The sequence below is a fragment of the Paenibacillus sp. FSL P2-0173 genome (genome assembly GCF_038008045.1).
Lineage (GTDB): Bacteria > Bacillota > Bacilli > Paenibacillales > Paenibacillaceae > Paenibacillus > Paenibacillus polymyxa_B.
Genome location: NZ_JBBOYK010000005.1, coordinates 1 through 115,343, shown reverse-complemented (window position 1 = coordinate 115,343; position 115,343 = coordinate 1). Strand labels below are relative to the sequence as shown.

The 115,343-nt window shown below is 45.7% G+C and carries 91 protein-coding genes, 2 tRNA genes, 1 other RNA gene and 3 pseudogenes (1 of these 97 running past the window's edge); 24 read left to right on the top strand and 73 right to left on the bottom strand.

The annotated features are described in order from the left end of the window. A protein-coding gene (locus tag MKX30_RS23630; protein ID WP_264454287.1) for a nitroreductase family protein crosses the window boundary here: on the top strand, window positions 1–157 show its 3' portion. 494 nt of this gene lie to the left of the window's left edge; the window shows 157 of its 651 coding nt (coding positions 495–651); the start codon falls outside the window, past its left edge; the stop codon is at window positions 155–157. Between the two features lie 150 nt (window positions 158–307). On the opposite strand, the gene MKX30_RS23625 is transcribed toward MKX30_RS23630, so the two are convergent. Beyond that, complete coding sequence (locus tag MKX30_RS23625; protein WP_071559480.1) at window positions 308–964, bottom strand: alpha/beta hydrolase; 657 nt, start codon at window positions 962–964, stop codon at window positions 308–310. A gap of 270 nt (window positions 965–1,234) precedes the next feature. Between MKX30_RS23625 and MKX30_RS23620 the strand changes: the two genes are divergently transcribed. From MKX30_RS23620 to MKX30_RS23610, 3 genes are all read left to right on the top strand, one after another. Next, window positions 1,235–2,899: an SWIM zinc finger family protein gene (locus MKX30_RS23620; RefSeq protein ID WP_341063630.1), complete on the top strand. Its 1,665-nt coding sequence runs from the start codon at window positions 1,235–1,237 to the stop codon at window positions 2,897–2,899. Next, the gene (locus MKX30_RS23615) at window positions 2,896–5,856 is read left to right on the top strand and encodes a DEAD/DEAH box helicase (protein ID WP_341063628.1); all 2,961 of its coding nucleotides are present in this window, start codon (window positions 2,896–2,898) and stop codon (window positions 5,854–5,856) included. Before MKX30_RS23620 ends, MKX30_RS23615 begins: the two co-directional genes overlap by 4 nt. Window positions 5,857–6,003: 147 nt before the next feature. Beyond that, entirely contained in the window at window positions 6,004–6,348 is a 345-nt protein-coding gene (locus MKX30_RS23610; protein ID WP_023986544.1) for a hypothetical protein, read from the top strand. A 91-nt stretch (window positions 6,349–6,439) separates the two neighbouring features. Here MKX30_RS23610 and MKX30_RS23605 read toward each other — a convergent pair whose 3' ends face one another. After that, on the bottom strand, window positions 6,440–8,533 hold the full coding sequence (locus tag MKX30_RS23605) for a pectate lyase family protein (RefSeq protein ID WP_339201271.1): 2,094 nt from the start codon (window positions 8,531–8,533) through the stop codon (window positions 6,440–6,442). A 374-nt stretch (window positions 8,534–8,907) separates the two neighbouring features. Between MKX30_RS23605 and MKX30_RS23600 the strand changes: the two genes are divergently transcribed. The 8 genes from MKX30_RS23600 (at window position 8,908) to MKX30_RS23565 (ending at window position 20,256) form a co-directional block, all read left to right on the top strand. Beyond that, complete coding sequence (locus MKX30_RS23600) at window positions 8,908–9,429, top strand: ClbS/DfsB family four-helix bundle protein (RefSeq protein ID WP_023986542.1); 522 nt, start codon at window positions 8,908–8,910, stop codon at window positions 9,427–9,429. A 75-nt stretch (window positions 9,430–9,504) separates the two neighbouring features. After that, on the top strand, window positions 9,505–10,140 hold the full coding sequence (gene udk, locus MKX30_RS23595; RefSeq protein WP_013308305.1) for a uridine kinase: 636 nt from the start codon (window positions 9,505–9,507) through the stop codon (window positions 10,138–10,140). A gap of 260 nt (window positions 10,141–10,400) precedes the next feature. Next, window positions 10,401–11,960, top strand: a complete 1,560-nt coding sequence (locus tag MKX30_RS23590) for a response regulator transcription factor (protein ID WP_341063626.1) — start codon at window positions 10,401–10,403, stop codon at window positions 11,958–11,960. Window positions 11,961–11,998: 38 nt separating this feature from the next. Beyond that, complete coding sequence (locus MKX30_RS23585) at window positions 11,999–13,819, top strand: cache domain-containing sensor histidine kinase (RefSeq protein WP_341063624.1); 1,821 nt, start codon at window positions 11,999–12,001, stop codon at window positions 13,817–13,819. A 231-nt stretch (window positions 13,820–14,050) separates the two neighbouring features. After that, window positions 14,051–15,340 (top strand): ABC transporter substrate-binding protein, encoded by a 1,290-nt coding sequence (locus MKX30_RS23580; protein WP_023986539.1) that lies wholly within the window; start codon window positions 14,051–14,053, stop codon window positions 15,338–15,340. A gap of 101 nt (window positions 15,341–15,441) precedes the next feature. Continuing rightward, window positions 15,442–16,338 (top strand): carbohydrate ABC transporter permease, encoded by an 897-nt coding sequence (locus MKX30_RS23575; RefSeq protein ID WP_013308301.1) that lies wholly within the window; start codon window positions 15,442–15,444, stop codon window positions 16,336–16,338. After that, complete coding sequence (locus MKX30_RS23570) at window positions 16,335–17,159, top strand: carbohydrate ABC transporter permease (protein WP_025722097.1); 825 nt, start codon at window positions 16,335–16,337, stop codon at window positions 17,157–17,159. Before MKX30_RS23575 ends, MKX30_RS23570 begins: the two co-directional genes overlap by 4 nt. 52 nt (window positions 17,160–17,211) lie before the next feature. After that, entirely contained in the window at window positions 17,212–20,256 is a 3,045-nt protein-coding gene (locus MKX30_RS23565) for a glycoside hydrolase family 2 TIM barrel-domain containing protein (RefSeq protein ID WP_341063622.1), read from the top strand. A gap of 192 nt (window positions 20,257–20,448) precedes the next feature. On the opposite strand, the gene MKX30_RS23560 is transcribed toward MKX30_RS23565, so the two are convergent. Then, the gene (locus tag MKX30_RS23560; RefSeq protein WP_264454293.1) at window positions 20,449–21,267 is read right to left on the bottom strand and encodes an alpha/beta fold hydrolase; all 819 of its coding nucleotides are present in this window, start codon (window positions 21,265–21,267) and stop codon (window positions 20,449–20,451) included. Window positions 21,268–21,496: 229 nt separating this feature from the next. After that, window positions 21,497–22,435, bottom strand: coding sequence for a YwqG family protein (locus MKX30_RS23555; RefSeq protein ID WP_053324402.1), 939 nt, complete (start codon window positions 22,433–22,435; stop codon window positions 21,497–21,499). A 194-nt stretch (window positions 22,436–22,629) separates the two neighbouring features. Between MKX30_RS23555 and MKX30_RS23550 the strand changes: the two genes are divergently transcribed. Then, window positions 22,630–22,893 carry an AbrB/MazE/SpoVT family DNA-binding domain-containing protein gene (locus MKX30_RS23550; protein WP_013308294.1) on the top strand — a complete coding sequence of 88 codons (264 nt, stop codon included), beginning with the start codon at window positions 22,630–22,632 and terminating at the stop codon, window positions 22,891–22,893. Further along, a complete protein-coding gene (locus tag MKX30_RS23545) occupies window positions 22,890–23,294 on the top strand; it encodes a type II toxin-antitoxin system death-on-curing family toxin (RefSeq protein WP_023986534.1) in 405 nt (134 codons plus the stop codon). The genes MKX30_RS23550 and MKX30_RS23545 overlap by 4 nt, the downstream gene beginning before the upstream one ends. Before the next feature lie 38 nt (window positions 23,295–23,332). Here MKX30_RS23545 and MKX30_RS23540 read toward each other — a convergent pair whose 3' ends face one another. The 6 genes from MKX30_RS23540 to MKX30_RS23515 all read right to left on the bottom strand — a co-directional run bounded on the left by MKX30_RS23540 (window position 23,333) and on the right by MKX30_RS23515 (window position 31,059). Then, window positions 23,333–25,300: a BglG family transcription antiterminator gene (locus tag MKX30_RS23540; RefSeq protein ID WP_341063620.1), complete on the bottom strand. Its 1,968-nt coding sequence runs from the start codon at window positions 25,298–25,300 to the stop codon at window positions 23,333–23,335. Window positions 25,301–25,346: 46 nt separating this feature from the next. After that, entirely contained in the window at window positions 25,347–28,022 is a 2,676-nt protein-coding gene (gene mngB / locus MKX30_RS23535; RefSeq protein ID WP_076159860.1) for a mannosylglycerate hydrolase, read from the bottom strand. Between the two features lie 43 nt (window positions 28,023–28,065). Beyond that, window positions 28,066–29,181, bottom strand: a complete 1,116-nt coding sequence (locus tag MKX30_RS23530; RefSeq protein ID WP_023986531.1) for a PTS fructose transporter subunit IIC — start codon at window positions 29,179–29,181, stop codon at window positions 28,066–28,068. 99 nt (window positions 29,182–29,280) lie between these two features. Then, a complete protein-coding gene (locus tag MKX30_RS23525; protein ID WP_023986530.1) occupies window positions 29,281–29,598 on the bottom strand; it encodes a PTS fructose transporter subunit IIB in 318 nt (105 codons plus the stop codon). After that, on the bottom strand, window positions 29,598–30,053 hold the full coding sequence (locus MKX30_RS23520) for a PTS sugar transporter subunit IIA (RefSeq protein ID WP_023986529.1): 456 nt from the start codon (window positions 30,051–30,053) through the stop codon (window positions 29,598–29,600). Before MKX30_RS23520 ends, MKX30_RS23525 begins: the two co-directional genes overlap by 1 nt. 112 nt (window positions 30,054–30,165) lie before the next feature. Further along, on the bottom strand, window positions 30,166–31,059 hold the full coding sequence (locus MKX30_RS23515; RefSeq protein ID WP_028541895.1) for an AraC family transcriptional regulator: 894 nt from the start codon (window positions 31,057–31,059) through the stop codon (window positions 30,166–30,168). 130 nt (window positions 31,060–31,189) lie between these two features. Here MKX30_RS23515 and MKX30_RS23510 point away from each other — a divergent pair, with 130 nt between their 5' ends. Then, complete coding sequence (locus tag MKX30_RS23510; protein WP_341063619.1) at window positions 31,190–33,448, top strand: beta-L-arabinofuranosidase domain-containing protein; 2,259 nt, start codon at window positions 31,190–31,192, stop codon at window positions 33,446–33,448. Between the two features lie 160 nt (window positions 33,449–33,608). Here the strand turns inward: MKX30_RS23510 and MKX30_RS23505 are convergent. Together MKX30_RS23505 and MKX30_RS23500 are read right to left on the bottom strand one after the other, a co-directional pair. Then, window positions 33,609–34,756: pseudogene (locus tag MKX30_RS23505) on the bottom strand (RDD family protein). Then, window positions 34,734–35,606: a LysR family transcriptional regulator gene (locus MKX30_RS23500; protein WP_341063618.1), complete on the bottom strand. Its 873-nt coding sequence runs from the start codon at window positions 35,604–35,606 to the stop codon at window positions 34,734–34,736. The pseudogene MKX30_RS23505 and the gene MKX30_RS23500 overlap by 23 nt, the downstream one beginning before the upstream one ends. Window positions 35,607–35,741: 135 nt before the next feature. Between MKX30_RS23500 and MKX30_RS23495 the strand changes: the two genes are divergently transcribed. After that, complete coding sequence (locus MKX30_RS23495) at window positions 35,742–36,731, top strand: zinc-binding dehydrogenase (RefSeq protein ID WP_069080990.1); 990 nt, start codon at window positions 35,742–35,744, stop codon at window positions 36,729–36,731. 88 nt (window positions 36,732–36,819) lie between these two features. Here the strand turns inward: MKX30_RS23495 and MKX30_RS23490 are convergent, their stop codons facing one another. The 3 genes from MKX30_RS23490 to MKX30_RS23480 all read right to left on the bottom strand — a co-directional run bounded on the left by MKX30_RS23490 (window position 36,820) and on the right by MKX30_RS23480 (window position 41,828). Beyond that, entirely contained in the window at window positions 36,820–38,211 is a 1,392-nt protein-coding gene (locus tag MKX30_RS23490) for an MATE family efflux transporter (RefSeq protein WP_053324395.1), read from the bottom strand. A gap of 275 nt (window positions 38,212–38,486) precedes the next feature. Continuing rightward, a complete protein-coding gene (locus tag MKX30_RS23485) occupies window positions 38,487–39,857 on the bottom strand; it encodes an MFS transporter (RefSeq protein ID WP_023986522.1) in 1,371 nt (456 codons plus the stop codon). Between the two features lie 27 nt (window positions 39,858–39,884). Beyond that, complete coding sequence (locus MKX30_RS23480; protein WP_076295710.1) at window positions 39,885–41,828, bottom strand: glycoside hydrolase family 127 protein; 1,944 nt, start codon at window positions 41,826–41,828, stop codon at window positions 39,885–39,887. Window positions 41,829–42,020: 192 nt separating this feature from the next. On the opposite strand from MKX30_RS23480, the gene MKX30_RS23475 reads away from it, so the two are divergent. Continuing rightward, complete coding sequence (locus MKX30_RS23475; protein WP_023986520.1) at window positions 42,021–42,896, top strand: helix-turn-helix transcriptional regulator; 876 nt, start codon at window positions 42,021–42,023, stop codon at window positions 42,894–42,896. 110 nt (window positions 42,897–43,006) lie between these two features. Then, window positions 43,007–44,404, top strand: coding sequence for a phytase (locus MKX30_RS23470; RefSeq protein ID WP_023986519.1), 1,398 nt, complete (start codon window positions 43,007–43,009; stop codon window positions 44,402–44,404). Between the two features lie 566 nt (window positions 44,405–44,970). On the opposite strand, the pseudogene MKX30_RS23465 reads toward MKX30_RS23470, so the two are convergent. From MKX30_RS23465 to MKX30_RS23430, 8 genes and pseudogenes are all read right to left on the bottom strand, one after another. Beyond that, window positions 44,971–45,392: pseudogene (locus MKX30_RS23465) on the bottom strand (glycoside hydrolase family 52 protein). A gap of 502 nt (window positions 45,393–45,894) precedes the next feature. Further along, on the bottom strand, window positions 45,895–47,256 hold the full coding sequence (locus MKX30_RS23460) for an MFS transporter (protein ID WP_023986517.1): 1,362 nt from the start codon (window positions 47,254–47,256) through the stop codon (window positions 45,895–45,897). Between the two features lie 518 nt (window positions 47,257–47,774). Beyond that, on the bottom strand, window positions 47,775–48,527 hold the full coding sequence (locus MKX30_RS23455; RefSeq protein WP_071559709.1) for an SDR family NAD(P)-dependent oxidoreductase: 753 nt from the start codon (window positions 48,525–48,527) through the stop codon (window positions 47,775–47,777). 526 nt (window positions 48,528–49,053) lie between these two features. Further along, complete coding sequence (locus MKX30_RS23450) at window positions 49,054–49,590, bottom strand: family 43 glycosylhydrolase (protein ID WP_076295709.1); 537 nt, start codon at window positions 49,588–49,590, stop codon at window positions 49,054–49,056. A 106-nt stretch (window positions 49,591–49,696) separates the two neighbouring features. Beyond that, window positions 49,697–52,126 (bottom strand): glycoside hydrolase family 2 protein, encoded by a 2,430-nt coding sequence (locus MKX30_RS23445; RefSeq protein ID WP_076295708.1) that lies wholly within the window; start codon window positions 52,124–52,126, stop codon window positions 49,697–49,699. A 63-nt stretch (window positions 52,127–52,189) separates the two neighbouring features. Then, a complete protein-coding gene (locus tag MKX30_RS23440) occupies window positions 52,190–52,471 on the bottom strand; it encodes a hypothetical protein (RefSeq protein ID WP_023986514.1) in 282 nt (93 codons plus the stop codon). A 136-nt stretch (window positions 52,472–52,607) separates the two neighbouring features. Continuing rightward, the gene (locus MKX30_RS23435; RefSeq protein ID WP_071559492.1) at window positions 52,608–54,890 is read right to left on the bottom strand and encodes a glycoside hydrolase family 3 C-terminal domain-containing protein; all 2,283 of its coding nucleotides are present in this window, start codon (window positions 54,888–54,890) and stop codon (window positions 52,608–52,610) included. 50 nt (window positions 54,891–54,940) lie between these two features. After that, complete coding sequence (locus tag MKX30_RS23430; RefSeq protein ID WP_341063614.1) at window positions 54,941–55,078, bottom strand: hypothetical protein; 138 nt, start codon at window positions 55,076–55,078, stop codon at window positions 54,941–54,943. A gap of 493 nt (window positions 55,079–55,571) precedes the next feature. Here MKX30_RS23430 and MKX30_RS23425 point away from each other — a divergent pair, with 493 nt between their 5' ends. Further along, on the top strand, window positions 55,572–56,816 hold the full coding sequence (locus MKX30_RS23425; RefSeq protein ID WP_341063612.1) for a helix-turn-helix domain-containing protein: 1,245 nt from the start codon (window positions 55,572–55,574) through the stop codon (window positions 56,814–56,816). Window positions 56,817–57,209: 393 nt separating this feature from the next. On the opposite strand, the gene MKX30_RS23420 is transcribed toward MKX30_RS23425, so the two are convergent. The 9 genes from MKX30_RS23420 to MKX30_RS23380 form a co-directional block, all read right to left on the bottom strand. Beyond that, a complete protein-coding gene (locus tag MKX30_RS23420; protein WP_341063666.1) occupies window positions 57,210–57,530 on the bottom strand; it encodes a helix-turn-helix domain-containing protein in 321 nt (106 codons plus the stop codon). Window positions 57,531–57,587: 57 nt separating this feature from the next. Beyond that, window positions 57,588–61,328, bottom strand: coding sequence for an alpha-L-arabinofuranosidase C-terminal domain-containing protein (locus MKX30_RS23415; protein WP_341063610.1), 3,741 nt, complete (start codon window positions 61,326–61,328; stop codon window positions 57,588–57,590). 258 nt (window positions 61,329–61,586) lie between these two features. After that, window positions 61,587–62,591, bottom strand: coding sequence for an SPFH domain-containing protein (locus MKX30_RS23410; RefSeq protein ID WP_339201247.1), 1,005 nt, complete (start codon window positions 62,589–62,591; stop codon window positions 61,587–61,589). Between the two features lie 140 nt (window positions 62,592–62,731). After that, window positions 62,732–63,526, bottom strand: a complete 795-nt coding sequence (locus MKX30_RS23405) for a TPM domain-containing protein (protein ID WP_023986507.1) — start codon at window positions 63,524–63,526, stop codon at window positions 62,732–62,734. Further along, window positions 63,523–64,557, bottom strand: a complete 1,035-nt coding sequence (locus MKX30_RS23400; RefSeq protein WP_023986506.1) for a hypothetical protein — start codon at window positions 64,555–64,557, stop codon at window positions 63,523–63,525. Before MKX30_RS23400 ends, MKX30_RS23405 begins: the two co-directional genes overlap by 4 nt. A 26-nt stretch (window positions 64,558–64,583) precedes the next feature. Further along, on the bottom strand, window positions 64,584–65,243 hold the full coding sequence (locus MKX30_RS23395) for a PspA/IM30 family protein (protein WP_023986505.1): 660 nt from the start codon (window positions 65,241–65,243) through the stop codon (window positions 64,584–64,586). A 183-nt stretch (window positions 65,244–65,426) separates the two neighbouring features. After that, window positions 65,427–66,269 (bottom strand): aldo/keto reductase, encoded by an 843-nt coding sequence (locus tag MKX30_RS23390; RefSeq protein ID WP_023986504.1) that lies wholly within the window; start codon window positions 66,267–66,269, stop codon window positions 65,427–65,429. A 278-nt stretch (window positions 66,270–66,547) separates the two neighbouring features. Beyond that, window positions 66,548–68,932, bottom strand: coding sequence for a phosphoketolase family protein (locus tag MKX30_RS23385; protein WP_034094952.1), 2,385 nt, complete (start codon window positions 68,930–68,932; stop codon window positions 66,548–66,550). Between the two features lie 294 nt (window positions 68,933–69,226). Beyond that, window positions 69,227–69,949: a GntR family transcriptional regulator gene (locus MKX30_RS23380; protein WP_023986502.1), complete on the bottom strand. Its 723-nt coding sequence runs from the start codon at window positions 69,947–69,949 to the stop codon at window positions 69,227–69,229. Between the two features lie 352 nt (window positions 69,950–70,301). Between MKX30_RS23380 and MKX30_RS23375 the strand changes: the two genes are divergently transcribed. Continuing rightward, complete coding sequence (locus MKX30_RS23375) at window positions 70,302–71,453, top strand: glycosyltransferase family 2 protein (RefSeq protein WP_023986501.1); 1,152 nt, start codon at window positions 70,302–70,304, stop codon at window positions 71,451–71,453. A gap of 222 nt (window positions 71,454–71,675) precedes the next feature. Here the strand turns inward: MKX30_RS23375 and MKX30_RS23370 are convergent, their stop codons facing one another. Continuing rightward, window positions 71,676–72,233 carry a PadR family transcriptional regulator gene (locus tag MKX30_RS23370; RefSeq protein WP_023986500.1) on the bottom strand — a complete coding sequence of 186 codons (558 nt, stop codon included), beginning with the start codon at window positions 72,231–72,233 and terminating at the stop codon, window positions 71,676–71,678. Window positions 72,234–72,517: 284 nt separating this feature from the next. On the opposite strand from MKX30_RS23370, the gene MKX30_RS23365 reads away from it, so the two are divergent. Beyond that, window positions 72,518–72,991 carry a tautomerase family protein gene (locus MKX30_RS23365; protein WP_341063608.1) on the top strand — a complete coding sequence of 158 codons (474 nt, stop codon included), beginning with the start codon at window positions 72,518–72,520 and terminating at the stop codon, window positions 72,989–72,991. A gap of 295 nt (window positions 72,992–73,286) precedes the next feature. Here the strand turns inward: MKX30_RS23365 and MKX30_RS23360 are convergent, their stop codons facing one another. Then, on the bottom strand, window positions 73,287–73,934 hold the full coding sequence (locus tag MKX30_RS23360) for an NAD(P)H-dependent oxidoreductase (protein WP_076265138.1): 648 nt from the start codon (window positions 73,932–73,934) through the stop codon (window positions 73,287–73,289). A 175-nt stretch (window positions 73,935–74,109) separates the two neighbouring features. Between MKX30_RS23360 and MKX30_RS23355 the strand changes: the two genes are divergently transcribed. Next, window positions 74,110–74,457 carry a winged helix-turn-helix transcriptional regulator gene (locus MKX30_RS23355; protein WP_076265139.1) on the top strand — a complete coding sequence of 116 codons (348 nt, stop codon included), beginning with the start codon at window positions 74,110–74,112 and terminating at the stop codon, window positions 74,455–74,457. Between the two features lie 238 nt (window positions 74,458–74,695). Here the strand turns inward: MKX30_RS23355 and MKX30_RS23350 are convergent. The 13 genes and pseudogenes from MKX30_RS23350 to MKX30_RS23290 form a co-directional block, all read right to left on the bottom strand. Next, window positions 74,696–75,645 (bottom strand): annotated as a pseudogene (locus MKX30_RS23350) (ring-cleaving dioxygenase). A 74-nt stretch (window positions 75,646–75,719) separates the two neighbouring features. Continuing rightward, window positions 75,720–76,118 carry a DoxX family protein gene (locus tag MKX30_RS23345; protein WP_023986495.1) on the bottom strand — a complete coding sequence of 133 codons (399 nt, stop codon included), beginning with the start codon at window positions 76,116–76,118 and terminating at the stop codon, window positions 75,720–75,722. A 67-nt stretch (window positions 76,119–76,185) separates the two neighbouring features. Further along, entirely contained in the window at window positions 76,186–76,413 is a 228-nt protein-coding gene (locus MKX30_RS23340; protein ID WP_023986494.1) for a DUF896 domain-containing protein, read from the bottom strand. A gap of 266 nt (window positions 76,414–76,679) precedes the next feature. After that, window positions 76,680–77,044, bottom strand: a transfer-messenger RNA (tmRNA) gene (gene ssrA / locus MKX30_RS23335). 250 nt (window positions 77,045–77,294) lie between these two features. Next, a complete protein-coding gene (smpB, locus tag MKX30_RS23330; RefSeq protein ID WP_013308270.1) occupies window positions 77,295–77,774 on the bottom strand; it encodes an SsrA-binding protein SmpB in 480 nt (159 codons plus the stop codon). A gap of 279 nt (window positions 77,775–78,053) precedes the next feature. Beyond that, a complete protein-coding gene (rnr, locus tag MKX30_RS23325) occupies window positions 78,054–80,675 on the bottom strand; it encodes a ribonuclease R (protein ID WP_023986492.1) in 2,622 nt (873 codons plus the stop codon). Window positions 80,676–80,863: 188 nt separating this feature from the next. Further along, a complete protein-coding gene (gene secG / locus MKX30_RS23320) occupies window positions 80,864–81,097 on the bottom strand; it encodes a preprotein translocase subunit SecG (RefSeq protein WP_013308268.1) in 234 nt (77 codons plus the stop codon). A 339-nt stretch (window positions 81,098–81,436) separates the two neighbouring features. Then, the gene (eno, locus tag MKX30_RS23315; protein WP_013308266.1) at window positions 81,437–82,723 is read right to left on the bottom strand and encodes a phosphopyruvate hydratase; all 1,287 of its coding nucleotides are present in this window, start codon (window positions 82,721–82,723) and stop codon (window positions 81,437–81,439) included. Window positions 82,724–82,786: 63 nt separating this feature from the next. Next, a complete protein-coding gene (gpmI, locus tag MKX30_RS23310; protein ID WP_028541876.1) occupies window positions 82,787–84,331 on the bottom strand; it encodes a 2,3-bisphosphoglycerate-independent phosphoglycerate mutase in 1,545 nt (514 codons plus the stop codon). Window position 84,332: 1 nt separating this feature from the next. Further along, complete coding sequence (gene tpiA, locus MKX30_RS23305) at window positions 84,333–85,085, bottom strand: triose-phosphate isomerase (protein ID WP_023986490.1); 753 nt, start codon at window positions 85,083–85,085, stop codon at window positions 84,333–84,335. A gap of 59 nt (window positions 85,086–85,144) precedes the next feature. Next, the gene (locus tag MKX30_RS23300) at window positions 85,145–86,326 is read right to left on the bottom strand and encodes a phosphoglycerate kinase (protein ID WP_025722932.1); all 1,182 of its coding nucleotides are present in this window, start codon (window positions 86,324–86,326) and stop codon (window positions 85,145–85,147) included. A 120-nt stretch (window positions 86,327–86,446) separates the two neighbouring features. Further along, window positions 86,447–87,457: a type I glyceraldehyde-3-phosphate dehydrogenase gene (gene gap, locus MKX30_RS23295; protein WP_023986488.1), complete on the bottom strand. Its 1,011-nt coding sequence runs from the start codon at window positions 87,455–87,457 to the stop codon at window positions 86,447–86,449. 94 nt (window positions 87,458–87,551) lie between these two features. Then, on the bottom strand, window positions 87,552–88,589 hold the full coding sequence (locus MKX30_RS23290) for a sugar-binding transcriptional regulator (protein WP_023986487.1): 1,038 nt from the start codon (window positions 88,587–88,589) through the stop codon (window positions 87,552–87,554). A 269-nt stretch (window positions 88,590–88,858) separates the two neighbouring features. Here MKX30_RS23290 and MKX30_RS23285 point away from each other — a divergent pair. Further along, a tRNA-Arg gene (locus tag MKX30_RS23285) sits at window positions 88,859–88,933 on the top strand. 210 nt (window positions 88,934–89,143) lie between these two features. Next, the gene (gene clpP, locus MKX30_RS23280) at window positions 89,144–89,740 is read left to right on the top strand and encodes an ATP-dependent Clp endopeptidase proteolytic subunit ClpP (RefSeq protein WP_013368815.1); all 597 of its coding nucleotides are present in this window, start codon (window positions 89,144–89,146) and stop codon (window positions 89,738–89,740) included. A gap of 126 nt (window positions 89,741–89,866) precedes the next feature. On the opposite strand, the gene MKX30_RS23275 is transcribed toward clpP, so the two are convergent. The 26 genes from MKX30_RS23275 to MKX30_RS23150 form a co-directional block, all read right to left on the bottom strand. Next, entirely contained in the window at window positions 89,867–90,976 is a 1,110-nt protein-coding gene (locus MKX30_RS23275; protein WP_254349147.1) for a PdaC/SigV domain-containing protein, read from the bottom strand. Between the two features lie 239 nt (window positions 90,977–91,215). After that, window positions 91,216–91,977: an SIMPL domain-containing protein gene (locus MKX30_RS23270; RefSeq protein ID WP_069080715.1), complete on the bottom strand. Its 762-nt coding sequence runs from the start codon at window positions 91,975–91,977 to the stop codon at window positions 91,216–91,218. Between the two features lie 272 nt (window positions 91,978–92,249). Beyond that, entirely contained in the window at window positions 92,250–92,519 is a 270-nt protein-coding gene (locus MKX30_RS23265; protein WP_013368811.1) for an HPr family phosphocarrier protein, read from the bottom strand. 136 nt (window positions 92,520–92,655) lie between these two features. Then, window positions 92,656–93,600, bottom strand: coding sequence for a DNA-binding protein WhiA (gene whiA, locus MKX30_RS23260; protein ID WP_013308256.1), 945 nt, complete (start codon window positions 93,598–93,600; stop codon window positions 92,656–92,658). A 5-nt stretch (window positions 93,601–93,605) separates the two neighbouring features. After that, window positions 93,606–94,592 carry a gluconeogenesis factor YvcK family protein gene (locus tag MKX30_RS23255; RefSeq protein ID WP_023986485.1) on the bottom strand — a complete coding sequence of 329 codons (987 nt, stop codon included), beginning with the start codon at window positions 94,590–94,592 and terminating at the stop codon, window positions 93,606–93,608. 12 nt (window positions 94,593–94,604) lie between these two features. Further along, window positions 94,605–95,504 (bottom strand): RNase adapter RapZ, encoded by a 900-nt coding sequence (gene rapZ, locus MKX30_RS23250; protein WP_013308254.1) that lies wholly within the window; start codon window positions 95,502–95,504, stop codon window positions 94,605–94,607. 72 nt (window positions 95,505–95,576) lie between these two features. Beyond that, window positions 95,577–96,527: an ROK family glucokinase gene (locus tag MKX30_RS23245; protein WP_310169000.1), complete on the bottom strand. Its 951-nt coding sequence runs from the start codon at window positions 96,525–96,527 to the stop codon at window positions 95,577–95,579. Between the two features lie 406 nt (window positions 96,528–96,933). Next, the gene (gene trxB / locus MKX30_RS23240; protein WP_013308252.1) at window positions 96,934–97,887 is read right to left on the bottom strand and encodes a thioredoxin-disulfide reductase; all 954 of its coding nucleotides are present in this window, start codon (window positions 97,885–97,887) and stop codon (window positions 96,934–96,936) included. Window positions 97,888–97,926: 39 nt separating this feature from the next. Next, window positions 97,927–99,696, bottom strand: coding sequence for a tetratricopeptide repeat protein (locus tag MKX30_RS23235; protein WP_023986482.1), 1,770 nt, complete (start codon window positions 99,694–99,696; stop codon window positions 97,927–97,929). A gap of 237 nt (window positions 99,697–99,933) precedes the next feature. Further along, window positions 99,934–100,758 (bottom strand): histidinol-phosphatase HisJ, encoded by an 825-nt coding sequence (hisJ, locus tag MKX30_RS23230; protein ID WP_053324371.1) that lies wholly within the window; start codon window positions 100,756–100,758, stop codon window positions 99,934–99,936. A 36-nt stretch (window positions 100,759–100,794) separates the two neighbouring features. Further along, on the bottom strand, window positions 100,795–101,526 hold the full coding sequence (hisIE, locus tag MKX30_RS23225) for a bifunctional phosphoribosyl-AMP cyclohydrolase/phosphoribosyl-ATP diphosphatase HisIE (RefSeq protein ID WP_338533064.1): 732 nt from the start codon (window positions 101,524–101,526) through the stop codon (window positions 100,795–100,797). After that, a complete protein-coding gene (gene hisF / locus MKX30_RS23220) occupies window positions 101,523–102,281 on the bottom strand; it encodes an imidazole glycerol phosphate synthase subunit HisF (protein ID WP_023986479.1) in 759 nt (252 codons plus the stop codon). The genes hisIE and hisF overlap by 4 nt, the downstream gene beginning before the upstream one ends. A gap of 11 nt (window positions 102,282–102,292) precedes the next feature. Then, window positions 102,293–103,024: a 1-(5-phosphoribosyl)-5-[(5-phosphoribosylamino)methylideneamino]imidazole-4-carboxamide isomerase gene (gene hisA, locus MKX30_RS23215; RefSeq protein ID WP_023986478.1), complete on the bottom strand. Its 732-nt coding sequence runs from the start codon at window positions 103,022–103,024 to the stop codon at window positions 102,293–102,295. A gap of 95 nt (window positions 103,025–103,119) precedes the next feature. After that, window positions 103,120–103,749 carry an imidazole glycerol phosphate synthase subunit HisH gene (gene hisH, locus MKX30_RS23210; RefSeq protein WP_028541873.1) on the bottom strand — a complete coding sequence of 210 codons (630 nt, stop codon included), beginning with the start codon at window positions 103,747–103,749 and terminating at the stop codon, window positions 103,120–103,122. A 3-nt stretch (window positions 103,750–103,752) separates the two neighbouring features. Continuing rightward, window positions 103,753–104,361, bottom strand: a complete 609-nt coding sequence (gene hisB / locus MKX30_RS23205) for an imidazoleglycerol-phosphate dehydratase HisB (RefSeq protein ID WP_013308245.1) — start codon at window positions 104,359–104,361, stop codon at window positions 103,753–103,755. Continuing rightward, complete coding sequence (hisD, locus tag MKX30_RS23200) at window positions 104,345–105,658, bottom strand: histidinol dehydrogenase (protein ID WP_264454304.1); 1,314 nt, start codon at window positions 105,656–105,658, stop codon at window positions 104,345–104,347. The genes hisB and hisD overlap by 17 nt, the downstream gene beginning before the upstream one ends. Window positions 105,659–105,726: 68 nt before the next feature. Then, window positions 105,727–106,371, bottom strand: coding sequence for an ATP phosphoribosyltransferase (gene hisG / locus MKX30_RS23195; protein ID WP_023986475.1), 645 nt, complete (start codon window positions 106,369–106,371; stop codon window positions 105,727–105,729). Beyond that, the gene (locus tag MKX30_RS23190; RefSeq protein ID WP_023986474.1) at window positions 106,368–107,573 is read right to left on the bottom strand and encodes an ATP phosphoribosyltransferase regulatory subunit; all 1,206 of its coding nucleotides are present in this window, start codon (window positions 107,571–107,573) and stop codon (window positions 106,368–106,370) included. Before MKX30_RS23190 ends, hisG begins: the two co-directional genes overlap by 4 nt. Before the next feature lie 338 nt (window positions 107,574–107,911). Beyond that, complete coding sequence (locus tag MKX30_RS23185; protein WP_338533063.1) at window positions 107,912–109,063, bottom strand: acyltransferase; 1,152 nt, start codon at window positions 109,061–109,063, stop codon at window positions 107,912–107,914. A 142-nt stretch (window positions 109,064–109,205) separates the two neighbouring features. Further along, on the bottom strand, window positions 109,206–109,703 hold the full coding sequence (locus MKX30_RS23180; RefSeq protein WP_028541869.1) for an acyltransferase: 498 nt from the start codon (window positions 109,701–109,703) through the stop codon (window positions 109,206–109,208). After that, on the bottom strand, window positions 109,700–110,353 hold the full coding sequence (ppaX, locus tag MKX30_RS23175; protein WP_028541868.1) for a pyrophosphatase PpaX: 654 nt from the start codon (window positions 110,351–110,353) through the stop codon (window positions 109,700–109,702). Before ppaX ends, MKX30_RS23180 begins: the two co-directional genes overlap by 4 nt. Next, a complete protein-coding gene (lgt, locus tag MKX30_RS23170) occupies window positions 110,350–111,405 on the bottom strand; it encodes a prolipoprotein diacylglyceryl transferase (RefSeq protein ID WP_023986466.1) in 1,056 nt (351 codons plus the stop codon). Before lgt ends, ppaX begins: the two co-directional genes overlap by 4 nt. A gap of 43 nt (window positions 111,406–111,448) precedes the next feature. Beyond that, window positions 111,449–112,387, bottom strand: a complete 939-nt coding sequence (gene hprK, locus MKX30_RS23165; RefSeq protein ID WP_013308232.1) for an HPr(Ser) kinase/phosphatase — start codon at window positions 112,385–112,387, stop codon at window positions 111,449–111,451. 349 nt (window positions 112,388–112,736) lie between these two features. Then, on the bottom strand, window positions 112,737–113,861 hold the full coding sequence (locus MKX30_RS23160) for an ABC transporter ATP-binding protein (protein ID WP_028541867.1): 1,125 nt from the start codon (window positions 113,859–113,861) through the stop codon (window positions 112,737–112,739). A gap of 102 nt (window positions 113,862–113,963) precedes the next feature. After that, complete coding sequence (locus MKX30_RS23155) at window positions 113,964–115,106, bottom strand: PucR family transcriptional regulator (protein WP_341063607.1); 1,143 nt, start codon at window positions 115,104–115,106, stop codon at window positions 113,964–113,966. Between the two features lie 159 nt (window positions 115,107–115,265). Next, window positions 115,266–115,338 (bottom strand) — tRNA-Lys (locus tag MKX30_RS23150). Window positions 115,339–115,343 lie beyond the last annotated feature (5 nt).

Below are 115,343 nucleotides of genomic sequence, written 5' to 3'. Positions count from 1 at the left end.
AATAGGTGGATTTAATCCTGCAGGACTGCCTGAAGCTCTGAATATTCCTGGGCGGTTTGTCCCTGTCATGATTGTCACTCTTGGTGTAGCCGCAACCCCTGCACGTTCAACAACACGTTTCTCCCTTAATGAATTAGTTATTCATGAATCCTTTTAAGGATTCGCGACAAAGAACCATCTGTCTCAAGATGGTTCTTTTTAGTTCATTCTGCAAGAAGGTTGGAGAAAAAGTGATCTAGTGGCGCGAAGACAAGAAGGCAACCAGCCTAATATCCTATTACAACAAAAAAACGAATACCAAGGCTGGTTACATCTTCGAGCTTATCCCCGCATCCTCACGCAGCCACTGAAGCACATCTCGCTGGTTATCTGGTGAGACACCGTGATCCGTCGGGTATGTTTTGAATGTGGAGTGAGAAGTCCTGGTCTGGAAATATGCCGCCGTCTCATGGCCGATGCTCACTGGAAATACAGAATCGTATTCGCCGTGGGAAATAAATACGGACACGTCCTCTATGCTTTGCAGCGCGTATTCTGTTTTCACAAAATCAGGTACATAGCCGTTCAACGCTACAATCCCCTTCAACTGATTGCCAAGGGTAAGCGCAAGTGACATCGACAAAATCGCTCCCTGACTGAAGCCGAGGAAATACCGTTTACTAGGATCAACCGGATATTTATCTGTGGCATACTGTACGAACGCCTGAAGCTGTTCAATAGACCGATCAAACTGCTCACGCAGCGGATTACCCAGACTTTTCAGCTCATAATATTGGAATCCTCCACTCATGGGAAGGTCTCCACGAATGCCGATGATAATAAATTCCTCTGATAGCAGCTCCACGACTCCGAACATATCCTGCTCATTGGACCCTTTCCCATGCAGTGTAAAAATGGTTGGATACGTACGGTCGGGATCAAGCTGGCTGGGCAGGTGAATATCATAGCTATATAAAGACGACATATTATTTCCCCCTCTTAACAATAAGTTTATTGCATACCTCCACGGATACAGTTCACTACAAACCATTCCTATACAAAATCATTAACACTAAAATATTAGTAATATTTATTTTATATTTATAATAGAAATGTACTCTTCAAAAGGAAACATGTCAACCCGTATGAAAACTTTCCAACTGCTCCCTCCACTCAATTTATATTTGTGAACTGATATAATGGAAGAGTTAAGCTACTACCCGATCAACTATTCTCTCTTAGGAGACTAATGCATATGAAACCAACCTATCTTATGGATGATACACAGTGGCAACAGCTTATTCAAAATGTGGCTGACCATTTTAATGACGTGACGATCAAACGAGGTTTCCAGTATTTTAAGCAAGGAAAGGTAAAAGAGTTCGCAATGCCTGATGCCGATCATATTGCAGCTGTCGTGGATGGAAGCGAGCTATACGAGGTGGATCTCCACTTAAGCGCTTTTGCTGCCAGCAGATGTACGTGCCCTGTCCACACCAACTGCAAGCATATGATCGCCGTACTACTGAATTACGCGAATGAACAAGAACGTTCTGTACATGCTTTAGTGAACGCTCATTCGGCGGGATTCACTCGATTGGCGGCAAAAGCTGACACGGGTACTGTACCTCCTTCCCGGTCGAGCCTTTCACCGGATCACAAGGAAACAACAAGAAACGCTCTCAGTAAAACTGCAAGCCAAATACCAGACATGCCCATTTCAGAGTGGCATGATCTGTTCGATCAGTGTATCGCCCTTAACCGTGTGAACACACAAAATTCCCAATATGTCCAAAGCGCTTTAGCCTCGATCTATGCTGTGAAGCCACCGCTTTCACCCGGCATGCAACAGCTATACGGACTGCATGCTCATCTGCGTGTGCTGGAAAAGCTGGTGCCTCAGTCTCCCATGCCGGGCTATCCCTCTCATACCTATATGGGGTATTACACGCAAATTGCTGCCGATGAGCTTAAAGAAGCTATCGAGCGTGATTTTGAGAGTCCACTGGAGCTGACCGATGAACCAATGCAAGAAGCCCGTATGGCAGAAACCTTAGCCTATTTACGCCAAAAAATGCTGACAGAATCGCGTAACGGTACTTATTTTTCAGACGCGTATTATCAGTTATGGCTGCACTGGGTGCACAGGGTGCATCACGAAAGGCAGGACTCCAGCATATATACGGAGGAATTACAGCATTTACAGGCGGCTGAAGAGGAGCTCGGCACAACTTTAGCACGGCTTCCGTGGATGTTGGCTCGCAGCTGGATGCATATTTTCCAATCGCACGATAATGAAGCCTGGGCACTGCTTCAGGAGGCGGAACGAGCTTTTCCACTAAAAATTTCTTCCGGTCAATTGCTTTTGTTCTTACAGGCGTTGCGTAAAGCCGAGGATTGGGCACGTCTCAAGGACGGACTGCGACATATCGGCCCCCTGCTTCACAGTCATCGGGATGACCATTTACAAGATTATATACATGATTGGGATCTGGTTTTACAGCACCTTCCAGAAGCGGAGCAGGACATGTGGGACACGCTGGTGGGTATGCTTCCATTTGCCGGGGGAATGTATGAAGAGGCGCTGCTTGCTCACGAAAAATGGCGGTCATGGATCGACTATCAGCTAAGCATACGCAGTGAGCCTTTGAGTTTTCGAGTGAGTGTGTTGCAGCCCATTGAAAAGAACGCGCCTGAGTTACTACTCCCCTTTTACCATCAGGCGGTAGAACGTTATGTGCTAGAAAAAAACAGGGCCAGCTATAAAGCAGCAGTCAAGCTGTTAAAGCGACTGTTCAAGCTGTACAAGAAAATGAAGCAGGAATCACGCTGGGAGCTGTTCTTTACGACCTTCACCAGCCGTCATAGCCGCCTGCGGGCGCTACAGGAAGAATTACGGAAAGGGAAATTGTTATCATGAATCAATATACCGAAACGATTACCGTCCATATCCAATTAACTACCTATGGAGACGCGCTGATCTATGGCGATTCCTCCATGAACTATAGCATTTCCGGCCAAATTCTGAAGCAGCGTTTGTTTGCTTGGCATGAGGCTTCGTTTTATGGCACTGAGCTGGAGATTCAACATGTTCAAGACACGGATATTATCCTGCTGCCCTCGGAGCAGGTGATTCCCTTTCTGGCAGAGCGCGAGCTTCTGAAGCATATCGAATGGGTCTGGGACGAGGCCAATGCCCCGTGGCTCCGGCTGATCCCTTTACTTGCTCACTGTATTGAGGCAAAAGCATATGTGCCCAGCTTCACAGCGTTCCAGGCGGGGAAGCTGCAATGGAAGTGGGATGCGGAAGCACTGGAAAACATCCAACCGGCAGAGCTTGCTTTGCTCGACCGCTTGGAGAAGGACGAGCAGGAAGGGCTGATAGCGGCGTTCTCGGCTGCCGTATTTCAGCGCTGGTACGGCACCGAAGCGGAAGCCGCCGATTTGCGAAGAGAATATCCGATTCTCTTCGCCCCCAATCGCCCGGCGGCGGGTCTGGACGCGCGGGCCTGGCTCATCGCCATCGGCTGGAAAGCCGATACCGCGCCATTTCGGCCACTTCTGCAACTGCTAGAGCCAGAGCTGGAGGACGACGAGCCGTCCTGGCAGCTCAAGCTTGTGTTGCAGGACAAGCAAGACCCGGCGTTGCTGGTGTCTGTACAGCTCGCCGATGATGGGTACGCATCCGGCTCATGGCCCGATGCCTGGACAGCACATGTCCGTGAGCGCTCTGCCGGGTGGCTAGAACGTTTGACCTCGATTTTGCCCGCCGGGCAGCGTGCCGGAAGCCGCGATGACGTGCTGAATCGCCCGCTCTCCGACGAAGCGGCGTGGCAATTCCTGACGACCGACAGCCAGCGTCTGCTGGAAAGCGGTTGGCAGGTGCTGCTCCCGGCTTGGTGGGAGGCAGCTACCCGCAAGAAGCCAAAGCTGCGGGCCAAGGTACGCCCGGGCGAAGGGGCGGGAGAGCGCACGAAGGGTAGCTCGCTGTTCGGACTGGACTCGATTGTCCAGTTCGATTGGCGTGTTGCCATCGGTGATGCCGATCTCAGCGAGTCGGAATTCGCCGAGCTGGTCGCTCGCAACGAGCGCTTGGTGCGCTTCCGCGGGCAATGGATCGCGCTCGACCCCGCGTTGCTGGCGCAGATCCGCCGGGCCATGGCCGGGATCGACAGTGCTCAGGGATTGTCCTTTCAGGACATCCTGCAGCTACACCTGCTCGGCAACGCCGACGAGCCTGAGGGCGACGCCTCGGGCGAGCAGCCGGAGGATGCGGCACGCTTCCGACTGGAAGTCGAGCTGAATGCCCATCTGCTGAAGCTGATCAGCCAGCTCGGACGGCAGTCGGAATGGCCTGCATTGGACGTGCCGGACGGGCTGCAAGCCGAGCTGCGGACGTATCAGCGGGACGGGTATGCATGGCTTGCTTTTTTACGTCGCTTTGGACTGGGTGCCTGTCTGGCCGATGATATGGGACTCGGTAAAACAGTGCAGTTTATTACTTATTTACTGCACCTACAGGATATTGCCGCCGAGACGGGCGTCCGCTCCAGTTCGCTGCTGATTTGCCCGACTTCGGTGCTGGGCAACTGGCAGAAGGAACTCAGCCGCTTCGCCCCTTCATTGAAGGTGATGCTGCACTATGGAAGCAAGCGGGAGCAGGGAGACCTGTTCCGCGAAGAAGTGGAGCAGGCCGATGTCATCCTGACCTCCTTCGCTACGGCAACCCTGGATCAAGAGCTGCTACAAAGCATGACCTGGGATTCAGTCTGCCTGGATGAAGCGCAGAACATTAAAAATGCGCAAACCAAGCAATCCACAGCCGTGCGCAGCTTTCCTGCACGTCATCGGATTGCGTTGACTGGGACACCTATTGAAAATCGCTTGTCAGAGCTATGGTCCATTTATGATTTTATCAATCCAGGTTATCTGGGCAGCTCACGCGCCTTTAGCAATCGCTTCATTAATGCTATTGAGAAGGAACATAACGAGCAGCGCACGTTAGATTTGCAAAAGCTGGTTCAGCCCTTCATGCTGCGGCGCAAGAAGAAGGACCCTGCTATACAGCTTGATTTGCCTGACAAGAATGAGATGAAAACCTACATTCATCTGACCTCTGAGCAGGGCGCGCTCTATGACCAGATTGTCAAAGAGTTGATGGAACGGATGCAGAAGCTGGAAGGGATTGAGCGGAAAGGAGCCATTTTATCCGCCCTTACCCAGTTGAAGCAGCTTTGTGACCATCCTGCCCTCTTAACCAAGGAGGCGCTCCCAGATACCGTGGCTTCCGGTTATAGTCAGGCCGATCTTGAAGCGGTCATTAGCCGTTCATCCAAGCTGGAGCGCATTCTGGCTATGGTCAAGGAACTGCGGGAGGAGGGCGAGCGCTGCCTTATTTTTACACAGTATATTGGTATGGGACAAATGCTCCAGCGGGTACTCGCTCAGGAGCTGCAAGAGCCCGTGCTCTATCTGAACGGCAGCACATCCAAAACTGCGCGTGACCGAATGATTGATCAATTCCAATCTCACACGCTCCCCCCTGCCGAGCAGCCATCCGTGTTTATTTTGTCGCTCAAAGCCGGGGGGGTGGGTCTGAATCTGACGGCCGCCAACCACGTCTTTCACTTTGATCGCTGGTGGAACCCAGCTGTTGAAAATCAGGCCACAGACCGCGCCTACCGGATGGGGCAAACGAAGGATGTACAGGTGCACAAATTTATCTCGCTGGGCACGCTTGAGGAACGCATTGATGAAATGCTGGAGAGCAAGCAGCAGCTTAGCGACCAAATCATAACCAGTACCGAGGGCTGGATTACTGAGCTGTCTACAGACGCGTTAAAAGACCTCTTTACGCTACGACGCGATTGGGCATAAGGAGGTCCAAAATCGAACTATAATGTACATGGAATGCCATTTTGAGTTCGATATATACCTATTTTTAAGAAGTCGTAGTTTATAACACAGTCCAAAACTCCTTTGTTTGCATTTACTATCTCATCACAACAAAGGAGTTGATTTGAAGTGGCCATTCGTCCTCCACAAACATTGAAATCTACGGGCAGGAAGGTTCCTGTTACGAGATATCGCAATGTGAGTCCAACACAAACCCTGCGCCGATTTACGGTCATCTGGGCTAACACAAACGGTGTTCCTTTTAACACAACTGGATTTTTTGCTATACTCCGGCGTCTAGATGGAAGCTTTGTGCAAGCTGCAGGCTTCGATGGTTTTGGTACTGCCCGATTCAGCAGAGTCCGTACACCTACGAACCAGGCTTTTATTCTGCGTACCTTTAGAGACGATGGAACGCTATTCCGGGTTAGAACCGTACCTGCTGGCGTGTCCTCGTTTGTCGTTATTGGTTAAGTTCGTACCGAACGCAGCCTTAACGTAGGTAACCAAAAAAGCAGCCAGAAACAGAGCATATCTGTCCTGGCTGCTTTTTTATATGGCCTACCTATTCGGAATCTTCTTCCACTATTGCATTTTTCGTAACGGACGTATTGTACACCGTTTTGAGCCAGCTTTCACTCGACCAGTTCAGCTTGCCTGCACCCGCTCCATCCTTGGCCTGCAATTGAGCAACCAGGTTAGCAGGGTCTTCGGCAGTATAGCTGTATGGCAACGTTGTGAATCCATTCCACGAGAAGCTCTTGGCCTTCGCAGGATAAGGGGCTAATGGGCTATTCGCTTCTTCGCTGCCTCCTCTGAATACGGTACCGTTGTCGGAGAAGATGACGTCTTCAGCCTTGATTTTTCCTGTGTAGTCATCTTTTTTAGGATCTTTTTGATTATTACGCACTGGAGAAAACACATCAATTAAATAAGACTTTTCTAGCAACACCGCACCGTTTTCTGTTGAAATCGCACCGTTACCCACGACGTCAAAATGGTATCCTTTTGCGGCAATTGCTTTAGCCATGTCAGAAGTGATTCTTTTTTTGGCTCTGGCCAATCCAGCATCGTCCATAACGATGTTATATGCATGAGCATTACCAGCACGCAGACGAGGCATACGATCCTGAATATCCAGGTAGTAATTATGATGCAGCGTTACCTCTAGGTCTGCATTGTCGGAAGCCATTTCCGTAGCACCAATCAGATGAGCCTTCTTTTGTCCTGCTGCAATATCAATGATATCTTCTTTACTCATGCCTACTGCACTGCTTCTCAGATAAGCGTACATAGGATAGGAAGACTTGTCTGCTTCCATCGCGTTGACTTGTTGGGTTACCCAGCTGTTGGAGCTGCGGTCATCTCCTTTGAACAAAGACCAAGAAATCGTAACTCCGTTACTACCTTTTTTCACATCTACCAGACCATCATAGGCTTTGTTAAATGTGCAATGGTCAATCCATACCTTGGAACTTGTACCTTCGATGGTAACATAATCCCAGTCATTCTTATCATAGTTCCCTTTGGTTGCTTCATCCCACTCCCAAAGTTCATCAAATTCGAGGTTACGGAAAATCAAATTGGAGCTTCTTTTGATAACAAAGCCGGCATGTTTGATTTTCGCACCATTGGCAGAGAAAATCGTAACCCCATTCATATTTTCGATATAGACTTTGCTCACACCTGTCTTTTTCAGAACAGGATGCGTCTGTACAGGGTTGTTGGCACTAAAAGGCATTACTTTGGCAGCACTAGGAATTTCATTCCAACCGAGATCAAGATCGTTCATAATCTCAATCACTTTGACTTTGCTGCCTTTCTTCAGTGCTTCGTTGAGATCTACAGCGTTATAAACTTTTTTGTAGTTGGCATCTGTATCCGCAATATTGCCACCACCTGTATTACCATACGAAAAGCCAGTCAAATTATAGTTATTTTTGGAGGTTGCGTTATGATCCACTCCAGGAGTCGGTTTCTCTGTACCTGGTGTCGGATTCACAGGCGGTGTTCCTGGTTCTCCCTCAGAAGAAGCACCGGATACAATCACATTATCGAATTGGGCAGCTGTTTTAGAAGTTACCAAACCAATGGCTCCAGCAGTGAGGCTGGTGTCTGTTGCGGACAGCTCCAGTTGATCATTGACATACATTTTGATTTCCGAACCGGATAGTTCCAGCTTGACTCTGTACCATGTATTCGTGTCCAGTTTGTATTTTTTATTGGTAGCCAGTGTCTTCATAGAGCCTTTGACTTTTTTTCGAATCTCAAGAGCTCCGTCTTTCTTGTTGTACAACGATGCTGCATAGAAGTTGTTGGAATCTGTGTATCTACCTGCAACGTAGACTCGATTAGAGCCATTAAAATCATTTACATATACATCTGCTTGCACGCTATAGTTCGTCCATGAGGCATTACCTTTGACGGAATGGCTTTCGCTTCGACTAGATTGTTGGTATGTAGAACCATTCCCATCCTTGACCACAGACCAGTTCCCCGAATCTGCGGTCCAGCCTTGAGCTTCTCCTTGCTCGAAATCATCACTTATCTGTAAATTCCCATCTGCATGTGCATGACCTAGCAACGGTAATGATAAAGACAGTACCAACGTACTGCTTAACATTACACTTGCACATTTTTTTAACAAACTCGACTTCATATAACAATCTCCTTCTTGATTAGATTCATGAATACTAAAGCAAAGGTTGCAACGTTCATCAGACATGACATGTCCAAACGGTATATAACGTACTGTTGAAGGGAATAATATCCCAACACCAATGAGGGCCCCAAGCGCTATACTCCAATAATTATAGGCTTTTAAATAAATATTAAAATATGTCTAATTACTTATCTTTTGTCTTAATTTTTCTATTAATTTTGCATCCTGTTTCGTGAACACGTCAAATGATGTTTCATAAAATCACAAAAAACGATATTTTTTTATTTTTGAATAAGACATACAGTTGTCATGTTGAGAATGGTACATATAAAGGAGTGAGTATCATCCATATCATTTAAAGGAGCGATTAGATGTCCAGCTACGACTACGCTTCCAAATTGGAGTTAAAAGAAGCCATTCATGCCTCCTACTTACGATTTGACAGTGAATTCCAGGAGATCGACGAGAGCCAAAAGGATATTCGTATCCCCGAAGTAGATAAAACACCCGCAGAAATGATCGCCTACCAGCTCGGATGGCTTCATCTTGTCATGACATGGGACAGGGACGAACGGGAAGGAAAAACTGTCATCATGCCCGCTCCCAATTATAAATGGAATAGACTAGGCGAACTATATCAATCATTTTACAAGACCTATTCCCACCAATCTTTACGTGAATTACGTGATATGTTCAAGTTGACTGAGCAAAAGTGGCTGGATTGGATCGACACACTTAGCCATGAAGAGCTCTTCACTCAAGGCGTTCACAACTGGACGGGTACTAACCCGAACTGGCCCATGGCAAGATGGATTCACATCAACTCGGTGGCACCGTTTAAAACATTCAGAGCCAGGATACGGAAATGGAAGAAATACAAAGTTCAACAGTGATGAAAAAAAGTGTGCATTGTGCTACAATACTTGAGTTGTATCGGGATACATTTAGGGAAGGGTAAGTGAAACGCCATGCTTATTATTGGTATTGCCGGCGGTACAGGTTCCGGTAAATCGACGGTAGCACGCGCCGTCGTTGAGCGTCTGGGATCTAATAAAGTGACTTTCATATCTCAGGATAACTATTATAAAGACCATTCACATCTGAGTTATGATGAACGTGCTTTGGTCAATTATGATCATCCGTTTGCCTTTGACAACGAATTGCTTATTGAGCATCTCCAATGTCTGAAAAAAGGACAAGCGACACAAGCGCCAGTGTATGACTTTACGGTTCATGCACGCTCCACGGACGAGACGGTAGAGCTTCTGCCAAATCACATCGTTATGTTGGAGGGTCTGCATGTGCTGTCAGACGAAAAGCTCCGCAGCCTGCTTGACATCAAAGTATTTGTGGATACTGACCCTGATGTGCGCATTCTCCGTCGGGTTCTTCGCGATATTGAGGAACGCGGCCGCACCATCCATTCGATTCACGATCACTATTTGACTACGGTTAAGCCGATGCATGAGGCATTTATTGAGCCTTCCAAGAAATACGCTGACCTGATCCTTCCTGAGGGAGGACACAATGAGGTTGGTATTCAACTGCTGTCTATTTTGACTGAAAAATATTTGGCGGGAGATCGGACATGGGGTACTGTATAAGGTAATCCCGGTCGTTTAGGCTGTCGAGATTTTCTCGGCTGCCTTTTTTGTTGTTTTATATGCCATTTGGACTAAATTATTTTGGAATCCCCGTGTGGTTTATGTTAGCATGTAAAGATTAAATGCTTTAGATTTAAGCTAAGTTGGAAGCGTTGTCAAATATGTGCCTCAGATGATATGACGTCCACGTGATGGAGGTCTTTTTTGAATCAGGATTTTTGGAAAATCCTCGAATAGGTATAATTACGGAGAGTGCTGCCATGAATGAGCTATGCAACATTTTGATTGTCGATGATGAGATATTGGTACGGCAAGGGATTAAACACCATTTATCGTGGGAACAGTATGGATTTCGAATTGTAGGTGAGGCTTCTAACGGGAAAGAAGCATTGGAGCTGATTGAAACCTTGCGCCCTCATATTGTCATTACAGATATCGTAATGCCAATCATGGATGGCGAGGAGCTGACGCGCATAGTCAGACAGAACTATCCAGATATCGAAGTCATTGTGCTTAGCAGTTACGGTGAATTTAATTACGTGCGATCCACCTTTCAGCAAGGGGTTGCTGACTATATTTTAAAGCCCAAGCTGGACACGGATGAGTTGCTCCAAGTACTCCAGAGAACCGCTCGCAAAATTCCATCCATTCAATATCAGGCAGATGCTAATAATAGTCAAATTACAATAGATCATGTGATCGAAAAGCTGATCTCCGGGTATAGCATGGACTATGACGCTGAGTTGCTGAAGCAAGCATTTCCTTATAGCCGTTTTGCGCTCATAGGCGTGGAACAGTCAGCACCGCAGAATAAAGGACGCTCTATCTCTGCCTCGGACCTATTTTCCAAGCTATCAGATCAAGTGTCCTCTGCCTGTGAGCACATCGTACTGCGACAACTGCCGTCCGATGTCTATGCGGCTGTGTTTTTAGCCAATCTTGATCCTCGTGAAGTAGACGCCTGGATGGCTGCGGTTAGGGAAGTTGCTCAGGAGACAAAGCGGGTCGATCCACAGACAGGCTGGGCAGTTAGCCATTTATTTGATGACTTCAATCAGATTAGTGACGTCTATCAGGATGAACTGCCAAAACTGCTGAGTTACCGCTTTTATTTCCCAGGAACAGCGCTGCTAATAGAAGACGAACTCCCTCCGCCTATACAGGTGAACAGCTCGTTCAACTTAAAACAGTTTACAGAAGAGATGAAGCGTGAGCATTTTGATACAGCTTTTCAGGATTTGAGATCCTATGTAGCCGCCATGTCCGGCAACTATACCTCTACCGCTTTTGAATTCAAATCGCTTCTCGGAAATATCGTGTTCAACATTACGATTTTGCTTGGGAATCAGGGGTATGATATGAAGGAGCTGGATGCGGCGAAATATTCCTATTTCAAAACAATTAATGATGCCCCTCATGTACATGAAGCCGTGCGCCTTCTGGAGACTTTTTTGGAGGAAGCGAACAGACAGATCATGGCTAAAACGCAGCAAGGAAGTAGCGCAAGCATGAAAAAACTGCTGGAGTATATTGAGGAGCATCATGCTGAAACGCTCAATTTGACGACACTTGGGCAATATTTTCATTTTAACCCTTCCTACTTGTCCAGTTATTTTACAGCACACCATACAGAGGGTTTTAGCGAGTATCTAAACAAAATTCGGGTCGAAAAAGCCGCGGAGTTACTACGGTCGGGGACGATGTCCATTTCGGATATTAGCAGCACGGTAGGCTATTCGGACCCCAGCTATTTTACCAAAGTGTTCAAAAAAGTGAAGGGCTACTCGCCCAGTCAGTACCGCCGGGAGCATCTCTATTAGGGAGTAAGCCACATCTGCCAGCAGAAAAGAGATTGAATATGAAAAGATACATCCATAAGATCAAATATCAAGGTCTGTTCTTCAAAATCTTTATTGTTATGGTGGTCAGCATCACTGCGGTGTCCTTGCTGACCTCTTTGGTGACGATTCGGATGTCTGAACGACTTTTTGCTGAGACATTCAGTATTACAAATGCCAAGGTACTCAGCCAGATTCAATCCAGCTTTGAATCCTTCAATGATTCTATCGTGAATGCCGTAACCCATGCTTCGGAAAATGGAACGGTCAAAAACTATCTGACTGGCGGTCAATCTGACTCGATTAACTCGGCAAGAATTTACTTCGGAATGGCACAGCAAATGAAGCAAATTAAATCGAACGTCGATGCCTATGATGTCGGTGTCGCTGTAACAGGTCTGAACGGCCGGAGCTTTTACTCCGACTCGTCCTATTGGCCTGTAACTGCGGAAGAACTTAAAAGCAATGCTATTACAGCCCGAAGTGTAGCACGACCGGCACAGCTTATGTATCAATTGGATACTGAATTATTTCAGCAACAAATGAATAATACCGCGCAAAAGCCAACACCCTATATTATCGCCTCCAAACCATTTATGGAGCGGACTAGCGGCACCCTGTACGGCATGATCTACATCGCTATCCGGGAACCTGAATTTCGCCGTTTCTACAACAATTTCACAAGCAATGGCAATGATGTGCTTATTTTGGACAAGTCGGGACTGATTGTATCGAGCAACCGCCAGGACCTGATCGGACAACGCTCCAGTGAGCTGCTAGGCTATGCCACAAAAATCAATGAACAGGGGCTTAACTACATTAATGCGGATGTGATGAATAAGGAAAGTATCCTCCTTTCCAACTATATCCCTTCATTTGATTTTTATCTGGTGAACATGATCGACAGACAAACCGCGATTGGACAAATTATTAACGTTAAATCCGTTGTATGGATCTGCATTGCTATCGTACTGATTGCTTTGGTGATCGTTTTTCTGATATCCCGTCGTCTGATTCGTTCCCTGACTCGACTGGTCAAGCAAATGTCGACCGTACGCGAGAAAAATTTTGATAATTATATCCCGGTAACGGGCAGCTATGAGGTTAGACAATTAAGTCATGCTTACAACTACATGCTGGATGAATTAAATGACTATATCCGTAAGCTTTTAGAGACGCAAAAGGGTCAACGGAACGCAGAGCTTGCTGCACTACAACGGCAGATCAATCCGCATTTTCTGTACAATACACTGGCTTCGATCAAAATGCTGGTGCTCAAAGGAAATAAGGAAACAGCCGCCGAGACGATCAATGCACTCATTTCCTTACTGCAAAATACAATCAGCAATGTGAGTGAAACGATCACCATTGAGCAGGAAATGGCCAACATGCAAAATTATGTGTTCATTAACCATGTGCGCTACGGGCAGCGGGTACAAGTGAATTATTTTGTATCACCCGATTGTCTGGAGTACCATGTGCCCAAGCTCATCATTCAGCCTTTTATCGAAAACTCTTTTTTCCATGCGTTTAATGAAAAAAACGTAGGACACATCTATATATTGGTGTCCAAAACGGAGGATACATTGATCTGTGAGGTGGTCGATGATGGAGACGGTATGGATTTGGACGGGCATACGGCGCAAGACGGACTTCCGAATCCCAAGAGCAAGCGCCAACTGTTCACAGGCATCGGCATCCAGAATGTGCACAACCGCATTACCCTTTTATATGGAGAAGAATATGGCGTGACCATCTCCAGTAAAAAAGGCGAGGGCACCAAAGTAAGAATGACACTGCCATTGATTTTGAAATCAAACGACAACGACTCCACTAAATAAATCTATACACTGAGCTTCAACCTAAAAAAAGTACCTAAACCAAAACAAAACACAAATGTAAGCGGTACCTTTTTTGATAAATCATAATAATAAGACCAATCCATATAAAGATATTCCTAACACCGACAAAGTATGGATGGTACACTAGATTTATAAATAAGGTAACCGCTTTCATTCAAGAGGTTTAGAACTAGCAAGCAACATATAAAAAAAGAGTAGGGGTTGAACAAAATGAAAAAAATGACTTTCCTTCTGCTGATTGCAAGCTTGATCTTGCTATCCGCATGCTCCAGCAATTCCGAGAAAGCAGCGACTACCACAGATTCAGGCAAAAAAGAAATCACCGTCTGGGCTTGGGACCCGAACTTTAATATCGCAGCCCTGAAGCTGGCAAAAGATCGCTACGTTGCCAAACATCCAGATGTAACCGTAAACATTGTTGAATATGCTCAAAACGATATCGTACAAAAAATGAATGCCGGTCTTAACTCCGGTTCTACCAAAGGACTGCCGAACGTGGTTCTGATCGAGGATTATCGGGCACAGAACTTCCTGCAAGCCTATCCCGATTCTTTCCATGATATGAGCAGCACGATCAAAGCAACCGACTTCGCTGATTATAAAATCGGACCGACTAGCTACAACGGCAAGCAGTATGGTGTTCCATTCGACTCCGGTGTTATGGGACTGTATGTAAGAACGGATTATCTGGAACAAGCCGGCTACAAAGTAGCGGACCTGACTAATATTGATTGGGACAAATTTATTGAAATTGGTAAAGCCGTAAAACAAAAAACAGGCAAAGAAATGCTGACTCAAGATCCAAATGACCTCGGTCTGATCCGTGGTATGATCCAAACTGCAGGTTCATGGTACCTGAAAGAAGACGGTAAAACACCAAACCTGGCTGGTAATCCAGCTCTGAAAGAAGCGCTCTTGACGTACAAATCCTTGTTCGACGCTAACATTGTTAAAATGAATGCCGACTGGAGTCAGTTCCTGGCCGCATTCAACAGCGGTGCAGTTGCTTCCGTACCTACAGGTAACTGGATTACACCTTCGATCAAAGCAGAAGCTTCGCAATCGGGTAAATGGGCCGTTGTTCCTTTCCCTAAGCTGAAAAATATACCTGAATCCGTGAATGCTTCCAGCCTCGGCGGCAGCTCCTGGTATGTCCTTAACTCGGACGGTCAAGATACCGCTGCTGATTTCCTGAAAGAGACATTCGGAACAGATCAAGAGCTGTATCAAGATATGCTGAGCAAAATTGGAATTGTCGGTTCATTGAACGCAGCTTCCAGCGGTAAAGCTTATGACGTGGAAGATCCGTACTTCGGAGGCGACAAAGTATACAAGAAATTTGCAGAATGGACTAAGCAAGTTCCAAAAGTCAATTATGGCCTGCACACGTATGCCATTGAGGATATCATGACCGTTGAAATTCAAAACTATCTGAACGGAAAAGATGTAGACGCAGTTCTGAAAGATGCTCAAGGACAGGCGGAAGCACAGCTTAAATAAGACAGTCCATCTAGCCAAGGCTAAACAATAAAACGATAAGCACTTAAAACCTTGGGCTTGCGAGTTCAAGGTTTTATTGCTGCACAGGGAGTTGACATGGTATGAAGACAGCCGCGCCCAAAATAACTACAACACGTCTCAAAGCAGGTATGACAGGATGGTTGTTCATATCCATCGCAGTGATCATGATCGCCGCTTTTTATTTCTATCCGATGATTCAGGCGCTTATCTTGTCCTTTAAGACAGGTACAGGGTCTAATCTGAGCTTTAACGGCATTGATAACTACAAGCGACTCTTCACCGATAAAATGTTTATAACCGCCGTGAAGAATACGTTTATCTATTTAATTTTCCAGGTACCTTTGATGGTCATTCTGGCTCTGTTCATTTCGGTATTGTTGAATGATAAAAACCTGAAATTCAAGGGCTTTTTCCGCACAGCTATCTTCTTGCCGTGTATCACATCCCTTGTAGCATATTCGGTTGTCTTCAAGTACTTGTTCTCGTCTGACGGTCTGGTAAACTCCTTATTGCTGAATCTGCACGTGATTGGCACGCCCATCCAATGGATTACAGATCCTTTCTGGGCCAAGGTTACAATTATTATCGCGATCACATGGCGCTGGACTGGTTATAATATGATCTTTTACCTATCCGGTCTTCAGAACATTGACAGTTCCATCTACGAAGCGGCCCGTATTGACGGAGCTTCCCCTATCCGACAGTTTTTCAGCATTACAGTTCCACTGCTTAAGCCGATTATCCTGTTCACTTCGATTACATCAACGATTGGTACACTCCAACTCTTCGATGAAATTATGAATATTACCAAGGGTGGGCCAGGGAACGCAACATCTTCAATTTCGCAATATATTTACAATCTCTCCTTCAAATATTCATCCGACTTTGGTTATGCGGCGACCGTATCTTATTCCATCGTCATTATGATCATTATCTTGTCGATTATCCAGTTCAAAGTGGCAGGTGAGAAAAAATGATGAAAACAAAAAGAGCATTTACGTACGCCTTTCTGATCATTGTGTCGTTCGTTTCGATTTTCCCGTTCCTCTGGATGCTATCCAGCTCCACGAACCTGTCGGTCGATGTGACCAAAGGCAAGCTTCTGCCTGGCTCCCATCTGATGGATAACATGCACAATTTGCTTGAAAAAGTAGACATCGTTACCGCACTAAGTAACTCTGCAAAAGTCTCCATCTCAACTACGCTGCTGGCTATGCTAATCGCATCACTGGCCGGTTATGGCTTTGAAATTTACAGAAGTAAAGCGAAAGACGTTGTCTTCAATATCCTGCTGATGTCTATGATGATTCCGTTTGCGGCGATCATGATCCCGCTCTACCGGATGTTCGGCAGTATTTCTAATGTCATACCGTGGATCGGTATTGATACACTCTCTTCTGTCGTCATTCCGACCGTAACTACAGCGTTCCTGATCTTCTTTTTCCGTCAAAGCACCAAGATGTTTCCAAAAGATCTACTGGAAGCAGGTCGTATGGATGGATTATCTGAGCTGGGTCTGTTCTTCCGGGTGTATATGCCCACGATGAAAACAACCTATGCCGCTGCCGCGATCATCACATTCATGTCCAGCTGGAACAACTACCTCTGGCCTCTGATTGTGCTGCAAACGCCGGAGAATCAAACGATTCCGCTGTTGATCTCGAACCTTGGCTCCAGCTATGCACCGGATTACGGTGTCATCATGATCGCCATTGTCCTGTCCACACTGCCGACTGCACTGGTATTCTTCCTGATGCAGAAACACTTTGTAGCGGGCATGGTTGGTTCGGTAAAATAACAAATTACTGTGTAATATCTCCATTTCATTTTAAAAATAAGGAGTGTTCGCCTTGACCATCCATACCCCTAGTCTGGACTGGCTGACCGACGTAACCAAATTTGCTGTACATCGGCTGCCCGCCTATTCCGATCACAAATATTACGCTACGCTTCAAGAAGCGGAGCAGCAAGCTGATATGGCTTGGCGTCATAGCCTGAATGGGAGCTGGAAGTTTAACTATGCAACGAATCCAGCCAGCCGTCCGGTAGAGTTCTATGCCCCTGGCTTTGAGTATGGCGGCTGGAGCGATATTCAGGTACCGGGTCACATTCAGACGCAAGGCTTTGGCCAAATGCAGTACGTGAATACGATGTATCCATGGGACGGACATTCGGACGTTCGTCCACCCCATATTCCGGAGGACCACAACCCGGTCGGGAGCTATATCAAAAGCTTTGTTTTGCCGGAAAATATGGCTTCGGACGCGCAGCCTGTGTTCATTTCTTTCCAAGGCGTCGAGTCGGCTTTCTATGTATGGCTGAACGGACAATTTGTCGGTTACAGCGAGGACAGCTTTACACCGTCTGATTTTGAACTGACACCGTTCCTGCAAGCAGGCGAAAACAAGCTGGCAGTAGAGGTATATCAAAGAAGTACGGGAGCGTGGCTGGAGGATCAGGACTTTTGGCGTTTTTCCGGTATTTTCAGAGACGTATATCTCTATACCATCCCTACTCTTCACGTACGTGACCTACATGCCAAAGCGGATCTGGATGCTTCCTACACGCAGGGCCTTCTGGAGCTGAAATTGACCTTGGAAAAGCCGGCAACGGCCTATGCAACTGTCGATGTGAAAGATGCTGCCGGCCATGTTGTAGCTTCTTTGAAAGCTAACTTTACTGATGGCACAGCTTCGCTGTCAGCAGCCTTGGAGCAAGTGCAGCGCTGGAGCGCGGAGAAACCTTATTTGTACACGTTGTTCATTCAAATTTATGATGCCAGTGGATCGCTCGTGGAAGTCATTCCACAAAAAATTGGCTTCCGTAAATTTGAGCTGATAAACAAGGTCATGCATTTGAACGGCAAACGCATCGTCTTTAAAGGTGTGAACCGCCATGAATTTAACGCTCGCACCGGACGTGCGATTTCCCGTGAAGATATGCTGTGGGATATCCGGACGCTCAAGCAGAACAATATGAACGCTGTTCGCACCTCTCATTATCCAAATCAGACTCTGTGGTATGAGCTATGCGATGAGTACGGGGTCTATGTAATTGATGAAATGAACTTGGAAACACACGGTTCCTGGCAAAAACTCGGCGCCGTCGAGCCATCGTGGAATATTCCCGCCAATCTGCCTGAGTGGCAGGATATCGTCATGGATCGCGCCATTTCCATGCTGGAACGGGACAAAAACCATGCGTCCATTCTGATTTGGTCCTGCGGCAATGAGTCATATGCAGGTGAAGTGCTGCGCAATGTAGCCAACTATTTCCGAGCCACCGACCCGAGCCGTTTGGTACACTACGAAGGCGTGTTTCACAACCGTACGTACGATGATACCAGCGATATGGAGAGCCGGATGTACGCCAAACCCGCAGATATCGAGCAATATCTAAACGACAATCCGCAAAAGCCGTATATCAGTTGCGAATACATGCATGCGATGGGTAATTCCGTAGGCGGCATGCACAAGTATACCGAGCTGGAGAACAAATACGAGCTGTACCAGGGCGGTTTTATATGGGATTATATTGATCAGGCTGTTATGAAAAAAGATCGCTACGGACGCGAGTACCTCGCGATCGGCGGCGACTTTGACGACCGTGCTACAGACTATGGCTTCTGTACGGACGGAATTGTCTATGCGGACCGGAAGGTTTCGCCGAAGATGCAGGAGGTCAAATTCCTATATCAAAATCTGAAGCTCATCCCGGATACCAAAGGTGTGACCATTCGCAACGAAAACCTGTTCGAGGGAACGGGCGACTATGAGCTAGTATACAGTCTACTGCATGAAGGCCAAGAAATCGTACGTAATGCCATTCATGTAGATGTGGCGGCTCAGACCGAAGCCTATATTCCACTGACGTTCCCCATTACGGACGGAAAGCCCGGTGAGTACGTCATTCACACCGCTCTAGTTTTGAAAGAATCCACGCTCTGGGCTGAGGCTGGGCATGAAGTAGCCTTCGGACAACATATTTTCATTGTGGAAGATCCAAATCCGCTAAAGATCCCTACGGGCGGTGCCTTGCGAGTGGTGCGTGGCGATGTTAACATTGGCGTTCACGGTGCAGATTTCAGTATCATGTTCTCCAAAGGAGCAGGCAGCCTGAATTCACTTCGCTACGCCGGACGTGAGATGATCGCCATGCCTCCTGCCCCATTGTTCTGGCGGGCGACCACAGACAATGATCGGGGAACTGCTCTGGGCTTCGAAGCCGGTGGCTGGTTTGCTGCGAGTCTGACACGCAAATGCGTGGGCATCGAGGTTACGCAGGAGCAGACAGACCTTGTGACTGTTACGTTCCGCTACACGCTAAGTATTCATGCAGACGTACAGGTAACAGTGGCCTATACCGTCTTTGCCGATGGCAGTCTGAACGTAAAATCAACTTATGAAGGCGTCTCAGGACTGCCTAACCTGCCGATCTTTGCTCTTTCGTTCAAGGTTCCGGCGGACTACCGCCATCTGGACTGGTACGCGATGGGACCGGAAGAGAATTACATCGACCGTGCCTTTGGCGCGAGACTAGGCGTATTCCACAACGAAGCTGCGGATAACGTATCCGGGTATGTCGTACCGCAGGAATCCGGCAACCGTACAGGCGTGCGCCGTGTCGATATTACCGACGATTCTCAGCGTGGTATTCGCATTACTGCTCCTGCCACCGCACCTGTGGAATGCAATATTTCGCCGTTTACAGCGTTTGAGCTGGAAAGTGCCTACCATCTGTATGAGCTACCAAACGTGTATTACACCGTTGTCACCATAGCCGGTAAACAAATGGGCGTAGGCGGTGACGATAGCTGGGGAGCTCCGGTACATGAAGAATACCAAATTACAGCCGATCAAAAGCTGGAATTCGAATTTACCGTGCAACGAGTATAAATAAGCACGCTCACTGTATAGACAAGTAGATATAACAAAAGCCCTTCCGCTGCTTCCCTCATGAGAAGCTAAAGCTGGAAGGGCTTTTGTATTTTATCATTCCAATCATACTGTCAGCAGAAAATAAAGTCCTAGGTTGTCGTTGTTTCATTGAATCAACGTTTCCCGTTAGTTCCATGGATTAATATAAAACTAAAATCCAAACTCTGTTACTCTTTCAAGCCACTCACGCATAAGTGACTCAAATAATAGAGCCTGTTCAATCTGAAGATTATGCCCTGCTCGATCTAAAACGACGAAGGTTGCTCTAGGATAATTTTCTAAAATTCTAAAAGCATCTATGTAACCAACGACTGCATCTTGTCGCCCAAGGGTAAATACTGTTGGTTTATCAAAAACTAATTTATCTATATTGGTAGAAAATCCATAGTTTCTTTGAATCTTGCTAAGAAAATCGTAGTCAGCGATCTTACAACCTGCCACTATCTCTTCAGAATACCTTTTCCAATTATATTCATTGAGAACGACTTGATTTGCGCTAAAATCACTTATTTGCTCTTCACTTAAGGTGCCCATAAACTCGCGATCACAATGAACAACAAAATGCTCGGGCAGTATTCTTCTTTTGTGTTCAGGAATAATTAATGGACAAATCAGAGCAGCTCCACCAATACGATCTTTATGTCTATTAATTATTCCCCTTGTAATATATCCACCGTACGATTCGCCTGCTATGAGATAATCTTGGTTTGGGACAAGAGTTTCAATAAAATTTATAACTGCTTCTAGCATATCATCTGAATTACATATTTGATCGTAGTCCTTTGTTTGTCCCATTCCAGGCAGGTCAAGATAGATACGACGCCAATCGGGATTATCTTCAAATATCGGTTCCATGCACCCACTCATTAACCGATGGTCTGGTGTAAAACCATGGATCATTACAATTGGTTTGCCTTTACCAATTTCCTCGTAATATATATTGGCATTCTTGACTTTACAATATGGCATACAGACCCTCCAAAATTGATTTATTTATAATATTCTTACACTAAAGAAGAATCTACATTGTTTTATCAAGCAAACCAGATCTCCGGTTCGTTTTGATTATATACTCATATATAATACATGTAAAGAACACTTGTTCCCTATTCTTGTTTCTGGAGTTAAACTAACCTGCCCGTTAGCTTAATAAAACAACGTCGCTTTAATACTTTATTTTCCCAGTCTAGAACTTTAGCTAGCTCGTTGCCAAATTAACATACGTTCGCGTGAAATCAAGGTTCTTCAAGTCTCTTTGATCGATCAAAAATTCCAAATACCCTGCGTCCCACCAGCACATACCAACCTCGTCCAAAGAAGAGACCGAGAGCAGAACATGCCAATTTTCCGAAGCTCGATCGTGCTTCTCTCGATTCGTCTGATATTCTTGCAGCTGAGGCAGCACTTCGGATCGTAAATGCTCCGCATAATCCGTACTTTCCCTATGCATAGCTTGCTCGATTTCCTTATGAATCTGACTCTCACTCTTATGCCAGTTAAACAGAAGACCCTCTAGCCCGTTTCGGCGTAGGTAAGCATCCCGGAGGGTGTTCCCGGCAAAAGATTGATGCTGACCCCACACCGTGTCACTTTGTTCACAAACAAGCTCATACAGCTCTTCATACTGATCTACAAGAACATCTCCTAGTTCACCCTCCGACCGCAGGGTAACAATCGGCTGAAAAGAAATTGCATAAGATGTGAAACCCCTGTTCTCAGCACATACTTCAACCTTCCCGGTCGGTGGCAAGGTTTTCTTCAAAGCGCTGCTGTCACCGTTATAGTAAAAGATTTTATGGTCAATATCATAGGCGGGCTCATCCAGCCCAAGAAAAAAGTAAAGTATGCCCTGATGAGGCAATCCCTCAAATGGTGAAAAAGGTAGCTCGCCCAAATTAATTTGAGCAATAAACGTATAATATTCTCCGTCTGAATCACACGGCCACTCCATCGTGGGTGGCAGATCTGGATAGCCGGCGATCCGACTATTTCCAATGTGTTCGTAATTTTCCTCATGCTCCACATGAAATTGTATAGCAGCTTGAGCTTCCTGATGAATCTCTTCTTTTAAATCTTCATCCAGTGAATGCCCTTCCAGTATTCGAGTCAGTTCATCCTTTAATAGTGGTTGTAGCATCTCGCTCGCCCCTTTTCATGAAGTAATAATATAACCTGCAACCATTTAAACCCTTACCCCAGATTACCAAATAAAAGCCTGACAATCTATTTTTCTAGCAGATATAAGTTGAATTAAAAAGTATATGTTTATATACCCTGAAACCATGTATAATTGTTATAACAGTTGAATAGTATAATAAGGAGGATAAAGAGATGGGTAAGGTGATTGGAATGGAACGTAAAATTACTAAATTCGGAAATAGCTTAGGGATTACTATGACAGAAGCCATTAAGCAGCTCGGACTGGGCCAAGGAGATACAGTTCAGGTTGAAGTAGATCACAAGAGCGGACAAATCATTATACAAAAATCGAACAAAATAACTCTGCCCTCAGGGTTAAGTGATGATTTTCTTGAAAATCTTTCTCAAGTAATGGATTCATATGACGAAACCCTTAAAGGACTTAAGGATAGATGAGCAGCATTCGTTTCTTAACCATTCAAGAAGTTATAGCTATTAATGTCGCTATGATTGAAAGATACAGCAAAGGCGAACAAATCGGCGTCAAAGATACCAGTCTACTTGAGTCTGCTGTTCTACGTCCTCAATCATCAGCTTTTAGTGAAGATGCGTACCCCACAATATTCAGCAAAGCCGCTGCATTATTCGAATCCCTAGGGCAAAACCATCCTTTTCACAATGCAAACAAGCGAACAGCTTTTACTGCATTACTCATTTTTTTGCGCTACAATGGCTTTCAATTTAAAATGGATCAGAAAGCAGCCGAAGACTTTACTGTAGATATGGTTAATCATAAATTTTCGTTGAATCAGCTGGCTTTATTAATCGAGCTCCACTCTTCCAAACTACATGTGTGAACCTAAAAAAGAGATCACGAATGATCTCTTTTTTAGGTTCAATGGTAATCATTGCTCTTGACTGCAAGCACCTGACGGGCGATTAGCATAAAGGCATCAAAGGAATGGCAATGCTTTAATCGTTCCAGCGTCTCTTCTTGGCGGATCAGTTCTACAAACAAATCATAAATCCCCATGGCCTGTTCGTAGTCCTCTTTGCAGATTGAAAGCAGGAATACCACATGAACCTCATGGTTGGCATCCCAAGGAATTGGATTTTCCAGCAAGCACACGCTTACGACCGTTCGGTTAGAGCTTAGCTCCAGGGGATGGGGGATGGCCATCCCTCGATCCAATGCAGTAGAGCCCAGCTTCTCTCTTTCTTTGACTGCTGGCAAAAACTTGTCAGTCACCACTCCTTTTTGCTTTAAAATACCACTCATTTCTTCAATCAGGGCATCTTTGCTCGGCTGATCGGATCGGGTCATAAACCATTGCTTGTCAAAATACCGTAGCAGTGAAGTTTCCTGCTCCTCATCGCTGGCCCGTACCATCCGCGTCATTGTCTCCATATCCCGTTCCGAAGGAATCGGGCTAATCACCGCGGACGGTTTATCCTTACGCTGCTGTAAGTGAATGGTCGAAACGACGAGGTCCTCATCGACGGTGGACATCTCCTCGTATTCCCGAAGTGAAACCACTCGGGATACATCCAGCTCAGCGAACAGCGAACGCAGCCTGGATTCTAGAATCCGGGCGGTTCCGTAGCCGGAGCCGCACACCAGCAACACGGTTTTACGACGTCGATGAGGGATATTGTATTTGCGTTCCAATGCAGCCCCGATATGAAGTGCCAAATAACCGATTTCGTTATCGTTGATGTCGTACGGAAACGATTTTTGTAGTTCTTTTACCGCACCAACTGTGATTTCATAGGCAAGCGGATAATACTTGCGAATATGTCCAAGCAGTGGATTACGCATGTTCATACCATGCTCCAGCCGGGTCAGCATTGGCTTCAAATGTACAAATAAATCCTTGGACAGCCGTTCATCGTCACGCAAGTCATAGGTAAAGCGTTCGTAGACGAATGTCAGCATCCCGCGCACTGCTAAGAAGAGACGATCGGACTGGAGGCGCTCCCACTCGGTTTCGGCCATCTTTTTGCTGACGACATGCAGCAGAACATAATCGAACTCTCCTTCTGGACAGGTGATGCCAAAGGCCTCTTCCATCTCCCTCAGCATGGCGCTAGCCAATTCAATATCCCGCGGACTGCCCACCACCGCCTCAAAGCGTTCTAAACCATGTCCTTCCTTCACTCGCAGCACCATGACCGCCAAATGAGTGATGAGATCTTTCAGCGCCAAATCAGCCATTTTGGTCCCAACGCTCCGCAAATGCTTTAGAATAATTGTCCGGATTTGCGGTAGATCCAATCCTTGAAACAGCTGTTGTTGTTCCAAGGGCATGTCGCTGCGTTGTCCCTCTTCATCGCGGACGTCAGCATATTCAGCCAGGCAGTAACGAATACTCTTTTCTTCCCCAATCACCTTTACACCATGTCCCGGCTTGGTGCGCAGAGTAAGGCTATAATCCTCCAGAATCCGACGGATGATTTTAGAATCATTATTCATCGTGGCCCGGCTAATATATAGCTCATCGGCGAGATCTTCCATCTTCACGTATTCCCTCGCATTCAGCAGCTTGAACAGCTCATACCGTATGCGCTCTTCCGGAGCCCCCGGTAGCCGCTGACTTACTTCTGTTTCTTCCTGACTTTCATCCGCAAAAAAATGGTATTTCTCACGATCATCAACCCTAATCGTATAGCCGCTACCCCTCTTGGATTCCAGATATGCTCCATATTCATTCAGCATACTGTCCAGCTTCTTAAGATCATCGCGGATGGTCCGCTCTGTTACCTCCAGCCGCTCAGCGAGCGCTTTGGTGGTCCAAGACCAGCCTTGATCATTTCCACTGACGAGCTGGTACAGCTTTTTCAAGCGTTTGTAGGGAAAAATCATGTAGATATAAGACCTCCTTTCCGATAAACCGTATTTTGCTTCCACGTTAGTTCAATTCCGGGGTTACCAGTACCGTTAACAGCTTGCAATGCTGCAATTCCGGCAATTGTGCACCTTCCGTATCGGACGAAACCAATGTTTCTCCCTTCGAACGCTCATCCAGCGAAACCAACTCGTAATGGGCCGATTCGCTGTATGTGATATGTGCAGTCGCATTTTTCTCTAAATAAGGATTAAATACACGGACGATATAACCATCACTATGCTCTGCTTTCTTGAATGCACTCAAGATTACATTGGAATCCTTGCTAAAAGATAACAGGCTATAGTTTTGCTCAAATATTCTTTCTTCGTCTCGGAAGGCAAAAATTAAACGGCCGTTCAGAAAATCAGACAGCTGGTAGCTGGACAATGGTGTTAAATATTCCTTGGCCGCTTGAGCAATGCCCGCCTCATCAAACCCGGACTCGTGGACATGTAGAACAAACGTAAATGAAAGCTCACCGAGCAGCTGTGCATCTGGCGTTTCTACGATCTTTTCTCCTGAGGCACGACCCGGGCGGTATAGCAGATTCTCCTTGCCCATATAACCAAAAGTGCGGAATAACGTCAGCGCTATTGTATCATGTTCATGTCCAATGATTTCATATTCCCTTACTCCTTCAGTCATCACGGCTACTCCATGGGAACCATTGTTTAATGCAACATAGCTTTGCATAGCTTCAATGGTGATCGGCTTTTCCGTCCACTGCTCCCGTTCCCATACCTTTACTTCCTCCAGCGTAGTTGGACGGGCAATGACTCCGAACGGCTGATCTGCAATAGATAGCTTAGAGGCAATCCCGGTATCAAATAGCACCCGCAGACGGTGACTCAGCACTCGGTTGTCCACATCCACCGAGAAACGTATCAGGCGTTCACCTTTCCGCAAGGAGACCGATGCCTGCAGTGGCAACTCAGCTGAAGTCCCAGCAGCGGAACGCTCATTTAAATCATACGGAACCTTCAGTTTCATCCGAAGGGACAATTCTTCGGATACCGTACTTTTGGATGTTATCGTCTCCACATCAGTACCAAGCGAAGAAACTGTAAGATCACGTTCCGGTGGAGAATAGTTGTAGGAATCTCCATCATCTCCGTTTTCCTCGAACACCATCTGATCTGAGTACACACGTCCCGAAATTTTATCCGTGATGCTTAATGCCCCGTTCTCCTGTACGGCTATGCTATAGAATTCATTTTCAATATGTTTTCCGTTGCTACGTTCTGCTGTTGCATCCCCTGTTGCACTAAAATCAAATATAATTTGTGTGTACCCCATAGCAGGTACTTCCTGAAGCTCCACCAACAACTTGGCACGGAATACACGCTCAGGCAGGTACACCTTTTTGCTCGGATTCAGATCAATATGCTGACCGAGCACGTAGTCTGTTTGTTCCACTTTCTCGGTAATCGTATACAAAAGCTGCTGACCGTTCGTATCCCGAATGACAAAGCTTCCTTCCGGCAAGTAAGCATCAATTTCTGTCACTCCCTTGCGCGGGTAAGGCAACGTATTAAAGATGGTGAAGGCAAAAGTCTCCTCCTGCTTAATCTTCGACGCGATCAGTCGCTTGTGCAGCTCCAATACATTCTCCGCGATATCTCGCGCCTGTTTATAACGAAAAGCCACATCCCGATTCGTCGTATCACTATTGCATCCACCAATGCTGTCGTGGGCTGCATTTTCAAACAAGAGCTTCCATATATCCTTCACGATATAATGTGGATATTCATGCCCAAGTGCATGGCTGATCGACAGTACAGGCTCCAGCGTGTTCACGATTAAATGTTCAATCTCGTTATTTTGCTGCTTAAGGTCAGCTCGTGTGGAAAAAATCGACTTATGAATACGCATATGCTTGGCTTCCATAAGCTCTCCTTTCAGTACAGGAAGGTCGTTGCTGTCCTTTTCAATCTCTTCAAGGAAACGTTCCGGCTCATTCATCACATATTCCCGTTCCGGGTCCAGCTCGTTGAATGTGCGAATCAATTCTGGCAAGTTCAGGCGGATAGGTGCTTGGTCGAAGCCGTTGGGAAAATAAACATGGCGGGTAGACGCTTTTTCTTCCAGCGCACCGATCTGGCTGTCGAGATACGCCTCAAGTTCTCCCGCTTCCTCTGGAATATTCCCACCATAGTAGTAGCCAAACGGCATCTGTACCGCAAACACCTGACTGCCATCCGACCCCTTCCACAAAAACTCGGTTTTAGGATTCGTATTATCGGCTACCCCGCGCCAGAATAGAAAATGCCGAATACCGAACTCCTGATAAATCTGCGGCATCTGCGCCGACTGGCCGAAGGCATCCGGCACATAACCGACCTTCATGGCATGACCATATTTCTGCGCCGTTTCCATACCGTAATACAGATTACGGACCATCGATTCACCGGAAATCACCAATTGATCCGTCTGCGTATACCACGGCCCGGTCATCAGGCGTTTATCGCTTACCAGACGGCGAATGCGCTCTTCATCCTCCGGGCACCAGCGGGTATAATCGTCAAGCAAGGACCCTTGGGCATCCAAAAGATAGTATTTAAAACCGTCCCCATTCTCCAACGCATCCAATACTTCTTTCACATGCTTCACCAAGTAGACTTTGGATCTGGAAGTGGTAAAATACCATTCTCGATCCCAGTGAGTATGTGGTATGACATGCACTTTCGTACGGCTCATTCTCGTTCTCCCTCCATGCTGTCTATTCTTTATCTAGTGATATTTAGTCAAATACAAGCTCAATGTCTTCTCCATTTTTCTTAACAGAGGCCTCTTTCGTTTCAGCCTGCTGCTGTTCTTCCTCACGGAAATTGACGAGCAAGGTTCCTGCCACAATGATTAATGCGCCTGTAACCCCTCCAGCCAGATATGCAAACGGAGTACCTACGGAGATGGCGCCATACAAACCGCCAATTGGAGGCATGATGACATGTGCGCCCAGCAAAGCCGTCAATGCTGCACCTGCTGCGCAGGCAATCATATTTAATGGAATCAGCTTGGCAGGGTTACGCAGTGTAAACGGGATAGCCCCTTCCGTAATTCCGATAATGCCCATGATCACGGAGCCTTTTCCAGCTTCCCGATATGTTTTGGAAAAGCGATGTTTCAGAATTAAGGTTGCAATTCCATAGCCTAGCGGTGGAATACAGATGGCAATGTTTACGAAAATATTGGGTAGATACACACCCGACAGGAATAACGCATTTCCCGCCATCCAGGCAGCTTTATTGACGGGACCCCCAAGATCGAACCCAATCATGGCTCCCAAAATTAAGGCTAGCGCCAAGGTGCTGGTTCCGCTCTCACTCATATGCTTAATCCAGTTGACCAGTCCTTCATTAATCGCGCTCAACGGCCCACCTAGGATGACGGACATGAGAATCCCGGTTAAGCCTACCGTAATGAGCGGCAAAATAATTAGCGGAACAGAACCTGCGGCCGGACCTGTGATTTTCACTTTGTTTTTCACCCAGAGGGTGACATACCCCGCGAAAAAACCTGCAACAAGAGCGCCCAAGAATCCCGCATTCGTCTCCTGTGCCAGCACGCCGCCAATCAGCCCTGCAGCAAGTGCAGGCTTGTCGGCAATTGAATAGGCGATATACCCAGCCAGAACCATGTTTAGCAGTCCAATTCCGCGCCAGCCTACATTTTCGACTAAGTATAAAATATGAAGAAATCCACTTTTGTCAGCATATGGACCAAAGTCAGTGACACCCATTGTCAGACCGATAATTTTACACACGGCAACAATCAAGGAGCCTGCAATAATAACCGGAAGCAGGTAAGAAATACCTGTCATCAGATGCTTTTTAGCTTCACTCAGCCATTTTTTCATCATGTTCTCCCCCATCATGAATACTACTGTTATTCAAAGGCTCATCGGATATCATTCAGATCATCTACGCTGCTGATTGTCCGTGTTGCCTCCCTAATCTTATTTTTGAGCAGAGATGGCCTCCACCGCTTTGGTAAGAACCGCTTCCGCATTGTTGACCGCATGACCGATTTTAACGCGAACGATTCTTTTATCTTCAAAACGCTCTGCATCCTTCACTGTCTGATCCGAGGCAATCAGTACAAAATCCGCCGCTGCAATGTCTTCCTCCGTAAGTTTGTTCACTTGGCCTAGTGCGCCTTGCTGCTCCACTTTAATATGGTGACCGAGCTGTGCCGCCGCTTTTTCCAGTGCTTTTGCCGCCATTGGAGTATGAGCCAACCCTGCGATACAGGATGTAACGCTTACAATTTTCATTATGACACCAACCCTTCTGTATACTGTTCCAGCAAATGATACACATCGCTGCTGCTATTGGCACCCGCTACCGCCTCTTTAAAGGAATCCTCTAAGAGCAGGGTTGCGAGCGAGGAAATAATTTGTAAATGGGATACATCCACGGACCCTTTAGGCACCAAAATACTAAAAATATACTGGACAGGCTTGCCATCATGAGAGGCCCAGTCAATGCTATGTTCCAATCGGATCACGAGGACTGCTGGTCTGGTGACCACTTCGCTCTGCGTATGAGGTATGGCAAACTGATCCTGAAGCCCTGTCGAATATACCTTTTCCCTCTCCCACAAATCCTGCACCAGTTGTTCCCTATGGACGGTGACACCCAGCTTTTCAGCCTCTTGGGCAATAAACTCAAACACAGCCGATTTGGTCTCCAGCTTCTCATCCAAATAAATCTGTTCTCTAGTAATCATGGTGGATGTCTCTCCTCCCTTCTATCTATAGGTGAAACGCTTACAAGTTTATTTTAGCCGACTCTTCCTCCATGTTTTATCTATAAAATTTCCCTATCCAAGCGGAAATGCACTAGACATTGTTCATAAAAGTTTTGTGATAGGCATTCCGGTATTGGGAAGGAGTCATGTGGGCTCTTTTTTTGAACAAACGCATAAAATACTTCTCATCGGTATATCCTGCCTCTTCGGCAACCTGCTTAATGCTCATATCTGTACGGGAAATCAACTCTTTGGCTTTGTTGATACGAATACTGTGAATGAACTCCAGGGGACGCATGCCTGTATTTTGCTTGAACAAACGAGAGATATAATCCTTGTTGTAATTGAATTTTCGGGCTAAATCCGTCACAGTCAACGGCTCTTCAGCATGAATTCGAGTCCACTCGATAATTTTGTTAAAACTCACATTCCCCTGTGAACTGACAGGATTGGAAAGCAAGCGGCTAAGCGCCAGTTCAGATATCTCGATCAGTAACGAGGTGAACAAATAATTTGCACTGTGATACGTAAGGTAATGTGAGTTGGCTACATGCAAAATCTGATTGACGATAATATGAATCCGATCTCCGTTGTCTGCCTGTACACATTGCGGTAAATAGATATCACGCATCACACCGTGACGCTGCAAAAGCCCATCCATAGCACTTGTTTCCTGCTTCATTTCTTCATTAGATAATACATTCGGGGTCGTGGGAACATCGAAATGAAACCAATAAAATTTCACGCCTGGCAATGACTCCTGGTATCCTTTATGCGTACGACCGGGGTAAAGCAATAGAATATCTCCCTCGCCTACTTCAAAATCTTCCCGTTCCTCCCGTATATATACCGTCTCTTGGACACCTAGGATCAGCTCAAAATTCTCAATGGAACGACTCATATGCTTCCAAGGTACCTCGTTAACAAACTCGCCTGCCGAGATCAGTTGAATCGGAGCATCTACATTTACTTTTAGATAGGTCATGTTATCGCCTCTTTAGGTTCATGTTCGGATTTGTCCACCCATTGTATGGTTAAGCTACTGACATACCGCGATTCCAATGCTAATGTAGTGGAGAAATATACACTTTCATCTTAGCTAAGGAGCGATGATTTTGAAAGCTAAAGCTTTTGACTTGCATAAAGTAAGAATTGATTCCGGCCCACTTTTACATGCGATGGAACTGAATACGGCCTATCTGCTGAGTTTGGAACCCGACCGTTTATTATCACGCTTTCGTGAATATGCGGGACTGGAGCCCAAAGCGGCTCACTATGAAGGCTGGGAAGCGCGTGGCATCAGCGGACATACACTCGGTCACTACCTGTCCGGCTGTGCACTGATGTTTGCCTCCACAGGCGACGAAAGACTGTTGGAACGCGTGAACTATGTGGTCGACGAACTGGAAATATGCCAAAACAGTCATGGAAACGGATACATTTCCGGCATTCCACGTGGGAAAGAGATTTTTGAGGAAGTAAAAGCCGGAGATATCCGCTCCCAGGGCTTTGATCTGAACGGCGGCTGGGTGCCGCTATATACCATGCACAAGCTTTTTGCGGGCTTGCGTGATGCACATCTGCTGGCGCATCATCCCAAGGCCCTGTCTATAGAAATCAAACTCGGCAACTGGCTGGAGGATGTACTTCAAGGGCTGGACGATGATCAGGTGCAGCAGGTGCTGCATTGCGAGTTTGGCGGTATGAACGAGGTGCTGACCGATCTGGCGGAACATTCGGGAGAAGAACGCTTTTTAAGCCTTGCGGAACGCTTTTATCACGGAGAGGTGCTCAATGATCTCGCAGATAGCCAAGATACGCTGGCAGGGCGACATGCCAATACGCAAATTCCCAAAATCATTGGCGCTGCACGGCAATTTGAAATGACGGGCAAACCGCAATATGCGGACCTGTCTCGCTTTTTCTGGGATCGGGTTGTTCACAAGCATTCCTACGTGATCGGCGGCAATAGCTATAATGAACATTTTGGTGAACCCGGGAAGCTGAATGACCGCTTGGGCGAAGGTACCTGTGAAACTTGTAACACCTACAATATGCTGAAATTAACAAGACATATGTTCGAGTGGGACGCCTATGCAGCCTATGCCGACTACTATGAACGAGCGATGTTCAATCATATTCTGGCTTCACAGCAGCCTATAGATGGACGTGTGTGCTATTTTGTATCGCTGGAAATGGGAGGACACAAGTCCTTTAATTCTCAATATGAGGATTTTACATGCTGTGTCGGTTCCGGTATGGAAAGCCACTCCATGTACGGCACTGCGATTTATTTTCACACGCCAGAAACGATCTATGTCAATCAATATGTCCCTTCTACCGTGTCATGGGAAGAGATGGGCGTACAGCTCAAACAAGACACTCTCTTTCCGCAAAATGGACGGGGAACGCTGCGCGTCATCAGCAAGGAGCCCAAATCCTTCGCGATCAAGCTAAGATGCCCGCATTGGGCAGAGCAAGGGATGATGATTAAAATCAACGGGGAAGAGTACGTCACAGAGGCTTGTCCTACCAGCTACGTTGTAATTGAACGGGAATGGAACAATGGGGATACGATCGAGTATGACATTCCTATGACCGTGAGAGTCGAGGAAATGCCGGATAATCCACGCCTAATTGCTTTTATGTATGGGCCGCTAGTGCTGGCTGGGGACCTTGGTCCTGTTGAGCAGGAATCCAACGAAGAACGTCTGCTTGCGTCTGTTCTGATCGGATCGGCCGACTCATTAACAACGAAGCTGATTGCTGACCGGAACGAGCCCAATACATTCCATACGACCGACTTAGGCTATATCGGAGACTTGAAGCTTCGTCCGTTTTATCAGATGTATGATCGTTCATATACCGTCTATTGGGATCTCTTTTCCCAGGAGGAATGGACAGCAACCGAGGCAGAATATCGTACCGCGTTAGCGTATCAGCTAGAGCTGGAACGACTTACAGTGGACGTTGTGCAGCCTGCCGAAATGCAGCCTGAACGGGATCATGCCTTTACTGGCGAGCATGTAGGTCTGGGGTCCATCTATAACCGCAAATATCGCGATACCTGGCCTGGGGGCTGGTTCTCTTTTGTCATGAAGGTGCTTTCGGATGAGCCTATCCAATTGGCGGTCACTTATTTGAAGGACTTGAGCCGTCCTCATGGTGACTTTGACATCACTGCGGATGGTCAGATTTTAGGGGAAGGCAAGCTGGAGTCTGAGGAAATGAATAAATTCGAAACGTTCGCCTATGAGCTTCCTCTATCTGTGACGAACCACAAGAATGAAGTGACGATTCAATTCAAAGCCCACCCACAAGGTAAAGTGGCGAAAGTCGCCGGATTGCGAGTGATTAGACATTCTATTGTATGATCAAATTATCTATATAAATCTACTATTCCGCCTACTCCGTTTTGATGTTCGTTTTTTAAAGGAAGCTTATAAAACAACAAGCAGACGCTTCTATAAGCTGTCTGCTTGTTCCGCTTACTGCCTTATAACTTCGATTCATCGTTATTGCTCCATGTTCACTTCACAGCATGTTCATTTCACGGAAGCTGTCTCTAATCTTGCGTAGCTCTTGCTGTGCCCTGCTGTATCGGGAAGCGTAGGTCCAGGCAAGCACCTGATGATAATGTGAAGGCGTTTCAATCGTAGTCACGTTATACATGATCGGAGTCCCGTCTACTTCTCCTTTTAGGGTAAACTCAATGGCTGGGTATCCATTCACCACCAAGTCGGAGGCAATCCCCAATTCAGAGTCCGTAATTCCTGACACCAAATGTTCCTCAATGATTCCTTTATATTCTTGAAGAGTCATACTGCTGTCAAAATCGCTTTTCGGTTCAGATAATACAATCAAATATCTTTCGGTCAATTCATTTTTAATGGAAATATCCGCTTCCTCATTAATCATATTATCTCGTGACCAATTCCACGGAGCCGTAACCGCAAACTGGCTATCCTTACTGGTAAATACCTCAGGCTTCACGATTTGAGTAATGAGCGTAGAAATTAAAGATACAGCAAAGACAATCGAAATGATCGTCATCAGGATGATTGCTCCTGCAAAAATCCGGTTTTCTTTCTGCCGGCCTTTCCCAAATCCCTTACCTTAACCACATATGTATTCGCAGCCATATCTCCAATCCGTTGTTTCCGAGGTGTCACCAGCACACATAACCCCGCGGGCAGTCCCAGAAAAAATAGCGGATTCGTATCTACCAGCTGTATGAGGGTGCGGATCAAGGACTTAGCCATGCCTGGCGGCCTTCCTTCTTCATTCACGACCTGAATACGAAGTACAAACTTGCCCAACGTATAGCCCGTAAGTCCTTCCAGTAACAGATAATAGCAGAAGGAGCCAATCAGGAAAAGCATCACTACCATGCCCATATTTGGGGTTTCCGCTTCAGATACTTTTTTCGCTGTAAAATAAACCAGCCCTCCATACCCAAAGACGATAAGAATGAAGTCAACCATCCAAGCCGCCCATCTTCTGAAAAAAATAGAGGCTCCGTATGTTTCTGATAATACTGCCATCCTATCCGGTTCTCGTCGATGATAGCCGCCATTCGTCGCATATGGTCCCGGAGCGACTGTAGATGGATTGTTCGTTACACCATGTTCCTCCAAATGATACACCTCTGTTGTCAATTTAATCCCGGTTAAGTATAGCATCCTTTTTCATCCAGTGAAGCAAGCCTGACAGTGCACTGGAGTAAACCGAATCCCGCCGATGAACAAACCACACCTCTAATTTGCGATATTTCTTGGGCAAACGATGAGAAACAATACTTCCTGCCTCCTTTGCCTTTGCAATCGACGATTGTGGCAACATGGACACCCCCAGACCAGAGGCTACACCACCCAAAATGACTTCCAATGTCCCAAACTCCATAACCTGATACGCAGCCACACCTGCTTCGCTCAGAAAGCTTTCCGCTCTTGTACGATGCGTGCACCCTACGTCGAAAAACAGCATAGGCTTGGCAAGCAGCTCGTCCATGTCCTTTTTCCCTGGTTCCGAGATGAGCACCAACTCCTCCTCAAAAGCTGCAACATACTCTATATGCGGATCATCGACGGGGCCATAGACGAACGCTCCATCTAATTCGTAATTTAATACCTTTTGTACGAGATCATGGGTGCTGCCTGTCATAAGCGATAGATGGACATCAGGATATTGAGCGTGATATTCCGTCAATAAAGAAGTCAGATGCGTAACCGCCGCCGTCTCAATCGACCCCAGTCGCAAAGGTCCCGCAGGCTGGTCTGAATATTGAGTGGACTTTTCAGCCTCGTCCAGCAAGGTCAGTATGGTATCCGCATATTCCAGCAGATTCTCTCCTGCTGGCGTTAGCGCCATTCCCCGGTTAGATCGGCGAAATAGCGGTACGTTCAATTGTGCCTCAAGCTGCTGAATCCGCGAGGTCACATTGGACTGTACATAGTTCAAGGCTTGCGCAGCCTTCGTGATACTGCCCTCGCGAGCGACGGCCCGAAAAATTTTCAAATCACTGCTTTCCATGTATACGTCACCTGCTTGGTATGATCATTTGTGATACTCACGTTCGATTTTGTTCATTTTACCGGATGCTTGCCGCTCTGTACAATTCAATATACATGCAATTGCATCTAAATTCGCACCACGGGAGGTTTTAAAATGAAAGCCATAATACATGCCAGCAAAAATGGCCCTGAGGGTCTGATGTATACAGACGTTACGGACAGACAGCCAGGGCACGATGAGGTGAGAGTAAAACTCAAAGCCGCAGGCTTGAACCATCGGGACCTATTCCTCATGGCAGATCGAGCTGCCAACGATGCTCCACTCATTCTCGGATCGGATGGAGCAGGTGTGATTGAGGCTGTGGGTGCTAGTGTCCCAACCTCGCTGGTAGGCACTGATGTAATTATCAATCCCTGTATCGGATGGGAGAATACGCATCATGTTCCCTTGGTTCCAGCCATTCTGGGCGGACCTTCGGACGGGACATTCGCTGAATCGGTTATCATCCCCGTCCAAAATGCCGTCAGCAAGCCAGCATACCTTTCATGGGAAGAAGCAGGGGTACTGCCTTTGTCTGCTTTGACCGCTTATCGCGCGCTCTTCACAAGAGGCCAGTTACAGCAGGGTGAGCACGTCCTCATTCCCGGTATTGGCGGTGGTGTAGCCACGTATGCCATGCTTATGGCTTTAGCGGCAGGTGCACGGGTCACCGTCACATCACGCAGCGAAGCCAAGAGTCAGGCTGCCCTCGCCCATGGCGCTAATCATGCATTCGACAGCCATAGTGAATGGAAAGAAAGTATGAACGGAGACACTGTGGATCTGGTTCTTGACAGTATCGGTCCTGCTACATTCGATAAATATTTTGATATCCTCAAGCCGAACGGTCGGATCGTTACATTTGGCGCAAGCTCAGGAGATCGAGTAGAGATTCCGCTGCGGTCTATATTTTTCCCTCAAATCAGCATCATCGGCACCTCTATGGGCAGTGGCGAAGAATTCGCAGCTATGCTTCAGTTTATGGAGCGCCATGCACTCCATCCGATTATAGATAGCGTATTTCCTCTACAAGACACACCGCAAGCCTTCCACCGTATGCAGCAGGGAGCGCAGTTAGGCAATATAGGAATCAGGATAGGGTAAGGGGTCTGAACGAAGTATAGGAATAGAAAAAAATCCACTGCCATAAAATCCCTTCATCCAGAAGTCAATTTTATAGTAGTGGACCTATTCAGTCGATCAAACGATGCTGGACCCATTTGTTGCCGCGGAAGCGCCAAAGGAAGACGATCCCCCGCACGCCCCATTCAATATCCATAGCCAACCAGACTCCAACAATCCCCAGGTTGAACACTATGCCCAAAATATATCCAAGCACCACCCGACATAACCACATGGACAGCATCGAGGTGAGGGACGTAAATTTCGAATCACCTGCTGCTCTAAGCGCAGAGGGTGTGATAAAGGCTATGGACCAGAGCGGAATCTGGGCCAACGTATTAATCAGTATGACAACAAAAATGTCATCTACGATTTCGGCAGGCGGATGAAACAGCCCCACCATCGGCTCAAACAAAGGCATCAGGATTAATCCCATTACAATAAATGAACAAGACGACAGCCAAATAAACGATTTGGTAAACTTCCGGGCATCCGCGACATTTCGACGCCCCATGCATTGACCGACCACAGTTACAATCGTAAGAGCCAAAGCATTTGCAGGGATTTGGAACACATTAGCTAGGGATGAGCAAATGGCATTCGTCGCCAATGCATTGGTCCCCAGGCTCACAATGAAAATTTGGGTTAAAATTTTGCCCCCATTAAAAAACATCTGTTCCGCTGCAAAGGGAAGCCCGATAAACAGAATCTTTTTAAGCATAGCCAGATTAAAATAAAGCATATCTCTAAGCTGAACACGCAAGTCATCATCTACCCTGACCAAATAGATCAGCGCGCATACTGCTCCTGCATATCTGGACACATTGACGGCAATCGTCATGCCCAGCACACCCATATCCAATACATTAATGAATACCACATTAAGAAGCACATACGAGAGGTTCATGATGAGCGAAAGAGCCAGCGATGCCCTCGTCTTCCCAATGCCCCTCAGCGCCCCACACACTGCCTCAACGATTGCAATCCCCACAAAAGACATACAGCTTCCCAGCAGATATACCTTACCGTTAGCTAATACATCAGGCGAGGCCGAACCAAACAGAACACTTAAAATCGGATTGTACAAAACCATCATAAACAAACTGATACATAAGGCCAGCAAGGAAACGGAGGAAATGGTGCCGGAAGCAGCTTTAGAGACCATGAGGTCGTTACCGCTCCCCTTATACTGTGCCACGACAACCGTTCCCCCGGTAGACACTGCAACAAACACATTAATCAGAAAAATATTCAAAGAATCGATCATATTTACAGCACTGACTGCCGCCATCCCCGACGAGCTAATCATTGCCGTGTTCACCAAATTAAGACCCACAATAAAAGCCTGATCAATCAGAAGCGGGATAAACAGCGCAATAATCTGTCGATAATCAATAGACTCTCCTGAAAAGTGCTTATTCAGAAAGCCATGTGTTCTCATCCTTACACTCAGTTGACTCATATCATCACATTCTTTTTCTCAAATTGAAAAAAACCCTTCAAAAGAAGAGCCTTCATGGCGAAAAAATGTATAAAGTTGCAAGGCTAGATGTGTCTAGTTCTTGATTCTGTACACTTTTCTCTACATAGAAGTATCACTCCAAAAGAAAATCCTGTCAATGGCTTTACTCACATTTGAATAGAAAAAAACAAAAAAACCTGCTCAGCTCAGCGAGCAGGTTTTGGAGCAGCATTATAATGTTTTAATATATCATTAAACCCTTGTTAAAAGAATGTCTATGATCTTCTCGCAATTAAATCTTGTTGAATAGAAGCTTCATTCTTTTCGAATTTTTTATAAAAAAACATAGGAATGATTCCGATCAAGAAGACGATAAATGGCAGCCAGATAAAGCTAAACTGAATGCCGGACAACGCCGTAGGGGTTTGAACTTTCCCAGCGATATAACCGGTGCTGCCCATGATCCATGCTGGCAATAATCCGCCGATTCCGCTACCCGCTTTAATACAGAATGCGCTTCCAATCGAGGTCAGGAAACCACTTGCCCGAATACCATTTTTCCATTCCCCATAATCGACTGTATCTGACAACATCGCAAACGGCATAGAACATGCAAAGCCTGATCCTAACGCACCAATAATCCAGCCGATAATAATGAGGGTTAAGTCTGTACTTCCCATTAAAATCACGACTTGACCCAGCGCAGCTAATATCAATCCGATAATCATAATCGCATTTTTACTTAATTTTCTGGCGAAAAACGGAATCAGAACCATCGAGATCAACTGCAAGGAGGTCAGTCCATTGATTAAAGGTACTAAGTCCTTACTGTCCAGATTGTACTGCAGATAAAAGATTAGCGTTGCTGAACGAATATTCAAACCAATCCAGTAGCACAAGTTGGCAGCTACAACGAGCATCCATGGCCAGTTTCGTTTGATGGCTGTAAAGCTTTTAGCAATGGGAACGGATTTCGTTTTCACTGCTGCATTTTCTCGCAAATCGGCAAACGCTATGAAAAACATAATAATCGCCATGATTCCAAATAAAACGAGCGTTAAGGAAAATCCTTTTTGATCATTTCCCTGTCCAAAGAAAGCGACCAAAGGTAACGTAAACGTCGTGGCGATGAAGAAACCCACATTCCCCCCGACCATGCGGAAGGAGTTCAAGACTACGCGTTCATTAGAATTGGTGCTCAGATTAGGCAGAATAGACGTAATCGGCGTACTGATTCCGGTATAAAGGATACCTGCTATGATATACGTAATGGCGGCATATGCAATTTTGCCCGACTCACTCCAATTGGGTGTCGTAAACGTAAGGACCATGAACACAGCGAACGGAATAGCTAACCATAGAAAATAGGGTCTGCTCTGGCCGTATTTCGACTTGGTTCGGTCAATCAGGATGCCCCAAATCGGGGCATCAATGGCATCGATAAAACGGGTGATAAATAGTAATGTCCCGGCAATCCCGATAGAAAGACCGAATACATCTGTATAAAAATATAATAGATAACTGGAAATAACACAGTATAGTAGATTGCCTGCTGTATCCGTTAATGAATAGCTGATTTTACGATGAAAAGGAACGGTACTTGCTGCCTTTTCCGGTGATTCCGTACTCACAATTCTCGTACTCATGATCTTTCCTCTCCCCATGCGAATGAATTATGATTCATAAACCCATACACGCATTTCCCCTTTAGCCCGATTGCACCAGGCGTAGTAAGGAATGGCGGTAATTTGTTGAGGAACAAATTCAGGAGGCTCCGAGCTATATAATGCGTTCGAATTTTTTACCCGGTATCCCTCTATAGTCAACTTTACAATGCCACCCAGCAGGTTTTCGCTAAACTCTTCCGTAATGAGGCTATCCTTCGTCAATCTTAATCCTGCCAAATTCGCTCCATTATCTACTTCTTCCAGACAGAACACGACTGGGCCGCGTTGGAGAGCAATTTGCTGCTGGTTCATGGAGACCAGCGGATTGCTCCGAATGCGTTCAACTGGCATAGCCAAATGCAGAGTTACCACATCTCCGTCCTTCCAAGTACGCTGAATCTCGATATAGCCATTTTCCAGATGGTCTAATGATATAGCTTCTCCATTCACCTTCACCTCTGCCTGCTTGCACCAACCCGGAATCCGTAGTGCCCATTTGAAGGAAGTCGGCTCTGTTACGTGGATCGAAAAGGTTAGATCCGCATCCCATGGATAATGATGAGTTTGTGTAATTTCAACCTCATGACCAGATAAAGTCATGTTCACCTTGCTGGCAATGTACAGATGCGTATACAACGTATCATCCGTTTGGGTGTACATATTGTCCTCAACCGATGCAATCATTCGTGCCAAATTGGGCGGACAGCAGGCGCAGAAGAACCATTTTTGCCGTTCTGTTTTTACATGCTCCTGATCTTTTCTGGATTTTTGAAAAGGATTAACCTCCAGCGGATTCACGTAGAAAAACCGTTTCCCGTCCAGGTCCATCCCACTAATCGTTCCGTTGTATAGCGCACGCTCCAAAACATCGGCATATTTCCGGTCTGGCGCTAAGCGCAGCATACGATTGGCCCAAAAGGCCAGCCCTACAGAGGCGCAGGTCTCACAGTACATGCTGTCATTGGGAAGATCGTGATGGCAAGTGAACGCTTCCGCGTTTACAGTAGAACCGATCCCTGCGGTGATGTACATTTTATGATTCGTCACATCATCCCACAGCGTTTCACAGGCTTGTAACAGGGAAGCATCCCCTGTTTTCGCGGCCAAGTCCGCCATCGCAATATACAGATACACCGCTCTCACCGCATGGCCGACTGCCTCTTTTTGTTCCCGCACAGGTTGGTGTGCTTGCTGGTATTCGAAGCCTAAGCCAAAATTAATGTTGTTATCATCATTCCAGGTGGGCTCTGTTTGAATATGTTTTCTCTTTTCTTGTTCCTCTGCAAAGTAAATAGGATGCTGTCCCCGCTGTTCAATAAAATATTGCGCTAATTTGAGATATTGATCCTTTGCAGTTACGTCGTATAATTTGATCAAGGCCAGCTCAATTTCTTCATGTCCCGGGTAGCCTTTCCGTTTCCCTTCTTCCGTACCAAAAATCTGCTGAATCAGGTCTACGTATTTCTCCATAATGTGAAGAAACTTCGTTTTTCCCGTCGTTTCATAATAAGCAACAGCCGCTTCTATAAAATGCCCTGCACAATACAGCTCATGATTATCTCTTAGGTTCGTCCAGCGATTATTGGGTTCCTTCAGCAGATAGTACGTATTCAGATACCCATCCTCAGCTTGAGCTCTTCCCAACAATTCAATTACTTCATCAGCCCGCTCTTCAAGCGCAGGATTCGGATGATCCCTTAAGCTAAAGGCAACTGTCTCCAGCCATTTGGCAATGTCACTGTCCTGGAAAACGGTTCCATAATACTCCCCACTGGATTCCCCGGCTGCAATCCTAAAGTTTTCAATCGCATGACTGGGTTCTGTATCTGGTAATTCATCATTTAATGCTTTCCACTGATAAGGAATAACCTCTTCCGCCACAACCTGCTTATACTTTTTCCAAAATAAATCATCAACGATGACATGCTTAACTGGCTTTGCCGTTTTCATTGGATAAACATCCCTTCCTGGAAATAGAACGCTTTCATTTTTGAAAAAATAAGGATAAAGTAATGATAATATCGTACAAGCTAACCTGAGCTCCCCTTGCTACGTCCTTATTTTATCAACCTGAATTTATAAAAAAAATCGCGATCTTTAACTAAAACTTATACGATTTCACACACAAAGGAGCTGGCTTCCATGAGCAAAACAGACTTTCTATCATTCCTTGTCCCTCCGCTGCCTTATTTCATTGAGGGGAATTTTACTACATATCAAAAAGGGGATTGGCACCCGAATAGGTATAATCTGGGTTATTTTGACGTAATAATCATTAAAGAAGGATTGCTGCACATTGGCGAAGAGGACGAAGTGTGGAAGGTAACTGAAAATTACGCTCTCATTCTTGAACCGGATAAACATCATTTTCCCATTGAGGCATGTACAGAACAAACCTCCTTTTACTGGTTCCATTTTCAAACCAATAGCATGTGGTGCGCACAATCCTCGCCCAATCCTATTATACCCAGCACCCCCATTCCCGAGCTGCATTTTCATTCAGAACATACGACCATTCATTTGCCCAAAATTCAAAAAGTGGTGAATCCGCATGAGCTATTTTCGAAATTAGACTATTTACTAGCCTCTACTTTAAAACCTAGAAAGCTGGCACTATGGGAGGCCCAACAGACGTTTGTGAATGTTTTTCAGAGTTTGGAGTATGATCAGAATAATAAAGACAGCTCCTCTAAGTTGGCGGAACAGATCGAAATATACCTAAAACAGAATTACAAAAATACAATCACTAATAAAGATTTGGAGACCCATTTTCACGTACATCAGAACTATCTCGCCAGATGCATGAAGGTCGCCTTCCAGCGCACACCACTTGAGTATTTAATGGATTATCGCCTGGATCAAGGACGCAGTCTTTTGCTGCAAACTGACTGGTCTGTCCAACAAATTACCGAGGAAACAGGATTCTCCCAAGCAAGCTATTTCTCCAAATGCTTTAAAGAAAAGTTCGGAATGTCTCCAAAGAATTACAGACAACAATACTGGAAGCCAGTCCATTGAATGCTTACATCTCCTTTACATTCCTTTTACATTTTCATTGTATCCTTTTGATATTCTCGCTTTATACTGAGTCGGTTATATCATTTTCACTTCAGAAAAGGGGCATACATATGAAGTCAACTAAACTCGCATTATTAGCCATTTTAACGGGGGTTCTGGTATCACCAGAACTGACCCATGCGGCAGACATTCAGCCATCCGGGTATGCACCAATACGGACACAGGCAGATAAAATGGGGGCGACAATTACATGGGACAGTGATGACCACTCTGTTTTGGTCAAACTGAAAAATGGCATTGTCGGGACCTTTACAGTGGGTGAGAAGCAATATCGTCTAGCTGGACTAAGCGGAAAAGCGGACCGGGAAATTAAAATAGTGAATGGAAATGTATATCTTCCTACAAAACTTCTTACAGCGCTTGAAGCAGAGAACAACAAATATGCAGATCCAAAGGATGCAGTCCCCACCTATAAAGTGATCCCTTCTGCTGAAACAGAAGCTGTGGAGGATGGAGAAGACGCAGCCGACGACCCTGCAATCTGGCTCAACCCGGTCGAGCCAGAGAAAAGTAGAATTTTAGCAACCAATAAAGGCGGCGGGATTTTAGTCTATGATCTGGAAGGCAAGCAACTGCAAAACATGAAGGTCGGAAAAATGAATAACGTGGATCTTCGTTACGGTTTCACATTGGGCGGCAAAAAAATTGATATTGCAGGGGCAACCAATCGAACCAACAACACGATTGATATCTTTGCCATTGACGGTGCATCAGGAAAGCTGACCAACGTGGTTGGCAAACCCATTAAAGCATCTATGAAAGAAGTGTACGGATTCAGCTTATACCATAGCCTCAAGACAGATAAATTTTACGCGCTCGTGTTGGGCAAAGAGGGTGAATTTGAGCAATATGAGCTGACTGACGACGGAAGCGGCAAAATTGCAGGTAAGCTTGTCCGCCAGTTCAAGCTGAATACGCAATCCGAAGGCATGGTTGCTGATGATGAATATGGTACGATCTACATCGCTGAAGAGGATTACGCCATTTGGAAGTATAGTGCCGAGCCAGACGGTTCATCCGAGCCGCTGCGACGTGTTGATATTGCAGATGGGCGCAGACTTCACGATGACATAGAAGGACTTACATTGTATTACGGTAAAGATGGCAAGGGGTATCTCATGGCCTCCAGTCAAGGAAACAGTAGCTATGCGATCTATGAACGACAAGGCGACAATGCATATATAAGCAACTTTACGATCAGCGCGAGCCCTACCGTTGACGGTACGTCTGTCACAGACGGTATTGATGTTCTTGGCTACGGATTAGGCAAGAATTTCCCTCATGGTATCTTCGTTGCACAAGATGACGAAAATCTTCAAAACGGCAAAAAGTTAAATCAGAACTTTAAAATGGTGCCTTGGGAGCGAATCGCTACGGGAGCCCCTACTCCGCTAACGATAGACGATGGCATCAACCCGCGTGAATTGGTAAACAGAAGCACGCAGTAATGCCCTTCGGGGAAATCAACTCAACATTCCGACTCTATTCATAGAAAAAAGGGGTGTTCCAAAAGCCATAAAACGGCTGCTTGGGACACCCCTTGTTGCTTTTAAGCAGGATCGACTTGGGTACTCCGTATGGACGCTCCGTCCTCTCCGCTAATTTTAGTGTGAGTTATAACATCAAATGAGACTAAAACGTGCTTAGAAATGGTTGTTTTTATATCAATAATCGAAGATATTTATAACATCCAGTAAGATAAAAGTATTTTTTCTATAAGATACAGTGAGATAATATTATTAGCTGGTAGTTTCGTCGGAATTCCTTGCTTCACTCCTTAAGAGACAGAAAGATCCCAACACACCTATATGAGCAACACCGGAAAGCAATAAAGCTAAGGAACTTAACGACAGAACATGAACGTTTTATAAAGCTGTCCAAAGAATTCATCCAATGTAAAAGAAGAATATACCCGTTCTCAGTTTGATAGGAAACAATCGTCCGGGCACATCTCATGGCCTGTTCCCAAGCTTCCTTCGCCAATTCTGTAAGGCCGCTTGACTTAAAAAGTTTTTCAAGGGCAACTTATGCCGCCCAACATTTGCTTGCCAAGTACAGATTGGGACGGGTCTGGCACAGACACGATAGGCGAGTAGATGGAAACCGTAAGGTCGCCCTCTTTACAAGTATCCGTAGACAACTTAAATTTACGCTGGATGCGATCTTTGGAAATTCGGCCAATTAAATTCATCATGTCTTGAATCATTTGGGCGTGTTCAATATCATAACGCTTAGCTTCATCTTCGCTATGTCCGAAAACGGGAGCGCTTCATACTTTCCTGGTACTTCCGTCTCCATAACAATAAAAATGTTCTTTGCCGGCGATTGACCAAGCTCCAAATCCAAACCGCCATTTGTACCTGGAAAGCCCAACGTGAAACTCGCGAATGCTCCGATCGGAGAGTGATGTGCGTTAAAAAACGCGTTATGGTTCATTTAGATTTCCCAAAAAATTTATTTCATGTTCAATTGCCACCCTAGCCTTCAAAATAACATTGCAGACTGCATGCTCCTTTTGGGGAGACGACTTTAGAAGAAATCCCGCTCTTTTCCCAACTACGATGATGGTGTGTCATCCCATCATACTCGCGAAACAATTGATAAAAATAGTTCATATCATGGCATTTATCCCCGATCACCAAATCAAACTTGTCCTTAAAATAGCGTTTGAACTAGTCGCTTGCGAAACTCAAAGGAAACAGAGCTGTTGGATCTTAGGACTCACCAGAATAGCTGTTTTTGTCCTTTTTTTAGACCGTCACAGCGGGGCAGCACATATACCCGGTTTCATCTTTGTCCAGACTAGCCACCCCTTATATTGTCCCCCCGAACAACACGATTTTCGTTCTGCATTTCCTCCTGAAAATTTGGTTGACCCAATCCGTGCTTTGAAAAATCGGGCGTTCAGGGAAATACTAGTTCTATTTTGACACAACGATTATTCAGGAACTTCTTCCCGTCTTTTCTTTAAGTCATCCAGAATGCCAACGTACTGCTTCTCTAGTGAGTAGAAAAACAACAAAATAGCCATGCAAATATAAGTGAATAATGGCAAATAAATATTCATAACGATGATCATCGATTTTGCAGTATCTGTCTGTATTAATGCGCCCTCCTGATAATGCCCGAAAGCAAGCAACCAGCCAATGAGTGCCGTTCCAAGCGCCGTACCGATTTTACCACCGAAGGAGTTCACACTATTCGTCAACCCAATAATCCGTTGCCCATGCTTCCATTCGCCGTATTCAATCGTACTCGTCATAAGCGGTCCCAGCACAATCATCAGAGGAATCACACCAAACCCTTGCAGTACGGAGCCAGCCAGGCCAATCGGGATGCTGTTAAGATCAATGAATCGAATGAGAGAGCCCAGGATCCCAACTGCCAATCCAAAGATGGCAGTATTTCGCTGGCCCCATCGCTTGATGACAGGCCCGGAGACAGCAAAAACGAGTACCATCGGGATAAAAGAGAGCGCTCCCATGATCCCTACCAAATTAAGATTGCCCCAGATATACTTGGCGTAATACATCCCGGCTGAAGCGGATACAGCAAAATTAATATTCGAGATTAGTGCGATAAAAAAAATAATAAGCCAATATTTGTTCGTAAAAAGCAATTTAAGACCTTTTCTCATCGTATAGTTTTTCTTTATCTCACCAACATCTTTCAATTGTTGGGTATTATATCTTTCTTTAGAATAACGGAAGGTCAAAAAGATTCCAAGAGAAGCGATCAACCCCAGGATTGCTGTTAAAAGCGTCCATTCTTTCTTGCCTCCTCCAAGAGCATTGACAGCCGGAATGAAAGCCATGACGATGATGGCTCCTGTGAAATAATTAGAAGAGGCTCGTAATATCCCCATTAAGGTTCGATCCTGCTGGCTTCTTGTCGTTAAAGCCATTAGGCTCTGATAAGGAATCGATGTAGGAGTAAACACAAAAATATAAAATATGATGTTAGTTATAACAGCGTAAGTTATTTTTGCCCCTGGGCTTAGATCGGGAACGCTGAACAGCAGCAAAATGGATACAAATATCGGGATGATCATTCTTAGCAGCCAAGGGCGGGCTTGACCGTGCTTAGAACGAGTTCGGTCTAGAAGTACCCCCATTCCGATATCTGCGCCAGCGTCTAGAAGCTTGGTAAATAACAAGGCTGTACCTACAACACCAGCCGAAACTCCAACAATGTCGGTGTAGTAGAATGTCATCAGACCTAATAGGGCTGTCATGATACTTAAAGCAATTGAACCTGCCGAATCACCGATTAATTCTTTAGTCGTAAGTTCCCGTTCCATCCAAAATTCAACTCCTTCGGTTAACATCCAAATATACGACAAAAGATTCAGAGAAGAAACTCTTCTCACGCACCACAGTCGCCTTGTCTCATGCTGTCATATTGAATTTGGAGCTCGCGTGGATACCGAGGAGGAATCGATGAATCACTTACCTCACCGAGTTATTTTCTTCGACATCTCACAGTATCCAAGCGGAACGGGATATTTATCCGCAACATTCTAATTGAAAGTCATCCAGTATAGATTCAACACCCTGGTTCTGGTGGTATCCACCGGGTCATTCACAAGACGGGCACAGTTAAGCTACCTTCTCTTTCAATGTCATGCTTGCCAATAAATCTTCCATTCTTTAATCCACGTTCAATTCGGCGTTCTTACATGCAATCAACATATTTCATCCCTGAACCTACTCATGCAACTTGTAAACATCATTCGGTATCCGCATACAATTCAACTAGCTATCGAACGGGTTCCAGAAGTCAGCTTGGCTCATTCTGAGTGATATGGATTAACTGCGATTACAACGTCAGCCCACCGTCAACCACGACGACCGAGCCGGTCATATAGCTGGATTTGCCTGAGGCTAGAAACACGACCATCTCGGCAACTTCAGCCGGATCGGAGAATCGTCCCATCCTCATGGAAGGGAATTCCTCCGGCATATAGCCACTCTCTTGCATCATGGCTGGGACTGTCTGTGTCAGCGCCGTATCGACGCCGCCAGGGCAAATAGCGTTGACCCGAACGCCTTTTCTTACGTATTCTATCGCTGCAGATTTCGTCAAGCCAATCACAGCATGCTTGCTTGCGGAATAGACGGCCATACTGTGTTCGGAGCGAATACCCGCGGTCGAAGCAGTATTGATGATCGAGCCATAACCCTGCTTGCCCATAACCTTCAGCACATGCTTCAAGCCAAGGAAGACGCCACGGACGTTGACGTTGATGACTCGCTCGAACTCGGACAGTTCGATGTTCTCCAGCAAATTGAATTGTTGCAGAACTCCTGCGTTATTAAAGAAAGCGTCGATTCGTCCGTATTCGTCGATGGTTGCCTTCACGTACCGTTCGACATCTTCGTTTTTTGAGACGTCGGCTTGCACAAAAAGACCCTCACCGCCTTGTTCACGAACAAGGCGTAACGTTTCTCCACCCGTCTCCGCATTGAAGTCGACGACAACAACGTTGAATCCAGCCTTGGAAAGCTGAAGCGAGGCGGCACGACCAATGCCACTGCCTCCCCCAGTGATGATGGCGACGGAACCAATCAGTACGGTTCTATCAAGAAGTTCACCAGTTTTAGTCTCGTTTTCCGGGCTTCTCTCATGAGGCTTCGTTTGAACGCCTTCTTCTCCGATGCCAGTCAGATCGGAAACGATAGCCGTGATCAACTCTTGGGGCATATTGGCTTGCGGGATGGCGGCCAGTTGCTTAAGCGACATGCCCTTCCCCATGCTCGCCATCGGATTGGTCGAGATTCCGGGCAAATGCTTCTCCAGCACCGTGGTCGCAGCTTTGTTCGCCAGCAATTCGCTTAATTTCGAGTTTTCGTTAAAGGCCATTTGTGATTCCTCCACTCTTTGGTTTTTTCAGCGTCTGCGTCTGTCATCGAACGCAGCCCAACCTTGCATTGATTCGTAAACGGCATGGAACGAAGCGATGAGCTACGGTTCATTACAATAAATGAAATTAAAGCAGATCATTTTTCCAGTTTAGCGGTATTAATACTGATTGGGCAGCCACCCCTGCTCAATGCTTTTTCCCATATCCTGTTCCAATTTGGTAACATACCACCCTTTATAATTCTGTCTGGAAACCCAAACCACTGCATGAAAAATGCTCCATACAGAATCCGGTGTATAAATGCATACGTCCGTCATCATCCACTAATACGCTTGGATCAAATTGAAAGGTATCTCCCTCTTTATCGCCCAGCAATGTGCCATCGACATAATGGACATGTCCGTAAAATTCATACTTGCCAGCAGGAGTATCACTTACAGCAACGGCAATTACTCCTAGTAAATCAAAAGCATAATAAAGATAATATCTTCCATCCGGTCCCACTTGAACGTCTGCTGCATATAACATCCGCTTCTCGGGATCATTGCACATCGGATCTTGCGTTTTCTCGTAAATGACTCCTTCGTACTTCCAGTTCCCCAAGTCATTTACATCCGCAGACCAACATATATAATTGTTCTCGAAAAACGCTATACCATTAAACTTATCATGACTGCCATATATATAAACTCTGTCACCAAAGACATATGGCTCACCATCCGGTACATATTCATATCTGGGCAAAAATGGATTTATTGCTTGTTTCGTCATTCTGCTGTCTCCCTGATAGCTTCCCTTTGAGTAGAGTCATATATTACATTGAAAAATCTCGTACCCAAAGAGTTAACTCACATCCTGATGGAAAGTCCGAATTCCACTATAGTGCGTTAATTGTAACGGATTGCGGAGTACAGCCTTCAGCAGTGACTGTCAAGGTGATGACGCCTGCGCCGGTTGGACGCACAACCGCCAATGCTTTGCCGTCGAAGGTGGTATTCTCCTTCTCTAAGTAATTCTCTTCGGTTGCGGGGTTGGCACTGCCAAAGCCCTGAATCAAGCCAGGCCCATCAATCATCACAGAAACCTTCCGGTCCATGGTGTTAAACAGATTACCTTGCTCGTCTTCCAGGCTAATCATTACGAAAGCCAGGTCACTGTCGGATGCGGCAATCTCTGTTCGGTCCGCTTCTACTGTGAGCATGACGGCACCGCTTGCCGAATGGAGTGTCATCCTGCCGGTTTCTTGTCCGCTAACGTAAGCCACCGCCGTAATTTCGCCCGCTTCATAGATGGTGTCGAATTCCGCTATAAAGCGTTGTCCTTCGCCCGCTTCAGCTCTTCCGACCGAACGCCCGTTTACCAGCAACTCGACTTCTTCTGCATCGGCATAAACTTCTACTTTAATTGGCTTACTCTCATATCCGCACCATGACCAGCTAGAGACAGAATCGCTCCAGCTCCATTTCGACAGAGAGGCTTTTTTAGAATAATGTTCAGGCCGCTGTACAGCGATATACGGAGCCGTGCGAAGACTGAATACGATCTCACGGTAATAGGATACGGGTCTCCGGTTGCCAAGAATATCAATGTCGCCGCACCAGCCTGTAATCCACGGGTACATGCCTTGATTTGAGGGGGATGAGCTATCCACATCATATTGGACTCTTCCTATCCCCGCTTCCCCCAGGTAATCCCATCCCGTCCAGGTAAAATCTCCAATGATCTGGCTAAGCTCTTTCACGAATTTCCAGTTAACATCGATTTTTTTCGGAAAAGTCTCGCTCCCGACGATAATCCGGTTAGGAAACTGTTCTATATCCTTAAGGTATCGTGATTCTGCATAATTGTAGCCCGCAATATCCACACATGCGAACGATTCTGCCGTTTGCGTCGTGCATAATTCGCTATTAACAATCGCCGAGAGGATGTCACCTAAATTGTTCATCGTTGTATTGATGCCGGAGTCTTCACTGATGTTAAAGTGGCCAGCAGTAGCCATTTTAGGCAATTCCTTCATTACGGCCAGCAAGAAATTAACCGAGTTCGTGGTAAAGCGGGTAGGATCAAGGGAGTGAATCTTCTCCGCGATCTTGCGTCCCCACATTGAACCGATGGAGCTGCCCGTTTCCGGAATTTCGTTACCGATGGAATACATAATTACGCTTGGGTGGTTAAAATCTTTATCCACCATCGCTTGTACATCCTTTTCCCACCAAACGGGGAAGCTCAGCGCATAATCATATTCGGTTTTGGTAGAACTCCACATATCAAAGCTCTCGTCCATAACCAGCATGCCAAGACGGTCGCATGCATCGAGCAGCGCTTTGCTCATCGGATGATGCGCGCTACGCAGCGCATTGAATCCTGCCTGTTTCAGAATCTCGACTCGCCGCTCCTCGGCTCGATCAATGGTAGCAGCACCAATCACGCCATTATCGTGATGAATACACGCACCGCGCAGCTTGACGACCTTCCCGTTTATGCATAACCCTTGATCCGCATCCAATGTTAGCGAACGAATGCCGAAGGTCGTTGACTCCTGGTCCACTTCTTCCTCGTCGGCCTTAACCGTCGTTCTGCACGTATATAGATTTGGCTCGTCTACATTCCAAAGTTTGGGGGCCTTTACCAGAATGGACTGACGAAGCGTTGCCGGCTCGCCCGCAAAGGTCGTGACCGGAGCAAGATCAGAGGCAACAACCGTTCCATCCGCATCGATAATCTCAGTCAACACCTGCACCGTCAAAGTGCTTAAGCCTTCATTTTCAATCACTGTCGCTACTTTTACGACTGCTCGGCCGTCAGATATCTCAGGCGTGGTAATCTTCACACCATCCAAGGCAATATGCGTGAGATTCCCTACGATCAGCTTGGTATTCCGGTAGATGCCAGCCCCTGTATACCAACGGGAGTCTTTGTAATTATTAGCGATAACACGGATCTCATTTTCTTGGCCATATTTGAGGAAGCGGTCAGTCTTTACATAGAAATTGCTGTATCCAAAGGGATGCTGACACGCAAAATCTCCGTTAATGTATACCATCGCTTGATTGTATACGCCTTCAAACTCGATGGTGACCCGCTTGTTCCGGTACTCCTCGGGTACAAAAAATGACTTTTTGTACTCATATTCTCCTTCCGGATAACAAGCGATACTCGGGCTGCCGTCTTTCAGTCTCTCCTTCTCCCACATCGCATCATGCGGCAAAGTAACAAGCTTATGCGGCTTTTTATCCGTATCGATCTCACCAAAGTAGCTAGGTTTTGGGCCAACCAGCCAATCAGCATTAAAAGATGTTTTAATCATTTCTAAGTCATCCCCTTCTTTTATATCAGAGCTTGAAGTTTTCTTTATTGTTCGTTCTTGGATTTACAGGGCCACACTAGTCTGTATCTCAAGTTTATATTGGTTACGTGAAGACATCTTCGACGTTGTAGGACCCTGGAAATAATTTGGTACATCCATTTCCCCTTCACCTTCCATAAAGGAAACCTCTTCCTGAAGAAGTCTTGTTCGTGGATATGCATTTTCCTTCTTAAGATTCAGATCGTGCCAAGCTTCAGTGAAATGGGCAAAGTAAGAACCAAACAGGACAATTTTCTTGACTCCCGCCTGCTTAGCCAAGCGCGCCAGCCGCTGAGTCGGGAGCACATCCGATGCCTCCTAAAATAAATATTTTTTTCATACTCGTACACTCTCCCTGGCTGTCGATTTCAGTTTTAAATCAGAAAAAATATACTTTCTGCTGAACACTGAAAAAGATATTTTAAAATCTTGGATTGTGCATTTATTGGCGAACTGCCACGTTCAAATGCTCCAGAAGCATGGAGAGCGTCTCCTCCGTAAGTGCTCCACCTGTAAACGGAATTAAAGCCCGCAGCGACATATAGCGCATGGATGCCTGAATCATCTCCGCAGATACAGCATCTGAATGTGCATTTTCGGCTCCCTGGGGAGCCAGCCCCTGCATTTGGGCCAACACCGCCGTCGTTTTCGGATTCGAAAGCAATTCGCCTAGAGCTGTATTTCGATCGTATACCGGCACGATTTCTCTCGTAGTAGATTCCACCATAACTTTCGTTTGCAAAGCGATATGCCGTGAAGAGGACCCTAGTAAGATATCAAATTCCCCACTCTCCACGTGCCAGTCCTTGTGCTCGACACTGTAGTGTGCAAAGCTTCGTTTATCCAACGTGAAAGAGATGGTTTTCTCTTCTCCGGGTTTGAGCGCAACTTTGGCAAAGCCTTTCAGCTCTTTCTCAGGACGGCTTACCGTGGATTCACAATCATGGACATACAGCTGGACCACTTCCTTGCCAAATACGGGACCTGTGTTTTTTACATTCACGGTTACAGAGAACGTTTCGTTATCCTTCATTTCGGTCTGACTCACGGTTAAGTGGGAGTATTCAAACCGGGTGTAGCTGAGACCATAACCGAAAGGAAACAAAGGCTCGATATCTTTCATGTCATAATAACGGTAACCTACGTAAATCCCTTCCCGGTATTCGACGCGGTCGCCATCGCCAGGGAAGAACAAATAGGATGGATTGTGCTTCAAGGATTGAGGGAAGGTTTCCGCCAATTTACCGCTAGGGTTGGCATCGCCGAACAACAAGTCAGCGATAGCTCCACCCGCAGCCTGACCACCCAGATATCCCTCCAGAACAGCCTTAACATCTTGGAGCCACGGCATGAGAATCGGTGATCCATTGCACAGTACCACAACTACATTGGGCTGAACGGCTGCAACGGCAGAGATGAGCTGTTGTTGATTGAGCGGCATATCCAGATGAGAACGGTCATACCCTTCTGATTCATAGCGGTCGGGCAGACCCACTACGAGTACAGCTATATCTGAGGCAGCTGCAGCCTTTATCGCTTCATCAAGCATAGACTGATCGGATTCGTCCGAGTCCTGACCGTAGCCCTGCTTGTAAGTAATGGACGCGGTTTCCCCTGCGGATATCTTCATTTGTTCATAAATGCTGTCCAGCCGTGTAGGCTTGATATGGGAGCTTCCTCCACCTTGATATCTAACCTTTTCAGCCATTTGCCCGATAATTGCGATTTTTCCTTCTTTCTTCAAAGGAAGGATTTGATTCTCATTTTTCAGCAGAACCATCGTTTCTCTCGCAACTTCTCTGGCCAATTGATGATGGGCTGTCTGATCATAGCTGGCATTTTCACGCTTGGAATCGGCTGCTTTAAAAATGACATGCAGCAGCCTTTCTACCGCTTGGTCCAGCTTTTCTTCGGATAATTCACCGTGGTTCACGGCTTCAACAATTTGCTTGGGCCCTTCTCCGTTCGAAGAAGGCATTTCCAGCTCCATACCGCCGGCAATGCTGGCCACAATTTCACTTACCGCAGCCCAGTCGGAGACCACGAATCCTTCATGGCCCCATTCTTCTTTCAGAATGGTTGTCAGCAAGTATTCATTCTCAGAGACATAAGACCCATTGACCTTATTATAGGCTGACATGACGGTCCATGGCTGAGATTGCTTTACAGCCTTCTCAAAACCGGTCAAATAAATTTCTCTTAATGTACGCTCATCTACAATGGCATCTGTTGTCATCCGCCGATGCTCCTGGTTATTAACGGCAAAATGCTTCAAAGAAGTCCCGACGCCTTGACTTTGCACACCTGCGATATGCGCTGCAGCTAATTCCCCGGTCAAATAAGGGTCTTCCGAGAAATATTCGAAGTTGCGTCCGCACAGCGGCGAACGCTTGATATTGGCGGCAGGTCCAAGGACGATAGCTACATCTTCTGCCTGTGCTTCCTTGCCAATGGTTTCACCCACAAGCTGTACCAGCTCGCGATTCCAGGAACTCGCCAAACCAGCAGCTGAAGGGAAACAGGTGGATGTTACACTCTCATTGAGACCTAGATGATCCGATTCCCCGTCCTGCTTTCGAAGACCATGCGGGCCGTCAGTCAATATAATGGACGGAATACCCAATCTGTCTACGGCTTGGGTTGACCAGAAGCTGGCTCCAGAACAAAGTTCTGCTTTTTCGTTCAACGTCATCTGTCTTACCATATTTTTAATATCACGATTCATTCTTCTCAACACTCCTCGGTTATGAAGCTCTGCAAGCAGGCAGGCTTTAACTATTGTTCCAGAACGATCGCCGAGAGCTGAAGGTCCAGTTCATTCAACAGCTCTTCCGGTGCCTCAAAGGAAGGATAACTGGCAAGGTTACGGATTGAGGCTTCTCCCCCAGCCAACCATGTTTTGTCCCATATCAATTACTGTTTCACCCGCTGGTGTAGTCATAATCTCCAACTTCAGTGATGCTGACTTTTACTTCCTTGCTTTCTCCCGGTTGCAAGCTCACATTTTCGAATGCTAGTGGAACAATGCTGTTACCAGCCTCATGTGTAGTAAATTGAAAACTATTCCGATGAATTGTTATTTAATGTTTATTTTTATTTTTTTAGTTTAATTTAAATAATATGACATACACTCTTTTCTAATCTGCTACGGTCAATTTTCCCTTCACTTACCCCAATGATGGGCTTCTTGTTTAGCTAAATTCATGTGATCACTGAAATAGTATTTAAATTCGTAAGCGCTTACCACAATGTATTAAAATTTTCTACTCTGTCCTATTATTCAGTGAGTCTTAACCCCTTTCGTTTTCTTAAAAGTAAGATAAGTCTTATTATAAGGAATAAGCGTTTTGATTGTGGTATGATTATTATATAAATCATACAAATCATCACTGAAAATGAGGTGAAAATGATGAAAGTGGCTTTTCATCAACTTGCATTTTTAAGCAGGTTGATTTATGAATCCATACAACTTCCGGTTTTTTATCCAGTTTCAAATACTGATAATAGCATTAATGTAGAATCCAGTGATGATGCTAAAAACAGCATGTACTTTAGTCATCAGATCGAAATTGCTCGTTTACTTATGGAGCAGTCGATTCATACCAGGATTCCAAGTATTCATAAAACCATCTTTGATGAGTCTTACATCACGATTCCATTCTCAGCAGAAGAACAAACAGTTTCTGCAATCATTATTGGCCCTGTTTATTCATATCCCAGATCTGCGGAAGAAAACAAAAATTCATACCATGAGCCTGACTTAGATGACAAATTACAGCAGTACGTACAACAATTATCTCATGTAAATAACAAGCGTCTTTATCATATTTGTATCCTTGCTTTCTATCTTTTGAATGGTGTATGGTTAGACATTTCCGATGTAATAAGTAGTGATTTCCTTATTGTGGATGAAAATAATTCGATCAGAAATAAAGTGGATTTAATTATATCCAAACAACGTGAGCTATCTGAGTATAAGGATGGGCGTGACCTGGAGGAACGTGTTCTTCAAATTATCAGAGATGGAGATAAAACTAAATTGCTTAGTATGTCTTTTTTTTCAGCTGCATCTCATTTTGAAGAAGGAGGGCTGTTAGCCAAGTACAGCCAACTCCGAAACAGGAAAAATTTGAGTATTTGTACGATTACATTAGCTTGCCGTGCTGCAGTAGAGGGAGGACTATATGCGGAGATTGCATACATGATAAGCGATCATCATATTCAACACATTGAGCAATTGTCTGATATAAAAGCGGTAGAATATGCAACTTTTAATGCATTGGTCGATTTTGTAGAACGAGTGTCTAAAGCAAAACGGAAGCACCTCTCCAAAGCTATATCCTTATGCCAGGAATATATTAACAAACATATTTATCAAAATGTGAATCTTACTATTTTGGCGGATTTAACCCACCTAAAGCCAAACTACTTAAGTCAAAAATTCAAAAAAGAGACAGGCATCACGATAAGTAATTTCATTCAGATGGAAAAGGTCGAAGAGTCAAAAAAATTACTGCTATTAACAACTGATTCTATTCACAGCATTTCTTTGCGACTGAGTTTCTATGATCAGACCCATTTCATTAAAATATTCCAAAAACATACCGGGGCAACGCCTGGTCGATATCGCAGAGAGAATAAGCTAAGATAGAGCACACTGCTTGAGCACTGAAAAGCTGCTTGATTTCCTGTCCATTAGTTAAAAAGCAGCCGAACGTACTGCTGTAGTGCTCCGTTTTCCTGTTGGCATAATTTATCTTACCTTGAAATCATCCCTCTTGGCGAAGTCTGAGCAGGCGGTCAATTTGTTCTATGACCTTCTGAAACGAGCCTTTGCCCCGGATTAAATCATGCTCCTGTTCAAAGCCTTCAATGGCGATCAGAAGTCAATATTTGCAACGCCTAATGGGATTGGCAGATTCACCAAAGTAAAACTGATTAATTTCATCGGTGTAAGTTCCCCCAGATTCCCCATACAAGCAGTATCTCATACTCACAGAACACAAATTAAAAGCATCCTGATATTTTTCGCAAAATAGTACAGTTATGCTCTATTTCTGTACCGCTTTAACTTCAAATTCAAAATCCCCTCAATTTTCCGTTTATCATCTAGATTTAGCTTTCGAAAGCCTGAGATTAAATTTGATTCAAGATCATCTATCTGTACACGAAATATCCCGCTATTAGAAACTACCGCCTCTTCAATTAGCAGCCAATCTAAATCAACACCGAAATTTAGTTTAAGAGCAATTACGGTTTCTAATGATAGTTTGTATTTATCTTTTTCCAATTCACTCAATGTTCCTTGTGATACACCAATAATCTGTGAGAATTCAATTTGATTAAGCTTGTTCAATTTTCGGATGTTTTTTATCCCCAGCGGGAAAAGGTTCCACCATCATTACCCTAACCATCTCGTACCCTATGCTTTAAGATCCAGCACCAGCACATTTACCGAGTTGGCCGGTAAGTCTAAGAGAACAGAATCCGTATGAAGCGTGGTCTGCTGTTCGGTAGGCACTACCTTCTCGTCATTCTTCTTGTTCACGTTAGGTACATGAACAAGCGAGGAATCGCCGGTTAGTGTAACCAGCTTAGCGATGGACTCAACATTCAAATCTTGTAGATTCAGCTGTGTTACCTTATCCACGTTGTCGGCATTCACCAGCTTCACGTATACATGCTCAGCATCTTGGGTTACCGAGTTGAACACGTCTCTGTTGTAAGCCTCCAGCTTGTAGTCCAGCACTTTGCTGGTTGTTTCGCCGTCGGTGTATGAGCAAATCAGATTACTGCCCGTTTCACCGCCGTAGTTCACTGTTATGGTGTAGTCCGTGTTGTCAGCCAACTCTTCATAGCTAGCTGCTCTCAAGTTACCTACCGCTGTACTGGAAGAGTAGTCACCCAATGTGTAGCCTTCTATGCCTTGCTTGTAAACCTTCACGCCGGTAGCCTTGCCGCCATAACCGATCGCGTATTCGACAACGTCCTTTTTCTCCGCAGAAATATCCGTGAGACCCGCACCCACATAAAAACCGTCCGTGCCGGAAATACGGGAAGCGACCACCTCTACCTTGTAATTGCTCCAGCTGTCGTTCAAGATGTACAGACCATTCAAACCGCTATCCTGAGCTTTGAGGACAAGCCCCTTGCCTTCCTCCACTGTAGAGCCCACGGAACCGGGAATGACCTGCCAGGCCGAATTCAATTCCTGGGTAAAGTCTTGATCCAGCAAAACACTGCCGTCCTGGTTGGAAGTAACAGTCACACGCTTAATCATAACTTCGGCGTTGCCTGTCGCTATTTCAATTCCACCCTGAGGAATGAGATCCGTTGGCTTGCCGTTTTTGTAAGTAGAGAAAGAAGTGCTCAATACTTTATTCCCCAAATATTTAGCATACATTTGCTGTACATAGTAGTTCGGCGTAAACCACACCGTTTCGTCATCGAACCAGATGCAGTCTGGCGTCCATCTGTAGGTTCCATCTGTCAGCACCTTGTTAAACAGCGGTGCATAGGCAGCTAGCCGAACGACATCGGCATTATTTTCGAAGCCCGTCATCACCGCTGCCTCTGCTACAGCGCCTGCTAAAGTATTTTTATCCGTTGATGCGTACTCCCCGACAAAAACCTTTGATGTTGCTTTCCAATTTATACTGCCGTCCACGTTATAAGCTCTGTAGTAGTAGTTATAGCGGTCCACGTTATTCAGCAGGTACTCGTTAGAACGATAGTAGTGCTCGTCTGCAATGGTATCCATATAGTCCTTTTGCTTCTCATACCAGGTTACCGTTTCTTCCGTCACCTGGTCACCATCTGCAAAAGCAACCTTAGCCGAGCCCTTCATATTACCGCTCAGGAACTTCCAGCCCTGCTGATAGGCATCGTCGTCTGCTTGAGCGCCAACCGTGGAGATGATATGCAGCTCATAACCCGGATAGTTTTTCTCCATGTACTCATCAATCGACGTCTTGAACACTTCAAAGTTGGCAAAGAACTCTGTGCCCCAGTTCTCGTTACCCACACCCAAATAACGCAGATCGAACGGAGCTTCATGGCCCATTTTTTTACGCATAGCAGCCCATTCATTATGTTCAAAATCCACACTGATCGCAAAGTCGATCAGATCTGTAAAGTTCTTAATATAGTATTCTCTTAATGCGCCTCCAGCCGGATGAGCGTAATCGGAACGGGCTTGGCAGAGAACGCCACAGGCCATAACCGGAAGCGGAGCTGCATTCAGGTCTTCTGCCAACTGGAAATACTCCATATAACCAAGGCCCATGGTCATCATGTAGCCCCATACATTAAAGTTTTCCTTGCGCAGCTCGATATCCCCAATCGATTCCTTCCAATCGTATACGTTTTCCCATATAAACGAACCCTCGGAAATACAACCACCTGGAAACCGCAAAAACTTCGGATGCATGCCAACCAGTGCGTTCACCAAATCTTTTCTCAGTCGGTAGTTAGGATTTCCCTGGAAGTTAGCATGTGCCGATGGGGATTGCGCTTCCTCTCCTGCGCCCCATACATCTTGTGGGAATAAAGAAACCATATCAACCGAAATGTCCCCTTCAAATGTAAGCGCCAGCTGCCCGAGAACCGTAGCTGAGCCTGTCAGCACAAGTTTGGAATCGATGCCGTACTTCTTCCACGTGTTGCCACCTTCCACCTGTATCGTAACCGAATCACTAATAGCCTTTTCATTCGAGTCTTGCAGTTGCAGTGTGATTGCCCCCGCTGAATCGGCCTTCGCCCAGATGGTAAACTCATACTTGGCACCCTCTTGGATGGACATGGCACAATTCTGGTTAGAATCGGAAAAGCCCTTGTTCCGAATTGTTGCACCATCCGCTACCGTCACATAATAAGAGTTCACTTCTTTGTCTTTTGCGCCTAAAAACTCATTTAATCCACCGCTATGTTGTGGAGTCATCTTGTCCGTATCACCAGACCAGGCAAACAACGGGTTGCGGTTCCGTCCTGTAGAGCAGCCGCATTCACCGGAAGCATGGGAATACGTATCAAACTCGAAAGATTCAAAGGAGCGATTCTGAACGAGTTCTGCATAAATCCCGCCATCTGCCGCGTTATTGATATCTTCATAGAACAAGCCGTACATCACTTCGCTGACATCCAGTACTTCCTTATTTCCATGAATGGTCAGCGTGTACGGAGGCAGCTGTTCAGGAAGAACGGATACTTCAAAGCTTTCTTCAATCTGGCTTAAGCCCTTCATTAATAAAGCTGTGACGGTAACCCCTTGTGCAGAGGTAATCGCCTGCACCTGCCCATTGTCAGAGAGTATACTAGGTTGGCTGGATTTCCAGGTCACTTCTACTCTACCGCCCATCAGAACGGTTGGCAGAGATAAGTCCTTGGTCACAATCGTCGTTGGAAAGGACAAATATTTATCTCTAGCAAGCTTCACGATCTCTTCATCTGTCAACGAATCGCACATGACCTCAATGACTTCATCTGCCGACAAGCCTGCTTTATAAATTCTAAAGTCTGAAACGGAGCCGGCAAAGTCTACATCCGCCGCATGCTGGGAGCGACCGATAAAATTGTTGCTGTAGTTGGACGAGTCTGTAAACGTTTCGAACCATTTACGCAGCTTGGCATAGTTACCGCTGGAAGTTTGGCTGATGGAACCATCCGCTACCACTTCACCATTGACATATATCACCGGACCGGCACTGCTTAATGTGCCGCCTTCCGTGCCGATCACAGACAGGGCTATGTGCATCCACTCATCCCTGACAAAGCCTCTTCCCGGGTCTACGGACAAATCCGCCTCGGTGAAAAGGGTTCCGCGCAGATTCCGTGTCATGAACATATAGGGTCCTGTATGGGCTTTACCAAAGTCAAAGACACGTTCCCACATATCTGTGAATCTGCCGAAGTTGACCCAAGCAGTAACCGTCACACCGGTGTTATCGCTTACATCTTTGAATAGATCGGAAGGAAGCTGGATATACGATGTACCGTTGGGGCCACCCTCAAGCATCAAAGCTGCTCTACCAGTAGCATGGGAAATCGTAGGTGTTACTGTGCCTGAAGCAACCCCATCGTTACCTTGCCCTGAGCTATCTTTGCCGACGTTCTCTGCATCATCAAACTTGTAACGCGCAATGATTTGATCTTGGAATTTGGTCATCTTCGTTGCTCCTATACCTATAGTTTATTAATGTAATAACTAATTAATTAATATAAATACATACTATATAGCTATAGTACCTTATCCTGAGTACCTTTTTCAATCCAATAAATCGGATTTATGAAGAAAAAACTTGAACGAACTACATAAAAAAGCAGCCATCACAGAAGATACTCTGCGATAACTGCCTTTTGGCTTACAGGATTACTTGACCCAGTCGGAACTTTTCTGAAATAAAGAAGTTTGACCGTAGCTATGTTATCCGTTCAATTTTTGTCCACAATTCGGACAGAAGTTAGCTCCTTCGTTTTTTGTACCGCAATTCGGACAAAAATTGAGCTTTTTAGCGTCTCCAGATGAAGAGGGGGCAGCAGGTGTAGGCTGAGTCTCAGCCAAAGGCTTTGGGTTCGGGTTCGGGTTCGGGTTCAAATTTTTCATCATTTCATTTGCTATATTCATCCCCATCATCATACTCGCCATATCCGAAGCAGCACCGCCGCCTTTTACATTACCCGATGCAATCCCGTCCGTCATCGTCACTTGTTGGTACTTTTGCAGATTACCGATCATTTCATGAGAGGCTGTCTTCGTAATCATATCTTGGATTTCTTGAGGATAATTGAAGCTCATCACATGAAAGCCAGTAATCGTCATACCGTTGTCCATCACTTGCATATCCAGATCTTCTTGAATACCTTTTGAAATGTCAGAAGCATTCGCCTGCAGATTGAACATGTCCTTTCCTTCTCTGCTAATCCACTTCATCAATAACTGATCCAACACCGAAGTAATCCGTATTTTCACATCCTCAACGAGATAACTGTCCTTCACTCCGGCAATCTTATCGATGAGCGTAACATAATCGTTCACTTTAAAATTAAATGTGCCATTGGCACGAATCGGCATACCGCCTGGCAGCTGGGGGGTCGGGATCAGCACTGGATTCTGCGTCCCCCATTTGACCGTAAATTCCTTCGTATTAACGAATAAGACCTCTACCCTCATGCCACTGTTAAAACCAAATTTAAACCCTTTTAGTGTGGATAGAAATGGAATAATGTCAGAGTCCATGTTATACGACCCTTCATTCTCGAAAATACCCTCTATTTTGCCGTTATTTACAAAAATCGCATCTTGACCGGAGCGGATGATTAATTTACTGCCTTTTTTAATTTCACGGTTGCTCCACTTCCAGAAAATCATATCATCTCTAAATTCTTCCCATTCTACAACATTTGCAAATTGATTTCTGAAGAACCCCATACTGTATCCATCCTTTCAATTTAGGATTTTGCAAAATTCGATTCCAGTCGCTCCAAAGTGCAATATATAGACGAACTAGACCATTTCGATCTATATATTGTTCATTGAAAGTGCTTATTGGATTTTTACAAAATCCTCAGTTAAAATGATCCTCTGCTGCCGCTATGCGAATGACCGCCGCTGGTAGTTCCGCCACCACCGCCTGAGCTGCTGCTACTGCTGCTCTTTTCAATCTTCCGTTTCGTTGTCGTTGTGTGAAGATACTGATCTCGATGCTCCAGAACTCCTGAAGCGTTCGAATCCTCGTAGGTCTGCCGATTTACCGTAACCCGACCGCCAGAATTGGAAACCATCTTGCCCACGATCATCGCCGCCAATCCCAGGGCAACCGCCAAATGAAGCCAGCCCTTAAAAAATATACTGTCTGGATTCACCCCTGGACGGATGGCCAAATATTTGTGCGCACTCAGAATATACTTTTGAAATGCAAGCCCATAGTTGCCGTTCGTCAGGTCCGGGCTAATCTCATGGCGTATTTTAGTAAGCCTGTCGTCATCCAGATACCGTTCTGCCTTATAAAATCCGGCCAAGTACACCTCTCTATTTCTCATATCCATCGTTAAAATGACCGCGTTCCCATGAGATCTGTCATACCCAGGGCCATGGTCATCATAAAAGTCCTGCGTCATTTTCATAACATCCATATTGTCGGGATTGAGAGTAGTATAAATAATAATGTCCGTTTCTCTTTCCGCTCCGTATTGATTAGCCATAGCGTTCAACACATCATACTCTTCCTGATTGAGCAGACCCGCTTCATCATAAATCAATGGCTTCATTTCTGTCGTTGCTGGTTCGCCCTTCATTTCCATAGGAACTGCCAGAAAAGCAGCAAAGAACAACAAAACGGCTATAATCGCTCTATGCTTTTTCAATAAAATCCCCCTCCCATCATCAACCAAGTGATTAACCTCAATGAAAAGAGAGTAATGCCGAAAATGCCTGCAAACCAAGCCGTCACTTTGAACTTGCTAATCGGAGGCTTACCGACTACCTTGCCCGTCTGTCCGTTCATAGCAAACGTATGCTCCAATTGATTATAGTCATAGTGTATGACCCACACCGGGAGCAGGACATAATCCGCTTGTTTTAATGTAGTATCAATTTGCTTTTCCGTATAACTCACGGCCGTATACTCTGACACCGTAGAATGAATATAAGCATCAATATATTCCTTCACTTTTTCTTTAACTCGCGGGAAAAGCTCTTCTTCGTTATAACTGTACTTCTCCGCAATATAACCTGCTAGATATGGCGTTTTAAAGGGTTTTAGCTGATCGTATGGAAAAGGCTCCAATTTATCCATCAGCTCATCGTTCATTTTCTCCGCAGCATCAATTGGAACCTTTACATAATTCAAACGAATTTTCCGATATACATCGAAATGCTTCGTTTCCGTATATTCGTAGTCTCCGCTCGTATAGGTTCTCACTTGGGTACCTTCACCTTGAACCTCAATTTTATTATGTAATTCATATAACCAGAAGGGCACATACATCCCGGTTATTCCCTTGATTCGGTCTGCTATCATGAACCGGTTCGGCGTCAGACGGCCATTCTTGCACCATTTTTTGAAAGCAGCTATGGCTTCTTCCTTACTGATTGAAAAAGGAATAACCTGCGCTGGAGCCAGCTTGCCAGTCAGTCGATCCCCGAGAACCACGGCAGAACCACAAAAGCTGCACACCGTTGCACTCGTCTCCACTTCGGTCATAATCACTGCTCCGCAGTTATTACAATGATACTCATGGGCCTCATCTTCTGAAAAAATACGATTTATCAGAGGATCAGGAATAGATTCGATATTGTCCTCTCTTCCGCAACTATGACAGGATAACATCCCTGTCTCACCGTCAAAGACCATGCCGCTGCCGCAGTTTGGGCATTTGTATTCGATAACCGGCATCTGCTCACCTCTTCATGTAGATACTGTTATGATTCCTTATGGTTGATTTTTTCTTTGATCGCAGCCAGTTCATCCTCTGCATTCGTACTCTTCTCGTATTGTGCAAATAAAGCATCCAGGTCGTCCTTCGTTCCTGCCCGAAGCTCGGCTATAGCCATCGCTTCATCATACGCTCTGTTCACCTGTTCTTCCATAACTTCGAAAGCAGAATTCTTGCTGCCCATAGAGTTCAAGGTTTGCTGTGCTTTGGCAACCGCCATCTTCCCTTTAAGTTCAGCGCGCCGCGCTTCTAGTTGCCCCATATCGGACACCAACTTCTCCTGCATTTGTTTCATATTTACGGCGTTTGTCGAAGCTAAATCATAGGACGTTTGTAATTGTTCCAATTTCTCCGCCTGCAAACCTTTTCTCTCCAGAAACTTTCGAGCTTCCTCTTCATTACCAGCTTCCACAGACTTACTGGCATAATGCTGGAGCTTTTTGATTTCGGCTTTGCATTCATCCAGTGCTCTTTTTGCCCTTCTCTCATCAGCCAACACTGAGGCCGTCTCCGCTTTCACCTTGCCTAGATCACTGTTTAAATTCCGCATATAATCGTCAATGGTTCTCTCCGGGTCTCCCACCTTATCCACTAAGGCGTTAACATTCATTTTCATAATATCCCTAAACCTCGACAAAATTCCCATGATGACCTCCTTCGAAAGGACTACATTCCACCATATCATACATCAAATCCGGTAAAAAATGTTCATCATAGCTCTATATACTGGCCCACTGATCACTTTCGGATGTGTGTTCGTTTTATTATAAAAGCAAAGGGTCCAAAAACCCGCGACAGATTTTTGAACCCTTCTATTTATTGTTCCTGATTATAGTTCTTCATAGGACTTGGGGTCCTGACCCCATATCCGCCCATCCTCACTGCTAAATGCCGAAATCACGTTCATTTCCTCTGGAGACAACTCAAAATCAAAAATATCCAGATTCTCCGTTTGGTGTTTTAAAGAAGAGGCCTTAGGGATCGGGATCGCTCCAAGTTGGATATGCCAACGTAAAATCGCTTGTGTAGTCGTTTTACCATGAGCAGCAGCAATTTCCCCAATCTTTTCATTCTCCAGTATGCTGTGACCACGCCCCAAGGGGCTCCACGATTCGGTCACGATGCCCTGTTCAGCATCTTTTGCACGCTGGTGCTCCTGATTAAACAATGGATGCAATTCAACTTGATTGATGCTCGGGGCGACACCTGTTTCCCGAATTAAACGTTCATTATGCTCGGGCAGAAAATTGCAGACCCCGATGGAACGAATATAGCCCCTTTTCTTCGCCTCAATCAACGCCTGCCAGGCTTCAACATATCGATCAATTTGGGGATTCGGCCAATGGATCAGATAAAGATCATAATAGTCCAGACCTCCTCTATATAATGACTCTTCGATCGTTACAATGGCTTCTTGGTAAGCATGTCGGCGACCCGGTAGTTTGGAGCAAATCAACAATTCTTCTCTGGGCACAGAGCTCTGCCGGACCGCTTTCCCGACAGCCCCCTCATTTTCATAGTTGAACGCTGTGTCGATCAGACGGTAACCTGCATCAACTGCGCCGGTAATCGCCTGTACTCCATCTGCACCCTTAAATCCAACAGTCCCAAATCCAATGACGGGCACTTTAGTGCCATCATTCAATACCTTCTCCGGAATTTGATGGTTCATATTAACAGCCTCCTTTACTATTCTCATATACCATAACACCTCTTTAATCGTCAGGCAAAATATAGAAATTCATTTCGTTCCCTATATATGTATATACCCACTAGCTTGTAACTTCTCTACCAAGTTCTCTGTGTGCTAAATCAAAAAGCGCCTGATCCCCATTGAAATCATACTTGAAGTCAAAGGGGTCAGGCACTTGTATACCACTACCAGATCATATATTCCACTTCATGCTTGATGGCTTGGTTGTCCAACATAAAGTTGAAGTGTCTGTGTTTTTATTTCAAGCCTTTCCATACCCAGTTCTCTACCTCTGGTAAATCAATACCCTCTTCGCGAATGAATTGATGATGTTTCTTAACCGTAGCATCCATTTCATCCACAATGTTGGTATACTTCTCAGCGTCAGGTAAGCTTAGAACAGCTTCCTTCACTAGATCGAAGCGATCCATCTGATTCAATACGCGCATATCAAATGGTGTCGTAATATCGCCATTCTCACGGTAACCATGTACATGCAAGTTATGGTTGTGACGATCAAAGAACAGATCTTTGATCAGACCTTCGTAACCATGGAAAGCGAAAACAACTGGCTTGTCTTTTGTGAAAAAATGATCAAACTCGGCGTCGGATAATCCACGCGGGTCTAGTTTTTGACTTCTCAGTTTCAGCAAATCTACCACGTTGATGTACCGAATCTTCAAGTCAGGCAGTTTTTCATGCAAAATGGAAATCGCAGCTAAACTTTCAATAGTTGGCTCTGTACCAGCAGAAGCAATGACAAGGTCAGGTTCCCCACCTTGATCTGTACTTGCCCAATCAATAATCTTCAACCCTTTGTCCACCAATTCTTTCGCTTCATCAGCACTAAACCATTGTGGACGTGGGTGTTTAGACGAAACAATCAAATTGATCTTTTGACGGTCATTTAAAATGGTGTCGAAAACAGCCAACAATGAATTGGCATCCGCTGGCAGATACTCCCGAATAAATTCTGGTTTTTTATCAGCCAAATGACCTAACAAACCTGGATCTTGGTGTGTATACCCATTATGATCCTGTTGGAACACTGTTGAGGTTGCTACGACATTCAATGATGGGATATCTGCACGCCATCCTTGATCCGTTGCTTTACGCAGCCACTTAAAGTGTTGGGTGATCATCGAGTCAACCACACGCAGGAAGGCTTCGTAACTTGCAAAGAAACCATGACGACCTGTTAATACATAACCTTCCAGCAATCCTTCAGCTTGGTGTTCGGATAATTGAGAATCAATTACGCGGCCATAGGATGATAAGAATTCATCATTAGGTTCAATAATTTGGTCCATCCATTGGCGTTTGGTTACTTCAAAAACAGGAGCCAAGCGGTTAGACATCGTTTCATCCGGTCCGAAGATTCTGAAATTACGATTTTCTTCATTTAAAAGAACCACATCTTTAACGTATTTCCCTAAAACCGACATATCTTGCGCAATCACTTTACCAGGTACGGAATTATCCAGCGCATAGTTACGGAAATCCGGTAATTTCAAGTCTTTAATGAGGTTACCCGCATTCGCAGCAGGGTTCATTCCCATACGTTTATCGCCTGTAGGCAGGATTTCAGCAAGCTCAGAGTTTAAACGACCGTTTTCGTCGAACAATTCCTCTGGTCTATAGCTATTCAGCCATTCTAACAAAGCAGGTGCGTGTTGCATATTTTTTTGATCAACCGGAATTGGAACCTGATGGGCACGGAATGAATTTTCATTCGGCACGTTGTCCCATTCCTTCGGACCTGTCCAGCCTTTAGGTGAACGGAATACAATCATCGGCCACGCCGGACGAGTAAGGTCATTATTTTCACGCGCATTCTTCTGAATAGCTTCAATCTTCTCGATGGCTGTATCCAATACTTTCGCCATTTCTGGATGCATGTGATCCGGATTTTCACCTTCAACAAAGAACGGCTCCCAACCCAAACCTTTAAAGTATGAGGTCAATTCTTCTTTCGATTGACGAGACATAATCGTTGGGTTACTAATCTTAAAGCCATTCAAGTGCAAGATTGGCAGCACTGCACCATCCGTGATGGGGTTGATAAATCGGTTAGAGAACCACGAAGCGGCTAATGGGCCCGTTTCAGCTTCGCCATCACCAATAACAACAGCCGAAATCAGATCAGGATTATCCAGAATGGCACCTACACCATGAGAAAGGGAGTAACCTAATTCTCCACCTTCATGGATAGATCCAGGTGTTTCAGGAGCAGCATGTGAAGCAATACCGCCAGGGAAAGAGAATTGCTTGAACAATTTCTTCATACCTGGGATATCTTGCGTAATTTGTGGATAGATTTCAGTGTAACTACCATCCAGATAAGAATTTGAAACCATAACCTGGCCGCCGTGACCAGGACCTTCAATGTAAAGCATGCTCAAATCATATTTATTAATAACACGATTTAGATGTGCATAAATAAAGTTTTGACCCGGAATTGTGCCCCAGTGTCCAATAGGCTTAACCTTCACATCTGAATCTTTTAAAGGCTCTCTCAACAAAGGATTATCTTTTAAATAAAGCTGACCTACTGAAATGTAGTTCGTTGCACGCCAATATGCATCAAGTTTTTCCAAATATGTTTTAGATGAATAATCTGCTAACACGGGTGATAATGACATTGTGTCCACTCCCTAAGTAGTTTTGTTTGTAATTTATTTCCGGAAATTTCATCTACATGTACATCATAACGCTACCCCAATTTAATTCAACCTTTTTCACAAGTGATACGGTCCAATTTTGTGAAATTTTGAACATACTATGAAATATAAATTAAAAAGACAGTAAAAAAGCTCTTACATTAAAATATATAGAAGTATAAACCAATAAAATTTGTAATAAACGAGGTAATTGCAGGCTTCAATCCTTTTTTCAAAACCATAAAAAAAAGACCGGAGAATTCTCCAGTCTTATCATTAGTGAACCGATACAAAGGTATTAAATTTCAAATATTTGTAATGAAATCGCATATGAGAAAACTCAAATGGCGTACCGTTATCTAAAAAGAACACACCTTCCATAATACCTACAGGCTCATTTTCATTTAAATGTAGCAGCTTTTGATCATTCTCTTGAGACGGTTCTGCAAAAATGGATAAAAAAGATTTGGTGACGGCCAAGTTCCGCGAGTCTTCCAAATAATTAAAAATGGACCCCTCGATAATTGTCTGATTTAAATTCTGGACAATTTTAATGGGGATATAGCCCGTTTCAATCATAAAAGGATCATCATCAAACAGACGTAAGCGAACAATTTTGTAAACAAAATCATGAGTCTCCAAGAACAAATCGCGCTGTAACTCTTCTGTTGGCGGAATGACCTCAAAACTCAATACTTTGATCTTAGGCTTTTTACCATGCATTTGAAAATTATCAGTGACCCCTAGATTAGAGCCTTCGTAGTTAAAGATAGATTCATTTCTTATGTATAATGGATTAATAAATGTCCCGGAACCTTGTTTTTTGAAAATAATTCCGACATTCTCCATTTTAGTCAGAGCACGTTTAATTGAACTACGACTAACCTGGTACGTCTCACTAAGACTACGTTCATCTGGCAATCTCATATCCGCAAACTTTCCCGCAAAAATTTTCATCTTGAGATCGTCAATAATTTGCTTATAGACAAATTGTGTCATAAAGTACTCCTCTTTCAGGTCTTCTATAACTCTATATAGTTTACCATAACTTGCCCATTTCATCTCATGTTTGTTTCTGTTTGCTGAGCGGGCTTTCAGCGGATAGGAAGCGCCGTCGCTTTTACTTTACATCTCTATGCATAATACCATGATTACACATATATAACACCACTGAACGTACCTGCAAAACAGCAGAAAATACAGAACCCCCACCTTAGCATCAGTAATAAGACCAAGCCTGTTTCGAACCTTGAGGGATGTTTGACTAGACCAGGCTAAAATCCTTGAATACATTGTTATTATTCATCTTGTTCAAACGTTTTCTAATAAGAATGGTGGGGGGGAGATCATATTGGCTATCCGCTACAGCGTCATCATTCCAACCTATAATCGAGCCCAGCAATTGTTGCTCACACTCGCTTCATTTGAGACACAAACCTATCCAAAGCAACTATTCGAAGTCATTGTAGCTGATGACGGTTCTACAGACGGAACGAAAGAAATGGTCGAAGGCTTCAAAGCATCCTATCCTCTTATCTATGTGTCACATCAGGAACAACGCGGTCGATCTGCCGTTCGAAATTTGGGACTGCGCCGTGCAAAAGGGCTATACATCATCTTCTGCGACGCTGACTTTGTAGTATTACCGGAATTCATTAGGATCGTGAGCCGTTATCACCGTAAATATCCCAAGTCTGTGCTCTCAGGCATTCCTCACTCATGGGACGATGCTTTTACCCATTATTACCCTGACTTTTCTCCTGAAGAAAAAGAACAATGTCGCAACATACTTACGCAGTCCAACTTATGGAATGCTGACTATGAAGCAGCGAACGAAATTACTCCAATCATAACCCCTGAAGATATCCTTCACCAAACGGGTGCACTGTCTAAAGTAGTTAGTCCCACAAGAGTCCCCCCCAATACGCAGAAACAATTTGCCACAACGGATGTCGCCCCCTGGATGCTGCTGGTTACTCGTTGTGTAGCCATCAGACGCAGCCACTTGATTCGTATTGGAGGTTTTAATGAACGGTTTGTGCTGTATGGACTCGAAGACTGGGACCTTGGCTATAGACTGCATCGCTTGAAGATCCCTTTTTATTGCATCAAAGAGGTGGTCGGATATCATCAGGAACATCCAACCTATCTCAGAGGTAACGTTTTAAATACAGAAAATCTGAGAATCATGTATGAAACTTACGGATTCAATGACTCCTCGTTAAATTTATTTGCCCTTATCCCTCCATCCGAGGATTTTGAGACCTACAAAAATACGTTGCGGGTATTGCGCAGGGGATTCCGCTCTAGGTTAACACGCTCATCAGCACTGTTATTAAGAAGAACATTACGCATTGCAGCCAAACAGTTCTACGATCAAAGCCATACTCATGCATACAAAAAATCATTACACTTGATAAAAAAGAAAGCAGAGAACCGGAAAAGTCGAGTCGCTCACGTGTTACGAGAAATGCTGGTGAAGTCTGAAAAGCTGGTGGAATAATAGTTACTCATTTACAGCGTACAAAATCGTATGTATTGCATCCTCCTTACGGGATAAAAAAACTCCTCCATAAAGGTGCGAGCCCAACTTGGCAAGCAGCTTTATGGAGGAGGAGTCGCCATGTCCGGAGATAACGACAAGAATTGTCGTTACTAGTTTACTATTCCTCTGATAGTCCAGCATGCTTTCTGATTATTCATTACATATGAGTTTTACCAACTGCTAAGAACTCAATATTTTAATGCTATCATCGCACCAGCTAATTAAACTGCTAAACTGACTTTTACCATAGCTCATTGTGATCATCCAATATTTGTGATTATGGTCTTTATGCTCTACGTTGATAAGCCAACGTTCAAGTTCTTCAAAAATATGCAAGCTTTCCACTAGCTTTTCTTTATACTCCTGTATGTGCTTTATAATCGTTTCAGGCGAAGAATTCCCGCCAAAAAACACCCTCAACAGCAGCTCATTTTTTTTAAGCATCACCACATGCTCCATGGGCTGAGAAAGCCAGTCTGACAACGTCTGCCTTCCCTGATCGGTAATGCTGTAGAGTTTCTTGTCAGGCTTTCCTTTCTGTCGAATAACCTCGACTGCAATATCTTTTCGATCCAGTAGCTCTGCCAGGCTGGGATAGATCTGACCATAGTTCTCATTCCAAAAGTAACTAGTGCTTTGCTCCATATGTTGCTTTATATCATAACCGGTATGAGGACCCAGACTCAGAATGCCTAATACCGCAAACATTGTATTGGTTTTTCCTGACTGTCTCGCCATTATATATTGTGCCTCCTGTTACCTCTAGCAAATCTCCGTAGTATGTCATGCTTTCATTAGACTAGACATAATTATAGCCCATTTAAACTAGCTTCACATCTCTCTATATATTATTTAAATATATATTATTATAATAATTAGTGTTGACAGGGGTTTATCATCGTTTTATATTAACGATATCAACAAAATACCAATGAGCTTGCCAAGCTGAAGCCTTGGATACAGATATCATAAAGAATTCCAAGACATCGCTTGGTTAAATCTTAATAAGGAGATATCAGACCATGACCATGATCAGTGTAAATAATCCCGCAGGCCGCATAACGCTTGAACAGCGCCGTCTTTTGGCAGAAGGTTTGACGGATGCAGTTCTCGTTCCAGAGGTAGGTCAATATTGTCCGCCAGCAAGAGAAGGGTTTCAGGTCCATTTCACCGAACGTCCAATAGATTACATGGCAATTGGCGGGCAATTGCTGTCGGATCAGCCAGAACGTGATGTAATTACTGTCAATGTTCTGGTGATGGATGGTGACTGGCCTAACGACGTTCGCAAAAAAGTGCTTGAGAATATTCTTGGCAGTTTGACTAAAGTACTTGGTGTACCGGAACCATCCCCAACTTGGTGGGTATCCTTCCAGGTCATTGAAGAAGGCAGCTGGGGTTCTCGCGGCAGCGTGCTCTCCATTCTAGACCTGCTGGATTCAGGAGTCTTTACTGAGGAGAAAATTAAGGCTATCAAGCAAAATATTACACGGTAATGCGTGGAATTTGGCATTTCTAAAGATTGGAGGAGCATTCATATCTTGTCGGCTAGAGGATACGGGAAACACCGGGAAATCTCCTGACGTGGTGGCTAAGGCAATTTACAAACCGGCAACTGACGTCTTAAACCTTCTGCGGTATTCAGTAGGAGAACCATCCAAAAGGTTATATCTTTAGCAGTAACAAGCTTATAACTTAGCACAGTGTAATATGTCCATATGTCCAAACGAAAGAACACCCATAAGGGTGTTCTTCATTTTTCCAAAGGAACGTCCTCCAGTTTACGTATTCTTAATGGCTAGCCAAATCATGCTCCAAAGCTTGAAGAGAAAGGCTACCCCTCGTACTGCCTCCCTCTCCCGGTCTCATATCAAAAATACGATCGACAAATCGATTGACATCCAGCAGCATTGCTTTTCGTTCCTCCAAGGTTACACGCGGCACCGAGTAAAGAAGCTTAATCTCAGCATCCGAAAACTTGGCGAACCCAAACAAATTATCGTTCGCCGCGTAGAGCATATCTTTCTGACGTGATATACGAATATAGTCTTCTGAAGATCCTGTTGTAAAAATCGAGTAGGCTCTCTTGCCCTCAAGCCCATATACACCATCAGAAGAGCGTATGAGTCCTGTTGTGAACACTCTATCTATATATCCTTTAATAACAGCGGGAAATCCGCCCCACCATACCGGTGAAATAATAATCAAGGCATCTGCCCACAATAAATCCTCCTGTTCTTTTACTATCTCCTCTGGCAATACGTTAGTGACCTTAGCCTCTAAATCCTTTAAGCCTACCATCGGATTAAATGACATTTGAATTAAATCTTTTACCTTAACATTCGCCCCTCGTACGTTTAAATGAGCGATCACCTGCTCCAAAATCGCTTTGTTAAAGCTCTTAGCATAAGGGTGACCGTATAAAATATTAATGTTCATCTTCTTCGCCCCCAGAATATTTTCAGATGGCTTGTCAAAGCTTTAATGCTAATGTAATGTTAAGCCAATGGTATCGAAACAACAAGTAGGCATATTTATAGTATATACTATCAAAAATCATACTAATTGATTTCATAGGACTTTCTGGAATACAAATGATGAGGAGATGGCACAAATGAGTGAAAATCTGAATTATTTTATAGATTGCCCCTTAACAAAGGTTCAGAAAATCATTGGCGGCAAATGGAAAATAGTGATTTTATGGTTTCTGTCCCGTGGTACCCGAAGATTCGGTGAAATTAAACGCGCCTTTCCTGATATCACACAAGCGATGTTAACCAAGCAGCTAAGAGAATTAGAAGAAGACGGGTTTGTGCATCGCGAAATATTCAGAGAAATCCCTCCCCGGGTTGAATACTCGCTAACAGCTCACGGAGCAAATTTCGTCCCCATATTGCGCAGTATGTATGATTGGGGGGAGGTTCATCTGGAGCACTCGAAAATTAGATGCGTTGAAAAATAGCGATTAAATATACATCCCTTCCTGCCTAGCGTGATCAGACTTTCATCCCTATGTTATAAGTCCATACCAAGTGCATAATGAAAACCCACTATGACCAATTTTGTCAAAGTGGGTTTAATCCTGTTGATATTCATCTTGTCATGTTTATATTCAGTCATGTACCGTTTTTCTAAACCTGGCAGTTCCCATCAACGTGGCTTCACCTTTTCCTCTGGAGGTAAAACAGCTGCCGTTTCGTTTACTGTTGTTTTCCAGTTAATGTTCTCACTTCAATAGGATGCAGATTCGCCTCAATTTGAGCCCGCTGCGGTTCATACCACTCTGGCAGCATTAATTTCTGCCCCAAAGATTCAGCAGGTTCATTATTAGCAAATCCCGGTGGATCTGTAGCAATTTCAAATAGTATGCCGCCCGCTTCTCTGAATATATCGCATTAAAATATTGGCGGTCTATGATTGGAGTCGGCTGATAGCCATAATGCTGGACTGCGCTTCTCCATTCTTCATGTTGTTCGAAATCTTTTGCACGCCACGCAATGTGATGTACCGTGCCTGCTCCACCAAAGCCTAAACCCATTTTGGCGAGCGGAACATCTACGATGTTGCCGATTTCTCCTACGGACTGATAACGGGCATATTCGGCGTCTTCAGCGATTTTTGTAAATCCGAGTATGGTCTCCAATGCATCCATCGTTTTCTGTGGGTTAACGCTAAATAGCACGGCACCTCCAAACCCCTTAATTGCTTGATCAGCCGAAATGCCATCGTAAGACCAAGTGCTATTCGCTCCCGCTTCACGTTCGACAAGCTCAAGACATAGACCCTCATTATCCTCAAATTGAAGATATTGTTCAGAAAAACGGCTCGTTTTCGTAACTTGAATATCAAAGCTTTGCAAACGATGCTGCCAAAAATCAAGTGAACCTGGGGGTACCACATACGAGGTTATGCCCACCTGGCCACCTCCGATTCGCCCTTTGGGAGTTCCTGGTGCAGGAAAAAAAGTAATGATCGTTCCAGGACTTCCTGCCTCGTTACCAAAGTACAAGTGGTAAACCTCAGGAGCATCGAAGTTGATTGTTTTCTTCACTAACCGAAGTCCCAGGACGCCGGCATAGAAGTCGACATTTTCCTGTGGATTACCGGCAAAAGCTGTAATATGATGGATACCTGTAGTTTGCAGTGACATATGAAATCCTCCTTTAATCGTAGGAACCTTTATTTTTTGTTGTTGATGACTTTTAATGACCTAAACATCATGTTTTATCTAAGTAATGCATCGATAGAATATGAACCTGCTCCTGTCAACGCAATACCAATTACGACTGCAACAAGAACTAGTGGATATTCATAGCCGTTAGCCGTTGCCCAGATCCCATTTTGGCCATGTACTTTGAAAATCGCTCCGAGCATAGTCACCGTAATCAACAATGCAGCCAGTGGTGTGAGCAGTCCTAAAGCAAATAGAGCTCCTCCCAACAATTCCATCAACCCAGCAGACACTGCCATGAACACTCCAGGCTTAATGCCGATCGATTCCATCCAACCGCCAGTACCTTTTGGACCATAGCCACCAAACCAGCCAAAAAGTTTCTGAGCTCCATGCCCCACCAATAACAATCCAACCACCAAACGTATCAGTAACAATCCACTTGCCAACATAAAAATCACCCTCCATATTATATTTACTTAAAGATTATTAAATTAGAGATATTAGATAAAATTAAATTCATCGTTTAGCGATTTGAGCCTGTTCTTTTTTTAGTTTCTCAGGCGTAACATCGTCTCCATTCGGATCATAAATCGTAGCATTCAAGAGAAGGCTTTGTACAGAACCCCGAAAGATTTGAAGGTATTCTTTGCGAAGATCCGTTTGTTCCGTTTTTTCGATTTCAGTCAACCCAACTTCTTTTGTTTTTTTTGCAAGCTGATTAATTCTTTCTAAAATGGTGATCACGTGTATACCTCCCTATTCAAAATTTTCTGGTTGTTTTATCTTTAATTTATTTATCTTGATATAAAGATATAATATTTTTTTATCCATGTCAATACTTTTTCGAAAAGAAAATCAATGCTTGGGTTGCTTACGGAGAAAAAGCAGCAGGAACACTTAGAGATACCTTTAAGCTACAAGTTGTGTAAAACCTCTTCAAGTCAATTACTAGAGCCATAATAAAAAGCCACCAACCAGAATCACTGGCTGATGGCTTTCTTGTCTTACTTAAATGGAGGCGAGGGGAGTCGAACCCCTGTCCGAAGATAACGACACATAAGCTTCTACGGGTGTAGTGACAGTTTTGATGTCACCCTAGAAACTCCCTGTCACCGGATTCCCTTCGGGTCAGCCTGATTATCTTCTTCAGCTCACCCCAGGCGGAGATGAGACAGCGTATTCCACTATTTGTTAGCCCCTATCCCAGTCACATGGACGATGCTGGGTAGAAGCACGCACACAGTTTCTTAGGCTGCGAAAGCGTAGTTGTTTTGTTGTTTGCCGTTTAATAGGCTTTAGCGTTGATGAAGCGGACGCGTCCCCACTACCCGCTACCCATGCTCGAACTATCCCCGTCGAATCCATAAACGCCCCCTTATTATAAAAGGGCTCCACGGATAAATCCGGAAATACCGGAGCATAAGCATGCATAATATCAAAAGCTGAATTCTAAGATTCAACACTCGAACAAAGTTAAAAGCTTTAAAACTGACTACTTCGTTAGTATACCATATTACAGGTCATTACGAAACGAAATGAAGCCATTTAAACCTTATAAAATAGCACCATTACAGGAACAAGTAACTTCTCCACGTAATTTGTACCATACCCAATAATAGAGCAACTTATCTTGCAATTTTCTGTTTCTCACGTAAAGCGCGCTGGATATCACGCTGTGCATCACGTTTAGCGGCAGCATCACGTTTATCATACTGCTTTTTACCTCTACCCAGTCCGAGTAAAAGCTTGGCATAACCATTGCGAACATAAATCTTTAACGGAACAATCGTGTAGCCTTCCTGTTTGGACAATCCGATAAGTTTGCGAATCTGCTCTTTATGCAACAGCAGCTTACGCGTACGGGTCGGATCGGTAGGATTATTACGATTGCCTTGCTCAAAGGGACTGATATGCATATTGTGAATATGAATTTCGCCATTACGGATCGTAGCAAATGCATCACTTATATTAGAGCGACCATTCCGTAGAGACTTAATTTCTGTTCCCGTTAGCACCATGCCCGCCTCGTAAGTGTCCTCAATAAAATAGTCATGGGAAGCTTTTTTGTTCTGGGCGAGCACTTTCCCGTCTGCCTTCTTACCCATGAATACCACTCCTTATGAATAACGTAATTCACTCTTGAAATCCAGGCATCAAAATCCGGCTACAAAGAGCCACCTAGAAATATATTGTAACAAATTTCAGATGGTAAAAGCAAGAAAGGTCAAGCCTTCTACATTTCTAACTGCACTTATATCACACTTAGAACCAAGCGGCTTCCATCCAATACAGCAGACAGAAACCGCACGTATACCTATGCTTCAAATCAGCTTCATACACTGCAATGAAAGCTCCAGCCTTCAAAGTAAGTAAGCTCTAGCTACCTACTTCTTCTTTTTCCGCACAAAGCCCGCGGTGCTATTGCCGCCACTTCCGCCCTTATTCTTCCGCTTGCGACGTGCTGCGCCTTCACCGTTTGGTCTGGCATCACTACCTGGTGTAGCTGCTCCGCCGATGAAAATACCGCTGGCAGACGTCTTCTTCCGTCGCTTGCTTGCCCCGGATGCTGGCGAGTTATACCCGCCCTTGCCACTGCCAAAGCCGAAGCTGCTAGCTGAGCCGGCTCCAGCTCCGTTTCCACCGCCGCGCCCTGAACGACCTGCGGTGCTAATACCTCCACCTACGCCTGAACCGGCTTCTTTAGGCTTCCCGGCAGCATCACGACCGCCTTTACGCTCCCTGCCAGCCTTGTCTTTACCACCCTTACGTTCGCGCCCTTCATGGGGTTTGCCTTTACCTCGGCCCTCACCGCCACGCGCAAAACCTCCGCCCTGTCCTGAACCGCCCGTCCGTTCACGGCGTTGCCGTTGCTTCATATCGACAAGTTCAAAGTCAATTGTGTAATCTTCCATGTTCACACGCGCGACGCGAACCTTAACCTCATCCCCAATGCGGAACACCTTGGAGGTGCGTTCGCCAATCAAAGCCATATGCTGCTCGTCAAAGTGGTAATAGTCGTCCGTAAGCGCACTCAGACGCGTCAGACCCTCCACTGTATTGTCCAGCTCAATGAACATCCCAAAGCTGGTTACACTGCTGATGATCCCCTCGAATTCCTCGCCGACCTTGTCCAGCATGTATTCAGCCTTTTTCATCTGCTCTGTATCACGTTCTGCATCCACAGCCACACGTTCACGCTCAGAAGATTGCTGCGCAATATCAGGCATACGTGCAGTCAAATATTCCTGACGCTCGGCTGTTAAAGCCCCGCCGTTCTCCAATACCTCACGAATGACACGGTGAATCACCAAGTCAGGGTAACGACGAATCGGCGATGTAAAATGAGAGTAATACTCCGCTGCTAGCCCAAAATGTCCTGTCGTTTCCGCATCATACTTTGCCTGCTTCATCGAACGCAGCATCATCGTGCTAAGCACAGTTTGCTCCTTCGTACCCTGAATATCTTCCAGCAACGTTTGCAGTGCACGCGGATGAATGGAATTTCCTCTACCTTTGATCTGATGCCCAAAATTAGCCGCGAAAGCCATAAAGTTTTGCAGCTTCTCTGGATCTGGGTCCTCATGAATCCGGTACAAGAAAGGTACTTTGAGCCAATGGAAATGTTCGGCTACCGTTTCATTGGCCGCCAACATAAACTCTTCAATAATTTGTTCAGCTATCGTACGCTCTCTCTTCACAATATCTACAGCTTTTCCTTCATTATCCACAATCACTTTAGCTTCATCAAAGTCAAAATCAACCGCACCTCGGCGCATTCGATTAGCACGCAGCTTCAATGCCAATTCCTTCATCGTGCCGAATACATCAACGAGATCCTTGTACCGTTCCATCAGTTCAGCATCTTCCTCTTCGAGGATTTTGCGAACGTTAGTGTACGTCATCCGTTCCTTCGTTTTAATCACACTGGTGAAAATATCATGCTTTACAACCTTCATATGCTCATTGAATTCCATCTCACAGGATAAAGTCAGTCGATCCACCTGTGGATTCAAAGAACATATTCCGTTCGAAAGTCGATGTGGAAGCATAGGAATGACACGGTCAACCAAATACACGCTACAACCGCGGTTATATGCCTCCTGATCCAGCTTAGAGTTCTCACGCACATAATACCCTACGTCGGCAATATGAACGCCCAGACGGTAGTTCCCGTTCGGCAAGCGCTCTACATTTACAGCATCATCCAGGTCTTTAGCATCCTCACCATCAATGGTAACAATGATCTTATCACGCAAATCGCGCCGTCCCTGACGTACAATCTCTTCTTCCGTAATCGCGTCGGGAGCATTCTCCGCTTCCTCTGTAACTTCATCTGGAAAAGCTTCCGGAAGCTGATGCTTGCGAATAACTGACAAAATGTCGACGCCCGGATCATCCTTATGACCCAAAACTTCCAACACTTCGCCTTCCGCCGCTGCTCGTCCTTCTGGATAGCTCACAATACGCACAACGACCTTTTGACCGTTTACGGCTCCATTGAAGCTTGTTTTTGGAATGAAAATATCCCGGTTAATACGCTTATCATCCGGCAGAACGAAACCATATGCTTCGTGGCTCTGAAACACGCCTACTACTTGAAGCACTGCACGCTTCACGATCCGTACAACTTCACCTTCTAATCGACCGCCCGCAGGTCCCTTCGAGGACACTCTTACCAGTACCGTATCTCCATTCATCGCACTTTTTAAGTCGTTCGCATGAATATATACATCCGGGTGCTCCCGGTCCTCTGGAATCAGAAAGGCAAATCCCTTGGCATGAGCCTGCAAACGCCCACGCTGCAAATCCATCCGTTCCGGCACGCCATAACGGTTTGTGCTGGTCAGCAGGATTTTCCCCTCTTCCTCCAAGGAATTCAAGAGCTTAAGAAATTCACGGAAATCCTCCGCATCCTTAATATCAAAGTGCTGCTCCAGCTCCTGGTAAGTCATGGGTTTGTATGCAGTCTCGCGCATAAAATCGAGTAGTTGTTGCTCTGTTATCATAATATTGTCCACCTCGGGTGACCTTTAATTTTCAGTAATAAATCCGCATGTCCTTGTTCCTGATACAAGGCTCTTAATATACTCATACCCTAGTATACACGAATTTAATCGACGGCATCCCTGCCTGTCCAAAATCTAAAAAAAGCCCCCGTTTCCCGCGAAACGAAGGCTTAAGGTACATATTTATCTTATTTTGCAAAAAATGCAACTAAAACAGAAACGATCATAAAACCCGCACCCAAAACAGCAGTTGCACGTTGTAAAATCAAATCCATACCGCGAGCTTTTGTTTTGCCGAACAGATGCTCAGCACCGCCAGAGATGGCACCGGACAAACCTGCGCTTTTCCCCTTTTGCAGTAAAACAACCGCAATAACAGCAATCGAGAACACAACGAGCAGCACTTTCAAAAAGATTTCCATGAAAAATCCCACCTCCTGAGCTTATACATCTGTTTTGCAAAACAACACAGCCTCTTTTATGAAAACATGTACATATCATGTTATAAATAGCCGGAAATTAACGCAAAACACTATTTTTATTCTACCACAGCTTCCAGTAGATAACAACAGTTATACAAGTCACTCAGCCATTAAGCCTTTGCAAAGTTATGTATTCTCATACACATCCATAATAACAAAAAAACAGACCTGCCCGCGGTGGCGAGTAGGTCTGTTTTTTAATGCGTAAAAGCTTTGAGCGTTGAGACTTCGTGATCATGAACCATGAGTCAGAGGCGCCATCAGCATTTTTGCGCAATATTATTTTTTCAGGTTGTAGAAAGATTTCAGGCCGTGGTATTGAGCCAGTTCACCCAGTTGATCCTCAATGCGGAGCAATTGGTTGTACTTCGCAATACGGTCAGTACGGGAAGGAGCACCTGTTTTAATTTGGCCTGCATTTGTTGCAACAGCGATATCAGCGATTGTGCTGTCTTCGGATTCACCGGAACGGTGAGAGATAACAGCTGTGTATCCTGCGCGTTTAGCCAATTCGATAGCATCGAAAGTTTCAGTCAGCGTACCGATTTGGTTTACTTTGATCAGGATGGAGTTACCGATGTTTTCATCGATACCTTTAGCCAGACGCTCTGTGTTTGTTACGAACAGGTCGTCACCAACCAATTGGATTTTGTTGCCCAATTTTTCAGTGAGCAATTTCCAACCTTCCCAGTCATCTTCGGAGCAACCATCTTCAATAGTGATGATTGGGTATTTATCAACCCAAGAAGCAAGCAGGTCAACGAACTCAGCAGAAGTGAAGGATTTGCCTTCGCCTTCCAGAGTGTATTTTCCATCTTTGAAGAACTCAGTGGAGGCAACGTCCATACCGAGGAATACGTCAACACCTGGTTTGTAACCAGCTTTTTCGATCGCTTCGATAATAGTGGACAGAGCTTCTTCGTTAGATTTGAAGTTAGGAGCAAAACCACCTTCATCACCAACAGCTGTGTTCAAACCTTTGGAGTTCAGTACGGATTTCAGGTTGTGGAAGATTTCTGCGCCTACACGCAGAGCTTCTTTGAATGTAGGAGCGCCTACAGGCAGAACCATGAACTCTTGTACGTCAACGTTATTGTCGGCATGAGCGCCACCGTTAACGATGTTCATCATTGGCACTGGCAATTGTTTAGCATTGAATCCGCCCAGGTAAGTGTACAGTGGCAAGCCCAGAGCTTCAGCAGCAGCGCGAGCTACAGCCATGGATACAGCCAGAATTGCGTTTGCACCCAATTTACCTTTGTTATGTGTACCATCCAATTTGATCATCAGCGTGTCGATTTCTACTTGGTTCACAGCATCCAAGCCGATTACTTCAGGAGCAATAATTTCGTTCACGTTTTTAACAGCTTGCAGAACGCCTTTACCCAGGTAACGGGATTTATCGTTATCACGAAGCTCTACAGCTTCGTGAGCGCCTGTGGAGGCACCGGAAGGAACGATAGCACTACCGATAGCACCGGATTCCAGATATACTTCAACTTCAACCGTTGGGTTACCACGGGAGTCGAGGACTTCGCGAGCGTACACGTCAGAAATAATAGTCATTTGTACTTAATCTCCTTTGTGAATCATGATTTATTGGTCAAGCCTATACTTATTAAATCAAGCTTACTTGCGGGATGCAATCATAGATTTTCCTGTCATTTCCGCAGGTTGCGGAAGTTGCATCAAATCCAGAAGCGTTGGAGCTACGTCAGCCAGTATTCCATGCTCACGCAAAACGATATTTTCGTCAGTCAAAATGAACGGAACCGGATTAGTTGTGTGAGCTGTGAACGGACGTCCCTGCTCATCAATTTCCATATCCGCGTTACCATGGTCAGCAATGATAATAACCACGCCGCCTTTGGCTTTAACCGCATCTACAACACGTCCAACACATTCATCCGTCGTCTCTACCGCCTTAATCGTTGGCTCCAGCATACCGGAGTGTCCAACCATATCCGGATTGGCAAAGTTCAGGATAATCGCATCATGCTTGTCGGCTTCGATTTCCTTAACAGCAGCATCCGCTACTTCATACGCACTCATTTCCGGCTGCAAGTCATATGTAGCCACTTTAGGCGAGTTGATCAAAATACGAGTTTCGCCAGGAAGCTCCACATCACGTCCGCCACTGAAAAAGAAAGTAACGTGCGGATATTTTTCAGTCTCAGCAATACGCAATTGCTTTTTGTTGTTTTGAACCAACACTTCACCAAACGTGTTATCCAGGTTTTTCGGTTCGTAAGCTACAAAGCCTTCAACCGTTTCGCTGAACAACGTCAGGCAAACAAAGTGCAAATCTTTAGGCAATTTCGGGCCACGGTCAAAACCACGGAAGTCCGCGTTTGTAAATACCTGAGACAGTTGAATCGCACGGTCAGGACGGAAATTGAGGAAGATAACAGAGTCATTGCTTTCGACCAGCCCTACAGGACTTCCGTCAGCCTTCACAATAACCGTTGGCTCCACAAATTCGTCGAACACTGATTTTTCATACGATTCTTTCAATGCTTCCATTGGATCTGTGTATTGAGGGCCTTCTCCGTATACGATTGCACGGTAAGATTTCTCCACACGTTCCCAACGTTTGTCGCGGTCCATAGCATAATAGCGTCCTTGTACAGTCGCAATTTTGCCTACGCCCACTTCTTGAATTTTGGCGATCAGTTGCTGCATGAAGCCTACGCCGCTGTCAGGCATAACGTCGCGTCCATCCATGAAAGCATGAATGTACACTTCAGTTAAGCCTTCTTTTTTCGCCAAGTCCAGCATAGCGAACAGATGGCTGATATGGCTATGCACGCCGCCGTCAGACAACAGTCCGTACAGGTGAAGTTTCGTGTTGTTCTTCTTAGCATGTTGCACTGCTTTAACCAGTGTTTCATTGTCGTAGAACTCACCGTCACGAATGGACTTCGAAATACGAGTCAAGTCTTGATATACAATTCGGCCTGCGCCGATGTTCAAGTGACCTACTTCGGAGTTACCCATTTGTCCTTCAGGCAGACCCACTGCTTCGCCAGAAGCCGTCAGCGTTGTATGAGGATACTGTTGTAAATACCGGTCGTAATTCGGTTTGTTGGCCTGCGCAACCGCATTACCTTCTACGGTGTCACGCAATCCGAACCCGTCCATAATAATTAAAGCTACCGGTTTTGGTGCTGTCATCTTACTTCGCCCCCTCAACAAGCGCGATGTACGACGCCGGTTGAAGACTGGCACCGCCCACAAGCGCGCCGTCGATATCGCTTTGACCCAGGTACTCAGTAACATTTTCAGGTTTTACACTGCCACCATACTGAATACGTACAGCATTTGCTGTATTTTCATCATACAGCTCTTTAATCAGACTACGGATATAGGAAATCACTTCATTCGCATCCTGCGAAGTGGAGGATTTGCCTGTTCCGATGGCCCAGATTGGCTCATAAGCAACAACTACTTGTGCAGCCTGATCCTTAGCCAAACCAGCAAAAGCTGCTACAGTTTGCACTTTTACAACCTCTTTGGTTTGTCCAGCTTCACGATCTTCCAGCTTTTCGCCTACACATACGATTGGAGTCAGGTCATGACGGAATGCTGCATGAACCTTTTTGTTCACCGTTTCGTCTGTTTCATTAAAATATTCACGACGCTCGGAGTGTCCGATCACAACGTAGTCTACGCCCAGATCTTTCAGCATTCCACCGCTAATTTCACCTGTAAATGCGCCATCTTCTGCAAAGTGCAGGTTTTGTGCTCCAATTTTAATAGACGTGCCTTTTACTGCTTCAACCAGAGCAGGAAGATTCGTAAATGGTGCGCAAATCACGCTTTCCACTCCTGCAACCTCTGCTTTGCCTTTGATCTCTTCGATGAAAGTTTTAGCTTCTGGTACGGTTTTAAACATCTTCCAGTTACCCGCGATAATCGGTGTTCTCAATGGTTTCAACTCCTAACTATTAGGTGCCCTAAAGCTTTATTCACGCATATTGCGTTTGATTATTTATCGTTCAGTGCAACGACACCCGGAAGTGCTTTGCCTTCCATAAATTCCAGAGATGCGCCGCCGCCAGTGGAGATATGATCCATTTTGTCAGCTAAGTGGAATTTTTCAGCCGCAGCCGCTGAATCACCGCCACCAATGATGGTGTATGCTTCAGTTGTTGCGCAAGCTTCCGCTACTTCACGAGTACCACCAGCGAAAGGTTCGATTTCAAATACACCCATTGGTCCATTCCAAACAACCAATTTGGAGTTTTTGATCACATCTGCATAGATTTTACGTGTTTTCGGTCCGATGTCCACGCCTTCCCAATCTGCAGGAATGCCGTCGATATCCACAATGTTTGTGTTCGCCGTAGCGCTGAAATCGTCAGATACAACAATATCAACCGGAAGGTAGAAGTTTTTGCCGAGTTTCTTCGCTTTTTCGATAAATCCAAGAGCTACGTCCAGTTTGGATTCATCCAGTAGAGATTGACCCACTTCATGACCTTGAGCTTTGAAGAATGTATAAGCCAAACCACCGCCAATGATTACGTTATCTGCAATGTTCAGCAGGTTGTCAATCACGTCGATTTTGTCTTTTACCTTGGAACCGCCGATAATGGCTGTAAAAGGACGATCTGGGTTTGAAAGAGCTTTACCGATTACAGACAATTCTTTCTCCATCAGCAAGCCGGAAACAGCCGGAAGAAGATGCGCGATACCTTCTGTGGAAGCATGAGCACGGTGTGCTGCACCAAATGCGTCATTCACGAAAACGTCGGCCAATTCAGCAAATTGCTTCGCCAATTCAGGATCATTCTTTTCTTCCCCTGCATAGAAACGTACATTTTCAAGCAACAGCACGTCGCCGTTTTGCAGTTCAGCCACTTTCGCTTTAACAGCTTCGCCTACCGATTCGTCCACTTTAACTACTGGTTTTTTCAGCAGCTCAGACAAACGTACGCCAACAGGAGTCAGACGCATGGATTCAACAACCTGACCTTTTGGACGTCCAAAGTGACTCGCCAAAATAACTTTTGCACCTTTTTCAATCAGGTAGTTAATGGTTGGCAAGGTTTCACGAATACGCTTGTCATCCGTAATTTTACCGTCCTCAACCGGAACGTTAAAATCTACACGAACAAACACCCGTTTTCCATTCAGTTCTATATCACGTACGCTCTTTTTGTTCATCTCCATATTCCTCCGCACCCTTATAATTTTACGAATCAGGAATTCAAGGCACATTTGATATATAAAGAGCGGAAACAATAACCTGTTTCCGCTCTATGATGTTGCTCAATAAGACTGTTCTTATTTAGCCAGTTTTGCGAAGTATTCCAACGTGCGGATCAATTGTGCAGTGTAAGACATTTCATTGTCATACCAAGCTACAGTTTTCACCAGTTGTTTGTCGCCAACAGTCAGAACTTTAGTTTGAGTTGCATCAAACAAAGAACCGAAAGTAAGACCTTTGATGTCGGAAGAAACGATTTGATCTTCAGTGTATCCATAAGTTTCAGGATCGGAAGCTTCTTTCATCGCAGCGTTGATTTCTTCAGCAGTTACGTTTTTCTCCAGAACTGTTACCAGCTCAGTCAGGGAACCTGTAGGTACTGGAACACGTTGAGCCGCGCCATCCAATTTACCTTTCAACTCAGGGATAACCAAACCGATTGCTTTAGCAGCACCAGTTGTGTTAGGAATGATGTTTTCAGCTGCTGCACGAGCACGACGGAAGTCTCCTTTAGCATGTGGAGCATCCAAAGTGTTTTGGTCGCCAGTGTAAGCATGAATTGTAGTCATCAAGCCTTCAACGATACCAAATTTATCTTGCAGTGTTTTAGCCATAGGAGCCAGGCAGTTTGTTGTGCAAGAAGCACCGGAGATTACAGTTTCAGTTCCGTCCAGAATTTCATGGTTTACGTTGTAAACGACAGTTTTCATGTCGCCAGTAGCTGGAGCGGAGATAACAACTTTTTTAGCGCCGCCTTTCAAATGTTTCTCAGCAGCTTCTTTAGTTGTGAAGAAACCTGTACATTCCAGAACGATGTCTACACCCAGGTCTCCCCAAGGCAGTTCTTCAGGGTTGCGGTTAGCCAAAACTTTAACTTCTTTACCGTTTACTTTGAAGAAGCCGTCATGTACTTCTACTTGTCCTTGGAAATTACCTTGTGTTGTATCATATTTCAACAAATGTGCCAACATTTTGGAATCTGTCAAGTCATTGATTGCTACTACTTCAATACCTTCCACATTTTGAATCCGGCGGAAAGCAAGGCGTCCAATACGTCCGAAACCGTTAATACCAACTTTAACTGTCATGAGTGAGTTCCTCCCAAAGTTCGTTTAGTTTAGTTTTATATATTCAAGACAGACCCGAAAGCCCGTCAAGACAACATTATTCATAAATCCTATATTAATCATTTAAATAACGACTTACAATCTCAACAGCAGCGCCTTCGTCGGTGACTAGAATGTCCTCTTGCCCGAAACGCAGTACCGCATGAATAGCGGCCGCCTTGTTTTTGCCTCCAGCTACACCTAGCACCGTATCGGTACGCCTAATGTCCTCCAATCGGAGTCCAAGCGTCAGCATTCTGTGAACAACGACGCCATCTTCGTTAAAGTAATAACCAAACGATTCGGCTACCGCTCCTTCACTGCTGATCTGGGCAAAGGTTTCGGGATCAAGTTTACGTCTATGTGCCATCGCTATGGCGTTGCCTATCCCGTGAATGATGATACGACTCTCGCGAATCAGGTTCAATATATCCTGAATGTTCGTATCTTCAAGCAAGGAGTTGTAAGCATGATTGCTGAGCAAATCCGGTACATGGAGCAGACGGTATTGAGCGCCTACCTTGCGCGCCATTGTGGAAGCAATTGTGTTGGCCTGCATTTCCATGCTTTCTCCCAAACCTCCGCGTGCCGGTACAAACCACCCACCCTTAAGTGGGCCATTAGAAGGTAGTGCCAGTTGTTCCGCCACGTCGGCAATCGTCGTGCCACCTGTTACAGCGACCACATCCTCGTCGTCCATAACACTCAGCAACGCTTTTGCTCCAGCGCGCCCCAGCTCCTGCTTTGTTAACGGAGAAGCATCCGAATCCCCTGGAACGACAACCACCTTTCTCAAACCATAGGCTTGACGAATCTGGTCCTCCAATTGGGACAGGCCGAACAAGTTGTTCGCAATCGGCTCCAGCTGTTCCAGCAGATCCAGTCCTGCTTTGCTCACCTTCATGCCTACACTCTCAATCTCAATTAGCCCCTGAGCTTTAAGAAGATCGGTTTCGGCGCGCAACACGCGCTCAGTCATGTTCAGTGAAGCTGCCAGTGTTCTGCGTCCAACAACATCGGACAGCATAATCTGATGCAGGATCGTGTACCTTTTTTTCAAAACATCCATGAGGTCGGGCAGAAGCTGCTTCTGTATTTCTAATATCTTTCGCATGCTTTCCACTCCCGCACACTTCTAAGTTCTGTCTCTAATGCTCTATCTCTAACTGGTCTCAAAACGTCCCGGGATAACTTTTTAAGTCCCACGTATATCTTAACCAATATTTGCTCCATATGCAAGTCTATCTGAACCTATATTTCTCAACCATTTATCTGAATATGCGCATTTAATAAAAGCTTGCAATTCACTGCTGTATATCATATAATCATCTTTGTTTCCAATTAGCTGTTTAATTAGTTAGTTGTTTGCATTGAATCAACTATGCGCCCGTGGTCCAACGGATATGACGTAGGCCTCCGGAGCCTGAGATCGAGGTTCGATTCCTCGCGGGCGCGCCATTTTAAATGAACGCTTAGATGCTTCTATATAATGTTTTAACCAATAAGAGCGCTGAGGGCTCTTTTTTTTAATCATTAGTTTGACTTTCTTTGACTTTTTGTTTGAAATTGTTTATCATGTGGTTAATACGGTAACAGTTTATAAATAAGGGACGTGTAATCGGCATGTCCACCAAATCCACTAACGATATTTAAGGGAGGTTTTTTGACGTGAGCTATGTTCCTATGGTAGTAGAACAAAGTAACCGCGGCGAACGCGCCTATGACATTTATTCCAGACTGTTAAAGGATCGCATTATTTTGTTAGGCTCGGACGTCAATGACGTTGTAGCCAACTCTATAATTGCGCAAATGCTGTTTTTGGCTGCCGAAGATCCTGAAAAAGATATTCACTTGTATATTAACAGCCCTGGCGGTTCCATTACAGCTGGTATGGCCATTTTCGATACGATGCAATACATTAAACCTGACGTATCTACGATTTGCGTAGGTATGGCGGCTTCCATGGGCGCGTTTTTGCTGAATGCAGGCGCCAAAGGTAAACGTTTCGCTTTGCCAAACAGTGAAATTATGATTCACCAACCCCTGGGTGGTGCACAAGGCCAGGCAACGGATATCGAAATCCGCGCACGCCGCATTCTGAAAATGCGTGATAAACTGAACCGCATTCTCGCAGATCGCACAGGCCAACCACTGGAGCGCATTGAAAAAGATACAGACCGTGACTACTTCATGTCTGCTGATGATGCCAAGGAATACGGTATTATTGATAAAGTGCTAACTAGCTCCTCTCCAGAAGGTGTATAAGAGAAGAAATTTACCTCTTTCGATAACTGGTAAATGAAAAAGCTGCTCCGGACTTTCTTATCCGGTAGGCAGCTTTTTTGCTTTATTGTTTTTTAGGTTATAGACAATTGGACTTATTTATTTCTACTATTCATTCTGTCCCGCAAAAGGCTTTCCGCCTTGAGGCAGCAATTGACCGAACGAGTAGGTAAACTCCGGAATTCCATACGCGTATGGCGCATAATCATACAAATCAAACACGATTGTTACTCCACTGTTCGTCACATAAAAATTCTGATCTGCCGCCAGCTCTTTAAATTTGCCGAATCCTTCGCCAGCCTGAAGTGCATCGATTTTTTTCTTCAAATCAGCATTGAGGAACTTTTTGTAGTTCGGATTTGCCTTCAATACGTCAGACAATTGCAGCAGTTTACCATCAGCGAGCGAGAACGTATATCCTTTACGTGCCGTCATGCCATGCGCGCCACCCGTATACGAGTAGTCCTGCATAATCACACTCAGAATACCATCTTTGTTATAGGCAATCACAAAATCATTTCCGAACTCATACGGTCTTTCTGTTGTAGCCTCTCCCTCAGCCATCATCTTTTTGCCTGCTGCCAATATACCTTCTGCATGCTTTTTAAGCACATTGTTAATGGCCTGTTGAGCCTCAGAATTCAGCTGGCTACCGCTGATTTGCGGGTACTTAATTTTGTAGGACACCTTCGCACTACTCGAAGCTGGAAGTGTTTGAGACGCAATTGTAATCGGATTTAGCTGGCTTTTACTCAGCGTTACTGTTTTCTGAGCTGCATTCCATTGAGCATCTATGCCCAGATAGTCTTTCAGCAAACTCATAGGAATATATAGCTTCCCAGCGATCTGTTTGGCATCCATACTACGTGTATTGATTCCATTGACGTTGACGTAGGCATCCGAGGAAGAAGCCATAATGTAAAGTTTATTGTACCCGCTACCTACGGTATATGTCGCTGTTTTCGCATCATAGCTTACTGGAATCCCCAAGCTGTCGCGCAGTGCGGCCACCGGAATCATTGTACTCCCGTTCACTTGCACACCTTTAGCGGGCAACGTTTTACCATTCCATTGGATGGTGATTCCTGGTTGCTGTGTTGTCGCTTGCTGCTGTTTCGTCGATGCTGCCTGGATATAGGAAACGGGAACAGCTGTGACTCCTGCGAAAATCCCTGCCGCCAGCAGTGCTGAACCCCATTTTTTTGCATGCTTACTCATATTAAATATTCCTCCTGTTAATGATCTGTATTGTCTATGTGTGGTAACTACTTTTAATATTATATCTATACCCTATTGTATGTAGTTTACAATCTGTACACTCTCCGATTTCAATATGTACACCTAATAACCCTTAGCTATGACAGACTCATTACAAAAAGGTTTCGGTATACAAAAAAAGCCAGCAAGCCAGCCTGCACATGATGCAGGCCGCTTGTGGCTTCGTTTGATGATCTATATTAGTTCATTTCGTATTGAGCCGACACCTGAACTTTCACTGTTACTTGCCCCGATTGTATCTCTGTCCCGCCACCTGCTACGTCCAAGAGCGATTTTGACATGGCATTTTCACGTTGTGTAAAGATTTGTGCTTCTCCGCCATCTACCGTCACACTCACAAGGACACCTAACCCTCGTTTGGCTGCCTTAGCTACAGCACTGGCTTTAGATTGTGCGCTTCCCAATGCCTTAGTAATGGCTTCTTCTTCATAAGTCGAAGGATTTTCCACGGAAAAACGTACATTATCTACGTTATTGGCTCCGGACTTGGTCGCCTCATCCAACAACTGACCGATTTTATCCAAATCGCGGTATTTGACGGAAAGTGTATGGTTGGCAGTGTAGCCTTTGAGCTTCTGCCCTTCTTTTTCGTTATAGGTGTAGTTAGGCTGTACATAAAACTGGCTGGTCTGAATGTCATCTGCGCTAATGCTCCACTTTTCTTTCAGCAGTTGTGTAACCTTGTTCAATTTTGTAGCATTGGCTTTTTGAGCAGCGGCTGCCGTATTCCCTTCCGATTGTACACCGATAGAGAGATAAGCAATATCGGGCTTCGCCAATACTTCCCCGCTTCCAGTCACATTAATTACACCGTTTACCGTCGAAGCTGTTGACGCAGCATAAGCACGATCTGCCCCCGTCCATAATCCTCCTGCTACTCCCCCTGCCATTAATGCTCCTGCGAGAACTGCCGTGGCTACTGTTTTTGTCCAAAGTCTCATTGAATTCAACCTCTTTCTTGAAAATGTTTGTACCTTCCAGACGGAAAAGACGGAAAAAGGTTGCAGCCAAGCGTACAAATTTCCGAAACAGAGCATGACCACGGGGATTTTAATTATTTATAGTTTGAACTTAATACAGTGTCTATATTCAACAAATCCATCCATAAAACAGTTAACGGAGGAGTTTTCGAAGACTTTTTTCTGGATACAAAAAAAGCCCCAAAGGGGCTTTTCACTAAGAGCATACACCATATTACAAAGCAAATATTTGTTTATTGATTTTCCAGTTCTACCTTACTAACCAAACTTACTAAAGCGTTTACAGCCTGTTCGGCGTCCGCACCTTCAGCACTAATATTGATTTCAGTACCTGTACTGATGGCAAGACTCATAATACCCATGATGCTCTTGGCATTAACCTTTTTGTCTTCTTTTTCCACAAAAATCTCAGATGAATATTTATTCGCTTCCTGTACGAACAACGCAGCAGGTCTGGCGTGCAGTCCTGTTTTCAAGCGTACGACTACCGGATGTTTTGACATGTCAGCTTACCCCCTCATCAAATAAATCTGGACACTACTTACTCCATTTTATTTATCACATTATAACATTAACCCGGGACAGACACTAGAAAAAAAACTAAAAAAACCGGGGCTGAAAGCCCCACGGACATTCTTTTTACGGAATCAGGCCATTTTCGCCCCTGATTTTGTCAGCCATCTCATCAATTTTGCGAAGCCGATGATTTACACCCGATTTACTCACGACCCCTTTGAGCATTTCCCCGACTTCTTTTAAATTCAAATCGGGATGAGCGAGACGAATTTCTGCCACTTCACGCAGTTTATCCGGCAAGGTCTCCAAACCAACTTCCCTCTCCAGCAACTTAATATTCTCAATTTGCCGGACAGCAGCTCCGATCGTCTTGTTCAAATTAGCCGTTTCACAATTGACAATGCGATTTACGGAATTGCGCATATCGCGCATAATGCGTACATCTTCAAATTTGAACAAGGCTTGATGCGCCCCAATGATGCTAAGCAGCTCAATGATCTTCTCGCCTTCCTTGATGTAGAGAATAAAACCTTTTTTTCGCTCAATACAGCGAGCATTTAGATGAAATTCATTCGCAAGATCAACGAGTGCCTGACAATGCTCCTCATACATCGAAGAAATTTCAAGGTGGTAAGACGATCCTTCAGGATTGTTGACAGAGCCACCTGCCATAAAGGCGCCCCGCAAATAAGCCCTCTTACAACAGTTTTTCCGAACGATATCCCGATTAATCCCGTCAGTGAACAAGAAACCTTCTGAGACGATATAAAGATCCTTTAGCAGCTGTTGCACACCATTGGGAATACGGACAATGTACACATTATTTTTTTTCAAGCGCATTTTTTTCCGTACAAGCAGTTCGATATGAAGTTGAAAATGCTTCTTGATCAAGGAGTAAATCCGCCTTGCAATCGCGGCATTTTCTGTGGACACGTCCAATATCACCCTTTTATTCGACAGTTGTACGGATCCGAGCATACGTATGAGCGCAGATAGTTCCGCTTTCTCACAACAGGACTGGCTTTCAATCATCGTAAGCTCTTTTTTCGTTTGTGCCGCAAAGGACAAGGGACTCACCTCCTTCTTAATATCCAGTTTTGTACCAATTGGTAAATATGCTGGCTTAATTTGTCGGCATCATGCCGTAGATACGTACGGAACAAAACTAAAGTATCTGCCACCACTTTATATCCCCGATCGGTCAGCTCGCCCATGTCTACTTGAACTGGCTTAGCGCCCTGCTCGGCATACATTTCCTGTACTTGGGGTGGAATTTCTCCGTTATTTACAATGACATAGTCGAAGAGATGATGCCCTACATGCTCAAAAATAGCTTGCAGGTGATCTCCTACCGTATAGCCATCGGTTTCTCCAGGCTGGGTCATAACGTTACAGACAAATATTTTGATAGCGTCTGATTTTACTACAGCTTCAGCGAGTTTAGGTACAAGCAAATTCGGTAATATGCTGGTATATAGACTGCCGGGGCCAATCAAAATCGCATCAGCCTCATTAATGGCCTCTACAGCCTCAGGCAACGGCTCCACGTGAGTCGGTTCAAGAAAGACGCGTTTGATTCGTCCGCCCGCTTCCGGGATCTTGGACTCTCCGGTAATCACCGTGCCATCCTCCATTTCGGCACTTAGCACAACGCCTTCCTCAGCTGCCGGCAGCACGCGTCCCCGGACAGCAAATACACGGCTAAGCTCACGCACCGCCGTTACAAAATCTCCCGATATATCGGTCATCGCTGCTAAAATCAGATTACCCAGGCTGTGGCCTGACAATCCTGATCCCGCACCGAAACGGTATTTCAGCATATCTGACATCACTGGTTCCACGTCAGCCAAGGCAGTCAGCACATTGCGAATATCCCCTGGAGGGGGCATCTGCAGCTCACTGCGCAAAATCCCGGAGCTTCCGCCATCGTCAGCGACTGTAACAATAGCCGTAATATCTAGCGGCTTTTGCTTTAAGCCCCGCAGCATGACGGACAAGCCGGTTCCGCCGCCCATAACAACAATACGTGGGCGCTCCCGTTGTGATCCGGTCTCTTTCATGATTTCACCTCATTAATGCCGGTCCCGATCAGCATCCCGATGCGAAACAGAAACAGATTCTGTCTCGCTGGCACCCAGCATTTTTCCTAAATACTCCGATATTGCAACAGAACGATGCTTACCGCCAGTACAGCCAATGCCGATAATGACCTGGCTTTTGCCTTCTTTGCGATATTGCGGAATCAAAAAGTGTAACATATCCAGCAACTTGGTCAAGAATGCCTGAGTCTCGGGCCATTTCATGACATAATCATATACATCGCTATCCTGTCCCGTGTGGGGACGTAGTTGGTCCACATAGTGGGGATTAGGCAGGAAGCGCACATCGAATATAAGATCGGCATCAATGGGAATACCATACTTGAAGCCAAAAGAAGTAATGTTCACGGAAAGCATACTACTCTCCAGATGAGAAAATCGTGAAATAATCCTCGCCTTTAAGGTTGCAGGCTTCATCACACTTGTATCAATAACCTGTGTAGCCGAGCTTTTTAATTCTTCCAACATCTTGCGCTCCAACCGAATCCCATCCAAAGGCATGCCGTCTGGAGCCAGCGGATGACGTCTACGGCTTTCCTTATACCGCTGTACGAGAACGCCATCATTCGCATTTAAGAATAAAATTTCACAATGAATCGTAAAATGATCTTTAATATAATTCAACGATTCAGACAAGGCGGTGAAAAATTCTCGTCCGCGTAAATCAATTACGAGTGCCACCTTGCCTATTTTACCGTTAGACTGCTCAATCAACTCGGCAAATTTGGGAATCAGTACAGGAGGCAAATTATCAACGCAGAAGAAGCCCAAGTCTTCCAGGCTCTGAACCGCAATGGTCTTCCCTGCGCCTGACATCCCCGTAATAATAATGAGCGTTGCCCACGGCGCAGCATTTTTTAGGTTATCTGTCATATGGACTTCCCTCTCCTTTTGCTTCTTCGCTCTATGCCAGTACCCGTATTATCAGTAACCTGTGGATCAGGATCAGGAACGTAGCAACAAACCAGCTGCCCCTACGATACCTGCGTCATTGCCCAGCACAGCTGGAACAATCGATACCCCTTTTTGAAGGGGCTCAGGTGCCAGTTTGGTGTACACGCGACGCATCTCTTCAAACAAAAAGTCGCCTGCTTTGGAAACACCGCCACCTATGATAAACAACTCTGGATTAAGCACAGCGGCAACTGCTGCCATAGATTTCCCCAAATAGAAAGCAGCACGGTTCACGATACGCAGAGCGACTTCATCTCCAGCTTTAGCAGCATCAAATACTTCCTTGGCAGCAATTTGATCTTCCAGCGCCAGAGAGGTCCGATCGCCACGTTCCACAGCGTCCTTGGCCATACGAATAATGCCTGTTGCAGAAGATACGGTTTCCAAACAACCCATTTTGCCGCATCCACACTGAATAGCCTCCAGATCAGGTACGACGCTGATATGACCAATTTCTCCGGCCATGCCCGAGAAACCTTGATATATTTTACCATTAATAATAATGCCGCCCCCAACACCTGTTCCCAGGGTATAGCATACGCAATTTTCGATACCTTTGCCTGCTCCGGCCCAAGCTTCGCCAAGCGCGGCAACATTGGCATCATTGTCTATTTTCACAGGCTTGCCAATCCGGTTCTCTAGGAGCGCACGGATCGGTACGTCACGAAAGCCAATATTAGGAGCGAGGACAATAATACCATCACGAACATTCGTAAAACCTGCAACGCCTGCACCGACACCCTTTAGTTGATCCCACTCATAAGGAGATTGCTCAACAATATGCCGCACATATTTTTCGATATTACCGATGACAACGTCTACACCTTTATCGGTTTCGGTTGGTCCCTCATATGTGTGCAAAAGCTGTCCGTTTTCATTACAAATGCCGACTTTAATCGCGGTACCGCCCAAATCGACACCTACATAGATACTTTCAGACATGTTCCAAGCCACCTTTATGTTTACTTAAAAACCTGGTATGAAATATATGCTTACAATTCCTACTTCATAATAGTAATCCTACGTTCCAACTATAATTGAAGCCCCCGTTACGGTCAAGGACACTTCCTTGTTGAGAAGTGTACGATTAGCGGAATTTTTAACCTCATGCACCCATAAGAAAAACGTCTATTGACGTACTTTCAAGGAAGCCAGACCACGCTTAACGGAAATTTTTCTTGCGATTATAGATTGTTCAGCTCCGCTGAAAACTTATAAATTCTATAATCATAAAAAGGAGAAAGCCTGTGCAAACGCAGCAGGCTTTCTCTTCCTGAACAAAAGATGCGGCATAACAGAGGTTTCCTTCGCTCTCCCGTTAGCCTTTTTGTGTACTATAGACACGCTTTTATTGATCCAGTGTTTCGCTCCAGTCGTGAACAGCACTGCCTTCGAGATACTTCTCGCAGTCCATAGCCGCCATACAGCCCGTTCCCGCAGCCGTAATAGCTTGACGGTAACGGTTATCCTGTACGTCCCCACAGGCAAAAACTCCGGGGATGTTCGTTTCCGTTGTGCCTGGCTTTACTACAATATAGCCGTGTTCATCGGTATGGATTTGTCCGTTCAGGAAACCTGTGTTCGGTGTATGCCCGATGGCTACGAACACGCCATCTACCTCAATCAGCTCATCCTGATTGGTCTCATTATTGTGTACCTTCAAACCTTTTAAGCCAGCTTCTCCCGTCACAACTTCCAGAGGAGTCCGGTTTAATGCCCAATGTACTTTTTCGTTCTCACGCGCACGATCTTGCATAATTTTGGATGCCCGCAACTCATCGCGACGATGGACCAAGGTTACACTGGAAGCAAAACGGGTCAAGAAGCTCGCTTCCTCCATGGCTGAATCGCCACCGCCAACCACGACAATCTTTTTCCCGCGGAAAAAGAATCCATCGCAAGTTGCGCACGTGCTGACTCCGCGACCTACATTGTCCTGCTCACCCGGAATGCCTAGATATTTGGCGGACGCACCTGTAGCAATAATGACCGACTCCGCCTCAATGATACCTTTACCCTCTACCTTCACTTTAAAAGGGCGTTTGCTGAAATCTACTTCCTCTACCCATCCGGAAGTAAATTCAGCGCCAAAACGTTCAGCCTGCTTGCGCATATTATCCATCAGTTCAGGCCCGAGGATACCTTGCTCAAAACCCGGGAAATTTTCAATTTCGGTCGTTGTAGTAAGCTGCCCACCGGGCTGCATCCCTTCAATGATCAGCGGATTCATGTTAGCGCGTGCCAAATAAATAGCGGCTGTGTAGCCTGCAGGACCTGTACCAATAATTATGGATTTATACATACGTTTGTTGCCTCCTTTAAGTGATGTTTGGAGCAGGTCTCAGACCTGCTTTTTAAACGTGGAGAGCGGCTGCTTCAGCTTCTGTTTGATACCACACACGCTGTCAATCTGGCGTGCATAGCGGCTTACGGTCGATACGGAAATACCATAACGATCGGCTACTTCCTGATAGGTGACTGAATGATGATGCATTTTGGCTGTCAAATATTCTAGCGCCGCTGCCCATCCCTCAGTATGCTGAACCATCGGAACTTCCGGGGCGAGCCGATCCAAATACTCCAGCCAAAGCGATTTCAAATCGTGCTGCATGGCCGGATCTGATGGCTTGCTCATGACGGTCAGTACCTTATCCAGCACTGCCTGCCATTGTGGATCGACTGGGGAAGCAGATACATCACCTTCAATTGTATGCGGATCGTTCTCAACCTCCGACTGATCAGAATGTTCCGTTTCCGGGTACATTTTCTGCTCACCCTGCTCCGCCAGCTCTTGCAATACTTGCAAGGCACGACGTTTCAGCTCATCCTCCTGGTCCGGGTCTTCTACGAAGGACTCCAGTGCCTGACGCACCTCATCATCACCGATCAGGCTTAACGCCTGAATGACCTGAAGCTGAGTCGCCCGGTCCCCGTGGCGCAAGGCCCAGAAGAAGGATGATCGGATTAGCGGGTCCTTCTTCATGCTGTCAGGCACCTGGTCAGCACCAAACTTCTCCCACATGCGGAATTGCTCCTCAAACGGGAGATGATAATGATAGCTGAGCACTTGCAGCGGTGTACCCTCCTGCTGGAGTTCCTCCAGTCGGGACAGGAAAAACCGCGGAACTTCCGAGGAAGCATCCTGTTTTTGCAAATGACTCCACAACCGCCGAGCTTCCGCATATCTTCCGGTATTGCTAGCAGCTACCGCCGTGTAATGGTACAAAGAAGCATCCGCATTGTTCTCTCCATCGCCATGAAGCAACCTGCGGAAATGTCTGTAGGCCTCCTCATGGCGTCCGAGAATCCCCATAGTGGTCGCCAGCTTGAATACCTGCTCCTCCTGAAACGGTATAGTAACCGCCAAAGTCTGCACCAGACGATCCAATTCCGGGCCGCCGCCCTCGTGCTGATAAAAGATCGCCAAGTTGCACAATGCGTGTAAATTACCCGGCTCATCTTCCAGCACTTGAATAATGGTTGCCTTAGCATTTTGGAACAATCCCATGTAGTAATACGCCAGCGCCAGATTATTCCGCGCAGCGAACATATCCGGTTGTTCCTCTGAAATTTGCTTGAGCAATTGGGCTGCCTGAGCAAATTTCCCCTCCTCCAGCAGGACACGAGCCTGATCATGCTCTACTACTCCCTGCCGGGCCTTAATGCGGTTCAGCTTCGTTGGACGGTCCAACTCATAATAGAGCAGCTCCATCATTTCCTCCGCTTCATCAAGAAACTGGCCTTCTTCGTCCTCCTCCAGGTACGTGACCAATGCTTTCTCCGCTTCTTCAAACTGCTCCATATTAGCGTAATTATTCGCCATATAGAAATAACACTCTGTCATCGACGAGTCTACGTCACTCAGAACAGAGGACAGGATCTCATTCGAACCTGCATAATCCCCCATCTCTGATAATATACCCGCCATATTGCAATGATTCACCGGATTATCCGGTTCATATTCAACGGCTTTGCGAAAATATTTCAATGCCTTGTCATAATGATTGCGATCAAGCGAGCGCACAGCTTTCTCAAAAAAGAAAGATGCGTCGAAACGCAAAGCAATAATTTTAGGGCTAGGTTCCGATACTCGCAGATGTTTCCCTTTCATAAATAACCAAGGCACCTCCTTTAAAAGTAACTGGCATGTTCATACCCTTCAGTATACCACAACTTCAAAACGACTTGACAGTCGATCCTACCTCATTCCAAAAAACGGATACATGCTCGTATACCGATAGATATAGATACAAGAATACGCTAAATAGCCGAGCGCTTTTTCCCTGTATAAATAGGGAGCGTTCGGCTAGCCACTGGATATGATACTTAGACCCAATAAACGTAATAATTAAAGCGTCAGCGGCACCAGCGAGCGCTCGCGATGCTGAAATACGGCAAGCTCGCGATAACCGACTTCATATAGAAGCGCGCGTGCCTTCTCCAAGTGCTCGGACAGCTTCGCCGGATCATGAGCATCCGATCCTACGGTCAGCGGGATGCCTAGCGAAAAAGCTTCTTCCAGCATGCGGCGGCTCGGGAACATCTCGGCACAGGGCTTCGAAAGCCCTGATGCATTCAGTTCCATCACCCGACCGCTACGGGCAACAACTGAGAGTGCGGAGCGCTCCAGTTCACGCAGCTCCTCCATTTCCTCCGACTTCGGATGATAGCCGAAGCGCTTAATGACATCCAGATGACCCATGATGTCATACAAACCGGTAGCTGCCGCCTTGGAAACCGCATCATAATACGTGCGGTACACCTCAAGCACATTTTTGCCTTCCCAATGGTGTACCTGACGGAAGTCCGTGACATCCCATTCACCGAGAAAGTGGACGGAACCAATCACATAATCCCAGGGATACGCGGTGATGATGTCCTCGATTTCTCGTTCCCAGCCCTCGATGTAGTCGCCTTCCAAGCCAACACGAATATCAATTTGCCCTTTAAAACGCTCCTTCAGTTCCAAACATTCTTCCACGTATCGGGGAAGCTCCTCCATAGGCATCGCCATTTCCGGATAATAGTCAGCCGGTTTTACATGCAGTAGTGGCATGTGATCGGACAAGCCGAGCTGATCTAGCCCCAGCCGAATTCCCTGCTGCACATACTCTTCCAGACTCCCTATGGCATGCCCGCAGCGGGCGTGATGCGTATGATAGTCGATTTTCATGCGACCCTCCCCCTTTCAACACTACAACAAACCGTACTAATCACGACGAGGACGTTCATGACGGCGATTCAGCTCAGCCAGCACGTCATCGAGCGGTAGCTTGCGCTCCTGCAACAGCACCAGCAGGTGATAAATCAAATCGCTGACCTCCAGGCGCAGTTCGTCATTATCTTTATTTTTGGCGGCAATGATCGTCTCGGATGCTTCCTCGCCAACCTTTTTCAAGATTTTGTCTACACCTTTATCAAAAAGATAAGTCGTATAGGCCCCTTCAGGACGTGTCTCTTCGCGCTCCTTAATAATCGCCTCCAGCTGGGCAAGCACCTCAAAGCGGTCTGCTGAAGCATTGGAAACATCATTTACCAGCGTGTGGTCTCCTGCATTTCCTGCAACAGGTGCTACAGCCGTTCCTGGCGCGGAAATATCACGAAAAAAGCAGCTCGTTGCTCCTGTATGACAGGCAGGACCACTCGGAATGACACGTACCAACAGGGCATCACCGTCACAATCCAGCTGGATGGAGGTGATTTTCTGCGTATTCCCCGAAGTAGCCCCCTTATGCCACAGCTCCTGTCTAGAACGAGACCAGAACCAGGTCTCTCCCGACTCCAAAGATAGTTTCAGCGACTCGCGGTTCATATAGGCCAGCGTCAGCACCTGAAGCGTAGCATCATCCTGCACAATCGCCGAGACAAGACCTACCTCATTCCAGCGGACATTATCCAATATCTGCTCCAGAGATAGCTGTTGGTTCAATTCGTTGCTCATCGTATCTCCACTCCTCTGCGCTTCAAATCCCGTTTTAGCTCAGGGATTCCTATTTCTTTATAGTGAAAAATCGTTGCTGCTAATCCAGCATCCGCTTTGCCCGCCGTAAACACGTCATAGAAATGTTCCTGTTTGCCTGCACCACCAGAAGCGATAACTGGAATTCCGACGGTATCCGATACCGCAGAAGTCAGTGGCAGGTCAAAGCCGTCCTTGGTTCCGTCCGCATTCATGCTGGTCAGCAGAATCTCACCGGCTCCCAACTGCTCAGCTTCCTTGGCCCAGGCCAAGGCGCGGATACCAGATGGCGTGCGGCCTCCGTGCGTATACACTTCCCACTCGCCCCACGCCTTGTTGTACTTGGCATCAATGGCAACAACGATACATTGTGAGCCAAAGCTGCGCGCACCCTCCGCAATCAGCTGAGGGTTACGGACAGCTGCCGTATTTACGCCGATTTTATCAGCTCCGGCACGCAAAATGCGTTTCATATCATCGACATGAGATATCCCGCCACCTACGGTGAAAGGAATGGCAATTTCCCCGGCTGTCTGACGAACTACTTCTTCCATGGTGGCACGCCCTTCAACTGAAGCAGAAATATCCAGAAATACGATTTCGTCTGCCCCTTCCCGGTCATAAAGCGCCGCCAATTCCACAGGATCGCCTGCATCGCGTAAGTTCACAAAATTAACGCCCTTAACCACCCTGCCATCCTTTACATCCAAGCAGGGAATAATACGTTTAGCCAGCATGCCTACTCCCCCTATGCCTTTGCTACAGCTTGTACGGCGACCTGTAAATCAATGCTGCCTGTATACAATGCCTTACCCACAATAGCACCGCCTACACCCTCTTTCGCATAGGTGCTCAGCGTGATTAGATCGTCCATCTTGCTGACACCGCCGGAAGCGATCACGGTTCGTCCACTGCTTTTCGCAAGCGCTACGATTGCCTCCACATTCGGGCCTTGCATCATTCCGTCGCGGGAAATGTCTGTGAAAATGAACGTTTCCGCTCCCTTGGAGGCCAACTCAGCAGCCAATTCGTCCGCTCGAACCTCCGAGGTTTCAAGCCATCCGCGCGTGGCCACATAGCCATTACGTGCATCCAGACCAATGGCGATCCGATCACCGTAGGTACCCAATACCGCTTCCGTAAAAGCACGATCCTCAATCGCTGCCGTGCCCAAGATCACACGGCTCACGCCCAGCGACAACAGCCGCTCCACATGTTCTCGTGTACGCAAGCCGCCACCCACTTGTACAGGCACTTGCACCGCAGAAGCGATGCGCCCAATGAGTTCATCGTTCACCGGTTGACCTGCTTTAGCACCGTCCAAATCAACCAAATGAATGTAGGAGCCGCCCAAACGCTCCCATTCTTGGGCAACCTCCACCGGGTTTTCGTTGTATATCGTCTCCTGGTTATAATCTCCTTGTACCAGTCGTACACATTTGCCATCGCGAATATCAATCGCCGGGTATATCGTGAACAAAGTATGACCCCCTTGTGAGCTATTCAACATCTATATGCCTTTACATCAATCAACGACCAAAGTTGGCGTACCTCCAACTGCAGACTCACGAATCGTTACGCTCGCTTTTCCGCTTCCGCTAGTTCCAAAAACTGACGAAGCAGTTGCATCCCCATTTCCCCGCTTTTCTCTGGGTGGAACTGCATGCCATATACATGGCCTCTGCCCACGATAGCCGTTACGGGCCCACCGTAGTCGGTCACCGCCAGCAGGTCACTTTCGACCTCCGGCTTCGCATGATAGGAATGCACAAAATACACATGTCCTTCCTCCAAGCCCTGTAACATCGGGTGATCCGGCTGAGTCATACGCAGACGATTCCAGCCCATATGCGGCACTTTAACCCCCAGATCAGGAGCAAACCGAATAACCTCGCCTGGTAAAATATTAAGCCCTTCGTGACTGCCGTATTCTTCACCACGAGTGAATAACAGTTGCATTCCTAGACAAACACCGAGCAGCGGTTGTCCAGCGCTTGCAACCTCCTGAATCACCCGATCCAATCCGCTGGAACGCAAATGCTCCATAGCGTCCCCGAATGCCCCTACACCCGGCAAAATCACACCGCTGGAGGAACGAATCACTTGGGCATCTCCCGTTACTACAGCCTCATAGCCAAGACGCTCAACCGCCTTGCTCACACTATGCAGATTGCCTCTGCCGTAATCCACAATGGCAATGGACATGGACTACAGCACTCCCTTCGTTGAAGGCACTCCCGTCACTCGCGGATCAATGGAGGTCGCTTCATCCAGTGCACGTCCCAGTGCTTTGAACACCGCCTCAATCATATGGTGGGTATTTTGCCCGTAGTGAACGATGACGTGTAGCGTCATGCGAGCCTCCAACGCAAATTTCCACAGAAATTCATGCACCAGCTCTGTCGAAAAGCTCCCTACCTGCTGTGATGGATACTCCGCACGATACTCAAAATGGGGTCGGTTACTCAGATCAATGACAACTTGCGCGAGCGCCTCATCCATCGGTACAAAGACGCTGGCATAGCGCTTAATTCCTTTTTTATCACCCAACGCTTCCAGTAAGGTTTGCCCCAAACAAATACCAATGTCCTCCACGGTATGATGATCGTCGATATCAACATCCCCTCTGGCCTGTACATTAAGATCAAATTGTCCGTGCTTGGTGAACAAATCCAGCATGTGATTCAGAAAAGGAACATCCGTTTCAATCTCAGCTTGCCCTGTGCCGTCTACTGCAAAAGATAGCTGAATATCCGTTTCGTTCGTCTTCCGGCTGACGCTGCCTGTACGTCCTGTTACGTTATTTTCGTTCCCCATCGCCATCCACCGCCTTCTTTTCATTGTCCAATCGAACTTGTATCGCCCGTGCGTGACCTTCCAGTCCTTCATGGCGGGCAAGCTGCATAATCGTCTCTCCATTGCGCAGCAGTGCTTCCTTGCTGTAATAGATCATACTCGACTTCTTGATAAAATCATCAATATCCACTGGCGAAGAAAACCGCGCCGTTCCATTCGTCGGGATAATGTGGTTAGGTCCAGCAAAATAATCGCCTACCGGCTCCGAGCTGTACGCTCCCAGGAAAATAGCTCCCGCGTTTTCGATCAGACCCACATGCTCCATCGGCTGCTCTGTCATAATTTCCAAATGTTCTGGTGCCAGTTGGTTTACAATATGGATACCCTCTTCCAAAGTGTCGACGACAATGATAGCCCCGTATGCCTCCACAGATGCAGCAGCAATATCTCTACGCGGCAGCTCTGCCAATTGGCGCTGTACTTCAGCTGATACTTCTTTGGCCAAGCGTTGCGAGGGCGTAACTAGTATGGCTGAGGCCATTTCATCATGTTCCGCCTGTGAAAGCAGGTCGGCCGCTACATAAGAGGCATTCGCCGTGTCGTCAGCCAACACGACAATTTCACTTGGTCCCGCTATACTGTCGATATCCACCGCGCCGTACACCTCTCGCTTCGCTAGCGCTACATAAATGTTGCCGGGACCGCAAATTTTATCGACTGGTTCAATGCTATGTGTTCCGTAAGCGAGAGAGGCAATCGCCTGCGCTCCGCCAACCCTATATATTTCCGTTACACCCGCCTCTGCCGCAGCTACCAGTGTATATGGATCTATCCCTGCCTTGCCGCCTGTAGCCGGGGGTGTCACCATGACAATCTCCGGTACACCAGCTACCTGAGCGGGAATGACATTCATCAGCACCGAGGATGGATAGGCTGCTTTACCGCCCGGAACATACACGCCTACACGTTTCAACGGTCGGATAATTTGGCCGAGCAAGCTACCATCCGGCTGTAAATCCATCCACGAATTACGTTTTTGCTTCATGTGAAAAGCACGGATATTATCCGCCGCCTCTCGAATCGCCTGTAAAAAAGAAGGCTCTACCTTGTCATATGCCGCCTTCAATTCTTCCTCCGTCACACGAAGTTGCTCTGCTACCAGCGATACACCATCAAACGATTGCGTATACCGCAGGACAGCCTCATCCCCCTCTTGGCGTACCGAATGAATAATGGTACGCACAGCCTCATTTTGCTCAGGTGTGCCGTAATCCACCTCCCGTTGGAGGCTGAAATCACGGGCTGATACGATCTTCATTTGTCCATTCCCCCTTACTTGCAGCTTGCAGAATGCCCTGTAACCATTGGCTTATTCCTTTAGTTCATTTATTCACGGGGTGCCACCGCATTTGGAATCACCTGATGCAATCGGTCACACAACGCCTGAATCGGGCCGTTTTTCATCCGGTAGCTGACCCGATTGGCAATCAGACGACTGGTAATATCCAGTATGCTGATCTGCTCGACTAATCCGTTCTCCCGCAAGGTTTGCCCCGTTTCCACCATATCAACAATACGGTCTGCCAGACCAATTAACGGCGCCAGTTCAATGGAGCCATTCAGCTTAATAACCTCCACCTGTTGACCTTGCTCCCGAAAATACTGGGAAGCCACGTTCGGATATTTTGTAGCGACCCGCTGACGAATACCTGGCTGCCAATCTGGTAAAGCAATCACCGACATCCGGCAACGAGCAATCCCGAGATCCAGCAGTTCATACACATCCTTGTTTTCTTCCAGCAAAACATCCTTGCCCACGATGCCGATGTCCGCCGCCCCATACTCTACGTACGTAGGAACATCGACGGGCTTCGCCATAATAAATTCCATGCCTAGCTCAGGCAGTGGAATGACCAGTTTACGCGTTTCGTCCACATCCAGTGGAATCGGAACCCCCGCCTGGCGAAACAGCTCGGAAGCCTGCTTATAAATCCGTCCCTTTGGCATGGCTACCTTCAACGTTTCCGTCATGGCAATTCTCTCCTTTGTACTGGCTGTCTTCCTTCGGCTGTATAGCTGTATACCTCTGCGTACAGGCCATGCTGTTCACGACGTCGATCTTCCGTTCCGCCCGTGAGCCCTGTCACTACCGTAAGGCCTATTGCGCGTAGCTGTGCCGCTGCGGATAACGCCTCTTGGCGTCCCTGTTCGTCATAACGGATAAGTACAGGAAGCTTCGTCTCCATTTGGATACCATCCACACCATCGACGATGCGGTTTGTCTTCAATGCAAATCCCGTTGCAGGTACGGATCGACCAAACTGCTGAAGCAGATTGTCATAGCGACCTCCGTTGCATACCGGGAACCCAATCTCCGCCGCATAGCCCTCAAAAGTCATTCCTGTATAATATGAAAAATCTCCGATCATGGTAAGGTCGATTAACACATGCTCAGATACGCCGTAAGCCTCCAGTACTTCCCACACCTCGCACAAATGTGCAATGGATCGAATCGTCTGCTGCTCCACACTAAGACGGGTAGCCTGGTCACAAATTTCTTTTCCACCGCGCAACCGAAGAATAGCTTCCAGCTTATCCCGATGTTCGGGAGCCAAGCCCAAAGCTTCAATCGCTGTTCGGTAGCCCACTACATCACGACTGAGCAACAGTTCCTTTAGCGCTTGTTGTTCAGCCTGACGGCCGGGAATGATTTCCTCAAATAAGCCGTTCAGGAATCCCACATGCCCCATGGCAATTTTAAAAGAGGTCACCCCTGCTGCCTGTAATGATGCAATTGCCAATGCTACAACTTCTGCATCAGCCTCAGGCGAATCATCACCCACCAGCTCCACACCCGTCTGAAAAAACTCCGCTTCTCTTCCTGCTTCTTCCTCAATCGCCCGAAATACATTTGCGTGATAGGAAAGTCGGAGTGGTACTTCCTCTTCCTTTAGCAACGAAGATACCACCCGTGCAATCGGAGCGGTCATATCCGATCGCAGCACCAACGTGGTTCCCCGGTTATTGAGCAATTTAAACAGCTTCCGATCGGAAGTAGAACTAGCCACTCCCACCGTATCGTAGTATTCCATCGTAGGCGTCATAATCTGGCGGTAACCCCAACGCTCCATGCATTCGAGTACATTCAGTTCAATGGCCCGCAGCTTCGACACTGCACGCGGAAGATAATCTCGAACCCCTACAGGGATCTCAAATCCTTTTGGCTTAGACATCTCTATCACCTCATGATTTCACAATATCTTTATCATGGTAAAGTGCTAACAAACTAAAGTATATTCGATATATTATCATGCCCTACTTGTGAACGTCAACCGAACAGCGCAGCCCTTTTTTTACGGATTCGCCAAGTGGCTGCCCCCCTCTATATTTTATCCAATGCAAAATACATGAATCCTATATGAAAAACATCTATCAACGTATTCTCCGGAGCAAGACCGCGCTTACGGTAATTTTTGTGCATATAGAGTTGTTCAGCTCCACTGAAAACTTATAAATTCTATACTCTAAAAAAAGACTGCCAGCTTTAAGCTAACAGTCCAAATCAAAATATTTAGCTATTTATCTGTTCATCTTTACTCCGGGAAGGAAACTTTGGAACCGTGCCCAAACCGATCCATGCAAATGGTACATATCGAAAACACAACGTCACAATCAGCCATGAGCCAAACAGCGCCAACAACCATCCACCCGCAACAGAGAAGATATATTCTACCGGCGTTCCTTGGAAATCCAACTTGCGATACACCCGCAATAACGCTGGGTGAAGTAAATAAATGCCGAATGAGCATGCCCCCAGCCAACTGATTAACATTCGCAACCTATCTTTAGTATGACGATATAATAAGACCGAGAACTGAAACAGCACCAGCGCAGAGACGAGGGCATATGCATTATGGAGCAGTTCATAGATCAGCGAGTCTGCATAGATGGCTTTGCGGTATGCTACAAACCATATTTGCACATAAGCTATACCCAGGAGTAGCCAAGCCACCCACAAGCCCCACCAACTGATCAACTGACTGCGACTAATTGCCGTACCTGACACCGGTAAAAGCCACTTTTTAAACCCTTCATATCCAATTGCTACAGCTGCACCCAAGGCAAAATAACTGATATACGTAATCGCAAGACTTCCTCTTTCCTCTTGCCAAACGTATTTGTTCAGCAATACAAACCCCCATTGAATGACTAACCCTACTATCAAAATGACAAAGGCCGCTCTCCGTGGGCTCGATATCGAATGGCGTAAACGCTGCACTCCCCACAGCAACAGCGGAAAGACCAAATAAAATTGGATGATGATGATGACATAATACAAATGCGTGTATGCCTTTCCCGTTAACAGCACGAGCGGAAGATCACTGAGCGGCATCAACCCACGTGTTACCAAGGTCAAATAATACACAAGAGAAAACAAAACGTACGGTAACACAATAAACATCAGTCTTTTTCGGAAAAATATAAGCATATTCTTACCACGAAGCGGCCTATCAACATAATTGTAAAATAAAACAAACCCGCTCACAAAAATAAATACGGGCACTGCAAAGCTACTAAACACATTTAAAAATAAAAAAGGATAAAACAATAGAGAATGACGCGCATCAATTAAAGCCATTGAAGTCGCATGAATGGTAACAACGGCTGCAATTAATATTCCCCGGTAAATATCAAGCTCTGGTATACGTTCTTTTTTGACCAAATCAACACGCTCCCATATCGCCTTGCAAATATGTCTGTTATCAATTTTTAAACATAATTAACATGCATTACCCCACTTATTATACAGAAAAACAATGCAAGAAAGACCCCTTAATACATAAGGGGCCTTTCTATTGTGCTATTTACTGCTCATTCACACCAGAGCGTCTTAAATCACGTAACGGATTGCCACCCACAAATGCACCTGCGGGCACGTCTTTATGCACGACCGCTCCGGCCGCTACGATAGCTCCGTCACCGATGGTCACACCCGGCAAAATGGTTGTGTTGGCGCCGATCAACACATGATCACCAATCACCACTTTACCGATACGATACTCCTCTATGAGGTATTCGTGAGCCAGTATCGTCGTGTTATATCCAATGACCGAATTGTTCCCTATCGTAATATGCTCCGGAAAAAAAACATCTACCATCACCATCAGGCCGAAGGCCGCATGTTGCCCCACCTTCATCCCCAGCATTCTGCGGTAAATGACGTTTTTCAGAGAAAGCACAGGACAATACCGGGCAATCTGTATAAAAATAAAGTTCTTAATGCCTTTCCAGCGGCTCACCGTCCGATAAATCTGCCACAACGCATTGGGACCTTCTACAGGATAGCGGTTCACCTTTCTCACGATACATTGACACCTTGAAGCTCCAGCTTCAGCAAATCCCGCATATCATGCAACATGTAGTCTGGCCCATATCCGCGCAGAGTTTCCTCACCCTTGAGCGACCAAGCTACACCAGCCGATTTCACACCTGCTGCCTGAGCTGACAAAATATCAAAAGAACTGTCTCCGACCATCAATGTATGCTCTGCTTCAGCATTCAAACCTGCCAATGCCTTGAGCACTGGCTCAGCGTGTGGCTTTGGATGCTCCACATCGTCTACCGTCACAATATAGTCCATAGAGGAGGTCAGATTGAACAGGTTAAGTACACGTAACGTGGATGGTCGTATTTTGGTTGTCACAACCCCCAGCTTAATTCCTCGCGCACGCAACTCCTGAATAACCTCAATGACATATGGAAATGGCTTCACCATTTGATCATGATGAATCTGATTATAAGCACGATAGTCCTTAACTAACCCAGATACATCCGTTAATCCCGAAAAAGTACGGAGTTGATCGTCCAGCGTTCCACCCATATGAGGAATAATATGCTCCCGCGTCAGCGGATCAGCATCCGGATGATTCAAAATGTGTAGAAATGTGCTGATAATCAACTCATTCGTATCCATGATGGTGCCGTCTAAATCAAACAAAATCGTATTTATCATAGATGCTCCTTCTTGTCCTCGTCCGTGTCTTCCTTAGGTAGCTTATCCGTCGTAGCTGTTGGAGGAACCGCGCCCTGTCCTGGACGGGATACCTGTTCTGGCGTCACGTCAGGTACCTGATCAATCCCCGCTTTGCTGGAGATAATCGGATCGCTATACCGAGCAACAGATGTGCCCTTCCGGCGACGAACCAAAATGAAAATCACGGCGGCTACCACAATGAAAATAGGCAGCAATTGCGAGATCCGTACATTACCGTAACTCGGGTCCAGATGCCCTGGTTCAAACCCTAACCACACCATAGGAGACCACAAAGCATTCACAAAGGAAGCCAGCCAATCCGGTCCCTGAAAAGCCAAACTATCCGTCCGTACACGCTCGATGAAAAAGCGGCCAATCGAGTACCAAATGAAGTAAAACGCAAACATTTCGCCTGCACGTACAAATTTCATACGACGAATGACGAGCAGCAAAATCACACCGACAATACTCCACAGTGATTCATATAAAAATGTAGGGTGATGGAAAACCCCGTTAACGTTCATCTGATTCACAATGAAATCCGGCAGATGGAGCTGATTTCGCAAAAATGTTTCTTCCGTCGGTCCACCGTAGGCTTCCTGATTGACAAAATTACCCCAGCGTCCAATCGCTTGACCGATCAGTAGGCCTGGTGCACAAATATCAGCGATACGCCAGAAGTTATACCCTTTATACCGGAAATAAATGACCGCACATATAATGGCCCCGATCAAGGCACCGTATATCGCAATACCGCCGTTCCAAATTTTGAAAACATCCCATAGATTATCTCGGTAGTCTTCCCATTTGAAGGCTACATAATAAATACGCGCTCCAATAATAGCTGATGGAACACCCAGAAGCAGCATATCCATAAAAAAGTCCTGCGGAATACCGAATCTTTTTCCTTCACGGATGGCGAGATATAAACCCACAAGCGCCGCCAGCCCCAAAATAAGCCCATACCAGTGGACCTTGATTGCCCCGATTGAAAAAGCGATCGGATTCAGCAGTAATGTTGCCGTTGACATATGTTTCTCTCACTCCTCGTTCTTCCTTGCAAACGAACAAACCTTAATCCATCTCTTCCATATCTTCAGAAATCGTAGCAGTCAGCTTGTTTGTAAATTGCAGGGCTGCATTAACGCCCATTTGTTTCAAACGATAGTTCATCGCCGCCACCTCGATAATAACAGCCAAGTTTCGGCCCGGACGAACTGGGATTGTAACCAGTGGAACATCTGTATCAATAATGCGTGTCGTTTCCTCATCGAGACCAAGACGGTCATACTGCTTGTCCTGCTGCCATGCCTCCAGACGAACAACCAATGTAATCCGCTTGTTATTACGAACTGCACCGGCCCCAAACAGCGTCATCACATTAATAATGCCCACGCCACGAATTTCCAACAGGTGACGTATCAGCTCAGGTGCTGTACCATGCAGCTGAAAATCGGACGTTTGCCGAATTTCTACCGCATCATCTGCTACCAAGCGATGTCCACGTTTAACAAGTTCCAGTGCCGTTTCACTTTTACCAATTCCGCTACTTCCTGTGATAAGCATTCCCACGCCATACACGTCACACAGTACACCATGAATGGTCGCCGTAGGAGCCAGCTTTCTTTCGAGAAAGCCTGTGATGCGGCTTGATAAAATCGTTGTCGCCATATTAGTGCGCAGTACAGGAATATCTCGCTCTGCGCTCGCCTCCACTAGCTCAGCAGGTACCTCCAGACCACGTGTGATAATAATGCATGGAGTCAGCTCTGTACACAGACGCTCCATCCGATCCCGTCGCTCCTCAGGAGGCAGCATCCCCAGAAAAGCCAACTCAGACCTTCCCAGAAGCTGTACCCGCTCCTGTGTATGATATTCAAAATACCCGGCCATCTCCAGACCTGGGCGATTCAAATCATCCACTGTGATCAGTCTTCGCAGACCTTTTTCACCAGAAATAACTTCCATTTGAAACTGCTGTACAAGCTCGGATACCTTTACCTGTTTAGCCATTGTATTCTCCCCTTCATCTGCAACACCGGATTCTATACGTCATTTGATTTATGTAGCTTTACCCTATTAACCATACAGCCCAACGCCAGTCTATGCTGCACTGCATCAATCCACACTCCATTTGATTTAACACTATGGTTCCAGGCTAACTCTATTCCGACAGCTGGATTGATCCCATCTAGGACCCTTGCCAACGAACCTTGCCTGCATCTAGACCTGTACCATTGTACCCATCGTATCGGAATTTTCCAATGAATGCAATGCCGAAGCTAGTAGCCGTATGCGATATACAAAAAGAGTCGCAGTTCTCCGCTTGGGGAAAACTGCGACTCTCTTCCAGAGGCAAATTTTATTCGCCAACCAGAATACTCAATTCCGATTCCTTATCAAAAATATGAACCTTGTTCATATCAACAGCCAACTTCGCTTTGACACCATCACGAGTATTGGAGCGTCCGTCTACACGGGCAATAATCGTATCATTTCCGGCACCGCTCAGGTACAACAGCATTTCATGACCGAGATTTTCTGTTACATCCACAGTGGATGTAAAGATCGTATTCGGGGAAGCCTCCAAGAATACAGGCTCTTCATGAATATCCTCAGGACGGATACCCAAGATCACATCTTTGCCGATATAGCCCTTCGCTTTTAAAATCTGTCCTTTACCTTCTGGTACGAACAGATCCAGACCCGGCGCAGTAAAATGCAATGCACCTTCTTTTTCAACCAGCTGACCTGTGATAAAGTTCATCGTAGGAGAGCCGATAAAACCAGCAACGAACAGATTCACTGGACGGTTGTACAGTTCATCCGGGGATGCAGCTTGTTGAATGATACCATCCTTCATAACGACAATCCGATCACCCATCGTCATGGCTTCAATTTGGTCATGTGTTACATAGATACAAGTGGTTTCAAGGCGTTTAACCAGTTTAGTGATTTCAGCACGCATTTGACCACGAAGTTTAGCATCCAAGTTGGAGAGCGGCTCATCCATCAGGAAGACTTGAGGATCGCGGACAATCGCACGACCCAGAGCGACACGTTGGCGTTGACCACCGGACAGCGCCTTAGGTTTACGTTCCAGCAAGTGCTCGATATCGAGTATTTTGGCAGCTTCGCGTACTTTCTTGTCGATTTCTTCTTTCTTAACTTTGCGCAGTTTCAGACCGAACGCCATGTTCTGGTACACGCTCATGTGCGGATACAGGGCGTAGGATTGGAATACCATCGCGATATCGCGGTCCTTTGGAGCCACGTCGTTCACAACACGATCCCCAATGTACAATTTACCATCTGAAATTTCCTCCAGACCAGCAATCATACGAAGTGTAGTAGACTTCCCGCAACCGGAGGGACCAACCAATACGAGGAATTCTTTATCTCGAATGTCCAAATTGACATCAACAACCGTAGCTTTATCTGCACCCGGATATTGCTTGAAAATATGCTCTAAACGTACACCAGCCATAGCTTTTGCCTCCTAAGATCGAGTTATGAAATCGAATACATTTCTTACTTGTATCTTACCCTAGTCCTTGTAGCGTGGCTATTCGCAAACTGCACAAAGATGCTATTTCCTTTTTGTCACTTTGTACAATAGGAGATAGAGCTTGACCAAAACCGCATCATTAAACGTCCGCACGTCCAATCCGGTCTCCTGTTTGATCTTGTCCAAACGGTAAATCAACGTATTTCGATGCACATACAGACGCTTAGCTGTCTCACTCACATTACAATCCAATTGAAAAAAGATATCTAATGTAGCCATCGTTTCTGAGTCTTCCAGTATGACAGATGATTTCATTATCTGCTCTAAAAATAGTACGCGTTGTTCCTTGGGAATGCGGTTTAACAGCCTTTCTAAATGAAGCTCCCATGAAAAGTGGATGTGCTCTGTTACATGAAAAATCTTGCCCAGATGTATCGTCTCCCATAACAAATTCAGCTCTTGGGGAAGACTTTGCAAAGGGATCGAAGGCTTAGAAACCGCCAAATGGAATACACCCACCCACTCATTCGCAATAAGCTCATATAGGCCCAAGCTAAAAGCCGTAAGAACCTCCTCCAGCGATTCCGTAAAATCTGCATCCCTGGACTCAGTGTCTTTATCCCGTTCATCGTCCGCACCTAATAAAAGCTCCTTTTTAGCCATAATCAGCCAAGACTGTTCGTCCAATGGTGTAAGCAGCACATCCCCTCCAAAATAGCTTGCGAACAATCGATGAAGCTGCGTATAAGTAATAGCTCCCTCCTGTGTTCCCTCGCCATTCAGTAAAATCGGAACCATACACGCTGATAGCGAATCACGAAGCTGCAATTCATCAGGAACCTCTTCTTCCCTGTTTAAATTGGCAGCCTGCTGTATGAGCCATTGTCCAAAACGATTCATCCGCTCTTCCTCGCTATAAATCGGGTTGTCCGACAATTGTGGACCGTTCTGCCAGACCTGCTCCATGTTCCCCAATAGCGCTTCTACCAGTTTCCGTTCTCGATCCGTCAAATATCTGGCCTCTACCACAAAGGCAGCCAGTTCACCTGCCGACGCACGAAACGGAAAATATAACTTGTTGTCACGGACAAACGATCTATCCGGAATAACTGAATCGGCTGTATCTCCCTCTGCCATCATTTCCGGGCACCAAGGCACTATGGTAAAAGGCGCTTGAATAATATTCTGAAGCTGTTGCTGAATCCATTCTGTATCCAGAGTCACGCGATCACCACTTCACTTTTTTTAGAATATAGAATAAGCACTGAGCGAACATAATGAACTCATTATAACCTGTCGATACCGTAAAATAAAAAAGCTATATAAAAACATAACTTAAAACAATACAAAAAAAGCCATCAACCTATAGTTGATGACTTCTGATGAGCCATGAAGGACTCGAACCTTCGACACCCTGATTAAAAGTCAGGTGCTCTACCAACTGAGCTAATGGCTCGTAAA

Coding starts and splice junctions, on each gene's coding strand:
- hisB (WP_013308245.1), bottom strand. CDS start 104,361: ATGGGGAACGAAAATAACGTAACAGGACGTACAGGCAGCGTCAGCCGG.
- MKX30_RS23600 (WP_023986542.1), top strand. CDS start 8,908: ATGTCCAGCTACGACTACGCTTCCAAATTGGAGTTAAAAGAAGCCATT.
- MKX30_RS23480 (WP_076295710.1), bottom strand. CDS start 41,828: ATGAAAACGGCAAAGCCAGTTAAGCATGTCATCGTTGATGATTTATTT.
- MKX30_RS23540 (WP_341063620.1), bottom strand. CDS start 25,300: ATGATTTTTCCCTACAAACGCTTGAAAAAGCTGTACCAGCTCGTCAGT.
- MKX30_RS23625 (WP_071559480.1), bottom strand. CDS start 964: ATGTCGTCTTTATATAGCTATGATATTCACCTGCCCAGCCAGCTTGAT.
- gap (WP_023986488.1), bottom strand. CDS start 87,457: ATGACAGTTAAAGTTGGTATTAACGGTTTCGGACGTATTGGACGCCTT.
- MKX30_RS23390 (WP_023986504.1), bottom strand. CDS start 66,269: ATGAACCATCAAATTCCGGAGAAGGTATTGAATGATGGCACTAAAGTG.
- MKX30_RS23425 (WP_341063612.1), top strand. CDS start 55,572: ATGATGAAAGTGGCTTTTCATCAACTTGCATTTTTAAGCAGGTTGATT.
- MKX30_RS23520 (WP_023986529.1), bottom strand. CDS start 30,053: ATGATTACTAGAGAACAGATTTATTTGGATGAGAAGCTGGAGACCAAA.
- secG (WP_013308268.1), bottom strand. CDS start 81,097: ATGGAAATCTTTTTGAAAGTGCTGCTCGTTGTGTTCTCGATTGCTGTT.
- hisJ (WP_053324371.1), bottom strand. CDS start 100,758: ATGAAAATCGACTATCATACGCATCACGCCCGCTGCGGGCATGCCATA.
- MKX30_RS23515 (WP_028541895.1), bottom strand. CDS start 31,059: ATGACCTATCTAAAAGTAAATGTAGATGCTCCGATTCAACTGATCTCG.
- MKX30_RS23410 (WP_339201247.1), bottom strand. CDS start 62,591: ATGGGGTTCTTCAGAAATCAATTTGCAAATGTTGTAGAATGGGAAGAA.
- MKX30_RS23190 (WP_023986474.1), bottom strand. CDS start 107,573: ATGTCTAAGCCAAAAGGATTTGAGATCCCTGTAGGGGTTCGAGATTAT.
- MKX30_RS23345 (WP_023986495.1), bottom strand. CDS start 76,118: ATGTTGGCAAGTGGATTGTTACTGATACGTTTGGTGGTTGGATTGTTA.
- MKX30_RS23490 (WP_053324395.1), bottom strand. CDS start 38,211: ATGAGTCAACTGAGTGTAAGGATGAGAACACATGGCTTTCTGAATAAG.
- MKX30_RS23360 (WP_076265138.1), bottom strand. CDS start 73,934: ATGAACATTAATATTTTATACGGTCACCCTTATGCTAAGAGCTTTAAC.
- hisIE (WP_338533064.1), bottom strand. CDS start 101,526: ATGAGCAACGAATTGAACCAACAGCTATCTCTGGAGCAGATATTGGAT.
- smpB (WP_013308270.1), bottom strand. CDS start 77,774: ATGGGTAAGAAGGCAGACGGGAAAGTGCTCGCCCAGAACAAAAAAGCT.
- MKX30_RS23530 (WP_023986531.1), bottom strand. CDS start 29,181: ATGAAAAAATGGCTGAGTGAAGCTAAAAAGCATCTGATGACAGGTATT.
- MKX30_RS23475 (WP_023986520.1), top strand. CDS start 42,021: ATGAGCAAAACAGACTTTCTATCATTCCTTGTCCCTCCGCTGCCTTAT.
- MKX30_RS23385 (WP_034094952.1), bottom strand. CDS start 68,932: ATGTCATTATCACCCGTGTTAGCAGATTATTCATCTAAAACATATTTG.
- MKX30_RS23485 (WP_023986522.1), bottom strand. CDS start 39,857: ATGAGTACGAGAATTGTGAGTACGGAATCACCGGAAAAGGCAGCAAGT.
- ppaX (WP_028541868.1), bottom strand. CDS start 110,353: ATGATAAATACGATTTTGTTTGATTTAGACGGCACCATCATGGATACG.
- MKX30_RS23255 (WP_023986485.1), bottom strand. CDS start 94,592: ATGAAAGAGACCGGATCACAACGGGAGCGCCCACGTATTGTTGTTATG.
- hisF (WP_023986479.1), bottom strand. CDS start 102,281: ATGCTGGCTAAACGTATTATTCCCTGCTTGGATGTAAAGGATGGCAGG.
- trxB (WP_013308252.1), bottom strand. CDS start 97,887: ATGTATAAATCCATAATTATTGGTACAGGTCCTGCAGGCTACACAGCC.
- MKX30_RS23470 (WP_023986519.1), top strand. CDS start 43,007: ATGAAGTCAACTAAACTCGCATTATTAGCCATTTTAACGGGGGTTCTG.
- MKX30_RS23445 (WP_076295708.1), bottom strand. CDS start 52,126: ATGATTAAAACATCTTTTAATGCTGATTGGCTGGTTGGCCCAAAACCT.
- MKX30_RS23620 (WP_341063630.1), top strand. CDS start 1,235: ATGAAACCAACCTATCTTATGGATGATACACAGTGGCAACAGCTTATT.
- MKX30_RS23570 (WP_025722097.1), top strand. CDS start 16,335: ATGATGAAAACAAAAAGAGCATTTACGTACGCCTTTCTGATCATTGTG.
- MKX30_RS23580 (WP_023986539.1), top strand. CDS start 14,051: ATGAAAAAAATGACTTTCCTTCTGCTGATTGCAAGCTTGATCTTGCTA.
- udk (WP_013308305.1), top strand. CDS start 9,505: ATGCTTATTATTGGTATTGCCGGCGGTACAGGTTCCGGTAAATCGACG.
- gpmI (WP_028541876.1), bottom strand. CDS start 84,331: ATGACAGCACCAAAACCGGTAGCTTTAATTATTATGGACGGGTTCGGA.
- eno (WP_013308266.1), bottom strand. CDS start 82,723: ATGACTATTATTTCTGACGTGTACGCTCGCGAAGTCCTCGACTCCCGT.
- MKX30_RS23265 (WP_013368811.1), bottom strand. CDS start 92,519: ATGTCAAAACATCCGGTAGTCGTACGCTTGAAAACAGGACTGCACGCC.
- MKX30_RS23400 (WP_023986506.1), bottom strand. CDS start 64,557: ATGCCGGTTATCGAATACAAATGCCCAAACTGCGGCAGCGGCATGGTC.
- MKX30_RS23460 (WP_023986517.1), bottom strand. CDS start 47,256: ATGGAACGGGAACTTACGACTAAAGAATTAATCGGTGATTCGGCAGGT.
- rnr (WP_023986492.1), bottom strand. CDS start 80,675: ATGATAACAGAGCAACAACTACTCGATTTTATGCGCGAGACTGCATAC.
- MKX30_RS23160 (WP_028541867.1), bottom strand. CDS start 113,861: ATGGCTGGTGTACGTTTAGAGCATATTTTCAAGCAATATCCGGGTGCA.
- MKX30_RS23290 (WP_023986487.1), bottom strand. CDS start 88,589: ATGCGAAAGATATTAGAAATACAGAAGCAGCTTCTGCCCGACCTCATG.
- hprK (WP_013308232.1), bottom strand. CDS start 112,387: ATGGCTAAACAGGTAAAGGTATCCGAGCTTGTACAGCAGTTTCAAATG.
- MKX30_RS23555 (WP_053324402.1), bottom strand. CDS start 22,435: ATGCTACAACCACTATTAAAGGATGAACTGACTCGAATACTGGAAGGG.
- MKX30_RS23435 (WP_071559492.1), bottom strand. CDS start 54,890: ATGAATCGTGATATTAAAAATATGGTAAGACAGATGACGTTGAACGAA.
- MKX30_RS23245 (WP_310169000.1), bottom strand. CDS start 96,527: ATGTCTGAAAGTATCTATGTAGGTGTCGATTTGGGCGGTACCGCGATT.
- MKX30_RS23525 (WP_023986530.1), bottom strand. CDS start 29,598: ATGAAAATTGTAAGCGTTACATCCTGTATCGCAGGGTTGGCTCATACT.
- MKX30_RS23550 (WP_013308294.1), top strand. CDS start 22,630: ATGGGTAAGGTGATTGGAATGGAACGTAAAATTACTAAATTCGGAAAT.
- MKX30_RS23560 (WP_264454293.1), bottom strand. CDS start 21,267: ATGCCATATTGTAAAGTCAAGAATGCCAATATATATTACGAGGAAATT.
- MKX30_RS23275 (WP_254349147.1), bottom strand. CDS start 90,976: ATGAGTAAGCATGCAAAAAAATGGGGTTCAGCACTGCTGGCGGCAGGG.
- rapZ (WP_013308254.1), bottom strand. CDS start 95,504: ATGACAGATAACCTAAAAAATGCTGCGCCGTGGGCAACGCTCATTATT.
- MKX30_RS23545 (WP_023986534.1), top strand. CDS start 22,890: ATGAGCAGCATTCGTTTCTTAACCATTCAAGAAGTTATAGCTATTAAT.
- lgt (WP_023986466.1), bottom strand. CDS start 111,405: ATGTCAACGGCAACATTACTGCTGAATCCGATCGCTTTTTCAATCGGG.
- MKX30_RS23380 (WP_023986502.1), bottom strand. CDS start 69,949: ATGACACAATTTGTCTATAAGCAAATTATTGACGATCTCAAGATGAAA.
- MKX30_RS23590 (WP_341063626.1), top strand. CDS start 10,401: ATGAATGAGCTATGCAACATTTTGATTGTCGATGATGAGATATTGGTA.
- hisG (WP_023986475.1), bottom strand. CDS start 106,371: ATGACGGAAACGTTGAAGGTAGCCATGCCAAAGGGACGGATTTATAAG.
- hisD (WP_264454304.1), bottom strand. CDS start 105,658: ATGAAGATCGTATCAGCCCGTGATTTCAGCCTCCAACGGGAGGTGGAT.
- MKX30_RS23500 (WP_341063618.1), bottom strand. CDS start 35,606: ATGGAAAGCAGTGATTTGAAAATTTTTCGGGCCGTCGCTCGCGAGGGC.
- hisH (WP_028541873.1), bottom strand. CDS start 103,749: ATGTCCATTGCCATTGTGGATTACGGCAGAGGCAATCTGCATAGTGTG.
- MKX30_RS23370 (WP_023986500.1), bottom strand. CDS start 72,233: ATGGCGAGACAGTCAGGAAAAACCAATACAATGTTTGCGGTATTAGGC.
- MKX30_RS23450 (WP_076295709.1), bottom strand. CDS start 49,590: ATGACGAAACAAGCAATAAATCCATTTTTGCCCAGATATGAATATGTA.
- MKX30_RS23615 (WP_341063628.1), top strand. CDS start 2,896: ATGAATCAATATACCGAAACGATTACCGTCCATATCCAATTAACTACC.
- MKX30_RS23270 (WP_069080715.1), bottom strand. CDS start 91,977: ATGAGACTTTGGACAAAAACAGTAGCCACGGCAGTTCTCGCAGGAGCA.
- mngB (WP_076159860.1), bottom strand. CDS start 28,022: ATGAGCCGTACGAAAGTGCATGTCATACCACATACTCACTGGGATCGA.
- MKX30_RS23365 (WP_341063608.1), top strand. CDS start 72,518: ATGACCATGATCAGTGTAAATAATCCCGCAGGCCGCATAACGCTTGAA.
- MKX30_RS23605 (WP_339201271.1), bottom strand. CDS start 8,533: ATGAAGTCGAGTTTGTTAAAAAAATGTGCAAGTGTAATGTTAAGCAGT.
- MKX30_RS23235 (WP_023986482.1), bottom strand. CDS start 99,696: ATGAAAGGGAAACATCTGCGAGTATCGGAACCTAGCCCTAAAATTATT.
- MKX30_RS23415 (WP_341063610.1), bottom strand. CDS start 61,328: ATGACCAAATTCCAAGATCAAATCATTGCGCGTTACAAGTTTGATGAT.
- MKX30_RS23355 (WP_076265139.1), top strand. CDS start 74,110: ATGAGTGAAAATCTGAATTATTTTATAGATTGCCCCTTAACAAAGGTT.
- MKX30_RS23495 (WP_069080990.1), top strand. CDS start 35,742: ATGAAAGCCATAATACATGCCAGCAAAAATGGCCCTGAGGGTCTGATG.
- MKX30_RS23300 (WP_025722932.1), bottom strand. CDS start 86,326: ATGAACAAAAAGAGCGTACGTGATATAGAACTGAATGGAAAACGGGTG.
- MKX30_RS23395 (WP_023986505.1), bottom strand. CDS start 65,243: ATGGGAATTTTGTCGAGGTTTAGGGATATTATGAAAATGAATGTTAAC.
- MKX30_RS23585 (WP_341063624.1), top strand. CDS start 11,999: ATGAAAAGATACATCCATAAGATCAAATATCAAGGTCTGTTCTTCAAA.
- MKX30_RS23575 (WP_013308301.1), top strand. CDS start 15,442: ATGAAGACAGCCGCGCCCAAAATAACTACAACACGTCTCAAAGCAGGT.